Here is a 115343-nt window from a genome sequence, read left to right as displayed (position 1 = left end):
TCGAGACCGCGCTGAAGGGCGTGGCCGGCATCACCACGGTGCAGACCTCGATCGGATCGAGCGGATCGGCCGTGCGCGATGCGTTCCGCGGCGGCAGCACCGGCATCACCTACTCGGTGACCACCGACACGTCGGCCGATCAGGTGACCGTGCGCAATGACGTGGAGCAGGCGCTCGCCGACCTCACCGATGTCGGCACCGTCACCGTCTCGTCCGGCCAGGGCGGCTTCGGCTCCAGCAACGTGGAGGTCGACGTGACGGCGCCGTCGGCCGATGCGCTGCAGACCGCGACCGACGCGGTCGTCACCGGTCTGCAGGGCAAGAACGGCATCGGCCAGGTCACCTCGAACCTCTCGGCATCCCTCCCCTTCGTCGCCGTCACGGTCGACCGCGCCAAGGCCGCGCAGCTGGGGCTGTCGGAGGTCGCCGTCGGCGGACTCGTCTCGAACACGATGCAGCCGCGCCAGATCGGATCGGTCGAGATCGACGGCACGTCGCTCACCGTCTACCTGCAGTCGTCGTCGGTGCCGAAGACGATCGACGAGCTCAAGGGACTGCAGATCGCCTCGGTGAACGGGCTCGTCCGCCTCGATCAGGTCGCGACCGTCGAGCAGAGCGAGGGCCCGACCTCCATCACGACGCAGCGCGGTCAGCGCACCGCGACGGTGACGGTGACCCCGTCGACGGACGACCTGAACACCGCCTCCGCGAGCGTGCGCACGGCATTGGCCGGGCTCGAGCTGCCGACCGGCGCGGCCGCGAAGGTCGGCGGTGTGGTCACGCAGCAGTCCGATGCGTTCGGTCAGCTGGGCCTCGCGATGCTCGCCGCCATCCTCATCGTCTACATCGTGATGGTCGCAACGTTCAAGTCGCTGCGTCAGCCGCTCTTGCTGCTGGTGTCGGTGCCGTTCGCGGCGACCGGGGCGATCCTGTTGCAGATCGCGACCGGTGTGCCGCTCGGGGTCGCCTCACTGATCGGCGTGCTGATGCTGATCGGCATCGTCGTCACAAATGCGATCGTTCTCGTCGACCTCGTCAACCAGTACCGCGAGAAGGGGCTCAGCACCCATGACGCGACCGTCGCGGGCGGCTCGCGACGCCTTCGCCCGATCCTGATGACGGCGCTGGCGACGATCTTCGCCCTCACGCCGATGGCGCTCGGCATCACCGGCCACGGCGGTTTCATCTCGCAGCCCCTCGCGATTGTCGTGATCGGCGGACTGGTCTCCTCGACCGTGCTGACGCTGCTCGTGCTGCCGACGCTCTACAACCTCGTCGAGGGTGCACGCGAGCGTCGGGCTGCGCGGCGGGCGGGCGACGGCGGTGGCCGCAAGGCGGCTGCGGATGCCGATGCCGATGCAGGCCCCGTCGCCCCGGCATCCGGTGCCGCCGCGCTGCACCCGCGCCGCGACCTGCGTGGCAAGTAGTCAGCTGCGCGGATCGGGCTGATCGGCGACGACCATGAAGCGGATGAAGACGGCGAGCCAGCCGAAGATCAGCGCGAACACGATGATCTCGAAGGCCGTCAGCCCGAAGTAGCCCGTGGCGAACAGCGCGATCGAGATGACGAGTCCGGCGAGGAACGCCCACGACGCGAGGAAGTAGGCGCGCGGCATCCGCCGCACGATCCACGGGCCGCCGACGAGGAGCAGCAGGAACATCAGAGCCATCCCCGACGCCGACAGGTTGTGCAGCAGCATGTTGACGTTGACGGGGAAGATGCCGACGCAGGCCAGCATGACGCCCATGATCGCGAGCGCTGTGCCGACGACACGGATGCCGCGTGGCCCTTCGCCCAGCGCGGCGAGGTCGTGGGAGACGTAGAGCGTGAAGGTCGTCACGAGCAGGCCTCCGGCGATGAGCGTGCCGTTGAAGAGGAAGCTCGACATGTCGCCGAACGTGCCCAGCTGGCTGAAGTGGTACGTCCACCACATCGGGTCGGAGGTCGTGATCATGGCTGCCAGCGTCCCGATCCCGATGAAGGTGACGAGCAGCGTCGTGAGACGCTGCTCGTCACCCGCGAGGCGGAGAGGTAGCTCAGCCAGCCCGACAGCCCCGTCGCCGTCGCGGCCAGCACCGTCGTCCAGAACGCGGTGAGCTCGACGTTGATGAAGGCCCGCGAGAGCACCGCGAAGAGGGCGACCGTCCCGATCATGGCGAGGGCACCGTGCGCGATGACGACGGATGCCGTCGACACCACGTAGCGCCAGCTCGCGATCCTGCGCCGCCACTCCTGGCCGTCGGTCGTGCGGGCGCGCCAGTATCCGAGCGCGGAGCTGACGGCCGCCGCCAGGCCTGCCCCGGCGGCGGCCCAGCCGGCGATGCTCGCATCGCCCCAGAGGCGCACACCGACGCCGAGCAGCCCGATGATGAGCCCGACGACGCCGCCAAGAACGGCGGCGATTGCCGCGGCGAGGAGGGCCTCCGCCTCGACGCGCAACGACGGCGCCGGGGCGCGATCGGCCTCGGCGCCGGCCGGGAGTCGGGCGGGTTCGGCTGCGGTCATGGCGCCAGTGTAGGGGCCCGCCGACGGGGCGTCACCGGAGGCGACCGGCGCTCTTACAGGTGAGGCGAGTACAGTGGTGCGGTCGGCTCTGGACACCGCACTGTGGTGCGGGTGGGTTTGTGAGTCCAAGGGGCCGATGGTGAGCGTCGATCGACGCGCATGAACCATCACTGTTGAATGGCCCCCGGAGCACCGGGTTGCCCGCCGCCCCGATCCGTTCGACCTCCTGGTCGCCCCGGCTCTCGCTGCGCGGCGGCGCTGTTCTCGCGCGAGAAAACCCAGGAAGAACACCATGCCCAAGAGCAAGAAGCCGGCCGGCGGCCGCGCCCAGAACTTCGAGCCCCGCTACGGGTCGAAGACCAGCTACCAAGACGCCAAGCGCCGTCCCGGCCAGTCGTCCGCCGGTAAGCCCGGCAGCAAGAGCCCGAGTCACCGCGGCTACCGCGCTGCCGAGGCGACCGACGCGGCATCCGCCCCGAAGCAGCGCTGGAGCGCGCAGGAGCGCGCCGGTCGCGACGAGGCTCGCGGCATCCGCTCGCGCGCCAACGGCGAACGCCCGCGTCGCGACGACCGCGACGGCTTCCGGCCCGCGCGCGACGAGCGTCCCGCCCGCTCGTTCGATGACCGCCCGCGTCGCGATGACCGCCCGGCCCGTTCGTTCGACGGCCCGCGTCGTGATGACCGCCCGGCTCGTTCGTTCGACGACCGCGGCCGCAACTCCTCCGCGTCGGGCGCGGAGCGCCGCGAGCGGCCTGCTTTCGGCTCTCGGGACGCGGATCGGAGGAGTTACGACCGTCCGGCCCGTGATGACCGTCCGGCCCGTGACGACCGCCCGGCTCGTTCGTTCGACGACCGCCCGCGTCGCGATGACCGCGGTGGCTACGTTCGCAACTCCGGAGAATCGGCGCGCGGCGGTCGTGATGGCGCCCGTGTGCCCCGGGAAGGCCGCGATTTCCGGAGTACTGATCGTCCGGCTCGGTCGTTCGATGACCGCCCGCGTCGCGATGACCGTCCGGCTCGGTCGTTCGACGACCGCGGCCGCAACTCCTCCGCGTCGGGCGCGGAGCGCCGCGAGCGGCCTGCTTTCGGCTCTCGGGACGCGGATCGGAGGAGTTACGACCGTCCGGCTCGTGACGACCGTCCGCGTCGTGACGACCGTCCCGTCCGCACTGCCGGCGGCAACCGCTCCGACTGGAACTCCGACGCGAAGGATGCCGCGGCACGCAAAGCCTACGAGGAGCACGCCGACGTCGTGCACGAGAAGCTGCAGGCGCAGGCCGTGCAAGCCGAAGAGGTCGCGGACGTGAGCTTCTCGAGCCTCGGCCTCGGCGACAACATCGTGCGGACCCTCGCCGAGCTCGGTGCCGCGGCGCCGTTCCCGATCCAGGCCGCCACGATCGCGCCGATCCTCGCGGGCAAGGACGTGCTCGCCCGCGGCCGCACCGGCTCGGGCAAGACCATCGCTTTCGGCGCTCCGCTCGTCGAGGCGGTGCTGCGCGGCCAGGCCGGCAAGCGCCGTGCGTTCGGGCGCAGCCCGAAGGCGCTGATCCTCGCCCCGACCCGCGAGCTCGCGCTGCAGATCGACCGCACCATCCAGCCGATCGCCCGTAGCGTCGGCCTCTTCACGACGCAGATCTACGGCGGCGTGCCCGCAGGGCGCCAGGTCGGGGCCCTGAAGAAGGGCGTCGACATCATCATCGGCACTCCCGGACGTATCGAAGACCTGCAGAACCAGGGCAAGCTCGACCTCTCCGAGGTCGGAATCGTCGTGCTCGACGAAGCCGATCACATGAGCGAGCTGGGCTTCCTCGAGCCGATGCAGCGGATCCTCCGGCTCGTCGACCCCGACGCGCAGAAGCTCCTGTTCTCCGCAACACTCGACCGCGAGGTCGCGGCCCTCGTCGATGAGTTCCTCGTCGACCCGGCCGTCTACGAGGTGGCCGGCGAAGACCAGGACTCCGGCACGATCGACCACCGCGTGCTCGTGATCGATCACCGTGACAAGGCGGAGATCCTCACCTCGCTCGTCGACCGCGCCGGCAAGACCCTCGTGTTCGCCCGCACCCGTGCCTACGCCGAGATGCTCGCCGAGCAGTTCGACGACGCCGGCATCCACGCCGTCGCCCTCCACGGCGACCTGAACCAGGCCAAGCGCACGCGCAACCTCGAGCGCCTCACGTCCGGTCGGGTCAGCGTGCTCGTCGCCACGGATGTCGCCGCGCGCGGCATCCACGTCGACGACATCGACCTGGTCGTCCAGGCCGACGCCCCCGACGAGTACAAGACCTACCTGCACCGCTCCGGCCGCACCGGCCGCGCGGGCCGCGTCGGCACGGTCGTGACGCTCATCCCCCGCCAGCGCCGCCGTCGCATGACGGAGATGCTCGACCGCGCCGAGATCGACGCGCCGTTCGAGGACGCCCGCCCGGGCGACGACGTGCTCGAGGAGATCTCGGGCCGTCAGGCCGCGCACGTCGACCGCTGAGTCGCGCTTTCCGGAGGGGCCGTGGCGTTCGCGCCGCGGCCCCTCCGCCGTCCCGGCGGAGCAGAGCCGTCCGGTCAGAACAGCATCGCGGGGGCGGATGCCGCGGATGCCGATGATGCCGCCGCCCGGGCGGTCGTCCGTACCGGGCCCGGCCGTGCGGGCCGCGTCTCGACCTCGTCTTCGGGGCCACCGGTGAGCCGGTGCCGTCGCAGCAGCGGGCGCACGCGAGCCGCGAGCCACTTCCGGTACCCGGCGGGCGCGTAGACCGTGGCGCCGGGGTAGAGCCCGCGATACGCGGGCACGAGTCCCGGGTGCTCGCGCTCCAGCCACTGCCAGAACCACTCCCGGGCACCGGGGCGCAGGTGCAGTGCTCCGAAGACGACACGAACCGCTCCGGATGCCGCGATGCGCGCGAGCGCATCGTCGAGCACCGTCACGGAGTCGGTCAGGTGCGGCACGATCGGCATGAGGAACACGGTCACGGCGAACCCCGCCTCCCTCGCCGCCCGCACGGTGTCCAGCCGTGCCTGGAACGTCGGTGCTCCGGCTTCGAGGGTCTGCCGCAACTGCTCGTCGGGCATGGCGATCGACATCGCGAGGTGGACGGGCACCCGACGTCGCGCCTCCGCGAGCAGTGGAAGGTCGCGCCGCAGCAGCGTGCCCTTGGTGAGCACCGAGAACGGCGTGCCGCTGGCCGCGAGGGCGTCGATGACCTCGGGCATGAGCCGGTAGCGCCCCTCCGCGCGCTGATACGGGTCGGTGTTGGTGCCGAGCGCGACCGGCTCGTGCTGCCACGACGGTGCGGCCAGCTCGCGGCGCAGCACCTCGGCCACGTTGACCTTCACGACGATCTGCTCATCGAAATCGCGACCGGCGTCGAGGTCGAGGTAGGTGTGGGTGCCCCTCGCGAAGCAGTACGAGCAGGCGTGGCTGCACCCCCGGTAGGGGTTGACGGTCCAGTCGAACGGCATCGCGGATGCCGAGGGCACATGATTCAGCGCCGACTTCGCCGCCACCTCGTGGAAGGTCATGCCCGCGAACTCCGGAGTCGTGACGGTGCGCACCAGACCGTCGAGGCGCTCCATGCCGGGCAGGGCAGCGGCATCCGTCGCATCGATACTCTGTCCACGCCACCGCATGTCGTACATTCGAACATAGATACGACAAATGCGCAATGTGCAGGCGCCGCACGGGCTCGGCGGGCAGAATGGGCGGGTGCCGCACCCCGAGCAGCCGATCAGTCGCCGCGCCGCGCGCGCCGCCGTTGCGCCTCCGCGCGCCCGCGGAGCGTGGATGTCGAAAGTGCCGCTGCGGGTGCGGTGGACGGCATTCGCGATCGCCTTCTGGGCTGTGGCGGCGATCTTCGGCGTCTCGGCGTTCTCCCTCAGCGGCGCCCGCGGTCCGGTTAGCGGCGCGCCCGTGGCCACATCGAACGGGGCGGAGGCCGTGGTCGCGCTGCCCGGTGGAGCGGATGCGACGGCGGCACCCGCCACGGGGCTACCGGTTCCCGCTCAGACCGGCGCGGCGGCGCGGTGCGACGATCCCGCCGTGGCCGCCGCGCTCGCCGCCGGCAAGGACGAAGACGTCGTCACCGCCTTCGGTGGCGGCGCGGCCTTCCGCGGCGCTGTCGTCGACGGCGCCGCACCCTGCGTCGATCTCGGCGACCCGCACCGGCTCTGGATCGTCGTCGACAAGAAGCGTCCCCTCAACCCGCTGGATGTCGAGCCCACCGAGTTGGTCGCCCCCGCCGACATGCAGCGCACGGTCGACGGCCGGCTGCATCCGGCGGCCGCCGAGGCGCTGACGGCTCTCGTGGCCGCCGCCGCTCAGGAGGGTGTCGGTGCGATCGGTCTGAACAGTGCGTATCGCTCGTTCGCATCCCAGACGCGCACGTACAACGGTTACGTGAACTCGCTCGGCCGCGACGCGGCGGACCAGCAGAGCGCCCGCCCCGGTTTCAGTGAGCACCAGACGGGGTTGGCCACCGATGTCGCCGCCTGCGACAGCGGATGCGGCGCCATCGAATCGTTCGGCGGCACGCGTCAGGGCGCCTGGGTCGCCGCGAATGCGTGGCGGTTCGGCTACATCGTGCGCTACGAGAGCGGCTACACCGACATCACGGGCTACGAGGCCGAGCCCTGGCATCTGCGTTACATCGGCCCCGAGCTCGCCAAGGCGTACCACGACGGCGGGTTCCACACGCTCGAGGATTTCTTCGGTCTTCCCGCCGCGCCCGGCTACTGAATCCCGCTCGTCGCGCTTGCGATGAAACCCAGTACCATGGATGCTGAGATGCAATGCCACCGGCATCCGGGGTCCTTCCCGCGGCATCCGGCAGATTCGACACTCGAGGACGAGAGGACGGGCGCACCATGGAGCGCGAGATCTACGACGAGGACCACGAGGCGTTCCGCGACGTCGTGAAGGAGTTCCTCAAGCGCTTCGCCACCGAAGACAAGCGCAAGCAGTGGGAGGCGGACGGCGAGATCGACCGCGCCACCATGCTCGCCGCCGGCGAGGCCGGCATCATCGGCTTGAGCGTTCCCGAGGAGTTTGGTGGCGCCGGCATGCTGCAGGACTATCGTTTCCGTTCGATCGTGCTCGAGGAGACCATCGGCGCCGGGCAGGGGTCGCTGGCCGGTGCCTTCGGCATCCAGGACGACCTCGCCGTGCCGTACATCGTGCACATGGGGACGCAGGAGCAGAAGGAGAAGTGGCTGCCCGGCATGGCGACGGGCGAGATCCTCGGGGCGCTCGCGATGACGGAGCCGGGCGCGGGGAGCGACCTGCGCGGCATCAAGACGACGGCGAAGAAGGTCGAGGGCGGATACCTCGTCAACGGTGCGAAGACGTTCATCTCGTCGGGAAAGACCGCCGACATGGTCGTCACGTTCGTGAAGACCGGCGAGGGCAACCGCCCGGATGCCTTCAGCCTGCTGATCCTCGAGGACGGCATGGAGGGCTTCGACCACAGCAAGAAGCTCGAGAAGATGGGCTTCCACGGGTGGGACACCGCCGAGCTCAGCTTCACCGACGTGTTCGTCCCCGAGGCGAACCTCATCGGCGGCAAGGAGGGGATGGGCTTCATCCAGCTCATGATGAACCTGCCGCTCGAGCGTCTGTCGATCGGTGTCGCGGCCGCCGCGGCGGGCGAGGCCGCGTTCGCGTGGACGCGCGAATACGTGCTCAGCCGCGAGGCGTTCGGCGAGCGGATCGCCGACTTCCAGAACACGCGGTTCCTGCTCGCCGACATGGCCACGACGGTCGACGTCATGTGGACCTACAACGACCGCGCGATGATGCTCTACAAGGACAAGAAGCTCACCGCCGAAGAGGCCGCGAAGGTCAAGTTCTGGTCGACCGATCGCGAGGCGGAGCTGCTCGACATCGGCGTGCAGCTGCACGGCGGGTATGGCTACATCACCGAGTACCCCATCGCGCGCGCCTACCTCGACGCTCGCGTCCACCGCATCTACGGCGGCACGAACGAGATCATGCGCGACATCGTGTCGCGCCAGATCGTCGGCAAGCGCTGAGTCGACCCGCGCCTCGGCGCGGCGTCCGTCGGCGTCCGTCGGCATCCGTCGGCATCCGCGAGACACCAGCGCTGCACCGAGAAACGGGCCTACCACCGGTGTTTCGGTGCGCAGATGGTGTCTCGCGGGCCGCGGGCGCGGGGGCGGGGCGCGGGCGGCGCGGGTGTCGGCGGGGGGCGATAGCGTGCGGGGGTGTCGCGGCGGGAGGAGTGCGTGCTGTGCGGGCTCGCACGGCCAGAGGCGGATGCCGGCGGCATCCTGACCTGCCCGGTGTGCGGGTGGCGCCTCGGCGACAGCCCCGACCCCGACCTGCCGCGCCCGCGCGTCGACGTCGTCTACTACCTGCGGTGGGACGATCGCATCAAGATCGGCACCAGCCGCGAACCGCGTCAGCGCCTCGCCGCGATCTGGCATCACGAGCTGCTCGCGTTCGAGCCCGGCGATCGCGCGGTCGAGCACGCGCGCCACGTGCAGTTCGCGCACCTCCGCGAGGGCGGCGAGTGGTTCCGTGCCGCGCCGGAACTCCGCGCGCACGCGGCGGCGCTCGCCGACGGCATCCCGCCCTGGCATCGCTACGCGCGCTGGGTCGCCGATGCTCTCCGCGGCGCGGTCAGCTGACCGACGGCGGAGCCCAGGGGAAGAGGGCGACGAGGATGCCGGCGCTCACCAGCCAGAACGCGACGACGAACACGGTGTCGCGCGTCCGCCACGGCACCCCGTGGCGCTCGGTGCGGTCGGGGTGGGCGCCGAAGGCGCGGGCATCCATCGCCAGGGCGACGCGCTCGGCGTGGCGGATCGCGCCCGCGAGGAGCGGCACGAGGTAGCCCCACCAGCGGGCGATCGCGGCAAAAGGCCCCCGGCCGCCGTGTGATCCGCGCACCCGGTGAGCCTGGCGGATCACGTCGAGCTCGTGCCCGAACCGCGGCACGAAGCGGAACGCCGCCAGCGCCGTGTAACCGACCCGGTACGGCACGCGCAGCTGCTGCACGCTCGCCCGCACGAGGTCGGGTCCCGTGGTGGACAGTCCTGCGATCAGCGCGAGCGCCACGATCGCGGCGAGCCGCAGCCCCGTCGCGAACCCGACCGCCAGGGCTCCACTGGTCAAGGTCCACGAGCCGACGTGCGCGAGCACCGTGCCTCCGACGCGAGCGGGGTCGGTCCACAGGCTCATCGACGCTCCGATGACGACGGCCGCCGCGGGGAGCGCGACGAACAAGAGCAGCATGACCCGAGCGGTCAGTCGCGCACCGAGGAGCACGATGACGTACGCGATGACGATGAAAGCGAGCGGGGTGGCGAGATCGCGGGTGAACACCAGCAGCACCATCGCGGGCAGCGGCGCCGCAAGCTTCGCCAGGGGATTGATGCGCTCCAGCGCACGTGCGTTCTCGCGGTCGGCGGTCGCCCACGGATCGGTGATCGCCGCGCTCACGGTGCCGTCTCCGGAGCAGGCAGGTCGGCGAGGCGGGTGACACCCGCGAGAGCGGGATGCCGCGTCATCCCCGCGAACGCGCGTCGCAGCGGCGGCTGGCGCAGACCCGCCGCGCGCACCAGGGCGTCGTCCGCGAAGACCGCGGTGGTCGCGGCATCCGCGACCACACGGCCGTCGCCGACGATGATCGTGCGATGCGCATGCTCGGTGACCAGCTGCATGTCGTGGGTGACGACGAGGATGGTCGTGCCGTCGGCATTCAGGCCTTCGAGCAGGCCCATGAGCTCGTCCGCGCGGGCGCGGTCCTGCCCGAACGTGGGCTCGTCGAGGGCGAGCACGGGCGCGCCCGCGACCAGCGCGGTGCCCACCGACAGGCGCCGCTTCTGTCCCCCGGAGAGCAGAAACGGGTGCACGTCGGCCTTGTCGTCGAGATCGAACCGGCGGAGCACGTCGACCGTCCGCTCCCGCACCTCGTTCTCGGCGAGCCCCTGCCGCCGCAACCCGTGGGCCAGCTCGTCGAACACCGTATGCGCGATGAACTGGTGCTCCGGGTTCTGGAAGACGAAGCCGATCCTCCGGGACAGTTCGCGCGGGTCGCTGCGCGCGACATCGATCCCGTCCAGAAGAACCTGCCCTCGCGCCACCGGGACGACCCCGGCGATCGACTGCAGCAGCGTCGTCTTGCCGGCACCGTTGGCGCCGACGATCGCGACGAAATCGCCCGCCGCGACATCGAGATCGACGCCGTGCAGGATCTCGCGGCGGCCCCGGCGGGTGCGCAGTCCGCGGACGCGGATCAGCGGGGTTTCGGCGGTCGGCACCGCCGCCGACACCGCCGCCGCGGCCGAGGGGGGAACGGGCGATGAGGCAGGGGCGGATGCCGCGGCGGGGGCCGGGGCGGCGTCGAGGGCGCTACGCAGTTCGGTCGGGTCGAGCGGCAGCGGCTCGAGCGCCCAGCCCGCGGCGCGCAGCCGCATCGCGGCGAGGGTCGAGACGGGCAGCCAGACACCCATCTCGTGCAGCTCCGCGGCGCGGGAGCGCAGCACGTCGTCGACGGTTCCGTCGGCGACGGTGCGCCCGGCGCGATCGAGCACGACGACCCGGTCGACGATGCCGACCACGGCGTCGAGGTTGTGCTCGACCAGCACGATCGCCCGATCGCCGGCGGCGACCAGCTCGCCGAGTGTCGCGTAGGCCTCCTCGACGCCCTGCGGGTCGAGGTTCGCCGTCGGCTCGTCGAGCACCAGCAGGGGTGAGCCCATCGCGAGCGCGCAGGCGATCGCCAGGCGCTGGCGGCCACCGCCGCTCAGGCGGTCGGGGTTCTCGTGGCGCCGCTCCCAGAGCCCGACACGGCGCAGGGCTTCTTCGGCGCGCGCCAGCACCTCCGCGACGGGCAGCCGCAGGTTCTCGGGCCCGAAAGCCACCTCGTCGAGGAGCGTCCCGGTCACCAGCTGCGCATCGGGATCCTGGAACACCATGCCGACCCGCTCGCTCAGCACCGACACCGCCGTCGTCGCCGTATCGAGACCGTCCACTTCGACGAGGCCGCGCATGGTCGCCGGAACCGCGTGGGGGATCAGGCCGTTCAGGGCGAGCGCGAGCGTCGACTTCCCGGCCCCGCTCGGACCGAGCAGCAGCACGACCTCGCCGCGGTTCACGACGAACGAGGCGCCGGCGGGAGCCTCGGCATCCGCACCGTCGTGCCGGATGCCGAGATCGCGCACGCGCAGCAGCACGGCGGGCGTCCGGGCGTCGGGCGCCGCGGCGTCCGCTCCGAAGACGGCAGATGTCACGGGTCGTCCCAGCGGTCGGTCAGGGTTGTCCTCTCAGGTTAGCCGGGCCTAAGTTGCCGAGCCTCACGCGTGAGCAGAACCCGCTCAACGGCGGACGGTCTGCCGTGCGACTCCGGCTCGACGCAGCGACGCGCCGACGCTGAGTCCGATCGCCGTCCAGGCCACCGGTCCGCACACCGACAGGGCGAGATAGGCGACCTGGGCCCACAGGGGGTACGCGCTCAGGTGCGCCGCGAAGAAGACCGCGACGGCCACGAGCACACCGATCACGATCGCGGAGATGAAGAACCGCCACGCCCCCCAGGCGCGGTAGCGGGTGAGGGCGGCCACACCCTCCTGGATCGCGCCGAACAGCAGCGCCGTGCCGAGGAAACGCGTGGTCCAGACCGGCGCGAACGCGCTGGCGACGAGCGCGGCCAGGACGTGCGTGAGCACAGCAACCAGGGGCAGGCGCAGCACCTCCTGCGCGATGATGCCGGGGAGCACGTGCGCGCCGAGGACGAGGCCGTAGACGATGGCCAGACCGGGCACGGTGAGGACGATGGGCGTCACGAGTCCGGCGAAGCCGCCCAGGATGCCGGTGGCCACACCGATCGCCGCGCACACCAGCAGGACGCGCGTCGACAGGACGGTTTTTCGGGCCACGCCTCCAGCGTAGCCGCGCTGCCATCGGCCTCGGACCGGGAAAAAACCTCAGACGGTGCGGCGTCGAGGGGTCAGTCGCACTGCCGGCAGGGGCGGCGCCGGCACCCGTTCGCGGGCGTGCCCGATGACGTGCCCGAAGCGTGCGCCGGCCGTGCCGGTGTCGTCCGCTTCGCTCTCCCACGCCTCGCGCGCGGCGACGATCTCATCGTGTGAGCGGCCCACGAAGTTCCACCACATGACGATGTCCGACTCGAACGGCTCGCCGCCGATCAGGAACAGTGTCGTCTCGCGCTGCGCGCTGACCTCGACGCCGTCTCGATGGATGCCGAGGTACAGCAGTCCCTGGTCGGGGAGGGCGGTCGCGGCATCCGGCGCCGTGTGCACCTCGGGCACCCCGGCGACGCCGACGAGGGCGTACTCCCAGACCGGATCGAGCGGAAGGCGCACACGCGATCCCGCGGGCACGTGGATCTCGGCGCCGACGATCGGCGTGTGCATCGTCGCGGGCGAGCGTGCGCCGGCGAATGCTCCGACGACGACCGTCGCCGTGGCGCCGCCGGCGTCCGGCCCGCCGTCGAGGACGACGGTCGGGAGGTTCGCGTGGCGCTCGAACTCCGCCGCACCGTGCCGACGCGTCTCGGGGAGTGCCACCCACAGCTGCAGCGCGTCCAGCGGCACGGCCTCTTCGCCCAGGGAGTACTCGGAATGCGCGATCCCGGCGCCGCTGGTCATGAGGTTCAGCACGCCGCGGCTGACCACCACGTCGTTGCCGAGGGTGTCGCGGTGGCGCACCTCGCCCACGAGCGGCCAGGTCACCGTCTGCAGGCCGATGTGGGGGTGCGGTTCCACGCGCATGCGCGCCGTCTGCGGACCGAACCGATCGAGGAAGCACCAGGCGCCGACCATCGGCAGGGCGCGCTGGGGCAGACTGCGGTGCACCTCCATTGCACGCACGCCTCCGAGAGGGACCTCGCGGGCTTCGAGCAGCAGTGCGCGAGGGCCGTCGCATTCGGCAGGTCCGGCCAGGCCGGGGGCGGCGTCGTCGAGCCTGGTCATGCTCGGGACGACCCGACTCCTTCGTCGCCCGGGGTCGGCTCTGCCGTCGACGCGTGGGCCGCCGCCTCGACGTCACCCTCGCGCCACGCGACAGCGAGGCCGGGCACCTCGTTCTTCTGCAGGTATCGCACGACGAAGGGGCACACCGGCACCACGCTCATCCCGCGTGCGGCCTCACCCTCCATCGCCGCCGCGACGAGCTTCGTGCCGAGCCCGCGTCCGCCGTAGGCGGGGTCGATCTCCGTGTGCGGGAAGACGTGGCGGCCCTCGGCATCCTCCTCGTACTCGGTGAAACCGGCGACCCGGCCGTCGACGAGGATCTCGTAGCGGTCGGCGTCGTCGTTGCGGGAGATGCGGATGTCGTCGCTCATGACGTCCCTTTCATGCAGATGTCCTCCCACCGTAGGCCGGGTCTGGGCCGCGGCACCAGGCCTGTCGTTGCGAGGCGCGAACCGGGAAGATGGCGGGGTGACATCCCTCACCCGCCGCCGTTCGCGACCCCTTGCGCGCGCCCTGCGCGCTGCCGCGGCAGCCGCCGTCATCGCCGTCGCGCTGACCGGTTGCGGCGCCTACGGCCCGTCTCCGTCTCCGTCACCGTCGCCGTCTCCGTCGACGCCGAGCCCGTCCCCGACTCCCACTCCGACGCCCACCGCCGACCCGCTCGCCGGACTCGACCTGCGCCAGCGCGTCGGACAGCTCTTCATCGTCGGCACGCAGATCGACGCGGCGACGCCCGCGACGGTGTCGGCCGTGACCGACCGGCACGCGGGCGGCATCTTCCTGCACGGGCGCTCGCAGGCGGGATCGGCGGCGGTCGCGGCGCTCGTGGGCTCGTTCACGAGCGAGGATGCCGACGGCATCCCGCTCTGGGTCTCCACCGACCAGGAGGGCGGCGAGGTCCAGGTGCTCACCGGGCCGGGGTTCGACGACATCCCGTACGCGATCCGGCAGGCGGACCTGCCCGACGACCAGCTGCGCGCATCGGCTACGACGTGGGGACAGCAGCTCGCCGTCGCCGGCGTCACGCTGAACCTCGCGCCCGTCGTCGACATCGTCACGAGCGAGGCGACCCGCTTCGACAATCCGCCCATCGGGGCCCTCGGCCGTCAGTACGGGTACGACGAGGCGACCGTGGTCGCCAAGGCCGGGGCGTTCGCCGACGGGATGCGGGCCTCGGACGTCATGCCGGTGTTCAAGCACTTCCCGGGGCTCGGCCACGTCACCGCCAACACCGACACCACGGCGAACGTGGTCGACACGACCGTCACCGCGGACGGCCCCGACGTCGCGGTCTACCGCAGCCTCCTGGGAGGCGGCCCCGCCGCCGTGATGGTCTCGAGCGCGATCTACCAGAACATCGACCCATCGACCCCGGCGGTGTTCTCGCCGACGGTCGTGGGCCTTGCCCGGGCCCTCGTCGGCGCGGACGGGATGCTCGTCACCGACGACCTCTCCGCCGCCCAGGCGGTGCAGGCGTGGAGCCCGGCCGATCGCGCCGTGCTCGCGCTGAGCGCCGGGGTCGACGTCGTGCTGGCATCGACCGATCCGAGCGTGTTCGCGGAGATGTACGACGCGGTGCTCGCCAAAGCGCAGGCCGATCCCGCGTTCGCGCAGCGTGTCGACGACGCCGCGCGGCACGTACTCGCCGCCAAGGCCGCGCGCCCCTGACCGCACCGCCGCGGCGCCGGGCGACCGCGGGCGCCGCCGCGCCTGGCAGACTCGGGGAATGACCTCCCCCGCGGCACTGACCGACCTCGTGCCCGTCGGAGCGACGGCGGATGCCGCGTACGAGGGCTTCGTCGCCTGGGCCGCCGGCCGCGGGCTGGCACTGTACCCCGCGCAGGACGAGGCCGTCATCGAGCTGGTCTCGGGTGCCAACGTCATCCTGTCGACACCGACGGGCACCGGCAAGTCGCTCGTCGCGATCGCCGCTCACGCGGCCTGCCTCGCCGCGGGCGGCCGCTCGTACTACACCGCGCCGATCAAGGCGCTGGTCAGTGAGAAGTTCTTCGCGCTGGTCGAGGTGTTCGGCGCCGAGAACGTCGGCATGGTCACCGGCGACTCGTCGGTGAACCCGGATGCCGCGATCGTCTGCTGCACCGCGGAGATCCTCGCCAACATCGCCCTCCGTCACGGCGCGGATGCGCAGGTCGATCAGGTCGTCATGGACGAGTTCCACTACTACGGCGACCCCGACCGGGGATGGGCGTGGCAGGTGCCGCTCCTGCTGCTGCCGCAGGCGCAGTTCCTGCTGATGTCGGCCACCCTCGGTGACGTCACTCCGATCGCCGAAGACCTCGAGCGCCGCACGGGGCGCCCCGTGGCGCTCGTCACCGGCGTCGAGCGGCCGGTGCCGCTGCACTTCTCGTACGAGCGCCGGCCCGTGCACGAGGTGCTGACGATGCTCGTCGACGAGCGTGAGGTGCCGATCTACATCGTGCACTTCGCACAGGCGGCGGCCCTCGAGCGTGCGCAGGCCCTGGCATCCGTCACCCTCACCACACGCGCCCAGCGCGACGAGATCGCCGACGCCATCGGCGGATTCCGCTTCACGACGGGTTTCGGCAAGACACTGTCGCGGCTCGTTCGGGCCGGCATCGGCGTGCACCACGCGGGCATGCTGCCGCGCTATCGGCGACTCGTCGAGACTCTCGCCCAACGCGGGCTGCTGCGGGTGATCTGCGGCACCGACACGCTCGGGGTCGGCATCAACGTGCCCATCCGCACCGTCATGATCACGGCGCTGAGCAAGTACGACGGCACGAAGATGCGCCAGCTCAGCGCGCGCGAGTTCCACCAGGTCGCCGGCCGTGCCGGGCGCGCCGGCTACGACACCCACGGCAATGTCGTGGTCATGGCGCCCGAGTGGGAGATCGAGAACGCGGTCGCTCTCGCGAAGGCCGGCGACGACGCGGCCAAGCGCAAGAAGATCGTCCGCAAGAAGGCCCCCACCGGCGTCGTCAACTGGGGAGAGGGGTCGTACGAGCGGCTCATCTCCGCCGCTCCCGAGCCGCTCGTGCCGCAGCTGAAGCTCACCGCCGCGATGCTGATCAACGTCATCGGCCGCGGGGGAGACGTCTTCGGCCACGTGCGCGCCCTCGTGTTCGACAACCACGAGCCGGCCGCGCGTCGGTTCGCCCTCGCCCGACGCGCCATCGCGATCTTCCGCACGCTCGTGGATGCCGGGATCGTCGAGATCGACCGCTCCGCGCCATCGCGCCCTCGCATCGCGCTCACCGTCGACCTCCAGCCGAACTTCGCCCTCAACCAGCCGCTGTCGCCCTTCGCGCTCGCCGCCATCGAACTGCTCTCGCCGGACGACGACGTGGCGCCGGGCGCCGGGGCGCGTGTTCACAACTCCGGAGATCTCGCCGCCGAGGAGCCCACAGCGCCCGATTCCAACGAAAATGCGTCGTCCTTCCGGAGCTATGAACAGCCCGCCCCGGCGACCGCCGCGGCCGCGGCGGGCGGCATCGGCACCGGCCACTACGCCCTCGATGTCCTGAGCGTCATCGAGGCCACACTCGACGATCCGCGCGCCATCCTCGCACAGCAGGAGTACCGCGCCCGGGGCGAGGCGGTCGCCGCGATGAAACGCGACGGCATCGAGTACGACGAGCGCATGGCGCTGCTCGAGGAGATCAGCTACCCGAAGCCGCTCGCCGAGTTGCTCACCCAGTCGTTCGAGGTGTTCGCGTCCTCGCAGCCGTGGGTGCGCGATTTCGAGCTGAGTCCGAAGTCGGTGGTCCGCGACATGTTCGAGCGTGCCATGTCGTTCGCGGAATATGTCTCCTTCTACCAGCTCTCGCGCAGTGAAGGACTGGTGCTGCGCTACCTCTCCGACGCCGACCGGGCGATCCGCCAGACCGTTCCCGCCGATGCGCGCACCGACGAGCTGCGCGACATCATCGAGTGGCTCGGCGAGCTCGTGCGCCAGGTCGACTCGAGTCTCGTCGACGAGTGGTCGGCGCTCATCGACCCCACGGCGGTGCTGCCCGAGGACGGCGCTCCGGTCGTGCCGCCGGCGCCGCCCTCCATCCTCACGAACGAGCGCGCGTTCACGGTGCTCGTGCGAAACGAGCTTTTTCGGCGGGTGCAGCTCGCGGCTCTGCAGGACGACGACGCGCTGGTGGCCCTCGACCCCGAGGTCGGTTGGCCCGAAGCCCTCGACCGCTACTACGACGAGCACGACGAGATCCTCACCGGCGGCTCCGCGCGCTCGCCGCGGCTCTGCGTGATCGACACGGCGGATGCGGCGGCATCCGGCCTCTGGCGCGTCGAGCAGACGATCGACGATCCGGCCGGCGACCACGACTGGCGCATCCGGGCCGAGGTCGATCTCGCGGCATCCGTCGAGGAGGGCGCCGCCGTCGTCCACGTGACCGAACTCACGCGCCTGTAAGCCCCCCACCTCCACCCCTCGCGAGCCGCTATGTTCCGCGCGGGCCGCCATCATCTGTCGTGGCGGCTCGGTGCGATCGTGGCGGCTCGGCGGGGCGGGTGGGGAGGGCGGCGTCGCGTGTCGGATGCCGCGGCTAGCCTGGACGGGTGAGTGCAGCCACCGATCGGTACGACGACCCCTACGCGGACGTGCCGTGGGATGTGGATGAGCTCACTCCGCCCGACGAGTTCGACATGGCGCCCCCGCCGGAGTACGACGGGTATGCCGGTGCGCTCGCTCGGGCGACGCGCGACACGGCGCTGGCTGCCACGGCCCCGGCTGCGGCATCCGGCGACGCCCAGGCGCGCCGCGCCGCAGTGGTCGCCCGCCCGCCGCGCTCGTCCGATCCGAGGGCGGTGCTGAAGGAGGTCTTCGGCTACGACGAGTTCCGCGGCGATCAGGCCGACATCGTGGCGCACGTCGTCGCGGGCGGCGACGCCGTGGTGCTCATGCCCACCGGCGGCGGCAAGTCGATCACGTATCAGGTGCCCGCGCTCGTTCGTCCCGGCACGGGGCTCGTGATCAGTCCGCTCATCGCACTGATGCACGACCAGGTCGACGCCCTGCGGGCCAACGGTGTGCGGGCGGCGTACCTGAACTCCACCCAGAATCCGGCCGAACGTGCCGGCGTCGAGCAGGATTTCCTCGCCGGCGAGCTCGACTTGCTCTACGTCGCGCCCGAACGCCTCAGCGCTCCTGCGACGAGCGCCCTGCTTCAGCGGGGCACGCTGAGTGTGATCGCTATCGACGAGGCGCACTGCGTCAGCCAGTGGGGTCACGACTTCCGTCCCGACTACCTCGCCCTCGGCGACCTGACCGATCGGTTCCCCGGGGTGCCGCGCATGGCGCTCACCGCGACGGCCACCGACGCGACCCATCAGGAGATCACCGAGCGGCTGCGCCTGCCCGACGCGCGGCATTTCGTCGCGAGCTTCGACCGGCCCAACATCCAGTACCGCATCGAGCCGAAGGTCGATCCGCGCCGTCAGCTGCTGCAGTTCGTCCGCGCCCAGCCGGCCGGCTCTGCCGGGATCGTCTACGCCCTCAGCCGCAAGTCGGTGGAGCAGACGGCCGAGTATCTGCGCACGCAGGGCGTGGACGCTCTGCCGTATCACGCGGGGTTGGATGCCGCGGTGCGCGCCCACCACCAGCAGCGCTTCCTTCGCGAAGACGGCGTGGTGATGGTCGCCACGATCGCGTTCGGGATGGGCATCGACAAGCCGGACGTGCGCTTCGTCGCCCACATCGACCTGCCGAAGTCGGTCGAGGGCTACTACCAGGAGACGGGTCGCGCCGGCCGGGACGGCGACCCCGCCATCGCGTGGATGGCCTACGGGCTCGGCGACGTGGTGCAGCAGCGGCGTCTCATCGACCAATCGCCGGGGGAGCGGTCGTACAAGATGCGGCTCGGCCAGCACCTCGACGCGATGCTCGCGCTCTGCGAGACGGTGTCGTGCCGTCGGCAGAACCTCCTCGCCTACTTCGGGCAGAGCTCCGAGCCGTGCGGCAACTGCGACACCTGCCTCGATAGCCCCGACACCTGGGACGGGCTGGTTCCCGCGCAGAAGCTGCTGTCGACGATCGTGCGGCTGCAGCGCGAGCGCAACCAGGCGTTCGGCGCCGGGCACCTCGTCGACATCCTCCGCGGAGCATCGACCGAGCGCATCCGTCAGCAGGGCCACGACGCGCTCGCGACGTACGGATTGGGAGCGGACCTCAGCGACCAGGACTGGCGCAGCGTCATCCGACAGCTGCTCGCCCGTGGCGTCATCGTCGCCCGTGGCGAGTACGGCGTGCTCGCGGTCGGCGACGAGGGCGCGGCGGTGCTGCGCGGGGAGAGCCCGGTGCCGCTGCGCCGCGACGTCCTCGGACGCGGCGGGGGTGCCCCGCGCGTGCGCAAGGCGGCGGCCTCGGATGCTGTGGCCGACGGTGACCGCGACCTCTTCGAAGCTCTTCGCGCCTGGCGCGCCGGGGTGGCGAAGGAGCAGGGCGTGCCCGCGTACATCGTCTTCGGCGATGCGACGCTGCGGGCCCTGGCCGAGCAGCGCCCGGCATCCACCGCCGCGCTCGACGGCATCACCGGTATCGGTGCGAAAAAGCGCGAAGCGTACGGCGAGGGCGTGCTCGCGGTCATCGCCGCCCACTGACGACGGCGTCGGCGGCTGTCGGTCGCTGCCGGCGCGGCGTCGCCGGCGCGGCAGCCGCGCCACGCCAGCCGTGTCGCGCGGGCCAGCGTCGGCGCGACGACCGGATACGGAGATGGACAACGGATGCGGATGCCGCGGCATCCGCATCCGCATCTGTTGCGGGTCTCCGAATCCGGTGCGCGGGGGACCACCCGCGCCCCGCGCCCCTCGGTCAGCGTCGGGGGAGGACGTCGTCGAGGTGGGCGGCGAGCTCTGCGGCCACGTCCATGCTCTCGCGGTCGTACAGCCACTGGTACTGCAAGCCGTCCCAGAGCGCGACGAGGCGGATGGCCTCACGCGCGGGATCGCGGTGCGGCGGCAGGTCACCATCTCGCTGTGCCGCGCGGAGGAGGGCGGTGAAGTACTCGATCGTCATGGCGAAGCGCTGCGCGAAGTAGTCGTGGGCCGGATGATCCGGCGGCAGCGCCTCGCACGAGAGCACCGCGTAGACCTCGATGAGCCCGGGCGCGGAGGCCGCATTCGCCGCGGCGTTGCGGGGCAGATCCCGCAGCGCATCGGCGGCGCGCTCGACGTGGGCCGGCGGCGACACCGAGACGGCACGGTCGCGCTCGGCCAGGACGGCGCGCAGCAGAGCATCCTTCGACGGGTAGTGGTGCAGCAGGGCCGACTTGGACACCCCCACACGCTCGGCGATCTCTCGCAGGCTCGTATCGGCGTATCCATCCCGGGCGAACAGCGCCGTCGCATCACGGACGATCCGCGAGCGGCGCTCGCGTCCGACACGGTAGCCCTCGGTCGCCTCGGGCTCCTCGCCCACGAGGTCGAGCGCCGGCCAGGGTGCGGGAGAGGCGGATGCCGCGACGCCCTCGCCCGCATCGGGTCCTGCCGGACCCGCCGAGCCCGGTGCCACGACCAGCATCTGCTGCATCTCGGCGAGCAGCGCGACGAGACTCACGCGCCGGGGCAGGTAGAGCTGGAGCAGTTGCAGGCCGTCCCAGACGGCCGCGATGCGGATGGCCTCACCGTGAACGTCGCGGCGGGGATGCACGGCGCCGACGGTGCGGGCCTCGGACAGCTGCGCGACGAACACCTCGCGCAGCCGGCTGTAGCGCTCGCGCATGGCGGCGTGGGCGGGGTGTCCCCGGGTGGAGCCTTCGCCGACGAGCGCCGCATACAGGGCGAGATAGCCCTCGATCGTCTCGTTCCTCGCCGCGACGGACGAGAAGAGCAGGGCGCCGGCATCCCTCGCGGCATCGCGGTCGGCGAGGGCCGTCTCGGCCGACCGGTCGAAGCCGGCGATGACCGCGGTGAGCAGCATGTCCTTCGTCGCGAAGTGCTTGAGAAGGCCTGGATGGCTGATGTCCGCCGCTGCCGCGACATCGCGCAGCGACGCCGCGCGGTAGCCGCGCGAGATGAAGACCTCGCGTGCCGCCTCGACGATGCGTTCGCGCGTCGCCGCGACGTTGCGCGTCCGCGTCGGTGCCGTCGTCATCGTGCCTCCCCGCTCACCCTAACCCGGCCCTCGGGGCGCATCCGAGAGTAGTTACCAAGCGGTCGGGTTTCGTGTACCGTCGGCACAGAAACGCCTCGGCCTTGCGTGCCGCCGTGAAAGGACCCTTCCATGACAGAGCCGTCATCCGCCCCGGTCAGCTCCGAAGCCGACACCAAAGCCGAAGCCGAAGCCGACGCCGACGCCCGCCCCTGGCTCGACGCGACGCGTCCCGTCGACGAGCGGGTGGAGCTGCTGCTGGGCGAGATGACGGTCGAGGAGAAGACCGGGCTGTTCTTCCAGACGATGATCACGATCGGTCCCGACGGAGCACTCTCCGCGGGCGACCCCGCGTTCGGGCTCCCGTCCACCGATGAGTACGTGCGAGAGCGTCATATGACGCACTTCAACCTGCTCGGCGCCGCGCCCTCGGCTGGCGACATCGCGCGCTGGCACAACCGGCTGCAGGAGCTCGCGGCCTCCACGCGCCTCGGCATCCCGGTGTCGCTGTCCACCGACCCCCGCCATTCGTTCACCGACAATCCGGGGGCGGCGATGCACGCCGGTCCGTTCTCGCAGTGGCCCGATGCGCTGGGGCTCGCCGCGACCCGCGACGAGGATCTCGTGCGCCGCTTCGGCGACATCGCCCGGCAGGAGTACACCGCCGTCGGCATCCGTGTCGCCCTGCATCCGCAGGTCGACCTCGCGACCGAGCCCCGGTGGGCGCGCCAGCTGCAGACGTTCGGAGAGGATGCCGAGCTGTCGGCGCGCCTCGGCGCCGCCTACATCCGCGGGTTCCAGGGCGAGACGTTCGGGCCCGGCTCGGTGTCGACCATGGTGAAGCACTTCCCCGGGGGCGGGCCGCAGAAGGACGGCGAAGACCCCCACTTCGCCTACGGTCGCGAACAGATCTACCCGGGCGGCGCGTTCGAGCTGCACCTGACGCCGTTCGCCGCGGCCTTCGACGCCGGCGTGCGCCAGGTCATGCCCTACTACGGCATGCCGACCGGCACCGCCCACGAGGAGGTGGGCTTCGGCTTCAACAAGAGCGTGCTCACGGGGCTGCTGCGGGAGCGCTTCGGGTTCGACGGCGTCGTCTGCACCGACTGGGGTCTCATCACCGACAGCGACATCATGGGGACTCCGTTCCCGGCGCGTGCGTGGGGTGTGGAGCATCTCACGCCCGCCGAACGCATGGCCAAGATCCTGGATGCCGGTGCCGACCAGTTCGGCGGCGAGCGGTGCACCGAGATCCTGTTGCAGCTCGTGGCCGACGGCATCGTCTCGGAGGATCGGATCGACGTCTCCGCCCGGCGTCTGCTGCGCGAGAAGTTCGCCCTGGGACTCTTCGACGACCCGTTCGTGGATGCCGAGGCGGCGGACGCGATCGTCGGATCCGCCGCCTTCCGCGCCGCGGGCGAGGATGCGCAGCGCGCATCGATCGCCGTGCTGTCCGCGACGGCATCCGTGCCCTTCGCCGCCGGAGTCGCGCTGTACGTCGAGGGCGTGGACGAGAGCATCGCGGCCGCGTACGGCGAGCTGGTCGCGACGCCGGCGGAGGCGGACCTCGCGGTGCTGCGGCTGCAGGCGCCCTACGAACAGCGCGGATCGGCGTTCGAGAACTTCTTCCACGCCGGATCGCTCGACTTCCCGGCCGAGGTCGTCGCGCACGTCGCCGAGGTCGCGGCGGCGGTGCCGACCGTCGTCGACGTCTTGCTCGATCGTCCCGCGATCCTCACGCCCTTCGCCGCGCTCGGCGTCAGCCTCACCGCGAACTGGGGCGCCGGCACTGCCGCGCTGTTCGACGTGCTGTCGGGCCGGGCGCCGGCGCGCGGCAAGCTCCCGTTCGATCTGCCGCGGTCGATGGACGCGGTGAAGGCCTCGCGTCCCGACGTCCCGTTCGACACCGCCGACCCGCTCTTCCGCTTCGGTCACGGCCTCGAGCTCTGACACCGGATGCGGGGCTGAGCAACGGAAGCGGATGCCGGCGCGCGCGGCATCCGCTTCTGCGTGCGCGCTCCGCATCCGATGCGACGGTACCGGGCGCTCGTGCCCGTGCGGAGGCGCCGAGGCTTTCGCGGTGAGCCACGGTGGAACTCAGTCTCACAAAACGTGGGTGTGGGTCTCATACAGGGGAGGATGCCGCGGAGGCGCGCCGCTTTGTGGGCAGCGCGCAAGCGTTTTGCGAGCCGCCGTGCGCGCTCCTACCGTCGAGCATGAGTTTTCCTGTCCGCTGTCGAAAGGTACGCCGATGACCGACGCCGCCGTCCGTCCGAAGAAGCCCGCCACGAGCACGCGAACGCCCGCCGGCGGAGCCCCGACGGCTGCGCACACCGCCGCGGAGGCCCACGAGTCGCGCATCCACGTCGACACCGTCACGGATCTGCTGCTGGGCACCTGGGCGCAGACCCGGCGCGAAGCCCGCGAGATGATCAAGGATCCGGCGCTCTGGAAGATCGAAGGGCTGTCGGTCGCCGACCATCGCGAGCGCGTGTTCGGCCAGCTGCAGATCCTCGTCGACAACAACGGGTCGCGGCGCGCGTTCCCGAAGAAGTACGGCGGTCTGGAGGACAACGGAGCCAACCTCGCCGGCTTCATGGAGCTCGTGCTCGCCGACCCGTCGCTGCAGATCAAGTCCGGCGTGCAGTGGGGCCTGTTCGGCTCCGCGATCTACCAGCTCGGCACCGAGAAGCACCACGAGGCGTGGCTGCGCGACGTGATCGAGCTGACGCTGCCGGGGGCGTTCGCGATGACCGAGATCGGGCACGGCTCCGACGTCGCCGCGATCGGCACGACCGCCACTTACGACCCCGAGACCGAGGAGTTCGTCATCAACACGCCGTTCCGCGGCGCATGGAAGGACTACCTCGGCAACGCCGCCGTCCACGGCCGGGCGGCGACCGTGTTCGCTCAGCTGATCACCGGGGGCGTCAACTACGGCGTGCACTGCTTCTTCGTCCCCATCCGTGACGACGACGGCACCATGCTTCCCGGCGTGCAGAGTGAGGACGACGGGGTCAAGGGCGGGCTCAACGGCATCGACAACGGCCGGCTCGCGTTCGATCACGTGCGCGTTCCCCGCTTCAACCTTCTCAACCGCTACGGCGACGTCGCCGCCGACGGGACTTACAGCTCCGACATCCCCAGCCCCGGGCGCCGCTTCTTCACCATGCTCGGCGCGCTCGTGCAGGGTCGCGTCTCGCTCGACGGCGCGGCGACCACCGCGACCGCGCTCGCGCTGCACATCGCGATCACCTACGCCGGTCAGCGTCGCCAGTTCGACTCGGGCTCGGGCAGCGACGAGGTCGTGCTGCTCGACTACGGCAAGCATCAGCGGCGCCTGCTGCCGCGGCTGGCGCAGGTGTACGCGCAGTTCTTCGCGAACGACGAGCTGCTGCGCACCTTCGACGGCGTGTTCAGCGGCCGTACCGACACCCCCGACGAGCGCGAGAACCTGGAGACCCTCGCCGCGGCGCTGAAGCCGCTGTCCACCTGGAACGCGCTCGACACCATCCAGGAATGCCGCGAGGCGTGCGGCGGGTCGGGCTTCATGGCCGACAACCGTCTCGTCGGGTTGCACCACGACCTCGACGTCTACGCCACCTTCGAGGGAGACAACAACGTCCTGCTTCAGCTGGTCGGCAAGCGCCTGCTGAGCGACTTCGCCACGCAGTTCAAAGGCGCAGATGCCGCCAAGCTCGCCTCTTTCGCCGCCAAGCAGACCGCCGGCAAGGTCTTCCACGGTGCGGGGCTGCGTCAGCTCGGTCAGGCGGTGACCGACTTCGGTTCCACGGCCCGCTCGGTCGAGCTCGGACTGCGGGCCGAGCAGCAGCACGAGCTGCTGGCCGGTCGCGTGCGCCAGATGATCGAAGACATCGCGGGCCGGCTCCGCCCGGCATCCAAGGCCTCGCCCGCCGAGGCGGCGGCGATCTTCAACGCCAACCAGGCCGAGCTGATCGAGGCGGCGCGCGCCCACGGCGAGCTGCTGCAGTGGGAGGCGTTCAGCGACGGCATCGCCGGCATCGCGGATGCCGGCACGGCGCAGGTGCTGGGGTGGCTGCGTGACCTGTTTGGCCTGCACCTCATCGAGAAGCACCTCGCCTGGTACCTGATCAACGGTCGGCTGTCGGCGCAGCGCGCGGCATCCGTGTCGAAGTACATCGACCGGCTGCTGCTGCGGCTGCGCCCCCACGCCCAGGACCTCGTCGACGCGTTCGCGTTCGAGCCGGAGCACGTGCGCGCGCCCATCGCCTCCGGGGTCGAGCAGGAGCGCCAGCGCGAGGCGCGGGCGTACTACGCCGATCTCGCCGCCTCCGGCGAGGCCCCCGTCTCGGAGAAGTCGCTCAAGAAGAAGTAGCCGCGCGGCGGAGGCTGCCTGCCCCGCCGACTCCGCAGAATGTCACGAACTCCGCACGATTGCGCCCGCATCGTGCGGAGTTCGTGCATTTCTGCGGAGTTCGTAGGTGAAGCTGCCGCGGTAGCGGAACACCGTTCCGATCCCGCGCAGTCGTACGACGGCATCCACTCGCTGCCGGCCGTCGACGATGCGTTCGTCGACGACGACCCCGGCGAACGGTGGCAGGCGGATGCGCCGTCCGGCGAGGCGCCACGTGAGTCGATCCGAGCGCAGCCGCAGCCCGGCATCGATCACGGTGGCGGCGAGGCGCACCTCCAGCCCTCCGCGCCGCCCGAGACGGTCGACGATCGCCCCCTCGACCGCGTGCATGCGGTCGAGCATGACGCGCTCGCGACATCGGAACCGGAAGGTGCGAACGGCGCGGAGAGTGCCGTCGGGCTCGTCCTCGTTGCGCACCGTGAACGGCACGTCGCGCTCGTCCTCCGGAAACAGCACGCGTCGCCAGGCCAAGACGACGAAGGCGGGGCGCAGCAGCGCGAGCGTCGCCCCGGCGACCTAGAAGGTGCCCTCGCCGGTGCCGACCGTCCCCGCGGGGATCGGGCCGAAGTACGCGCGAAGCCGGGGGTCGAGCTCGGTGAAGCGCGCGCCGAGCACCGCCTGGTACACGGAGGGGCCACTGGACGAGCTCATGCCGCCGAGGGTATCCTTTTTTGAACACGTTCAGAAAGGGGATGCCGGTGCGCGAGCAGACACCGCGGCGCGTTGTCGTCGCCGGCGCGTCCGGGTTCATCGGGAGGGCTGTCGTCGCGTCATTGCGCGCTCGCGGTGACGACGTCACGATCGTCGGCCGCACCGCCGCGGTGACCTGGCGCGACGACGCCGCACTCGCGAAAGCCGTCGACGGGGCCGACGTCGTCGTGAACCTCGCGGGGAAGTCGGTGAACTGCCGCTACACCGACCGCAACCGCGACGAGATCCTGCGCTCCCGCGTCGAGACGACACGCGCGCTGCGCACGGCGATCGCGGCGGCATCCGTCGCGCCCGCCGTCTGGCTGAATGCCTCGACGGCGACGATCTATCGCCACCGCACCGACGCCCCGCACACCGAGGACGCCGGCGAGCTCGGCACAGGCTTCTCGGTGGATGTCGCGCGCGCGTGGGAGGAGGACTTCTTCGCGGGAGAGTTGCCGCACACGCGCCGGGTGGCGCTGCGGATGGCGATCGTGCTGGGCGACGGCCCCGCCACCCGGATGCTGGCGACGCTCGCCCGCCTCGGCCTCGGCGGATCGCAGCGCGACGGCCGGTGGCTGCAGCACCGCCGCTATCGCGGCATCGGGGCGCATCCGAGCGGCGACGGGCGCGCGCCCCACCATCGCACGCGCGGGCGCCAGCGTTTCAGCTGGGTGCACATCGACGACGTCGTCGCGGCGATGCACTTCCTCATCGCCCGCGACGACCTGGCCGGCATCGTCAACGTCGTCGCGCCGCAGGCCTCCGACAACCGCACCCTCATGCGCACCCTGCGGCGCATCGTCGGCGCGCCCTTCGGAATGCCCGCCTTCCGCTGGATGCTGGAGCCGGCGATGTGGGTGCTGCGTACCGAGCCGGAGCTGGTGCTGAAGAGCCGCTGGGTGGTCCCCGAACGATTGAGCGCGGCCGGGTTCGTCTTCGCGCACCGCGACCTGGAGGAGGCGCTGCGCGCGAGCCTCGCATCCGCTGCCGGTCGGGGCGCCCGCACCGGTGTCACCGACCGTGTCGGCGCCCACGGCTAGCCTGACCGGGTGGATGATCTGCGCGAGGGCCCGGATGGCGTGCTGCGGTGTGGCTGGGTGGGCGACGACGCGGAGTACCGGCGCTACCACGACGAAGAGTGGGGACGTCCCCTGCACGGCGACCGCGCCCTCTTCGAGAAGATGAGCCTCGAGGGCTTCCAGGCGGGGCTGTCGTGGATCACGATCCTGCGCAAGCGGCCCCGGTTCCGCGAGGTGTTCGCGAACTTCGAACCCGCGGTGGTCGCGGAGTTCGACGAGGACGACGTCGAACGGCTGATGGCGGATGCCGGGATCATCCGCAACCGCGCGAAGATCCTCGCGACCATCGGCAACGCGCGCCTGGTTCGTCAGATGGAGCCGGGCGCGCTCGACGAGCTCATGTGGTCTTTCGCGCCGCCTGCGCGGGCGGCGGACGAGCGGCCGGTCGCCTTCGCCGGGGTGCCGGCCGTGACCGCGGCATCCGATGCGCTCTCCACGGCGCTGCGCAGCGCGGGCTTCCGCTTCGTGGGATCGACGACCATGTACGCACTCATGCAGTCTGTCGGCATGGTGGACGATCACCTCGCGGGGTGTCATCGCGCCGCGTGAGCGCGCGCCCGGATGCTCGCGGGAACACGGCCCCATCCGACGACCTACGTCGGAGCATGACGATCCAATAGTGGGTAGTTCTCCCCATGCGCAAGGCCACGCAGCCGTTGATTTCGTGACGTAGGCTATCCGGGTCTGCACGACGTGTGCGCCTGCTTCAGCAACAGGTCCCGACGCCACGCAAATGAATACGAGCCCGGAGGGGAGCCGAGCCCACAATGAAGTCCTTTGCGTGGCTTCGCGCGCGCCCGCGCACGCTGATTTCCACCGCCGCGGTCACCGCGGCCGCTCTCGTGGTCGGCTTCTTCGCGGTGTCGTACGAGGGTAAGCCGACGACCGAGGTCGACCTGAACGACGGCGGCGTGTGGGTCACGAAGCAGTCGAGCCTGTTGATCGGCCACTTCAACCACTCCTCGCGCGTGCTCGACGGGGGCCTGCGCGCCGGCACGTCCGACTACGACATCCTGCAGAGCGGCACCCGTGTGCTCGTCGTCGACTCGACCGCATCGTCGATCGCGGCCGTCGATCCCGCTCGCGTGATCATGTCCGACTCGGCCGAACTCAAGCCCGGGTCCGCCGTCGCGATGGGTGCCGACACCGTCGCGGTCATCGAGCCCACCGGTTCACTCTGGACGAGCCCGTTCACGGCGATCAGCGGCATCGGGGCCCAGGGCGCCGAGCCCGTCGCCGACGAGGGCAAGAACGCGAAGATCGCCGTCGGCGTCGATGGCACGGTCTACGCCGCCTCCGCGTCGGAGGCCACCGTCCGTTCGTACGGCCAGGGCGACGACGGCACCACCGTGCAGAAGTCGTCGCGCGATCTTCCCGGAGTGACGGCCGACCACACCCTGTCGATCACCGTCGTCGGCACCACGCCGTACGTGCTCGACCACGACACCAACACGCTCTACGGCGGCGACGGGCTGCGCGTACAGGTGCCGGGCGACGCCGTGCTGCAGCAGCCCTCCGGCACGGCCGATGCCGTGACCCTCGCGACGCCGACGTCGCTGGTGCGCGTCCCCGCGGGTGGCGGCGATCCCCAGACGATCGAGGCCGGCGGCTCGAAAGGCACCCCCGCCGAGCCGGTGTACGTCGCCGGCTGCGCCTACGGCGCCTGGTCGGGCAGCGGTCGTTTCGTGCGCGACTGCCCCGGCGACGCCGACGACGCCGCGCGGGACGTTCCCGGCGTCGAGTCGACGAGCGTGCTGCACTTTCGGGTCAACCGCGACGTCGTGGTGCTCAACGACGTCTTCGGCGGTGCCGCGTGGATGGCCTCGGACTCGATGCAGCGCGTCGACAACTGGCAGGACATCACGCCGCCCGAGGGCGACGGCGACGACGAGGAGAAGACGACCGAGGAGACGGTGCAGACCACGCTCCCCGAGCGCACCGACCAGAACACGCCACCGATCGCGCAGGACGACCAGTACGGCGTGCGACCCGGCCGCACGACGGTGCTGCCGGTGCTCGACAACGACACGGATGCCGACGGCGACGTGCTCGTCGCCGCACCCGCCTCGACGCCCGCGTTCGGCAGCGTCGAGCCGATCAACAACGGGGCGGCTCTGCAGTTCACCGCCCCCGAGGGGGCGACCGGCTCGACGAGCTTCCGCTACACCGTGGAAGACGGCCGTGGCGGCGAAGCCACCGCGACCGTCACGGTGACGGTGCACCCGTTCGATGTGAATGCGGCTCCCGTCCAGAAGCGCACCACGCCCATCACCGTGGAGTCCGGCGGCACGGCCTCGTACAACGTGCTGTCGGACTGGATCGACCCCGACGGCGATGACATCTTCCTCAAGGATGTCGCCGCGGACGGGGGCGACGAGGCGGACTTCACGCCCGATGGGCAGATCACGTACCGGGCGATCGGCGGCGTCCAGGGCCGCAAGGACGTACCGATCGTCGTGTCGGACGGCACCGCCGACGGGCCCGGCATCGCGCGCTACGACATCCGTCCCCTCGGCACGACGGTTCCGGTCACCAACTCCGACCACGTCGTCACGCAGGTCGGGCGCACCGTGACGGTCTCCCCGCTCACGAACGACACGAGTTCGGGCAGCGAACCGCTGCGACTGACCCGCGTCGACGATGTTCCGGGCGCGACGATCGTTCCGGACTTCGCGAACAAGACCTTCACGTTCACGGCGTTGAGCCCCGGAACGTACTACCCGCAGTATCTCGTGTCGGCCGGACCGAACTCGGTTCCGGGTCTCGTCCGCATCGATGTGCTCCCGGCATCCAACGAGGACCTGCCGCCCGTCGCGGTGCGCGATGTCGCTCTGCTGCCCGTCGGCGGCGACGTGCTCGTCAACGTGCTCTCCAACGACACCGATCCCGCCGGCGGCATTCTCGTGGTGCAGTCGGTCAGCTCCGTCCCGGGCTCCGGTGTCGCAGCCGCGGTGCTGGGCCACGAGACCGTGCGCATCAGCGACGTCGGGTCGCTGAGCACGCAGGTGCGCGTCGGCTACACGATCTCCAACGGTGCGCGCACGGCCGAAGGCGAGATCGTCGTCATCCCGGTGCCGCCGCCCGCGAAGCTGCGTCCGCCGGTCGCCAACGACGACCAGGCCGTCGTGCGCGTCGGTGACACGGTCACCATTCCGGTGCTCGCGAACGACTACCACCCCAACGGCGACACGATGCACGTCGCCCCCGATCTCGTGCCGCCGCTGGTCGACCCCGCCGACGGCGAGGCGTTCGTCTCCGAGGACAAGGTCCGCTTCCGCGCCGGCAGCACGCCAAAGACCGTCTACGTGACGTACGAGGCCGTCGACTCGACCGGTCAGCGCGACGCAGGGTACGTCACCATCCAGATCCTGCCGCGCAACGATGAGGCCAACTCCGCGCCGAAGCCGCGCGACCTCACCGCGCGGACGCTCAGCGGTTCGACTGTCACGATCCCCGTGCCCCTGGACGGCATCGACCAGGACGGCGACTCGGTCGAACTGGTCGGCATCGCCGACGCGCCCAAGAAGGGCCGCATCGTCGAGACCGGGGCGAACTCGTTCACCTATGAGGCTTTCGGCGACTCCACCGGCGTCGACCGCTTCTCCTACCGCGTGCGCGACAGCCTCGGCAAGGACGCCACGGCCACCGTGCAGGTCGGTATCGCGCCGGCGGCATCCGTCAACCAGGCGCCCTACGCGGTGCGCGACACCGTGACGATCCGTCCGGGACGCGAGGTCGCCGTGCCGGTGCTCGCCAACGACTCCGACCCCGACGGTGACGAGTTCGGCTTCGCCGAGGACGACCCGATCACGATTCCCGACAACGTGCCCGGTCTGAAGGCGCGCATCAGCGGGAAGTACCTGCTGATCACCGCTCCGAACGAGCAGATGAATACGTCGCTCCAGTACGCCATCACCGATTCGCGGGGTGCGCGCGCCTCGACGAGCGTGCAGATCACGGTCGATCCGAACGTGCCGCTGGAGCGTCCCATCGCCCGCGATGACCGTGTGCGCGCCGAGGACGTCAAGGACGGCACCACGGCAGATGTGGCCGTGCTCGAGAACGACGACGATCCCGACGGCACGAAGAGCGACCTCACGGTGACCCTCGGCGCGGGCGGCGAGAATGCCCGCGTGGGCGCGGACGGCACGGTGCGTGTGCAGGTCACCGACCAGCGCCAGCTCATCACGTACACGGTCACCGACCCCGATGGCCTCACCGACTCGGCGTTCATCCGGGTGCCGGCCCTGTCGGAGCTGCCGCCGAGCCTCATCTCGACCAAGCCGGTCGAGGTCAAAAGCGGCGAGACGATCACCCTTCCGCTCTCGCAGTACGTGCGCACGGCCGGAGGCAAGTCCGTCGTGATCACCGAGGCCGCCAAGGTGTCGGCGATTCACGCCAACGGCGCGAGCCTCATCAAGGACCAGCAGACGCTCGTCTACACGTCGGCCGACCGCTACTTCGGCTCCGACGCCCTGACCTTCGAGGTCACCGACGGCGACGGGCCCGACGATCCGACCGGTCGGAAGGCCACGCTCACGATCCCGATCACGGTCCTGCCGCCCGACAACCAGCCGCCCACCATGCTCGGCGCGTCGATGAACGTCGCTCCCGGTGAGGATGCGACCGTTCTCGACCTCGCGGCGCTGGCGACCGATCCCGATCCCGGCGATCAGGGCAAGCTCACCTTCCGCATCAAGGGCTCGACCCCCGATGGTCTCACCGCCTCGGTCGACGGCACCCAGCTGAAGGTGTCGGCCGCGGCATCCGCGAAGAAGGGCACGCGCGCCGACCTCACGGTCACCGCCGATGACGGCACAACGACGCCCGCCGAGGCGACGATCTCGATCACCGTCACCGCGTCGACGCGGCCGCTGGCCAGCGCCAACGACGACGTCATCGCCGAGTCGAGCCAGGGCTCGACCGAGTCGGTGCCCGTGCTCGCCAACGACGTCAACCCGTTCCCCGACACCCCGCTCAAGATCGAGAACGCGGTGCTGGAGACCGGGCAGGCCCAGGTGGCCGTCAAGGGCGACCGGGTGGAGGTCACGAGCGACAAGTCGTTCGTCGGCACCGTCATCGCGCGCTACCGCGTGATGGACGCCACCGGAGACCCCGACCGCGCGGTCGAGGGACGCATCCGCATCACGGTGCAGGGAAAGCCGGATGCCCCGGGTCGCCCCGTCGTCTCGAGCATCCAGAGCCGCACGGTCGTGCTGTCGTGGACCCCGCCCACCGACAACGGGTCACCGATCACCGGGTACACCGTCACGTCGACGGCGAACAACTACATGAAGCAGTGTGCGTCGACCACGTGCACCCTGGACGGGCTCACCAACAACGTCGAGTACAACTTCGTGGTCACGGCCAGCAACAAGGTCGGCACGTCCGACCCGTCGCTGCCGTCGGAGACCGCACGCCCCGACGTGCGCCCCGACACCCCGGCGCCGCCGACACTCGTCTTCGGCGACCGCAGCCTCACCGTGTCGTGGGTGCCGCCGCGCTCGGAGGGCTCGCCGGTCACGTCGTACACGCTGGAGATCTCGCCGGCACCGCCGTCGGGCATCGTGCAGAAGACGGGTGTCACCGGAACGTCGATCGTCTGGGACGGCCTCGAGAACGGGGCGTCGTACCAGGTGCGCGTGCGCGCCCACAACAAGGCGCCGGATCCGAGCGAGTTCAGCCCCTGGTCGGCATCGATGGTCCCGGCAGGAAAGCCCGACGCTCCCGCGGCGCCGACGACCACGCTCCTGTCGCCGGTGGGCTCGCAGGCTCAGATCCAGGTCGACTGGAAGGCGCCCGCCAACAACGGCGACGCGATCTCCGGCTACGAGCTGCGCGTCCTGCGCGGCGGCTCCGTGGTGAACACCATCCCGGTCTCGGGCAGCCAGACGAGCCAGGCCGTCAAGGTCGACACGTCGACGACGGACTACACGTTCGACGTCCGCGCCCAGAACAAGGCCGGCTGGGGTGAGCGCAGTGCGCAGTCCGCACCGCGTCGCGGCGTCACCGCTCCGGCCGCCCCGACCGGCGTCGCCGCCACCGAGGGCAACAACACGGTCGGCGTGACGTGGCAGGCGGGGTCCGGCAACGGCGCGAGCGCGAACGAGATCCAGTACCAGTACTCCGTGAACGGCGGCGGCTGGCGCGGCGACTGGATCGGCGGTGGTACCAACGGCGCCGGCACGATCGGCAACGGCCAGGTCAACAACAACGGCACCTACACGATCCGCGTGCGCGCGGTGTCGACCGTCGACGGCAGCACGTACGCCAGCGACGCGTCGAACGACTCGAACGCGGTGTCGCCCTACGGGCCGATCGGCAACCCGTCGGCGAAGGCCGCGGCATCCGGGACGAACATCACCTACACCTGGTCGTCCCCGAACCGCAACGGTCGGGACATCTCGACCGAGGTCCTCATCGACGGCAGCCTCGTCAGTCGCGATGCGAACGGCTCGCTCACCCGCGGTTACGGCTACAGCGAGACGCACAGCATCGAGGTGCGCACGAGCGCGGCGGGTCAGACCACCACGGCGTCCGACTCTGCGCGCACCGTCGATGCGCCGCCGCCCCCGCAGCCGCGGGTGTGGGTCACCCGCGGCAACTTCGAAGCCGCCGGCTGTGTCAACGGCTGCTACCACTTCGTCGTCAACACGCGGAACTTCGATGCCGGCAACTACCGCGTCGAGTGCTGGAACGACTCCGGCGGCGCGCACAAGTTCGGCACCACCTACGCGTTCGACCTTCCCCGCGACGGTGCGGTCGAGCTCTACTGCTACAGCGGCGCCGACGGCTACAACGTGTGGGTCGACATCCTCGGCTGGGGAGGCTCCGTCGATACGGAGAAGCAGTGGTGGCCCCGAAATTGACCTCGACAACGACAGTCCGACAGCAAGGAACGAACGAATGAGCATGACCCCCGAACAGGCGGCGTGGTTCCGCGACACCTTCACGCGTCTCGTCGACAACGTCGATCAGGCGCTGCTGGGAAAGCGCGAGGTGGTGGGTCTCGTGCTCTCCGCGATGCTCGCCGAGGGACACGTGCTTCTCGAGGACGCCCCGGGCACCGGCAAGACGAGCCTCGCGAAGGCCATCGCCGCCTCCGTCCAGGGCACGAGCACCCGCATCCAGTTCACGCCCGACCTGCTGCCCTCCGACGTCACGGGTGTCACGATCTACGACCAGCAGAACCACCGGTTCGAGTTCCACCGGGGACCGGTGTTCTCCTCGATCGTGCTCGCCGACGAGATCAACCGCGCCTCGCCGAAGACGCAGTCGGCGCTGCTGGAGGTCATGGAGGAGTCGCGCGTCACCGTGGACGGCGTGGCCCATGAGGTGGGCCGTCCGTTCCTCGTGATCGCGACGCAGAACCCCATCGAGCAATCGGGCACGTACAAGCTGCCCGAGGCGCAGCTCGACCGCTTCATGCTGAAGACATCGATCGGCTACCCCACTCTCGCCGTCACCGAGCGGATCCTCGCGGGTGTGGTCGACCGCAACCCCTCGGCATCCCTCAGCGCCATCATCACCACGAGCGCGGTCGCCGACATGGCCGATCTTGCCGCCACCGTGCACGTCGACCCCATAGTCGCGCGGTACGCAGCGCAGCTCGTCGAGCACACCCGCGCGTCCGACGCGACCCGACTGGGTGTATCGGTGCGCGGAGCGATCTCGATGATGCGCGTCGCCAAGGTCTACGCGGCCTCGCAGGGTCGCCACTTCGTGGTGCCCGACGACGTGAAGACCCTCGCCGTGCCGGTATGGGCGCACCGCCTCGTGCTCGACCCCGAGGCGGAGTTCTCGGGCACGACCGCCGAGAGCATCGTCCAGCGGGCGGTCTCGGCCGTGGAGGCACCCCTCGCGCGGGCCGCCGGCTGATGTCGCCGGCACCGGACACTCTCACCCCGTCGCGCCGCGCGCGTCGACGGGGCGACGTCTCCGGCGCGCCCGCGGATGCCACCGCGCCCGCCTCCCAGACGCCGCCGACGCCGGATGCCGGGGGTGACCCTGACGGCGGCGACGCGCCTCTCGTCGCCCCGCGTGAGGCGACCGCGGCCGAGCGCCGCCGGGAGCGCATCGAGGCGGTGCGCCGCCGCGTCGTTCGCGTGCTGCGGGCGATCGGCGACGTCGTGCAGCCGCTCGGGTGGGTGCTGATCGCGACCGCCCTGCTCGTGTGGTGGCTGGCCTTCGCCTACGGCTGGCGCGAGTTCCTCGTCATCGCCGCCGTGATCACGGTGACGCTGATCATCAGCCTCGGCTTCCTCTTCGGCCGCACGACGTACGAGATCGGGCTCGACCTCACGCGCACCCGCGTCGTCGTGGGCGAGCGCGCCGTCGGCGGGCTGATGCTCGCCAACCGCACGCCGCGGACGCTCCTTCCCTCCGAGGTCATCCTTCCCGTCGGCGCCGGCCGCGGGGTCTTCCAGGTGCCGCGCCTCGCGCCCGACGAGGAGCACGAAGAGGTCTTCGCGATTCCGACGACGACACGCGGCGTGCTCTCGGTGGGACCCGTCAGCGTCCGTCGCGGCGACCCGCTGGGCCTGTTCGAGCGCGCGCACGACCGTCGTCAGGCCGTCGACCTGTACGTCCATCCGCAGACCACGGCGCTGGACGGCCTGTCGCTCGGGCACCTCCGCGACCTCGAAGGTCTGCCGGTGCAGCACCTCGCGCGCGACGACGTGTCCTTCCACGCGCTGCGGGAGTACCAGCCCGGCGACGACCTGCGCCACGTGCACTGGAAGTCGACGGCCCGGGTCGGCGAGGTGATGGTGCGCCAGTACGAGGAGACGCGCCGCTCGCACTTCGTGGTGGGCCTGTCCACGCTTCCCGACGAGTATCGCGAGGCGGCGGAGTTCGAGCTCGCCATCTCGGTCGCCGGCTCCATCGGCCTGCGCGCGCTGCGGGACTCGCGCATTCTCGACGCCCGCACCCAGCAGGGGCCGCTGCGCTCGCTCAGCTCCCGTCGCTTCCTCGACGAGCTCTCGATGCTCGGGCACTCGCGCGCCCGGCTCGGCGGCATCGTCGCGCTCGCCGGCGGCATCGCCGCCCACGCACCGGATGCCGCGGTCGTCGTGCTCGTCACCGGATCGCGCACCGACGCGGCCGAGCTCCGCCTCGCGTGCTCGCGATTGCCGCTCGGCGTGCGCGCGCTCGCGGTCGTCGCCGACACCCGGGTGGATGCGCCGGCGCTTCAGCGCATCGGCGAGGCCGATGTCGTCACCGTCGGCGCGCTCGACCAGCTGCCCCGCGCCGTGCGGAAGGTGCTCTCGTGAGCGCGCGTCTGCGGCTGCCGCGTCGGCTCCCGCGCCCCGCCGCGCGTGCGGAGACGACGCGCGAGCCGCGCGTTCTCGTTCTCGATCTGACCGCCGCCGCGCTGCTGCTCGCCGTGTCGATCATCGGGTTCGCCCCCACCTTCGACTCGCCGCAGTACCTCGTCGCCGCCATCGGCGGTCTCGCTCTCGGGCTGGCGCTCGCGTGGGCCGGGGCGCGGTGGCGCCTCGGCGTGCTGAGCCTGGCGGGCGCGACGATCGGCGCCTACGTCGTGTTCGGCGGTGCGCTCGCGCTGCCGCACACGACGCTGCTCGGCGTCATCCCGACGCTCGAGACCTTGCAGCAGCTCGCCCTCGGAACGATCACGTCGTGGAAGCAGCTGCTGACCACGGTGCCGCCGGTCGCGGCATCCGATGGTCATCTCGTGGTCCCTTTCATCCTCACCCTCGTCGGCGGAGTCCTCACCGGGTCGCTCGCGCTCCGGGCGCGCCACGGCGCCTGGGCTCTGCTGCCCGCGCTCGCGGTGCTGATCGCGACGATCCTGCTGGGTGTCGCGCAGCCCGCGGCCCCGCTCGTCCAGGGCATCGTCTTCGCCGTCGCCGGCACCGTCTGGCTCGCGCTGCGCCGCGCGTGGGACCACGACCGTGCCGCCGTGCGCATCGAGTCGGCAGGAGTCTCGGATGCCGCGGCCGTGCACAGTTCGCGCACGCGCCGACTCGTCGCGGGGGGTATCGTGCTGGCGGTCGCCTCGGCGGCGGGAATCGCCACCGCCGCGGTCGCCACGCCGCCGCGGTACATCCTTCGCGACTTCATCGTTCCGCCGTTCGACATCACCGACTACCCGAGCCCGCTGCAGTCGTTCCGCGGTTATGTGCGCGACGACGCCGACAAGACCCTGTTCACCGTGACGGGACTGCCCAAGGACGGCCGCGTGCGTCTGGCGACGATGGACACCTACGACGGCATCGTCTACAACGTGTCCGACGACGGAGCGGGCTCTTCCAGCGCGTTCACGCCGATCCGCTCGAACATGTCTCCCGGTGCGACCGGCACGGCGGCGACGCTGCGCATCGAGATCGGCGACCTGAGTGGAGTGTGGGTTCCCGACGTGGGCGCCGTCCGCGACTTCACGTTCGACGGCGCGCGGGCACGCGAGCTCGCCCGCACGACGCACTTCAACGACGCCACCGGCACGGCGGTCGCTCCCGCGGGACTCGCGGCGGGCGACGCCTACACGATCGACACCGTCATCCCCGATCTGCCGAGCGACACGGCGCTGGCCGACGTGCCGTTCGCGGCGCTGAAGATGCCGAAGCAGACGGGTATTCCGGAGAAGATCGCCGACATCGCCTCCAAGGCGACGGCCAGCGCCGACACCCCGATCGAGCGGGCGCGAGCCCTGGAGAGCTACCTGCACACGCAGGGCTTCTTCAGCCATGGTCTGGGCGACGGCGTCGTCTCGCTGTCGGGTCACGGCGCCAACCGCATCACGTCGCTCTTCGGCGGTGACCAGATGGTCGGCGACGACGAGCAGTACGCCGTCGCGATGGCCCTCATGGCGACGCAGCTGGGCATGCCGGCGCGCGTCGTGATGGGGTGGCACGCCGACGAGAAGCACCCGCAGGACGGGCCGACGCTCACCGCCACCGGCGGCAACCTGCACGCGTGGGTGGAGATCGCCTTCCAGGGCCATGGCTGGGTTCCGTTCGATCCCACCCCCGACGAGGACAACAAGCCCAACGACCAGTCGACCAAGCCGAAGGCCAACCCGAAGCCGCAGGTACTCCAGCCGCCGCCGCCCGCCCAGCAGCCCGCCGACCTGCCGCCGGCCATCGCGGAGAACCGCGACCAGGACGACGAGCAGGCCGCAGACCTCAGCTGGCTCGGACCGGTGCTCCTGTACGGCGGCCTCACGCTCGGCATCCTCCTGCTGCTGGCGGCGCCGTTCATCGTGATGGGCGTGATCAAGGGTGTGCGACGTGCACGCCGGCGCAACGCGGAGCGCACCGCCGACCGTATCTCGGGCGGCTGGGACGAACTGGTCGATTCGGCCGTCGATCTGCGGGCCCCCGTGGCGATCGGGGCGACCCGCGTCGAGAGCGCCCTCGTCGTCGGCTCGACCTTCGACGAGCCGCGGGTCACACAGCTCGCGACGCGCGCCGATGTGGATGTCTTCGGTCCGGGCGACCCCGCACCCGAGGATGTCGACGCGTTCTGGCGCGAGGTCGATGACATCGTCGGCCAGATGCGCGGATCGACGACCGTCTGGCAGCGGCTGCGCGCGCGGCTGAGTGTGCGGTCACTGCGCCGCAGCGGTTGGTCGTGGCAAGCCGTCGGCCACGCGGTCGCGGGCACCGGCCGCGCCGTCGTCGCTCGTGTGCGCCGCGGCATCCGCCCTCGTGGAACGGAGTCCTCCGATGACTGATCTGGATCTCGTGCGGCGCCCGGCGCAGCTGGGCCGACGAGTCGGTGCCTATCTGATCGATGCGGCGATCGGGATGGTCGTCCTGCTGATCGCCGTGGGCGTGTTCGCCGGCATCTCCTTCGGCACCGGAGGGGCGCTGCCCCTGCCGCTGGCCGTGGGCCTGGCGTACCTGATCGGTCTCGGCTGGTTCGTCGTCTACACGCTGATGCAGGCAGGCGCGGGCTCGCTCGGCATGCGCGCGCTCGGGCTGCGACTCGTGCGGGAGGGTGGGGCGGTCGATGCGTCGGCCCCGGCATCGCGCCTCGGCTTCGGCCGCGCGCTCGGCCGCAACCTCGTCTGGGCGTTGGGCGGCGCGATCGTCGTCGGGTACTTCTCCCCGCTCTTCGACTCGTCGCCGTGGCACCGGGGATGGCACGACCGCGCCGTGAGGGCCGTCATGACCGATGTCGCCGGCCGCTCGCCCGTGCCGTCGCCCGCAGCCGACTCCGGAGCGGATGCCGCGCCCGCCTCGCCCGCGTCGGCTCTGGCGCCGACTGTGCTGCCGGCGGCCCCGATCCTGCCGGTGGGGCAGGCGCCCGAGATCGGCGGCTGGTCGCCGCCCGCGCCCGCGCCCGCCCGGACCACTCCGCTGGCCAGTGGCGTGATCTCCTTCGTTCCCGGAGTGAGCGACGCTGAGCGACTGGATGAGCCCGCCCCCGCTCCCGCTCCGGGCGTGCCGACCGTGGAGGTGTCCGACGCGCCGCCGCCGGCATCCTTCGCACCGCACGCGGCCGCGGAGCCCGTCCCGGGTAGCGGGGTGATCGAGAGCGTCGATGAGACACGGATCTCCACCGGCGAACGTCCCTTCGCGCGCCTCGTGTGGGACGACGGAACGCGGCAGGCGCTCTACGGGCGCACGCTGTTCGGCCGCAATCCCGCCCCCGAGACGGGGGCGATGATCTCGCCCGTCCGCGACGAAACCCTGTCGCTGTCGAAGACGCATTTCGAACTGATCCCCGACGATGATCGCGCCGTGTGGGTGGTCGACCGGCACTCCACCAACGGTGTCGCGGTGCGCCGCGGCGACGACCTGCTCCCGCTGGAGCCGGGGGAGCGCACCCGGGTCCGGGCGGGTGACGTGCTCGTGTTCGGCGACCGGCAGGTCAGCGTCGAGGTGACCTCGTGATCGACGCCACGCCGGCTGAGCCCCCGATCGTCGTCCGCGTCGGCGCGGCGTCGCACACGGGGCTTCGCCGCCGCGTCAACGAAGACGCGTACCTCGCTCAGGCGCCCCTCTTCCTCGTCGCCGACGGGATGGGCGGGCACGACGCGGGAGACCGCGCCAGCGCTGCCGTCGTGGCCGAGTTCGCCCACCTGGTCGGTGGTCCGAGCCTCGCCATCGACCAGATGCGCGCGGCGCTTCGTCGTGCGCGCTCGCGCGTCGAGGCGATCGCCAGCGATGGACGTGCGGCGGGCACGACACTGGCAGGCGTCGTCGTCGCCGACGTCGGCGGGGTCGGATACTGGCTGACCGTCAACGTCGGCGATTCCCGCACGTACCGCTTCGCGCAGGGCGTGCTCGAGCAGATCAGCGTCGACCACTCGGTCGTGCAGGAGCTCCTCGACGCCGGCGTGCTGTCGGGGGCCGATGCCGCCACCGACAGTCGCCGCAACGAGATCACGCGGGCGATCGGGGCGGGAAGCGAAGGCCAGGCCGACTACTGGATGGTGCCGGCCGAGCCGGGCGATCGCATCCTGGTCTGCTCCGACGGGCTGTCCGGCGAGGTGCCGGCCGATCGGCTGCGCGACATCCTCGCCGAGGAGAGCGATCCCGACGCGGCGGCGACGCGACTGATCCATGAGGCGCTGCTGCACGGCGGACGCGACAACGTCACCGCGGTGGTCGTGGATGCCGTCCACGTCGCCGGCTACGACGACGTGTACGACACGGCCCCCGCGGGGGCGCGCCAGGCGGAGGCGGACGGCGATACCCGACCGCGCGCGGGCACGAGAGGTGATGTGTGATGACGGATGCGATGACGAAGACGCGGATCGACTACCGGCCGGCGGCGACGGACGACGCGTGGTGGCTCGCGGTCGACGGTGATGCCCTCGTGTTGCTGTCTCCGGCGGTGTCGGCGGCCACGGCCACCGGCGTGTGGCGCGGGCTGGGCACGGGAGGCATCGGCGCCGTGCTCGAGGCGCTCACGAGCGCGTTCGGCACGTCGCTCACAGCGATCCCGCCGTTCGCCCTCGCGATCGCCGAGGCCGGCGGCGTGCGCGTGGCCGTGCGCGGTGACGTCGAGGTCGTCGTCGAGGGCGAGCACCCCGAGGCGGTGTCGGGCGCGGGCGTGGCGACGTGGACCGAGCGTTTCGTGCCGGGGGCCGTGCGCGTGAGCGTCGCCCCTCACGCGGGCTCGCCGGCGCCGGCCGCGGACCTGCCGCTGCGGTCCGGAGTGGTGCGCACCGATCTCGTCGAGATCGACCTCGCCGTCGTGTCCGCGGCGTCCGCTTCTCCTGTTCCTCCTGCAGCTTCCGCTCCGGCCGTGGCCGTCGCCGTGGCCCCGGCCACCGGGCCGTCGGTTACCGAGGATGCGTCGGATGCCGAGGAGCAACCGGGCATCGCGACCTCCTCGGCATCCGCCATCTCCTCGGCATCCGCCATCTCCTCGGCATCCGTCATAGATTCGGTGCCGCCGGGGTTGCTCGGCGGCGCCCCCGAACCGGAGCCCGTGCGGGAAGCCGAACCGGAGCCCGAGCCGGAAGGAGAACCGCAGCCCGCGCCGGCGGCGCCGGCTGCCGACACCTCGGCCGACACGCTGATCCCCGAGGCGACCGCCGCCGAGGAGGTCGCCGCCCCCGTCGACGAGTACGACCTGCTCTGGGGCGAGACCGTGGCCCGTCCGGTGTCCGCCGCTGCGATCGCCGCCGTCGACCCCGAGGCGGAGTCAGCGGCCGAAGCGTCCCCCACGGCGCCCGCCGCGAGCAACGCGACCTCCGCCGGCGACGGCGATGATCTCGGCGACCACGACGGGGCGACGATCGCCGTCGCCGAGATGCGGGCCCTTCGTGCCGAGCGACCCGCGTTCGATTCGACCGACAACGTGCCGGCGCGTCGGCCGGCTCGCGGACGCATCCGGCTGTCGACCGGACGTGTCGTCGAGCTCGAGCGTCCGGTGATCATCGGTCGTCGCCCGAAATCGACGCGCACCACCGGAGCCGACCTGCCGACCCTGGTCGCGGTGGACAGCCCCGATCAGGACATCTCCCGCAGCCACGTCGAGATCCGCGCCGAGGGCGAGCACGTGCTCGTCACCGACCTCGACACGACCAACGGCACCGTGCTGCTGCGCGGCGGCAGCGAACCGGTGCGGTTGCACCCGAACGAGCCGACGATGGTCGTCACGGGTGACGTCCTCGACCTCGGCGACGAGGTCACCGTGACCTTCGAGGACCTCCCGTGAGCGCCGCCAAGCGTCCGCCGGCCCCGCCGCCCGCCCTGCCCGGATTCACCTACGTCGACGTCCTCGGCTCGGGCGGGTTCGCCGACGTCTATCTGTATGAGCAGCAGCTTCCCCGCCGCCGCGTCGCGGTGAAGGTCATGCTGCCCGACCGCTTGGCGTCGGGGTCGGCCGAGCAGTTCACGGCCGAGGCGAACGTCATGGCGCTGCTGTCGACGCACCCGGCGATCGTGACGATCTATCAGGCCGGCGTCTCGGACGACGGCCGGCCCTACCTGGTCATGGAGTACTGCTCGCGGCCCAACCTGCAGGTGCGTTCCCGCACGGCGGCGTTCTCCGTCGCGGAGGCGCTGCGGGTGGGCGTGCAGGTCGCCGCCGCCGTGGAGACCGCGCATCGCGCCGGCATCCTGCATCGCGACATCAAACCGGCCAACATCCTCGTCACCGAGTACAACCGTCCCGCGCTCACCGACTTCGGCATCGCGACGACGGCGGAGTCGGAGGAGTCGTCGGGAGGCATGTCGATTCCGTGGTCACCGCCGGAGGCGTTCAGTGATGCCCCGGCATCCGGCGTCGCCACCGACGTCTACGCGCTCGGAGCGACGGTCTATACGCTGCTCGCGGGGCGATCACCGTTCGAGCAGCCCGGCGGCCGTAACGGCGGCGCGGATCTGATCCAGCGCATCGAGTCGCAGCCGGTGCCGCCGCTCACGCGTGCCGATGCGCCGACCTCGCTGCAACTGGTGCTCGAGCGCGCGATGGCCAAGCGTCCGGGCGACCGGTACGAATCCGCTCTCGCGTTCGCCCGTGCCCTGCAGCGCGTGCAGATCGAGCTCGCCCACTCGGTGACGCCGATCGACATCCTCGACGATGCCCCGCACGAGGATGCCGAGGACGACGCCGACGGCGAGCTCACCCGGGTCCGCGGCATCGTGAGCATCGAGCCGAACACGAACCCGGCCGCCGGCCCCACGCGCCGCCGTGACAGGGACAACCCGTGGGCGCCCGAGACGATGGGCACGCTGCCGGCGGCATCCACCGTCGCGGCGGCCTCGGCCGACACCGCCGAGCCGACGCTGCTGCGCGGACCCGTCTCGATCGCCCCGCAGGCCGACATCGACACCTCGTCGACCATCCGCCGCCCTGCCAAGGGTGCACCGCTGCCCGCGCACACGCTCGATCCCACGGACGCACGCACGGCGACCGTCCCGGAGACCGCTGCCGGTGCGGACGAGACGGCGACCCCCCGGTCCCGCCGCGGGCTGTGGATCGGTCTGGGCATCGCCGCGGCCGTCGTCGTCGTGGGAGCCGTCGCCGTCGGCGCGAGCCTGTTGACGCCCGCGGTCGAGCCGCAGGCGTCTCCGACGCCGTCGACGACCGCGGTCGCGCAGGATCCGTTCGAGGGGGTCGTCCCGCCCGTGACGGCGCTGGCCGGCCGGATCGAGGGCGGAGGCGCCGTCTTCACCTGGACGAACCCCGACCCGAAGGACGGCGACGCCTACCTCTGGTATCCGTACACGCTCTCCGGCAACGGCGACGTCCGCAAGGTGACCGAGACCACGGTGTCCCTCCCCGCGGATGCCGGTGGCACCACGTGCGTCGCGGTCACCCTCGTCCGCAAGGGCGGCTCGGCGAGCACCGAGACCCGGAAGTGCACCCCATGACCGATATCCACGACACGGTTCCGCCCCTCGACGATCCCGCGGCGGACGCGGCGAGCAGCGACATCACGGTGGAGTTCGCGGGCGAGTACATCACGGTGCCGTCGGGCACGCGGTTCACGATCGGCCGCGAGGGCGACCTCGCAATCGACGACAACCGGTTCCTGCACCGCCATTTCCTCTCGATCGAGCAGTCGGCGGGGCTGTGGTGGCTCGTCAACATCGGCTCGCGCCTGGCGGCCACCGTCACCGACACGGAGGGGCGGGTGCAGGCCCAACTGGCCCCGGGCGCCCGCCTGCCGATCGTGTTCGGGGTGACCACGGTCGTCTTCAGTGCCGGCCCCACCACCTACGAGCTCTCCGTGCACACCGCGCAACCCGCCTTCCGCGAGACGGCGCCCGAGAGCGTCCTCGAGGGCGAGTCGACGATCGGCGCCGTTCCCCTGACGCCGAGCCAGAAGCTGTTGATCCTCGCTCTGGCCGAGCCGGTGCTGCGTCGCGAGGGCACCGGGATGAGCGAGCTGCCCAGCTCCGCCGCTGCCGCGCAACGTCTGGGCTGGAGCATCACGCGCTTCAACCGCAAGCTCGACAACGTCTGCGACAAGCTCGACCGCCAGGGCGTGCCTGGCCTGCGCGGCGGCGTGACCAGTTCGGCCACGAACCGTCGCGTGCGCCTCGTCGAGCACGCCGTCGCCTCGCGGCTGGTGGTGCGCGACGATCTCGCCATGCTCGACGACCCGGCCGCGTACGATCGCGACGCCGCCGATGATGCACCGCGCCGGAAGGAACTGGGATGAAGCTGCGCACCACGCTGGTCCGGCCCGGAGGCGAGCCCGAGGACCTCGTCATCAACGCCGACGCCGATGCGACCGTCGGCGACCTCGCCCGCACCATCGCCGACCTCGATCCGCGCGGCGGGGCGGCCGGCGACGAGGTGACGCTCGAGGCGTTCGGCACGATCGCTCCCGGCCCGGGCGAGGTGCTGGATGCCGCGGCATCCGTCTCGCACGTCCAGCTCGGTGCGGGCTCGGCCGTGCGCATCGTGCCGACCGGCTACCAGCCGCCGCAGAAGCTCGGCGAGGTCGAGATCGTGTCGGGTGCCGGCGCCGGCACGACGATCCCGTTGGAGCGGGGCGTCGTCATCATCGGCCGCGACGCGCAGTGCGACATCGTGCTGGATGACCCGCTCGTCTCCAAGCGGCACGCGCGCCTGGAGGTCGGGCAGGGCCGGGCGGAGCTCGTCGACCTGAACTCCGCCAACGGCATCCTCGTCGACGGGGCGCCGGTCACGTACCTGACGGCGGCCGACGGCGAGATCGACGCCGTCCTGGGCGACACGCGCCTGCGCATCACGGCGGCTCCCGCCGACACCACGGCGGCGCCCTCGACCTGGCGGCAGGCGCCGTTCGTGCGCTCGCCGCGCGTGGAGGCGCGCTACCTCGGGGAGGAGCTGCCCGGCACCGACCTGCCGGCGCCACCGGCGCCGCAGATGTTCCCGTGGCTGGCGATGATCGCCCCGGTGATCATGGGCCTCGTGCTGTTCTTCGTCATGAAGCAGCCCTACGCGCTCGTGTTCGTCGCGGCATCCCCGCTTCTCATGCTCGGCACCTGGCTGACGACGCGGCTGCAGGGGCGCGCGCAACTCCAGCGCGACAAAGACCGCTTCGAGCAGCAGCTCACCCGGCTGTCCACCCGGCTCGAGCAGGAGCGCGAGACCGAGCGCCGCGTCCGCCGCGGCGAGGTGCCCGAACTCGATCCCATCTGCGCCGACGCGCTCTCCGCGGGGCCTCTGGTCTGGACGCGCCGCCCCGAGCACTGGTCGTTCCTGCACGTGCGTCTCGGCGACGGCACCGCCCCGAGTCGCAACTCCGTCGCGGAGTCGACCAAGCGCGACGCGGCGATCCCGTCGTACGTCGACCGCCTCGACGAGGTCGTGGATGCCTTCCGTGAGGTCGACGACGTGCCGATCCTTGAATCGCTCGCCGAGGCCGGCGCCATCGGCATCGCCGGCTCGACGGCGCGCGTCGGCGACACGGCGCGAGCGCTGCTGGCCCAGACGGCGGGGCTGCACGCGCCCTCCGACGTCCACATCGTCGCCTTCGTCGGTCCCGCCACCCGTGCGGCGCTCGCCGACCTCAAGTGGCTGCCGCACACGTGGGCCGCCGAGGACGCGCTCGGCACCGCCCCCATCGCCGACAACGCGGCGACCGCGTCGCGACTGCTGGCCGAGCTCGAAGAGCTCGTCGACACCCGCACGAAGCAGCTGCGGCGCCTGCGGGCGCTCAAGGCGACGGATGCCGCGACCGCCGCCGGCGCCGAGGTCGGCGAGTCCCGGGGTCGCGACGAAGAGATGCCGCTTCCGGCATACGTCGTGATCATCACCCCGGACGCCCCCGTCGACCGGGGGCGGCTCATCCAGCTGAGCGAGCGTGCCGCCGGCAGCGGCGTGGTGCCCGTCTGGGCGACCTCTCGCGTGTCCGACCTGCCCGCCGCGTGCCGCACGTGGGTCGAGCTCCCCGCCGACGGCGAGGCGAGCGCCAACTTCGTGCGCCTCGGCACCGTCATCTCCCCGCTGCGCGTCGAAGCGCTGGATGCCGCGCGCTTCGGCGTCGTGGCGCGGGCGCTGGCCCGCATCACCGACATCGGCGACGTCGCGGAAGACGCCGGCGACGTGCCCCGCACCATCCCGCTGCTGCAGCTGCTGGGATCGGACATGGCCACCAGCGCCGACGCCGTCATCGACCGGTGGACGCAGAACGCGTCGATCCGGGCCACGCGCTCGGGCGCCGGCTACCAGCCCAAGCTGCGCGCCCTCGTCGGTCAGGGGGCCCAGGGCGCTCTGCACCTCGACCTGCGCCAGCAGGGCCCGCACGCCCTCGTCGGCGGCACGACAGGCTCGGGCAAGAGCGAGTTCCTGCAGGCGTGGGTGCTCGGCATGGCCGCCGAGTACAGCCCCGAGCGTGTCACGTTCCTGTTCGTCGACTACAAGGGCGGCTCGGCCTTCGCCGACTGCGTCAGCCTCCCGCACTGCGTGGGCCTCGTGACCGACCTCAGCCCGCATCTCGTCCGTCGGGCGCTGACCAGCCTGCGCGCCGAGCTGCACCACCGCGAGCACCTCTTCAACCGCAAGAAGGCCAAGGACCTCCTCGAGCTGGAGAAGGCCGCCGATCCCGACGCCCCGCCCGCACTCGTGCTCGTCATCGACGAGTTCGCCGCCCTCGCCAAGGAGGTGCCCGAGTTCGTCGACGGTGTCGTCGACATCGCCCAGCGCGGGCGCTCGCTCGGCATCCACCTCATCATGGCGACGCAGCGCCCCGCCGGTGTGATCAAGGACAACCTGCGCGCCAATACCAACCTCCGCGTCGCACTGCGGATGGCCGACGAGACCGACTCGGACGATGTCATCGGGTCGAAGGAGGCCGCCCTGTTCGATCCCGGCATCCCCGGTCGCGGCATCGCCAAGACCGGTCCCGGCCGCATGAACCTCTTCCAGTCGGCCTACTCGGGTGGCTGGAGCCTCCGGGCCGAAGCCGAGCCCGCCGTCGAGGTGCGCCCGTTCCTGCTCGGCGACGCGCCGGCGTGGGAGAAGCCCGCCGTCGAGGCGCCCGCCGAGACCGAAGACCTCGGCCCCAACGATCAGCAGCTGCTCGTGGCGCGTTTCGGCGACGCCGCGCAGCTGGCCCGCATCGCCCCGCCCCGCCGGCCGTGGCTCGACGAGCTGGCCGCCACGTTCGACCAGACCAAGCTGCACCAGCGCACCGACGCGCGGCTGGTGCTCGGCGTCGTGGACGTGCCCGAGCGCCAGGACCAGGTGCCGTTCTTCTTCGAACCCGACACCGAGGGCCATCTCGCGATCTTCGGCACCGGCGGCTCCGGAAAGTCCGTGACCCTGCGCACGCTCGCCGTGTCGGCCGGGATCACCCCGCGCGGCGGTCCCGTCCACGTCTACGGGTTGGATGCCGCGACCGGGGGCCTGCGCATGCTCGAGTCGTTGCCGCACGTGGGCGCCGTCATCTCCGGCGACGACACGGAGCGCATCGATCGCCTCTTCGCGATGCTCCGCAGCGAGCTCGACCGTCGCGGCGACGCGTACGCGGCGGCGGGCGCATCCACGCTCACCGAGTACCGCGCTCTCGCCGGACGCGCCGACGAGCCGCGCATCCTGCTGCTCGTCGACGGCTTCCCTGCCTTCCGCACGGCGTTCGAAGGCGTGCCCGGGCGCGCCGAGGCCTACCGCGCGTTCCAGCAGGTGCTCACCGACGGTCGCGGACTCGGCATCCACGTGGCCCTCACCGCCGACCGGGGCCAGAGCGTGCCCACCTCTTTGCAGGCGATGATCCAGCGCCGGATCGTGCTGCGGATGGCCGACGAAGACGGCTATGCCCTGCTCGGGATGCCGCGTGACATCCTCGGCGCGGATGCGGCACCCGGTCGGGCCATCGTCGACGACCACGAGGCGCAGATCGCCGTGATCGGCGGCACGTCGAGCACGAAGGACCAGTCGCTCGCGATCGATCGGATGGCCGAGGTGATGATTCGGCGCGGCACCGTCGCCGCTCCCGGCATCCGGGCGTTGCCCACCGAGTACGGGGTCGACACGCTGCCGCCCACGACACCGACCGGGGTGGCCATCGGCCTGTCCGACCTCGACCTCGGTCCGTTCGGGATCGAGCCGCGCGGCACGTTCATCGTCGCCGGCTCGCCCGGAGCGGGGCGTTCGACCGCCGCCGCCGCCATCGCCCGTCAGACGCTGCGTGCGCGACCGGACACCCCCGCGTTCTACATCGGCGACCGGCGATCGCCCGTGCAGGATGCCGTGGCGTGGACGGCCACGGCCGAGGCGCCGTCGGCGGCCATGGCGGTGCTCGGCGCCGTCGACGAGGCCGCCGACCGCGCCGCCGCGGGCGGACCGGTGCCGCTCGTCGTGCTCGAGGGCGTCGGTGAGTTCGCCACCTCGATCATCGAGATGAACCTCTCGACGCTCGTCAAGCGGGCCGGTCGCGGCGAGGTGTTCTTCGTGGTTGTCGGCGAGATGAGCGAGTGGACGACGAACTTCGGTCTGCTCGGTGAGATCAAAGCCGCGCGACGCGGCGTCGTGCTGCAGCCGGAGACGATCGACGGCGAGGTCGTCCTCAAGACGCCGTTCCCGCGCCTGGTTCGCGGCGAGCTGCCGGTGGGGCGCGGAATCCTGGCTCACCGCGGCAAGACCGTGCGCATCCAGTTCCCGCTGCTGTCGGTGCACGACGGGCCCGCCACCGACGCCGGCGCACTGGCCGCGACGGGGGTGCAGGCATGAGTGCGGCGGCGCCGGCGGGGCCGCCGTCATGGGGAGTTCTCCCCATGGTCACCGGCCGCGACGCCGCCTATCTTCGAAACAACAAGACCTCCCGGCACACCGGCCGGGCCAGATGAAAGGGGCCCTCATGGCCAATCTGAATGTCACCTACGACCAGATGAACTCGGCCGCCTCGCGCCTGCGTGACGGACAGAACGAGCTCGAGGCGAACCTGCAGCGCCTGCGCCAGCTCGTCGCTCAGCTCGTCCAGGACGGCTTCACCACGAGCCGCGCCTCGGGCGCTTTCGACGCCTCCTACACCGAGTTCACCACCGGTGCGACCAAGACGGTCCAGGGCATCGAGGGCATGGCCTCCTTCCTCGAGAAGGCCGCCCAGGCCCTGCAGTCCACGGACGAGCAGCTCGCCAGCCAGCTCGGTCAGTGATGTCGACCTGCGGGGCGCTCGCGCGCCCCGCAGGTTCACGAGGCCTTCCACCTCGCGCCGCTGCGCCGAGCGTGCAGGTGGAGGGCCTCGCGAACCTGGGGAGCTGACGGAGGGCAGATGTCCAGCTCGACCCCGACGCCCTGCGCACCGCGCGACGGTCTCGGGGTTGCTCTGGAAGTCTCGATCAGTTCGGTCCCGCGTGTGCGAGCTCGACGGCCAGCCCTCCCCATCCACGTGTGCTCTGGCGCTGACCGGGCACGATGGGGTGCGCACGCTATCTGCAAGACAGGCCCGGCGCTTCAGACGTCCGCCGCGGGTCCCGGCCGATTCCGTAGGACGCGCGCGCCGTGACCGCCATGTGACGTTGATGGGGTGTGCGGGGGTGTCCCCGTACGACTCGTCTGTGCCGATCGCCCGATCTCCGCGAGTTGGAGTGAGACACAGACTCCACTCGGCGGTGCATCCACGAGATGGCTTTTGAGAGGCTCCGCCGAGAACGGATCGCCGATGAACCACCGTTCGTTGAGCTTTTACGTCCGGCGGCTATCCTCCCTGATGATGAACCCACCCGCTGTGATCCGTCAGCGGAGACAATCTCCGAGTTATGTTTCCGCGCGGCGGGGGAAGCCGGGCCCCTCGCCGCGCGGCTGAGCCGGCTCTACGCCGGCGACATCTGGAACCAGCCGCCGTCCGTGAGGTGGTTCAGGCCCGAGACGAAGGATGCCTCTTCGGAGAGGAGCCACGCGATCGTGGCCGCGATCTCTTCGGGTTCACCCAGGCGTCCGCCGGGCTGCCCCGCGGCATACATGGCGCGGACGTCGTCGGGCAGTGCCTTCACGGCGGGGGTGTCGATGAGGCCGGGGGCGACGGAGTTCACGCGGATGCCGTCCTTGGCGTACTCGAGCGCACCCTGGCGTGTCATCTGGATCACGCCCGCCTTCGCGATGCCGTAGGCAGGTTGCCCGACGGTCGCGCGCATCCCCGCACCGGACGCGACGTTCACGATCGCCCCGCCGCCGGTGGTGAGGAACTGCTCGATCTCGGCCGCCATGCAGCGCCACATGCCCTTGAGGTCGATGTTCATGATGAGATCCCACGTGCCCTCCTCCATGTCGTGGAGGCGGGAGGGCACCTGACCGATGCCGGCGACGTTGGCGGCGTAGTGCAGTCCGCCCCACGTGGCGACCGCGTCGGCGACCATCTCGTGGGCATCGCCCGGTCGCGACACATCGACGTGTCGGAAGCGCGCGGACCCGCCCGCCGCCTCGATCTCCCCGACCACCCGCGCTCCCGCGGCATCAGTCACATCCGCGATGAGGACGTGCGCCCCCTTCGCGGCCAGCAGCTTCGCCGTCGCTTCACCGATCCCCGAGGCCCCACCCGTGACGATCGCGACTTTGCCATCGAATGACATGGAATTCCCTTTCCTTTGGAAACTATCTGCAGGACACAGTACGCCCGGTAGCGTGATCCCGTGAGCGCGAATATCGAGGATGCCGGTGACCTGGGCTACCGCAATCCGATCGCGCTCCCGCTGGCGACGCTGGTCGAGCTCTGGAGCGCCGCGGAGTTCCGATCCCGTCTCAGCAACGACGCGCTGGAGGGTCTGGGCGGGACGGACGGTCGCGTGCTGTGGGAGCTCGGATTCCGCGGCCGGGTCCGACCGGGAGTCCTCGCACGGGCGATGGGCATCGGCGCGCCGAGCATCAGCAAGGCGATCGCGCGCCTGACGGACCGCGGCTTCATCGAGGTGGTGCCCGACCCGGCCGACGCGCGGGCGAGCCTCGTGGCATTGACGGGGGAGGGGCGTGTCGTCGCGCGCGAGCTGTACCGCGTCGGTGACGACCTGATCGCGCGCCTCACCTCGGACTGGTCGGATGCCGACGCGCGCCGCGCCGCGCATCTGCTCACGCGTCTCGCGGCCTCCGCCCGCGCAATGGTGGAGTGCGAGGCGGAGTGATCGCTCCGCATCGCTGCGGTTCCTCGTGAGGAGACACTGTCACCGCGAGCGCCTCGATTGACCTGAATCAGATACGGTAATACTCTCAGTATGCCGGTCGGCGGTGACGCCGACGTCGAGGAGAGGACTTCACGTGCACATCGTCGTGCTGATCAAAGAGGTGCCGGACACCTACGGCGACCGCCGCATCTCCCTGGAGACGGGACTCGTCGACCGCGAAGGCAGCGAGCGCGTCGCCGACGAGATCGGAGAACGGGCCGTTGAGGTGGGACTCACCCTTCAGGCGGCGAACGAGGGATCGACCGTGACGGTGATCTGCATGGGCCCGGCGAGCGCCGAGACGGCGGTGCGGAAGGCCCTCGCGATGGGCGCCGACAGTGCCGTGCTCATCAGCGACGATGGCCTGGTCGGCGCAGATCTGACCCTGACCGCGGAAGTCCTCGCGGCTGCCCTCCTGCGCGAGAGCCCCGACCTCGTCCTCACCGGAAACGTCTCGACCGACGGCGGCGGCGGCGTTCTTGGGGCGATGCTCGCCGAGCACCTGGAGCTGCCGCACCTGACGAACCTCTCGGCGATCGAGATCGCCGGTGACGTCGTGAGCGGTACGCGGATGACGGAGAACGGCACTGTCCGGCTCGCGGCGGAGCTTCCCGCCGTCGCGAGCATCACGGATGCTCTGCCGGATCCCCGCTTTCCCGCCTTCAAGGGCATCATGGCGGCGAAGAAGAAGCCGCTCACCCGTCTGGACGCGGAGGAACTCGGCGCCGACACCGACGGCGCGCGCGCGCCGCGGGCCATCGTGATCTCCGCTGCGGCGCGTCCCCCGCGGGCGGCAGGGATCACGATCACCGACGACGGCGAGGGCGGACGTCGCCTCGCCGAATACCTGATCGCCGAGAAGCTCGTCTGAGGAGTGCGCCGATGAATGCCGAACCGATCCTCGCCCTTCTCGACGTGACTCCCGCCGGCGTGCTCGCCCCGAGCGCCGCCGAAGTCCTGGGCGCGGCTGCCACGATCGGCGAGCCCGTCGCCGTCGTTCCCGTGCCTCCGGGGGCGGATACGGATGCGCTGACCGCGGCCGCGGCGGCCGCGGGTGCCGCGCAGGTGATCCGCGTGTCGATCCCCGAGGGGAGCGTCGTCACCCCCCTGGTGGACGCCCTCACCGCCGCCGAGGAGATCGTCGTCCCCGCGGCCATTGTCGTCGCGCATTCCCTCGACGGGCGTGAGGCCGCCGCGCGGTTCGCCGTGCGAACTCACCGGGCCCTGCTCATCGACACCGTGGGGGTCGGCGTGGACGAAGAAGGCATCATCGCGCACCACTCCGTCTTCGGGAGCAACTACCTGGTGGATGCCGCAGCCACCGCCGGCGCTCCCGTCATCACGCTCCGCCAGGGCGCGGCGGACGAGCGTGCCGTCGCGGTGGACTCACCCACCGTGCACACGCTGTCGGTCGAGCCGTCGGCGCGTCGGTCGGCACGGGCGGACGCCTTCGTCCCCGCCGAGATCAGCAGTTCCCGCCCCGATCTCCGTCGAGCGAAGAAGGTCGTTTCCGGCGGCCGAGGGCTCGCATCGAAGGAGAAGTTCGCCCTCGTAGAAGAGTTGGCCGACGCCCTGGGCGCGGCGGTCGGCGCCTCCCGCGCCGCCGTCGATTCGGGATACATCCCGTACGCCCACCAGGTCGGCCAGACCGGCGTGACGGTGACCCCGGAGCTCTACGTCGCGGTCGGCATCTCCGGAGCGATTCAGCACCGCGCCGGGATGCAGGCATCCAAGCGGATCGTCGCGATCAACAAGGACGCGGATGCCCCCATCTTCGCGATCGCCGACTTCGGTGTCGTCGGCGACCTGTTCACCATCGTCCCGCAGGCGATCGAGACCCTGAAGCAGCGGTGATGATGGCGCATTCGGTTCCCGTTCGACGGGGCCTTCCGCGGACGCCGGGCGGCGAGCCCTGGCCGGCGGGCGGTCTCGAAGTCGCCGTCCTCCTCCCCGGCGGGAGCGATGCCTCCGCGTCGGCGGCCGCGGCCGCTCTGGCAATCGGCTCCGGGCGGGCGGTCGCGGACGCCCCCCGGGTGCGCCGAGGTCTGCCCCGGACGTCCGGAGGTGCGCCGTGGCCCGCGGCGGACGTCCGACCTCGGGTGGTGTCGGCGCGGGCCGCGTCGCCGGAGACGTCCTCGAGCCCGCCCCGCAGGGATGCCGACGCGGCAGTCGCCCGCACCCTTCGCCGTTCCTCCGCTCGTCGCGGTCTTCCGCGGCAGGTCGGTGCGGGGGGGTGGCCGCCGGCCGAGACTCTCCTCGAAGTCGCTCTGCCGGGGTGGATCGACGGGTCGGCCGGTGCTCTCCCGGAGCCGCCCACGGTCGATCACACGGCTCCATCGCCGAGCGTCCCCGCCCCACGCGAGGATAGCCGCACGCCCCTAACCGTGCCCGCCGCCGCCGAACGAGAGGTCCGCTCGGCTCGGCGGCGGATCTTCGGGGTGGATGCCGTGACCGCGTTCATCGTCGGCGGCACTCTCTCCGTCGTCCTGGTGGCCAGCGTCGTCCTCATCGTCCGGGTGCTGCTCTGGGGCACGCCCGCGGGTCGGGAGTTCGTCGCGCGATACCCCGGCGAGATCCCTCTCCCGACGTGGGCTCCCGAGGGCTTCCCCGCCTGGGTGATGTGGCAGCACTGGCTCAACGCCTTCTTCATGGTCCTCGTCATCAAGACGGGCTGGACCATTCGCCGGACGTCTCGCCCGATGGCATCCTGGCAGTCGCGTCACGGCGGACGGAAGATCCCCATCGAGCAGTTCATCCACGTTTTTCTCGACATGTTCTGGCTCGCCAACGGCATCGTGTTCGTTGTCCTGTTGTTCAGCACGGGGCAGTGGATCCGGGTCGTTCCGTTCTCGTGGGAGTTCATTCCCAACGCGGTGTCCTCGGCGCTGCAGTACGTGTCCTTGTCGTGGCCGACCGAGGACGGCTGGGTCAACTACAACGCGCTCCAGGTGCTGGCCTACTTCACGACGATCTTCCTCGCTGCCCCGCTCGCGGCGATCACGGGTCTGCGGATGTCGGCCCTGTGGCCGGCTCGCGCCGAGCGTGTCGGCCGGGTCTTTCCCGTCGAGATGGCGCGAAAGGTCCACTTCCCCGTGATGATCTACTTCGTCCTCTTCGTCCTCGTCCACGTCTTCCTCGTGTTCGCCACCGGTGCGCTGCGCAACCTGAATCACATGTACTGGGGCACGCAGGACGACGGCAGCTGGGCCGGGTTCACGGTGTTCACAGTAGGAATGGTCGCCATCGTCGGCGCCGCTGTGGCGTTGCGTCCGATCGTCACCACGCAGGTGGCAGCTCTATTCGGTCGCGTCGGACGCTGACCCCGGCGGATCGCCGGGGCGGACGCTCGCACGCGCGTCGTTCTCGGGTGCCCGCGGAGGCACCCCGCCGCTCCGCCCCGCCGGATGGTGAGGACGAGGCGCAGGGCCGACGCGGGCGTCAGCCGATCCGCATCGCGGCGCGGCCTGCGGCATCCGCCCGCACCACGCGCCGACCGGCGTTCTCGAGCCGGAGCGCGTCGACGATGGCGCCCCGCGCGGCATCCACGTCGTTCGGGACGATCGCATCGGCGAAGCCCGTCGCCACCACGTCCTCCGCGCACAGGCGGAAGGCGGTCGCCAATTCCGGTGCACGCGCCGCGTCCCGGTAGAGCACGGCTGCGCCGGGTTCGGGGGCGATGACCGAGAAGACCGACCCCTCGCTCAACAGCAGGGTGTCGGTCCAGGCGAGCCCCATCGCCCCGCCGCTCCCGCCCTCGCCCACGCACAGTCCGACGCTGGGGGTCGACAGGTCGCTCAGGGCCACGAGGGTGCGGGAGATCTCGCGCGCGAGCCCCTCCGTCTCCGAGGCGGGGGAGGGGTCAGCGCCGGGAGTGTCGATCACGGTCAGCACCGGGAGTCCGATGCGATCGGCCAGCCGGATGGTTCTCTGCGCGAGCCGGAAGTCAGCGGGCACCGGGCCGGCGTTACGTCGTCCGGTCTTGTCGCGCTGCATCGCGACCACGGCCGTCTCGATGCCGCCGATGCGCGCGATCCCCGCGCGGAAGCATCGGCCCGCTCCGCGCAGCTCCATCCATTCGTCCGCAAGCCAGCTCACCCAATCCATGCCGCTGGGGTGCTCCGGCGTGCGGACCGCCAGGAGTGCCTCCCAGGGCGTGGCGGACGGGCGCGGCGCGGCCGGGCGGGCCAGCCGCATCGGTTCGGGTGCGTGACGGACGCCGATCGCGCACTCGAGCCAGTCCTGCTGCTGCTCCTCCGGAACGAGGGCGTCCACGTTGCCGTCGCGGTAGGCGGCCTCGGCGTTGTGCGACGTGGCATCCGGACGCTCTCCCGTGACGACCTCCACGACGCGCGGCCCGCCGAAGCCGATCACGGCCCCCGGCGCTACGGCGCGCATGTCCACGGCGTTCCCCCACGAGGCGAAGACGCCGCCCGTGCTCGGGCTTCGGAAGGCGGCGGCGGAGCGGAGACCGGCCCGTCGATGCACCGCCACCGCTTCGGTGGTCCGTCCCATCTGCATCAGCGCCAGGACGCCCTCCTGCAGACGTGCGCCGCCGGAGCTGATGATGGCCGCGACCGGGAGGCGGAGCTCCGCCGCGCGCAGGAATGCCGCTGCGGTGGATTCGCCCGCGACCACGCCCATGGTTCCGCCCATTCGATGGAAGTCGCACTCGATGAGGACGTAGTCGCTCAGCGGACCGTGGACGATTCCGGCGCGGATGGACTCATCGGAGGTGGCCGGTGGGAGGTAGCCGGGGAAGCCGAGAGGATCGGTCGATCGCCAGGCGCCGTCGAACGGGAGGTCGACCCGCGGCTCCGCGATTCTGATGGTCTGATCGGTCATCGTTCGGTTCCTCCGTCGCTCATTTCAGCGTCTCGACAAAACTTTCCAGCTGCCGCACTGTGCGGCATTCCACCGCGGCGGTGACGAGCGGTGCGTACTCCGACATCGCGGAATCCCCGTCGCTCCACAGCTCCCGTCGCTCGGGATTGAGCCAGTAGACGCGGGAGGCGACGCGGCAGATCTCCTCGACCGCGTCCAGCCTCGGGTCGCGGTAGTTGGTTCGTGCGTCCCCCAGGATGAGGACGGTTGTCCGGAAGTCGATGGCATCCAGATGGCGTCCCGAGAAGGTGGCGAGGGCGTTGCCGTAGTCGGAGTGCCCGTCCCCCCAGACGCCCAGGCCGCGGGTGTTGATCACCCGCGTCGTCTCTGTGATGGAGCCAGCGCGTCCGATGAGCGAGGTCACCTCGTCCACGCCATCGACGAAGACGAAGGAGCGCACGGAGGAGAACCGGCTCTTGAGGGCGAAGGCCAATTGCAGGGCGAAACCCGCGAACGCCGCGACCGAGCCGGACACGTCCGCCAGAACCACCAGGCGCGGCCGCAGGGGGTCGGGAGGGAGGTGACGCAACGTCACCGGAGATCCGCCCGTCGACATCGACGCGCGGATGGTGGCTCGCACGTCGAGACGAGACCGCGCCGATGCGGGTGACTGTTCGGCCAGCACCCGCGAGAGTCGACGCGCGAGAGGCTCCACGACGTCGTTCATTCTCGCGATCGTCGCCGTCGATGCGGTGAGGAAGTCGGCGTCCGTCGGGAGCGGCGCGCGGAGGACGGCGGCGACGGCGTCCGCTCCACGATCGGCCACCAGGCGACGTCGCACCTCGCTCTCCACCGTGCGTTCGAACTCCGCGACCGCACGGTCCGCGCGGGCATCGCGCAACCGATCCGCGGCGCCCGCAATGCCGTCGTGCAGGACCACGTCGCGCGCAGCAGCGAGGGTGGAGCGGATCTCCTCGACGTGTAGTTCGCGCAGCGTCCGGAAGATGTAATACGTACCGGCCACCGCGCGACCGGGCTCCATCCTCGCGAACCGCCGCACCGCCTCGGCGGCGATCTCGCGGAGGAAGCTCCGATTGCCACGACGCAGGGCGGTCGCCGTCGCCGTGCGGAGCGCGTCGTCGCTCAGACCGCTCAGGCCCGCTCCGTCGACGGGCGTCCCGGTGAAGTACAGATCGAAGAGAGCGTCGAAAGTGTCCCGGTACTCCGCTCCCTTGGCCAGGCAGGAGGCGAGGGCGCTGCGGACGGTCTCGCGCCGTGTCAGATCGATCGCGTCGAGCGCCTCGGCGGCCAGGATGAGGTCGCTGGTGACGATGGGGACGTTGACGCGACGGAGTTCGGCGGCGAGCGCCCGCACCGAATCGATCATGTCCGCACGCCGAGGGTCTCTCGCGCCAGATCGATGTCGGACGCGTACTTGAGCAGGACGTTCGCGTGCGCGATGAGCAGGTCCTCATCGATGTCCGTGGCCCCGAGGAGGAGGAGTGTGCGAGCCCAGTCGATGCTCTCCGAGATGCTCGGTCGCTTCTTGAGGTCGAGTCCGCGCAGCATCGCCACCGTCTCGGCGATCTTCATCGACAGGCGCTCGTCGACCCCGGGCACCCTCGAGCGGATGATCTCGCTCTCGCGCTCGGCATCCGGGTACGAGATGTGCAGATAGAGGCAGCGGCGCTTGAGGGCGTCGGACAGGCGTCGGTTGTCGTTGGATGTGAGGAAGACGAGCGGGGCCCGCGCCGCGCGCATTGTGCCGAGTTCGGGGATCGTGACCTGGAAGTCGGCGAGGAACTCCAACAGCAGCGCTTCCGTCTCCATGTCGAGTTGGTCGACCTCGTCGATGAGGAGAACGACGCGGTCCTCGGCTCTGACCGCTTCCAGCAGTGGGCGGGAGAGGAGGAAGTCCTCCGAGAAGACACCGTCGAGGCTCGCGTCGGGTCCTGTCCCCGCGGCCTGGAGCGCGAGGAGCTGCTTGCGGTAGTCCCATTCGTACAGCGCCCGAGCCTCGTCGATCCCGTGATAGCACTGCAGGCGGATCAGGCGTGCGCCTGTCGTTCGTGCGATGGATGCCGCGAGGTCGGTCTTCCCGGTCCCGGCCGGCCCCTCCAGGAGGAGGGGCTTCTCCAGCGCGGAGGCGAGGAACACCGTCGTCGAGATGTCGGCGTCGGGGAGGTACCCGGTGGCGCGCAGCCCGGTCGCTACGTCGTCCGGGGACGTGAATCCGTGGGGGAGATCTGCGTCGATCATCACTGCTCCATCGCTCGGCCGCGTTCACGCGATAATACTTACCGTAAGGCATACCATAAATGCCTGCCGGCGGGCGCACTCACGACAGGAATTCCAGCGCGGCACGCATGGCCGCCGGGCTCGAGGGTGTGCGCCAGTGGTCGACGTCCGGGAGGAGCTGCAGCTGTGTGTTCGTCATCGACGTGGCGGCCATGGTCGCCGGCCCCAGGTCGTCCTTTTCGCCCAGGACGATGAGGACGTCGGCCGTGATCGCGCGCAGTCGACTTGGGGGTGGAGGTCCGGGGAAGTGTCGCAGGAACGCCTCAATGCGCGAGAGGTCGTTGCCCGAGGTCTGCGCCGCCCGGCGCAATTGCGCGATGTTCGCGTCGTCGCGGGAGGGGTCGGCGATGCGATCGGCCAATCGAACGTTCTCTCCCGGCCGTGGCCACGCGCGGTCGCCGAAGCCCAGGAGCACGATCTTCTCGAACCGGTCGGGCTCCTGCGCGGCGAGGTGGAGAGTGAGCGCCGCGCCCAGCGAGAACCCGATCGCCGTGTCGGCTCCGGCCGCCGCATCCAGTGCGGTGGATTGCACGAACTCGATGTCGGCGGTGGGGGGAAGCGGTGAATCGACGTGGCCGGGCAGGCCGAAGGGGACGGGCAGGAGGTCGATATCGGCGAGGAGGTCGGGCCATCCGTGCTGGACCCAGCCGTGGTCCCACGAGGATGCGAAGCCGTGCGTCATGAGGGCGCGGCGCGGCGAGGGCATGACGCGCCTCACACCTCTTCGGCGAACTCGAGGGACGGGGCCTCGCCCGGCTCGAACGACATGGCGGGACTCTGGGTGAGTCCCGGTGCGAGGGCCGCCATGCGTTCGATCAACTCCGCACCGGAGAGGCTCGGGCAGCGTCCGATCGACACCAGCTGGATGCGACCGTCGGGGTCCTGGCGCCGGAACGTGCGGTATTCCATCAGTTCCGGCAGGCCGGCGCGCAGCTCGTCGGTGTGGGTGGTGTTCAGGAAGCGGATGAGATCCGCCTCGTCATCGGGGGTCCGAGGGTGAGTACGAGCGACCCAGATTGCAGACATGGCATCCTCCTCAGGATTGGAAACAGTGTTACTGTATCGCTTACCGGAACGCGATACAGCGACGTGCGCACACTTGGGAGAACTGCCATGGGAATTGAAGCATCGACCATTCTGATCGACGGGGTCTGGCGGCCCTCGCGGTCCGGAGCGACGTTTCCGGTGACCGACCCCGCTTCGGCGGAGGTCCTCGGTCACGCGTCGGATGGCGACGCCCAGGACGTGCAGGATGCCATCGTCTCGGCATCCACCGCCTTCGAGACGTGGTCGCGGACGACCGCCTATGAGCGTGCGGCCGTCCTCACGCGGGCCCATCGGCTCCTGCTGGAACGGCACGAGGAACTGGCCCGTCTGCTCACGCGCGAGCAGGGCAAGCCCCTGCGCGCGGCGCGCACCGAGGTCACCTATGCGGGGGACTTTCTCGCCTGGTTCGCCGAGGAGGCAAAGCGCATCAGCGGCGTGACCATTCCCTCGGCGCGCGCGGATCAGCGCTTCCTCACGATGCGCCAGCCGGTCGGGGTCGTCGCCGCCATCACCCCGTGGAACTACCCGATCTCGATGATCACGCGCAAGCTCGCCCCGGCCGTCGCGGCAGGCTGCACGGCCATCCTCAAGCCGGCGGCGCAGACGCCGCTGCTCGCCGTGGAGACGCTGAAGCTCTTCCTCGACGCCGGTCTGCCCGCGGGAGTCATCAACATGGTCACCAGCCGCCGGGCCGCAGAAGTCGGCGATGCGCTGCTGGAGTCGCCCGAGGTGCGCAAGCTCACCTTCACCGGCTCGACCGCGATCGGCAAGATGCTCGTGCAGAAGGCCGCGCCGACTCTCAAAAGGGTGTCCGTGGAACTGGGCGGGCACGCGCCGTTCATCGTCTTCCCGGATGCCGATCCCGAACACGCCGCGAAGGGGGCGGCACTAGTCAAGTTCCTCAACACGGGGCAGGCGTGCATCAGCCCCAACCGCATCTACGTCCACCGCTCCCTCTATGACGCCTTCCTCGAAACCCTGGAGAAGCGCGTCCGCGCACTGAAGGTGGGACAGGGCGAGCAGGAGGGCGTCTCGATCGGACCGCTCATCGACGACCGCGCGGTCGCGAAGATGGAGGAGCAGGTGAGCGACGCGCGGGACAAGGGTGCGCGCGTCCTGGTCGGCGGCGATCGCGTCGCGGTCGACGGCCTGGCCGGCACGACGTTCTACGCCCCCACCGTCCTGGCCGACGTCACCCCCGAGATGCTCATCTCGGTCGAGGAGACGTTCGGTCCCATCGCGGCGGTCACGCCGTTCGATGACGAGGACGAGGTCATCCGGCGGGCGAACGACACGGAGTACGGCCTCGCGGCTTACGTGTACACACGGGATCTGTCGACCGCGATCCGCGTCACCGAGCGCCTCAAGTTCGGGATGGTGGGCGTCAACGACATCAACCCGACATCGGCCGCGGCGCCGTTCGGCGGCGTCAAGTCCAGCGGACTCGGCCGCGAAGGCGGCTACGAGGGCATCGACGAGTACCTCGACACCAAGCTCGTCGGCATCGCCATCTGACACCCCGAGGACGAAGCGGAGGACTCCATGAACCCTTACGAACACCGTCGTCGGAACGTGTCCCTCGACGAGGACGACCAGAGGATCGCGGAGGCGTTCGCCGACTTCTTCGGTTCCGTCGTGTCGCCGGACTCCGTCCGGCAGGCGGAGGCCGAGGGAATCGACCGCGAACTCTGGCAGCGGGCGGTCGAGATGGGCGTGACGTCCATGGCGCTGCCGGAAGACCTCGGTGGCGACGACGCCGGCGTCTTCGCGCTCGCCCTCGTCGCCGGTGAGGCAGGGCGCGTGCTCGCTCCTATCCCGTTCATCGACCACGTCGTCGCGACCCGGCTCCTCGTCGCCACCGGCGACCCCGCCGCGGTGCCGCTCATCGCGGCCGCGGCCACCGGGGAGACCATCCTCGCCTTCGCCGCGCAGCCTCTCGACGCTCGTCGTCTCGTCTCCAGCGCCGCGATCGCCACGCACACGGTCGGATTCGACGGTGCGGACATCGTGGTCGTCTCCGCGGACGAGCCCCGTGCACGCGTCCGCAACCGCGCGCACCTCCCGTCGGCATGGGTAGATCCGGCGGCGGAGCGGAACCTGCGTCTGGCGTCCCCGGATGCGCCGACGGCCTACCGTCGGGCGCGCGACGAGTGGAACGTGCTGACGGCGGCCGCGCTCGCCGGCCTCACGGCGGGGAGCCTCGCGCTGGGGGCCGAGTCGACGAAGACTCGCGAGACTATGGGAGTGCCCCTCGGAATGCTCCAGGGTGTCGCGTTCCCGCTCGTCGATGCCCACATCGGCGCCGTCAGCGCGCGCAGCCTCGCGCTGCGGGCCGCATGGTTCCTCGACCACGAGCCCGACGCCGAGAGCCACCTTCCGGCCGCCGCGGTCGTGTACGCGCATGACGTCGCGGTCCGCGGCACCAACGTCTCCGCGCACGTGCAGGGAGGACTCGGCTTCACGAACGAGGCGCCCACCACGCCTTACTTCCTCCGTGCGCACGGGTGGGCACTGGCCGGCGGAGATCTGCGCGCCGAACGACGCCACATCGTCGAGAGCGAACTCGCGGCACGGCGGGCCGCGCGCGCCCTCGAGCCCCACTCGGCGGTTCTCGCGCACTGACGCGCGGCTCCGCACGATCCGTTCCCACCGCACAGCACCCAGGAGACCCCCCATGGACTTCAGTTCCCTCGACCCGGACGGTCGGCATCGGGCTTTCGTCGACGACGTGCGAGTGTTCCTCGCCGAACACGTCACCGAGGAGGTGCGCGAGACCGAACGTCGCACGGGCGACGGATACAACCGCGAGTTCTACCGTGCCTTGGGTTCACGCGGCTGGATCCGCCCCGAGCTTCCCCGCGAGCGGGGTGGTGCCGGTCTCGACCGGATCCAGGTGGCGATCCTGCGGGCGGAGTTGGAGCGGGCGAAGGCTCCGACCCGCCAGCTGAGCACGATCCGCCTCGTGAGCCCGGCGATCGAGCAGTACGGGCGGAGTCCCCTGCGGGAGCAGGTTCTGGACGGCATCGCGCGGGGCGAGGTGTGCCTCTCGCTCGGCTTCACCGAGCCCCAGGGCGGGTCGGACGTCGCGAGCGCCCGACTGCGCGCCACGCGGGATGGCGACGAGTGGACGATCTCGGGTTCCAAGATGTTCACGACGAACGGTCACCAGGCGGACTACTGCTTCCTGCTGACCCGCACCGACCCCACCGTCGGCAAGCACAAGGGTCTGACGATGTTCCTCATGCCCCTGAAGATTCCGGGCGTGGAGGCGCAGGGGATCTTCACCTTCAGTGGTGAGCGCACGAACATGATGTTCTACGACGACGCGCGCATCTCTGATCTTCACCGTCTCGGGGAGGTCAACGGCGGCTGGTCGGTGCTGCGCGGCCCCCTCGACGCCGAGCACGGCCTGGGTGGGATGGTCAACGACGGGCTCGACGCACTGCCGATGGGGCCGGCCTTCCTCTACGAGGCGCGGGACGCACTGGATGCCGCGCTCGACTGGGCCGAGACGACGGGATCGATCGGCGACGGCGCCGTGGTGGATCGCCTGGCAGATGCCATCGCTCTGTCGGAAGCGGCTTACGCGACCGACGGAGCCAGCGGGCGCGTGCTCGGTGCCGAGGCCCTCGACCGCATCGGTGCCGAGCTCATCTCGCTGATCGGGCCTGAGGCGCTTCTCGAGGACGAGGCCGCTGACGGGGGCATGGCGGACTTCGCCTACCGCTACGCGCAGGGCACGAAGACCTACGGCGGTGCCATCGGGGTGTTCCGCACGGTGATCGCCCAGCACGAGCTGGGTCTGCCCCGCATGGAGCTGCCGGGGAGTCGCGCGTTCCTCACGAAGTGACGCATGCGAATGTGAAGCGCCCGGGGCATCGGCCCCGGGCGCTTCACGGTCGGCGTCAGGCCGCTTCGAAGTTCAGCACGGTCCAGTCGCCGAGTTCGTCGTACCGCACCCGGACGGGCATGTCGATGCGGACGTCCTCGGGGGCGACCCCGTGCAGACGGCCGATCATGCGGAAGCCCTCGGACATTGTGACGTGCACGATCGTGTAGGGCGCGTCCGGCTGGTACGCCGGGGTGGGGGCCCGCCGGATGGTGGTGTGAGTGTAGACGGTACCGGTGCCCTCGATGGGTTCCCAGGTCCACCCTCCCGAGAAGCAGCGATTGCAGATCTCCTTCGGGATGTAGCGGAACGCGCCGCACTGCGCGCACTTCTGCACCTTCACGGCGTGCTCGCGCAGCGAGTCCCAGTAGGGCATGTGCCAGCTGGGGATGCCGGTGGGCAGCAGCTTGTCTGTCGTTGCGTCGGTCATGAGATCACGCCCTTCCCAGGATCGCGGAGTAGTTGTTCTGCATGGCGCCGCCAACGCCGTTCACGTAGCCGAGTTCGGCACCGGCGACCTGACGGTCGCCCGCCTCGCCGCGCAGCTGCTCGACGACTTCGATGAGGGTGAAGAGGCCCGCCATCCCGGCGTGGCTGAACGACAGGAATCCGCCCGCCGTGTTGGTGGGCAGGGCACCGTCGAGGCGCAGGGCGCCGGTCTCGACGAAGGGACCGGACTCGCCCACGCCGCAGAAGCCCGCCGCCTCGAGTCCGAACAGCACGTTGATCGTGAAGTGGTCGCCGATGCCGGCGACGTCGATGTCGTCGCGACCGACGCCGGCGAGATCGAACGCCGTGTCCGCCGCGACCTGGGCGGCCGGGAACACCGCCAGCGACGGCGCGGCGTTGGGGTCGATGTGGCTGTGCCCCTCGCCGTATCCCAGGAGCTCGATCGGAACGTGCCGCCCGTCGCGTGCACGCTCGAGCGTCGTGACGACGTACGCGCCCGCCCCCTGGTTGATCGCGCAGCAGTCGAGCATGTGCAGCGGATCGGCGATCAGTCGGGAGTTGACCACGTCGTCGACGGTGATCTCGCCGCGGTGGCCGTGGAACGACAGCGGGTGGCGCACGGCGCCCTGGCGTTGCGCGACCGCCACTTCCGCGAGTTGGGCGGAGGTGGTGCCGAACTCGTGCATGTGACGCGTCGCGAGCTGGGCGTAGTCCGACACCCGCGTGGTCCCGTAGATGAACTCGTAGGTCCCGCTGAGCATCGCCATCATCTTGATGGCCTCGTCGCGATTCGCGCTGGCGTACCCCTCGGCTTGGCCGGCGGCGGCCGTGACGACGAGAACCGCGTCCGCGAGCCCTGCCGACACCGCGTAGGCGGCGAGATTGATCGCGCCGCCCGCGGCGGCGGCTCCGATGCTGTTGCGGGCGTGGAAGCGCAGCGGCTTCCCGAGCAGGTCGTACCCGAACGCCGCTCCGGGCAGCTGCTCGCGGATGCCGACGCCCTCCGGGCCGTCGCCGATCAGGCCGTCGATATCGGCGAGTGTGAGGCCGGCGTCGGCGCACGCGGCTTTGGCCGCGTCCATCCAGGCGATCGGCTGGATCTGATCGGACAGATCCCCCTGCTTCGACTGATAGACGCCGGCGACCGCGGCTCTGCGGTTCTGGAATGGCATTTTCTCTCCTTCTTCTCGTGATCGTGCGGTGATGGATGCGACCGAGCCGGCGTCTCAGAACCCGGGGACCTTCGGCCACCCGTCCGAGAACGACGCCTCTCGTTTCTCGGCGAAAGCCCGTGGCCCCTCCAGCACGTCGCCCGACAGCAGCACGCGGTGGACCACCGCCTCGTAATAGGCCTGCTGCTCCGCCTGCTGCAGGTTGCGCCAGTACTTCAGGACCTGCTTGCTTCCCCAGACAGCGGCCGGCGAACTCTCCGCGATCGCCCGCGCTTTGACGAGGGCCGCGTCGAGCAGCTCCTCGCGCGGCACGATCTGTTGCACCAGCCCCAGCGCGTAGGCGCGCTCGGCGGGCAGGCGTTCCGCGGCCAGGAGCAGGTCGGCAGCGACGCCGTAGGGGAGCACGCGGGGGAGCACGTTGACGGCGATTCCCGCCAGGATGCCGCGTTTGACCTCGAAGACACCGAACCAGGCTTCCGGGGTGGCGATGCGGATGTCGCAGCAGAGCGAGAGCTCCATGCCGCCGGCGACCGCCAGGCCGTTGACGGCGGCGATGACCGGCTTCTCCGTCGCGGCGATGCCCGCGATGTCGGGTCCGGGTGAGACGGGCAGCCCGCCGCCGGAGGCGGCGCTGGAGGCCATCTCCTTCAGGTCTGCGCCCGCGCAGAAGGCGCGATCTCCCGCACCCGTGATGATCGCGACCCGCTGGGCGCCATCCTCTCGGAACTCCGTCATCGCGGCCGTGAGTTCGCTGATCAGACCGCTGCTCATGGAGTTCATCGCTTCGGGGCGGTTGAGCGTGATGATGGTCGTGCTCTCCTGCTTATCCACGACTATTTCGGACATCTGCTGTTCTCCCTGTGTCGTCGGTGACGTCGGCGTGTGCGCCGCAGGTGGAACCCTGCGTCGGCTCATAGTAGTCTTATCGTAATGCTTACGGGATATGATTAAATAGCATGACCTCGAAGCAGGCGTCAGAGAAGACGCCGACGACTGGAGAAGACGATGAAGTTGATTCCCGATGCGGACTTCGCGCGCTTCCGTGAGGAGGCGCGCACCTGGTTGGAGGAGAACGTCCCTCGCGAGCCGCGCCCTTCGGGGGGCGAGGCGCTCAAGGAGTTCGACCAGGAGTGGCAGCGACGACAGTTCGCCGGAGGGTGGGCGGGCATCGACTGGGACGTCGAGTACGGCGGTCGTGGCCTCTCGCTCCTGGAGCAGGTCGTCTGGTACGAAGAGCTCGTGCGGGCCGGTGCACCCCGCGAGTCGGTCTTCGCGGTCGCCTTCGGGCACGCCGGGCCGACGCTGATCATGCGGGGCAGCGAGCAGCAGAAGGAGTTCTACCTTCCGCAGATCCTCCGTGGCGAGACGCCGTGGAGCCAGGGCTTCTCGGAGCCGGGTTCCGGCTCCGATCTGGCCTCGCTCTCCACGCGGGCCGTCGTCGACGGCGACGAACTCGTGGTCACCGGGTCCAAGATCTGGACGAGTTACGGCGAATACGGCGACTATGGCGAGGTGCTGGTGCGCACCAATCCGGAGGCGCAGAAGCACAAGGGCATCACGTGGCTGATCATGCCGATGCACCTGCCGGGGATCGACATCCGGCCGATCCGGTCGATCGACGGCTTCCCGCACAACTGCGAGGTGTTCTACGACGAGGTGCGTGTTCCCCTCGCCAACGTGGTGGATCGGGTGGACAACGGCTGGTCCGTTGCGATGTCCACTCTGTCCGCCGAGCGGGGGCCGGGATTCCTCGATCACCGTCTCTCCTACATCCGCGCCGTCGATGATCTCATCGAGCTGGCGCGCGACAACGGGCGGCTCCGAGACCCCGCCATCGCCGATCGGCTCGCGCAAGCGCGTGCCGCGACCGCCGCGCTGCGGTCGATGGCCTACTACCAGGTGACATCGACCACGAAGGGAGCGCAGCCGGGGCCGGAGACGACCGCCATCCGCACCTTCTTCGTGCAGGTGCAGCAGGAGGTCGCCCGCCTGGCGCTCGACATCGTCGACACCGCCGTCCTGGAATGGTCGCACACCACCCGCGAGTGGCTCGCGGACTTCAGTGCGACGATCGCCGGCGGCACGATCGACATCCAACGAAACGTCATCGGCGAACGAGTGATGGGACTGCCGCGATGATCACCCTGGTACCTGACGAAGAACAGCGCGAGATCGCGAAGTCCGTCTCCGACTTCCTGGAGAAGTCGGTGACGATCGCGACGGTGCGTGAGCAATCGCTGACGCCCGACGGCGTGAGCGAGGACTTGTGGGCGAGCTATGCCGACCTCGGCTGGCTGGCCCTCGGTGTGCCGGAGGAGGTGGGAGGGGTCGGACTCGGTGTCGCCGAGGAGATGCTCCTGTTCGTCGAACTCGGCCGTCGCCTGGCGCCGGGGCCGCTGCGCACGACCATCATGGCCGCGCGCATCGCCGCCGCGGCCGGGCGGGAGGACCTCGTCGCGGAGCTCGTGTCGGGGGAGCGCCGCGCCGGTATCGCCGTGGGTGACCTCGTCGTCGACGCTCGGCCCGGAGATCTCCTGGTCGTCCTGACCGAGACGACCGGCTCCCTCGTCGAGGTGGCCGCGACCGAACCGGTCGACGGCGTCGACCCGACCACGCGCGTCGCGCGTGCGACGCGAGGCGCGACCGCCGTAGACGTGGACGGGCCGTTCCTGACCGTCGCCCGCATCCACGCGGCCGCCGAGTTGCTCGGCGTCATCGAGGCGGTGCGCGACATGTCCGCGTTCTATGCGCAGACTCGGCAGCAGTTCGGTGTGCCCATCGGGACGTTCCAGGCTGTGAAGCACCGCTGCGCCGACATGGCGGTCGCCGCCTACGCCGTGCGCTCGCAGGTCGCGTTCGCCGCCGTGAAGTTCGACGCCGGTGAGCCGGACGCGTCGTTCCAGGCCGCGTCCGCCTACGCGCTCGCCGCTCGCCACGCACAGAAGTCCACCGCCGACAACATCCAGAATCACGGCGGCATCGGGTTCACCTGGGAGCAGGACAGCCACCTGTTCCTCAAGCGTGCCCACCTCCTCAGCCGGCTGCTCGGCGTTCTCCGCGACACCTACGAGGTGGTCCTGGAGCCCCCGCGCAACGACTTCATCTGACTCCCCGCTTTCGACGAAAGGGACAGCGTTGTCCGACGGAAACATCTCCGAACAGCCGCGCACCGGCTATCTCGACCTGAACCGGATCGCGCATCCGCGGACGGTCGCGGTGGTCGGTGTGAGCGATACGTCCGCCTACGCGGCGGGCGTTCGAGCCACCCTGGCCGAGTCCTCGGCAGAACTCTTCTTCGTGCACCCCAAGGTTGACCAGGCGTTCGGCCGGCCGGTGTACCGCAGTCTGCGGGAGATCGATGCGCCCATCGATGTCGTTTTCAGCGCGACGTCCGCGAAGCCGTTGGTGCAGACGGCGATCGAGGGCGCCGAGCTGGGCATCGGCGGCATCGCGACGCTCGCCGCCGGATTCGCCGAGATCGGCGGAGAGGGGATCGAGCTCAGCCGGCAGCTGGTGGACGCCGCTCGCGCGGGAGGCTTCCCGATCGTCGGTCCGAACGGCGTCGGCATGATCAACGTCAACGAAGGCAACTGGCTGACGATGCTGCCCCGATGGCCCGCACGCGCCGGGGGGATCTCGGCGGTCACGCACAGCGGCGGCACCATCGAGGCTCTCGGCGGAGCGGCCGCACGCCCCGGCGGGCCGGGGTTCAACCTCATGTTCTCGGCCGGGAACGAGCCGGTCACCGACATGGCGGACTACACACGGTTCCTCGCGGAGGATCCGCTCACGAGGGTCATCGTGCTGGTCGTGGAGAAGATCCGCCGGCCCGAGGAGTTCTTCGGCGCCGCAGCGCTCGCGCGGGAGAATGGGAAGGCGATCATCGCCGTCAAGCTCGGACGCAGTGCCCGCGCCCAGCGCCTGGCCGCCTCCCACACGGGGGCGATCGTGGGCGACACGTGGACGTACGACGTCGCCTTCCGTCAGGCCGGCATCCAGCTGGCCGGTGACATCGACGAGGCGATCGATCGGGCGCAGCTGCTGGAGCGCGTTCCCCCGCAGAGGTGGATTCCGGTCAAGGGGGTCACCGTGCTGACTGCGACGGGCGGGTTCGCCCAGATGGCGGCCGACCTCGCCGAAGTCGAGCATGTCGACATGCCGGAGCTCACGCAGCTCGAGCCCTTCGTGAAGGAGAACATCCCCGGGGGTGACGCGGCGAATCCGCTGGACACGACCGTCTTCGGGCTCATGCAACCGGGCCTGTGGGAGGCGATCCTGCGCACCTACTCCGCAGAGGATGACGTAGACGCGCTCGTCTATCCCAGCCAGTTCGCGGACTGGGACGAGTACGCCGGGCCCCCGTCCGTGCGCGTCCTCGCGGATGTCGCCGCCACCTCGGACAAATTGTTCGTCGTCGCTCCCGTCGCCGGACGTCCGGGTGCGTGGCTCGAGGCCTTCGAGAGCGACAACCTCGTGGTCACGAACGGGCCGCGCGGATTCATGCGAGGGCTCCACACCATGGGCGCGGTCGCGCGAACCCGCCGTGACGCTCGTGTCGCTGCCGCATCCGCGGTCGCGCCGAGTGCTGCGCCGGCGGGCACCCGGCTGTCCGTCGTCGAGGGGACCATGCTGGGGTTCGACGCGACGATGCGGATGCTGACGCAGGCGGGAATCGCGGTCGCGCCGTACCTGGTCGTGGAGAGCGCGGCCGAGGCCGATCCGTCGTTCGACGGTCCGTATGTGGTCAAGCTCGCGGACGTGGCGCACCGGACGGAGCACGATGCGGTGCGGGTGCGAGTGCCCCGCGAGGGGATCGGCGACGCCATCGCGGATCTGCAGCGGATCGCCGCCGCGGACGGTCTCCCGCCGACGATAGCCATCCAGGCGATGGTGGACGGGCACGGCGAGGCGTTCATCGGCATCACCGGCCGTTCCGAGCTGGGCCCCGTCGTCGTCTTCGGGCTGGGCGGCGTCTTCGTCGAGGTATTCAAACGGGTGGGCGGACGCATGGCACCGTTCACCGAGCAGGACGCGCGGGAGTTGCTCGCCGAGTTCGATGATCTCGGGGTGTTGGACGGTCATCGGGGCAAAGCGGCCTGGGATCAGGATGCCATCGTCGCGACGCTGATGTCCGCGAGCGCTCTGGCGGCCTCGGGCCGTGAGTGGATCGATTCGATCGACATCAACCCGCTCATCATCACGCCGGATGGCCCGGTGGCCGTCGACGGCCTGGCCCTGCTGCACGAGGAGGAATGACCCGAGAGAAGGGGTGGGTGGCCGCGAGCGTGCGGCCACCCACCCCTTCTCGTGCGTTCACCTCATGGTCCACCGGGGCGCGCGCTTCTCGGCGAAGGCCCGCGGACCCTCGCGCATGTCGTCCGTCTGGGCGATCGCGCGGGTGTACATGTCGGAGAGTTGCCACTGCGCGTCCACGGGGAGGTCGCGTCCACCGCGAACGATGCGCTTGATGAACTGCACCGCCAGAGGCGCGCACGCGAGGATCTCCTCCGCGATCGCCGTCGCACGGTCGAACAATGCCTCACGATCGGGCAGCAGCTCCTGCACCAGGCCGATCTGGTGCGCTCGCTCGGCCGTGATCGGGGTGCCGGTGAGTTGCATCCGGAGTGCCTCGCCGAGCGGGATCATGCGCGACAGGTTGATCAACCCCGGTCCGGCGAGCAGGCTCCGGCGCGGCTCGGGCAGGCCGAAACTGGAAGACGTCGTGGCGAGGCGGATGTCGCTGTACAACGCGAGTTCGAACCCGCCCGCCAGACAGTAGCCGTCGATCGCGGCGATCACGGGCTTGGGCGTGCGGTCGATGCCGATGAAGCCCGGGATGTCCCGCCGCACGGCCGTCTCCGGGTCGGGTGTCCACGGGCTCGTGGTCGTGTCCGCCGTTGCCGCGGTCTGCGACATCTCCTTCAGGTCCGCCCCCGCCGAGAAGGCGCGCCCTCCTGCGCCGGTCAGGATGGCGACCAGAGCGTCGTCGTCCCGGGTGAACTCGCCCATCGCCTCGTCGAGTTCGTGCCGCAGGCGCACACTCAGCGCGTTCATGGCCTCCGGTCGGTCGAGGGTGATCGTGACGACGCGCCTCGATTTCTCGTAGCGGAGTATGTCGGAACCGGGCATGGGAGCCTCCTATATCGTCGTTGATACCGAAAGCATAACCATATCGATCTACGCCGGTTCGCGCCTACGCATGAGGCCCTCCTGAACACTCGACGCTACGAGCGTGCCGTCGAGCGTGTAGAAGTGCCCGTACGCGAGGCCACGACTGCCCGAGGTGCGCGGGCTCTCGTGGATGTACAGCAGCCAGTCGTCTACGCGGGCGGGGACGTGCCACCATAGCGCGTGGTCCAGGCTCGTGGCCATGACGCCGTCGCCGAGGAGGCCGTGCCGCAGGAGCGCGGGGAGGAAGAGCTCGAAGTCGCTCAGATAGGCGAGAGCGGCGGCGTGGAAGAGCGGATCGTCCGAGGTCGGAGAAGTGGCGCGCAGCCAGACGCCGCGGCGCGCCGTGTCCGGATCGGAGAGCAGGTCGGCAGGGATGCGTCGGATGTCGAACGAGGACTCCAGCCCGGATCGATACGTGCTCCCGTGCGCGGGATCCAGGCTCTCGGGCGCCGGGACTCGCGGGGGAGCGTCACGCTGATGCGAGGCGCCGGTCTCGGGGGCGTGGAACGAGACGCTCGCGTGCAGAATCGGGTCGTCCGTGCTCTGGAATGCCTCGACCCGCCTGTTCGCGAAGGAGCGGCCGTCCCGCACGTCCTCGACGACGTAGTCCACGGAGCGATCGAAGCGTCCCGGTGTCAGGAAGTAGGCGTGCATCGAGTGCGGCTGCTTGTTCGACACCGTTCGTCCGGCGGCCGCGACGGCCTGCCCGAGGAGCTGGCCGCCGTACAGCCACCCGGCGTCGCGCCCCTGGGAAACGCCCGAGGTGCGGAACGGATCCGCCGAGGGCGAGAGCGCGAGCAACGTCTCGATATCGACATCGTTACCGTTCATATTTCCGTATGTTAGCAGGGGCCTCCTTAGAGCACCGGATGCCCCGGGTGGCGAGGAGGCGACGTGGACGTTCTCAGTGCGCAGGAGTATTCGGCCTACCGAGCCGGAGTCGTGCCGCAGTCGGAGGAATTCGCGGCGGGGTTGTGGTCCGTCCCGGTGCCCATGCCGTACGGATCCCTGCGGTATTCGCTCAGCGTCGTGCATCTGGGGGGACGAGGTGCCGTCACGATCGTCGACCCCGGGTGGGCGAGCGAAGGGGCGCTGGAACGGTGGGATGCGTTCCTGCGTGGTCGGGGGCTCTCTCTTTCGGATGTTCGATCGGTCGTGGTGACGCACGGCCACCCCGACCACGCCGGTCTTGCGGTCGATCTGCGGGATGCGGTGGGCGCGCAGCTGGCGTGGAGCCGGCGCGAGCAGGAGTCGATGGTCGCGCCGCAGCGCGGTGTCGCCGAGCGTGCGCGCGGTTGGGGGCTTCCGCCCGCCGAACTGAACGCCGTGCTCTCGTCCATGTCCCGGGCGCCCGAACCGGGCGTTCCGGCGCGGGCGGACCGCGTGCTCAAGGACGGCGATCTCGTCGCCATCGGCCCGTACGAGTTCCGTGCGCTGGCGACGCCCGGGCACACGCCGGGCCATCTGTGCTTCGTGGAGTCGACTCATCGACTGCTGCTCTCGGGGGATCACATTCTCCCCACGGTGTTCCCGGGCATCGGGCTCGCTCCCGATCCCGGAGAGGACCCCGTGCAGGACTTCCTCGTCTCGCTGAATGCCATGAGCGAGTACGACACGTTCGACGTCGTCCCCGGTCACGGCTACCGATTCCGCGGATTGCGCGAGCGCCGGCTGCAGACCGACCGTCATGTTCGTCGCAGGGCGAGAGAGGTCGCGGACGTGTTGCGGCGCGAGGGTGCCCTCACTGCGTGGGAGCTGGCGCCGCGACTCACCTGGTCGGCGGGGTGGGAGAACCTCCGCGTGAGTGTGAACCTTCCGTCCGCCCTGATGCAGGTCGAGTTGTTCGTCCGACACGCCGCCCGAACTCGCCCCGGAGCGGGGGAGTAGTCCGAAGAATCAAAGTCGGGATTGCATACCGAATTAAGTACGGTAAAGTGAACCATCGTCTCACCCGACGCCGCTCCAGACCCGGTCAGCCCAAGCGGCTGAGCGACAACCTCGTTCCTTGGTCCCGCACATCGACGTGCGAAATAGAAGGTGGAAGATGGCAACGACGCCTCCGCTCGAAACCGACCTCGTATCCCGGCGAACTGCGACGCGCATCGCATTCGCGGGCTTCTTCGGCACGGTCATCGAGTATTTCGAGTTCCTCTCCTACGGCTATCTGGCCGTAATCATCGCGCCCCTGTTCTTCCCCGCGGAGAACAAGTCGCTCAGCATCCTGTCCGCATTCCTGGTCTTCGCCACGGGCTATTTCGTCCGACCGCTCGGCGGCCTCTTCTTCGGACGTCTCGGCGATAAGCGCGGTCGCCGGACCGCGCTGATGGTGACCGTCCTCGTGATGGGTCTGTCCTCCGTCGCGCTCGGTCTTCTTCCGACCTACGCGGCGGTGGGCGTCCTCGCGCCGATCCTGCTCATCGTGGTGCGCCTCGTGCAGGGCTTCTCGGCCGGCGGCGAGATCATCGGGTCGGTCACGTACCTGGCCGAGGCGGCCCCGAAGAAGTACTCGGGTCTCTTCAGCGCCATCACGCCCGCCGGTTCCACCGTCGGGGTGGGGCTCGCGGCGCTCACCGCGGCGATCGTCACCAGCACGACGAGTCCGCAACAGATGACCGAGTGGGGATGGCGCATTCCGTTCCTGCTCTGCCTACCCCTCATGGTCGTGACGATCCTCATCCGTCTCAAGCTCGAGGACTCGCCCGAGTTCAAACTTCTCGTGGAGAATTCCGCGATCGAGAAGACCCCGATCCGCACGGTCCTGCGCTCCTACAAGAAGCAGGTGCTTCAGGTGCTCGCAGTGGCGATGGTGATCAACATCGTCGGCGGTGTCGGCTCCACCTACATCACGACGGCGCTGATCGCGAACGCGGGATTCCCCGCCGGACAGGTGTACTTCGTGACGGCGGGCGCAGCGATCGTTTCCTTCGCCGCGATGATCGGCTCGGGGGTACTGAGTCAGCGCATCGGTCGACGGCGAACGCTTCTCGCATCCCTGATCCTTCTGGGGATCTACGCGGTTCCCGCCTTCATCATCCTGCGGGACACCAAGAGCATCCTGGTCGTGCTCATCGCGCTGGCGATCTGGAACCTCTTCGCCAACGCACAGAGCCCGCCGTCCTTCGGCACCTTCGCCGCCATCTTCCCACCGGCCATCCGCTACACCGGTGCCGCCCTGGGCTTCAACATCGGCGTGGTGCTCGGTGGCGGTCTGTCACCCTACTTCTCGCAGCTGATGCTGACGACGACTGGCGATCAGGCATCACCGGCATACCTCGTCGCGGCAGCGTGCGTCGTCGGTGTCGTCGTGGTACTGACGCTGCCGAAGGGGACGAAGGCGGAGGACGAAGCCGCCACCGTGGCGCTCCTGCAGGAGACTGCTGCCTCTCCCGCGAACAACGAGGCGATGAGAAGGCAACTCGACACCCCGTGAGCGAGGTCGCCGACCGGACTCGGGGTGCCGTTCCTTCGGGGCGGCGCCCCGAGCCGTATCAGGCCGACGTTGCGAGTCGGTGCAGAAGGGCTTCCGCACCGTCTCCCAGCATGGCCATGCCGGCACTGAGCGACTCTTCGCCCGACATGTCGAGGAGGATGTCGTCCTCGGTGATGAGCTCGCTCATGAGCGGCATGCCCTCGGGAGCGAGCAGGCTCAACTGCGCGGGGCCTTCGGGTGGGGTCTTGTTCACATCGCGGTGGTACTCGGTGAGGATGAACCCGCGGATGTACAGGGAGTAGGACGATATGACCTGCCATGCGGCGGCGCGAGTGAACCCGGCCTCTACGAGGAACCCGAGGATGGATTCGATGCGCTCGAAGGCGGCGATCGTCGCGCGGCGGCCGTAGGTGTTCAGCCGGATGATGAGCAGCTCGGTGAGCAGGTTGTGGTCGCGATGGAGTTCCCGCTGGGCGAGGGTGTATTCCTCCATGAACTGACGCCACATCTGCGGGTCGCGTCCGTCGGGCCGCGGCAACTCCTGCTGCATCTGGCTCATCGCCCGGGCGCTCATCTGTCGCAACAGTTCGTCCTTGCTACGGAAGTACCAGTAGATGCTCGTCACTCCGACGTCGAGCTGCGCGGCCAGGTCCGGCATCGACAACCCGTCGAGACCCTTTTCGGCGGCGATCTCGAAGGCCCCGTCGAGGATCTTCTCGGGCTCGACGGAGCCTCGCGCGCGTCGCTTTCTCGGTGCGGTTGCAGCCATGCGGGACCTTTCGCTCGAATTCCCTTCCAACAGTAGGGGTAACGGTAGCCTCAGGCTGCAACGCAGCCGGTCGCGTCCTGATACATGGTGTATCGCTGATTGTGGGTTCCGTGATGTTCGGGGTTGGGCAGTGACGGCTCGGAGGTCGGGTTGGATCGCCCCTCGGCGGCGGGTTCGCTGACGCGTCGTGCGGCGCGGGGCGCCGAGACCGAGGTGGCGGTGCTGCTCGGCAAGGACGCCGCGGACGAGGCGGATGATGCTGTCGCAATTGGCGAAGATCCCAGCCACGTCGGTGCGGCGGTGGCGCGTGATGTCCCTTTGGCGGTGTTCGTCCGCGTCACTCCGGAGTGGTTGGGCGTCACCAGCGGGACGGCGCGTGAGTCCGGACGCGGCCTGACGCTCAGCTGCGGGAGTGGCCCAGCACCTTCACGATGATGCCGCGGCGGCGCAGCTCGGCGATGGCGTGCGTCTCTTCGTCGACCGTGCGCCCCAGTGCATGCTTGTCGGCCACGACCACGACGTCGCCCGACACCAGCCGGCCGAACAGGCGGGTCAGTCGCTCCGACCAGCTCTCGCCCGTCTCGGGGGCGGGGTGGCGGAAGCCTTCGATCGGCACCCCGAAGTCGGCCAGCGCATCGCGCTGTGCGATCACCGACGGCAGATCGTCGCGCGCGACGACGAGTCCCACGAGGCGTGAGCCGGCGGGACGGGCCGCCCACCAGTCCGTGCCGGACACCACGACCGGCACGGCCGACGTCACGGCGGGCAGGGCGACCGACTCGGCGTAGTCGGCGGGGGCGCGCTGGTCGTTCGGCTGATCGGTGCTCACGGCATCCATTGTGTCCTACCGCGCCGACACGCGAGCCGATCCGCGACGCGATCCGGTTCAGTCGTCGGGGTCGCGTCGCAGCTGGATGCTGAGCTGGTCGGCGTCCAGCTGCGCGAGAGCGTGTCGGAGCGTCGCCGAGGAGTACGACCCCTCGCTGGATACGTCGACGAGACGCTCGCGCATGGCCTCGATCAGAGAGATCCGCAGGTCGATGACACTCGCGGTGCTGATCTCGGGTGCCTCGATCGGCGGGCTGCTCATACGCTCGGCGAGCTTGGAGAGCACCTCGGGCGGAAACGGCTGGCCCGAGGAACCGGCGAGCCCGGGTGTGCGCAGGTGGGCCAGCGCGGCCTCGCGCAGTTCGTCGGCGAGGCGGTCGGCCTCTTCGCTGCTGCTGCCGTCGCCGGTGGCCGACGGAATACGCAGCATGCGGATCACCCACGGCAGGCTCAGCCCCTGCACCATCAGACTCACCAGCGCGACGACGAACGCGATGAGGATCAGCAGCTCGCGGGCGGGTGTCGTCTCCGGATCGAGCGTCTGCGCGGCGGCGAGGGTGACGACGCCCCGCATCCCGGCCCAGACGATGACGACGCCCTCCTTCCAGCCGAGCGGGGATGCCTGGTAGTAGTCCATGTCGTTCAGGACGCGTCCCACGCGGGCGCGCACACCCTCGACCCGGCGCTGGGCGGACGCGGCATCCGGCGTGCGTTGCGCCCATCGCCGCGCGACGCGTCGCGCTGCACGACCGGTCGTGCGCCGGACGAGTCCGCTGCGGCGCGGCGCGGCGTTCGGATTCTCGCCGGGTTGCGGGCGCAGGTCGCGCAGGTTGCCCGTCTCGACGTCGAAGGCGCCCAATCGATCGCTGAACGCTTGCAGTCTGTCGCGCTGCATCCGGCGGGCGCGACGACCGATCAGCGTCACCAGGCCCGACACATACAGCGCCCGCACCGCGAGCACGATCGCCAGGGCGGCGAGGGCGAGGCCGATCCCCACGCCCACACCGCTGTGCTTCTGGACGTTGGCGCTGACGATGTCGCGCAACTCCAACCCCATGATGAGAAAGACCGCGCCCTCCAGCAGCAGCTCGAGCGTGTGCCAGTTCAGCTCGTCCGACACGCGCTGCTCGGGCGTCGACCATCGGGCGGCGCCCTGGCCGGCGGTGATGCCGGCGGCGACCGCTGCGACCAGTCCCGACCCGCCGAGGTGCTCCGTCGGCAGGTAGGCGACGAACGGGACGATGAAGCCGACGGCGGTGTTCGCCACCGGCTCGCCGATCCACCGCCGCACCCGCAGGGTCAGCAGGCCCACTCCGACGCCGATCACGACGGCGACGAGCACGCCCCAGGCGAAGGCGCCGATCGTGCTGCCCAGCGAGAATCCCGCTGCGGATGCCGCGACGGCGCTGCGCAGCAGCACGAGCGCCGTCGCATCGTTGAGCAGGCTCTCACCCTCGAGCATCGTGATGACGCGCGGGGAGATGCCCAGCTTCTTCGCGATGGAGGTGGCCACGGCATCCGTGGGGCTGATGATCGCCCCGAGCGCGACGGCCAGGGCGAAGTTCAGTCCCGGGATCGCGAAGAAGAACAGCGTTCCCAGCGCGAGGGCGCTGATGACGACCAGGATGACGGCGAGCCCGGCGATCGGCAGGGCGTCGCGGCGGAACTCGATCGCCGGCAGGCGCACGGCCGACGCGTACAGCAGCGGGGGCAGGATGCCGACGAGGATCAGCTCCGGGGGCACCGAGAACTCGGGCAGCAGGAGTGAGGCGACGAGCCCGATCGCGACGAGGATGAGCGGGCCGGCGACACCCAGTCGTCGGGCGAGCACCGTCGAGACGCCGATGACCGCGATGCCGGCGATCAGCCACGTGAGGTCGGTCACGGTCGGCTCAGATCACGCCGAGGGCCCGCACCGCGTCGCGCTCGGCGACGAGCTCGGCGACGGAGGCATCCAGGCGTGCGCGGCCGCGGGCGTCGAGGTCGAGCCCCTCGACGACGCGGAAAGCCGTGCCATCGCTCGTGACGGGTGCCGAGGAGTACAGCCCCGCCGGCACGCCGTACTCGCCGTGCGACAGCACCGCCGCCGAGGTCCACCCGTTCGCCGTGCCGTGGACGAGATCGCGGACGTGGGAGATCGCGGCGTTGGCCGCGGAGGCCGCCGAGGACGAGCCGCGCACCGAGATGATCTCCGCCCCGCGCTTGGCGACGCGGGGCACGAAGACGTCGTCGAGCCAGGATGCCGCGGCATCCGCCCCGCCGAGCTTCTCCGCCAGCGCGTCGAGCACCGGACGACCCTCCACGCTCGCGTGGGCGACGTCCGGGAACTGCGTCGCGGAATGGTTGCCCCAGATCGCCACGTCCCGCAGCGAGGCCACCGGTGCCTCCAGCGCCGCGGCGAGCTGGGCGAGGGCGCGATCGTGATCCAGCCGGGTCAGCGCCGCGAAGCGCTCGCCGGGGATGTCGGGGGCGGCCGCCGCGGCGATCAGCGCATTCGTGTTGGCCGGGTTTCCCACCACGACGACGCGGATGTCGGCGGCGGCGACCTCGTTGAGAGCCGCGCCCTGCGGTCCGAAGATGCCCGCATTGGCCGCGAGGAGGTCGGCACGCTCCATGCCGGCGCCGCGGGGCCGCGCACCGACCAGCATCGCGATGTTCGCACCGTCGAAGGCGACGCGCGGGTCGTCGGTGATCTCGACATCGCTGAGCAGCGGCAACGCGCAGTCCTGCAGCTCGAGCGCCGCGCCCTCCGCGCTCTTCAGGCCCTGGGCGATCTCCAGCAGGCGCAGCCGCACCGGGCGGTCGGGCCCCAGCATGTCTCCGGCGGCGATGCGGAACAGCAGCGCGTAGCCGATCTGTCCGCCGGCTCCGGTCACCGTGACGGTCGTGGCATCCATGCCTTGAGCCTACGGCGACGCGTCACGGGACGGTACGGTGAGGCATGACCTTCAACAGCAATGCAGAGCTGGGAGGCACGACCGCACGGCGACGAGGCCGCGGGGGAGGCACCGCAGCCGTCGCCGGCGGCGGTCTCGCCGGGCTCGGCGGCATCGCCGTGCTGCTGCTCATCCTCTTCACCGGCGGCGACGTCACGAGCCTGCTCGGCGGCGCCGGCGGCACCGCGCAGGACTCGGCGATCCAGGGTTGCGACACCGGCGCGGACGCCAACGCGAAGGACGACTGCCGCCTCGTCTTCGGGCAGAAGGCGCTCGACGTGTACTGGTCCACACACGTGCAGGGCTACCGTGCGCCGCAGCTGATCATCGTCGACGGTGCGGCCTCGACCCGCTGCGGCACCGCCTCGAACGCGACGGGTCCGTTCTACTGCCCGCCCGAGGAGACCATCTACGTCGACCCGACGTTCTTCGGCGTGCTGCGCAGCCAGTTCGGCGCGCAGGCCGGCAGCCTCGCCCAGCTGTACGTCCTCGCCCACGAGTACGGTCACCACATCCAGCAGCTGACCGGCATCATGGACCGCTACCCGAACGACGGGACCGGCCCGGCCAGCAACGGGGTGCGCACCGAACTGCAGGCCGACTGCTACGCCGGCGCGTGGATCGCCGACGCGACGGAGGCGAAGGCCGCCAACGGTGTCGCCTACCTCCAGCGGCCCACCGATGCGGAACTTCGCGATGCGCTGGATGCCGCGGCCACCGTCGGCGACGACAACATCCAGGCCCAGTCGGGACGCGTCAACCCCGAGACCTGGACCCACGGCTCGAGCGCCCAGCGGCAGCGCTGGTTCACGGCGGGGTATCAGAACGGGCTCGGAGCCTGTGACACCTTCTCGGTGTCGGGAGGAGAACTGTGAACGGCCCCGCCCACCTGGACGACATCCTCTACCCCGACATCGAGCCGTACGAGAGTGGATACCTGCTGGCCGGCGACGGGCAGCGCGTCTACTGGGAGCAGTCCGGCAACCCCCACGGCAAGCCGGTCGTGTTCCTGCACGGGGGTCCCGGTTCGGGCACCTCCCCGTGGCACCGGCGGTTCTTCGACCCGGAGAAGTACCGGATCGTGCTGTTCGACCAGCGCGGCTGCGGAAAGTCCACGCCCCACATGAGCGCGCCCGACGCCGACCCGCGCTTCAACACCACCTGGCACCTGGTCGCCGACATCGAGCTGCTGCGACGCAACCTCGGCATCGAGACGTGGCAGGTCTTCGGCGGCTCGTGGGGCTCGGCGCTCGCGCTGGCCTACGCCCAATGCCACCCGGAAGCCGTGAGCGAGATCGTCCTGCGCGGCGTCTTCACCCTGCGGCGCCACGAGCTGGAATGGTTCTACGAGGGAGGCGCCGCGGCGATCTTCCCCGACCGGTGGGAGAGCTATCTGGCACCGATCCCCGTCCTGGAGCGCTCGCGACTGATCGAGGCGTACCATCGCCGGCTCACCGACCCGGATCCCGCCGTCCACGAGCCGGCCGCGATCGCGTGGACCACGTGGGAGATGTCGACGCTGACGCTGCATCCCGACCCGGACCTCGTCTCCTCGATGACCGATGCGGCCACCGCGGTCGCGTTCGCGCGCATCGAGAACCACTACTTCATGCACGGCGGGTGGCTGCGCGAAGGACAGCTCATCGACGACGTCGGCGCGATCCGCGGCATCCCGGCGGTCATCGTGCAGGGTCGGTACGACATCTGCACGCCGATCATGACGGCGTGGGACCTGCACCGGGCCTGGCCGGAAGCCGAGTTCGTCGTCGTCGACGACGCGGGACACGCGGCATCCGAGCCCGGCATCGCCCGAGCCCTCCGCGCCGCGACCGACCGCTTCGCGGGCTGAACGCTCCGCGAGTCGACCGCTCCGGGGGAGCGTCGGGGCGCGGACTGATAGGCTGAGGGTACTTGCTGCGCCGAACTGGCGCGCTCGCGTCGTAGAACGCTTCCCTCGCCGCCCGGCTCTGACCGGATGATCGGCTGACATTCTTCGTACGGCGACCCTGTGCGCATCCGCGCAGAGGCCACCGATCCGGGCCCCCGAGCCCAGAAACACCACTATGTCTGACATCACTTTCGGCGCGCTCGGCGTGCCCGCCCCCCTGACCGACGTCCTCGCGAAGGAGGGCAAGACCACCGCCTTCCCCATCCAGGTCGACACCCTGCCCGACACGCTCGCCGGTCGCGACGTGCTCGGCCGCGGAAAGACCGGCTCGGGCAAGACCCTGGCCTTCTCCATCCCGCTGGCCGCCCGCCTCGGCGGCCCGCTCGCCGGCGGCACCCGCCGCTCCGGCCGTGTTCTCGGGCTCGTGCTGGCGCCGACCCGAGAGCTCGCGACGCAGATCAACGCGACCCTCGAGCCCCTGGCGGCCGCGTACGGCATGACGACCACGACGATCTTCGGCGGCGTCAACCAGAACCGCCAGGTCGCCGCGCTCAAGGCCGGCGTCGACATCATCGTCGCGTGCCCCGGCCGTCTCGAAGACCTCATCTCGCAGGGCTTCGTCAAGCTGGATGCCGTGGAGATCACCGTCATCGACGAGGCCGACCACATGGCCGACCTCGGCTTCCTGCCGTCGGTCACGCGCATTCTCGACAAGACCCCGCGCGACGGCCAGCGTCTGCTGTTCAGCGCGACGCTGGACAACGGCGTCGACAAGCTCGTGAAGCGCTTCCTGCAGAACGAGGTTCTCCACTCGGTCGACGAGGCGAACTCGCCCGTCGCCGCGATGACCCACCACGTGTTCCACGTCGGTGGCGTCGAGGAGAAGAAGGAGCTCGTGCGTACGCTCGCCTCGGGTACCGGCCGCCGCATCCTCTTCATGCGCACCAAGCACCACGCCAAGAAGCTCGCGCAGCAGCTGACGTCGCAGGGCATCCCCTCGGTCGACCTGCACGGCAACCTGTCGCAGCCCGCGCGCGACCGCAACCTCGCCGCCTTCAGCTCCGGCGCCGCCAAGGTGCTCGTCGCGACCGACGTCGCGGCGCGCGGTGTGCACGTCGACGACGTCGAACTCGTCATCCACGTCGACCCGCCCATGGAGCACAAGGCGTACCTGCACCGCTCGGGCCGCACCGCCCGCGCCGGCGCCGAGGGCTCGGTCGTCACGCTCGTGCTTCCCGGTCAGGAGAAGGACGTCAAGGACCTCCTTCGCAAGGCGGCGATCACCGCGACCCCCGTGCCCGTGACGCCGACCTCCCCGCAGGTCACCGCGCTCGTCGGCGAGGTCGCCCCCTATGTCGCGCCCGCGCCGACGTCCGAGCAGCCCGGCCGTGGCCAGGGCGGCGGCGGCCGCAGCCAGGGCGCCAACGCGCAGCGTAAGCGCGCCGTGCGCGAGGGCGCCCAGAACGGTCAGGGCGCAAGCCGCGGCGGTCGTGGCGGGCGCGGCGCCGGCCAGGGCGGCCAGGCGGGTCAGGGCGGTCAGGGTCAGCCCCGCGGCGAGCGCGCCGCGCGTGCCACCGCGGAGCGCGCAGCCGCGGGACGCGAGCAGCGTCCCGCCACCCGTGACCACCGCGCGGCCGCGCAGCCCGCGGCATCCGGCAACGCCCGCACCGCCGGGCGTCGCGCCTCGCACGCCGGGGGCACCGGCGCCACCGGCGGCAAGCTCATGGTCGGCTCGGTCGTCCGTGCCAACGGCGGTCAGCGCCGCTCCGGTCGCTGATCACCCGACCGGCCACCGATCCGCTCCGCGGGGGACGGGACGCGCGTCGTCTCAGACCCCGCGGATGAGGTCCGCAGCGCGCTCGCCGATGATGATGGCGGGCGCGTTCGTGTGCCCGCGGATGACCGTCGGCATGATCGACGCGTCCGCGACCCGCAGGCCGTCGACGCCCCGCACCCGCAGCTCGGGGTCGACGACGGATGCCGCGTCGAGCCCCATCCGCGCCGTCCCGACCGGATGGTAGAGCGTGTGGGAGTAGCGCCGCAGTGACAGCTCGATCCGCTCCGCCGCGCTCATGCGCTCGCCACCGACCGGCTGCACCCAGCCGCCCGTCGTCACGGCGCGCAGTGCCGGGGCCTCGATGAGGCGCTCGCACTCCGCGAGGCCGGCGCGCAGGGTCTCGGCGTCGATGCCTGCGGGGTCGGTCAGATACGCGGGATCGATGATCGCGGCATCCGTCGGGTCGCTGGAGGCGAGGCGGATGGTGCCGCGACTGCGCGGCTGCAGCAGGATCGCACCCACCGTGATGCCCTCCGCGGGCGGCGGCACCAAGCCTTCGCCGACGTACGGCGCCGTCGCGAAGATGATCTCGATGTCGGGCAGGTCGGCGGGGGCGTCGGTGCGATCGGCCACGGCCGTGCGCACGAAGCCGTACGCTTCGGCGACGTTGGAGCTCAGCATGCCGCGCCGCGCGCTCAGGTAGCGGGCGAGCTGGGCGGGCCTGCGCGCTCCGTAGAGCGTTCCCCCGCGCGCCGCGGGCGCGAGACCGGCGACCAGATGGTCCTGCAGATTCTCGCCCACCTGCGGCGCGTCGACGCGAACGCGGATGCCGTGGGAGGCGAGGTGGTCGGCGGGCCCGATGCCGCTCAGCATCAGAAGCTGCGGGGTGTTGATCGCGCCGCCGCAGAGGATGACTTCGCGACGGGCACGCGCGTGCCGGGTGATGCCGCCGAGGTCGACGTAGACGCCCGTCGCCCGCGGAGCCGCATCCGTGTCGTCGTCGGCGAAGGTGACCCGCCGCACCAGCGCATCGGTGAGCACACGCAGGTTCGGGCGCCTGCGCGCCGGGCGCAGGTAGGCGTCGGCGGTCGAAGCCCGGGCGCCGCGATGCTGCGTGACCATCGTCTGCGAGAAGCCCTGCCGTGTCGGGAGGTTCGCCGGAGTGACCGGATGCCGCAGCTCGCGCGCCGCCTGGAGGAACGCGGCCGTGTGCGGGCGGGGGTCGCGCTGGTGCTCGACGGGCTGCGCCCCCAGGGTGCCCTGGGTGGCATCGGCGGCGTCCTGGGTGGCCTCCGCCCGCACGAAGTACGGCGCGAGGGCGTCCCACGACCACGTGTCGCCGGCGCCCTCCGCCCACGCGTCGTAGTCGGCCGCGAACCCGCGGATCCACATCATGGCGTTCAGCGATGACGATCCGCCCAGGGTCTTGCCGCGCGGCCAGTAGATCGTGCGCCCCTCGAGCTCCCGCTGGGGGACCGTGTCGTAGTTCCAGTCGTAGCGACCGCGGAACAGCGTCGAGAATGCCGCCGGCACGTGCAGCTCGAGGGCGGCATCGGTGGGGCCGGCTTCGAGCAGCAGCACGCTGACGGCGGGGTCTTCCGTGAGTCGGGCCGCGAGCGCGGCGCCCGCCGAACCCGCTCCGACGATCACATAGTCGGCGTCGAGGGCGCCGCCCGTCGCCGCCCGTCGCGGGCTCATGCGCCGAAGGCCTTGACGAGGGTGAGCGCCATCTTGGCCGGATTGCCGTCGATGCGGAAGCGGGTGAAGCCCTCGCAGACGGCAGCGCCCGTGCGCGACGTGACGAACCACGGCGGCTTCGGCAGCACCGACAGCCCGTAGCCCCGCATCGCCGAAGACGCCGAGCGGGGGAACGGTCGGAAGGGTCCCCGCACGACCGTGCGTTCGACGTGGTCGAGCAGCAGGGCGTTGTGCACGACGCCCATGCCGCTGGGCGCGTCCTCGAGGGTGCCGCCGGGGAAGGCGCCCCAGGTGGCGGTCGGTGTGAGAAAGCCGAAGGCCGTCCACGCGTTGACCGCGACCGTGCCGTAGCGGAGGTCGGCGAGCGCCCTCTCGAACCCGTCGCCCAGAGCCTTCTGCGTCTCGGGATCGATCAGCACGTTGGCGCCGAGGGTTCCCACGAGGCGCTCGTTGGCATGCGCCACGGCGTTGTCGAGGAACTCCTGGCCCGTGCCGCGCAGGGCGACCACCCCGAGAACCGGCGAGAAGTACTCCGTCGTCTCGAGGGCCCCGGCGTCGGCCGGGCTCGTTTCGACGAGGGCGCGCGTGCCGCCGCCGCACCACGCGGCATCCGGGTAGGAGGTGCGGGCCGCGTCGAGCTTTGCCTGACTCTGCGGATACCAGACCGGACGGGACGGCGCCCTGTCGTACGCGGCGCGCAGCTCATCGAGGAACGCGTCGCGCTGCTCCCAATCGTCCGAGAGCAGCACGACCTGCCCGGCGATGCAGTTGTGACCGCTGTTGTGCAGACGCATGGTGACGACGTGCTCGGCCTGGAAGCGCAGGTCGGCGTTCGACCACCTCCCCGGCACGATGATGATCGGCGAGACACCGCCCAGTTCGGCCGTGATCGGCTTCTTCAGCAGCGGTCTGCCGTCGCGGCGGCGACGTGTGGCGGCACCGGCGGCGGCCGGGGTGTGCGACGGGCCCCAGACGATGGAGCGGAACGTCGCTTCCGACCCGGTGATGTGGACGTGGTCGATCTCCGGATGCTGAGTGAGGTAGGCGCCCACATCGCCCCCACCGCGGACGATCCGCAGGATTCCGGGCTCGATGAGCGGTGCCAGGGCACGCTCGAAGACGGACACGAGCGCGTCCTGCGTCGGATTGACCTTCAGCAGCGTGACGCGGTTGGAGGCCAGCAGCTCGTACAGCACGTCGAGGTAGGGGATGGAAGTGATGTTGCCGGCGCCCAGCACGAGCCCGACGCCGCCCGCGCTCACCGGATCGAGCTGGCCGAGCCCCGCCTCCCGGCGGGCCGTCGCGGCATCCACCCCCGGCTGCAGCCAGACCTCGGTGGCGTAGCCCGACAGCAGCAGGGCGTCGGTCGCCGACAGCGGCGAGGTGTGCACGACCGTGCGGTCTCCGGGAGCCGCGCCGATGCGGACGCCGTCCAGCGGCGATCGCCCGACGGCGAGAGCCCGGAGCGTGTCGGCGTAGGCGTCGAGTGCGACGATGGCCGCGTACGGGCCCGACAGCCACTCCTCGCCGCGGAGCGGGTGTCCGGGGGCGAGGCCCTTCGACACGGATGCCGTATCCGCCCATTCCGCCGCGACCGCGGACGTCGCGACGCGCACGCGCTGCAGCAGCGTGCGCCGCTGGGCGAGAGTGAGTGCGCGCCACGTGCGCTGTCCTGTGCGCAGAGCCGTGATCGCGGCATCCAGATCGGCGCGCACGTCATCTGCGAGGGTGGGCGCGGCTGTGGACCGTTTCGGTGCGCTCGGAGCGTTTGCGGTCACGGCGTTCTCCTTCGAAGCGGTGGTCGCGCTCGCGCGCGGGCCTCCAGCTTACGACCGGATGAGACGCGGTTCCCGAAAAGGTGCGACGCGATGTCGCGTCGTCTCGCCGACGCCCCTCAGATGAGGGAGAGCTCGCGCAGCTTCGCCTCGACGTCGGCGTTGGTCGGCTCGACGTGGTGGGAGGCGTCGGGGTAGACGACGACGGGGATGTTCGTGCGACCGGAGATCTCGCGGGCGACGTCCGCCGCGGCGGGGTCGGCCACCAGGTCGACGTAGGTGTACTCCACACCCAGCTCGTCGAGCTGCTTCTTGGTGCGGACGCAGTCGCGGCACCAATCGGCGCCGAACATCGTGATCGGGGTGTTCTCGGAGGTCATGATTCCAGCGTACGCTCGGCCGCGCGGGTGACGCCCCGGGTCGCCACCCGGGAGGTGGACTTGTTCTTCGGGGCGTAGACCCAGAGCGCGTGGTAGACGAAGCGCACCACGAACGCCGCGGCGAGTGTGATCGCTGCCGCCAGGACACTCGGGATGTGCGCGCCCTGCACGAGCAGCGGGATGATCGGGATGCGGACGACGGCTTCGACGTTGTTGAACGCGAACGACTTGAGGAAACGCACCCACATCTGGCCGGACTCGGAGCGCATGTCGGCGAAGACGAGATACTCGAGCAGCAGGAAGTTGCCGATGATCGTCACTTCGCTCGCGATGATCGCGGCCGTGAGGTAGTTCATGCCGAGGTGGATCAGGCCCCACATGATCACCAGGTTCGCGATCGCCCCGACACCGCCGACGAGGGCGAACGCCGACATGCGGCCGAAGCGCAGCATCGCCAGCTGCGTCAGGAAGCGCATGCCCTGGCTGAAGGTGGCCTTGGACTCGCCGGCGAAGCGGGTCGCGAACGCGAACGGGATCTCGCCGATGCGCATCTGACGGCGCGCGAGGATCTCGAGCAGGATCTTGAAGCCGCGCGGGCGGAGGTCGTCGAGATCGACGGTGTCGCGGTCGACGAGGAAGAAGCCGGTCATCGGGTCGGTGCAGCCGTGGAGCTTCCGCGGGAACATCGCCTTCGTCAGCAGCGTCGAGGTCCGCGAGACCGCGGTGCGCGTGGCGCCGGCGAGGCCGCCGGCCGTCCCGCCCGCGACGTAGCGCGAGGCGACGACGATGTCGACGTCGCCGAGGGCGGCGCGGTCGAGCATGCGCGGGATGTCCTCGGGCGGATGCTGCAGGTCGCCGTCCATGACCAGGCACCAGCGGGCCTGAGCGTTGCGGAAGCCCTCGAGCACGGCACCGCTGAGTCCCCCTTCGGGCTCATCGCGATGGATGAGGCGCACCGGGAAGTCCGTGGACGCGGCGACCGCCTGGATGGTCGCGGGCGTGTCGTCGGTGGAGTCGTCGACGAAGACGACCTCGAAATCGACGTCGTCGAGGGCCGCACCGATGCGGCGGACCAGCTCGGCGACGTTCCCGCCTTCGTTGAAGGTGGGAACGATGACGGAAAGATCCATGGGGATGCGCTCGCGATCGGTCAGGGACAGAACCGTTTCAGCCTACCGAGGCGGAGTTGGGCAACTCCTGTGCGTGCTCTGTCAGTTCTTTCTGGCTCCCGAGCATCTTCTGGCTCCCGCTCACCGACGGTCCTCAGCCGCAGAAGAGAGTGATTCACCCGTCACGGGTTGAGGCGTATGACGGCGAAAGCGTGGCCGGGGATCAGGTACCGTGCACCGTCGAGGACGAACGTTCTCGGCTCGGTCCGCGCGGCCTCGAACGGGCGCCCGGATGCCGCTGGCGCGCTGAGCTCGGTGATCTCCATCTGCCGCACCGTCTCACCGGATGCCAGACGGAGGTCGGTGTCGACGGTGCTCTCGGTGGCATTCACGATCTTGATCCAGCGGTGGCCGTTGTCGTCATCCACCGTGGAGGTGGCGCTGAAGCGCACTTCGGGGGCGTCCGTGGCGGCGAGGTCATGGACGAGGAGCCCGTCGAGGAGCGCGCTCACCCGGCGTCCGCCGTTGCGCACACGGATCTCGACGTCGTAGGAGCGTGCAGGTGTGAAGGGGAAGGGGAGGGGGTCGCTCCATTCGTCGGAGATGCCGTCGGTGACCTCGCACAGCACGAGGAAGCGGTTCTCCCACGTTCCGAAACGCCACTCGAAGTGGTCGGGTCCGTCGACGTCGCCGAACGCGATGAGGAACCCGTCGCGTCCGTCAGCCTCGAGGCGCACCCTCGCGCGGATCGTGTAGTCGGACGCCCGCGTGTCCAGGGGTGGCCGCACCGCACCTTCACCGCGCTGCGGCTCCGACCTCCGTTGGGTGCCGTCGGCTTCGATGATGCAGGATTCCACGCTGATGGTGCCGGTCTGGGCGCGCACTTCCATCGCGACCGCGTCGGACCGTCGGCGCGCCCACGACGGGGCATCGCTCACCCGCGTCGGCAGCGCGCGGGATGCCGGTGCGGCCGCATGCATGCGCTGCACGTGATAGTTGAGGCTTCGCAGTACCCGCTCGTTGTCGAAATAGATGAGGTCGGGCGTCCACTGCGTCTCGCCGATCTTCGCGAGGAGCGGAGCGTAGGAGGCCAGTCTCACGATGTCGCCGTTGCGCTCCATGCCCATCATGTAGGCGGCTTCGGACAGTGCGCACAGCATGGTGTTTCCTCGCGAGCCGTACTCGCCCACGTATACGCGCGGCCCGCCGCGGTCGTAGGTATCGAAGCGATCGAGGTTCTGGAAGTACCACTTCGGGGCCTTGTATGAATGCTCATCGACGATGTCCACGCCCACCCGCCGGGCGAGCTCCCAGCCGCGCTCGTAGTCGACACCCGTCGGGAACGGCCCCGCCGTGCCGACGATGATGATGGAGGGGTCTGCGTGTCGGACGGCCCGCAGCAGCTGCGCGAACCGCTCCGCGAAGGCGTCAGTGATCTCGTCCTCGTTGCCGATGCCGAGATAGCGCAGTCCGAACGGCTGCGGATGTCCCGCGGCCGAGCGGACGGCGCCCCACGGCGACGACTCCGGTCCGTTCGCGAACTCGATCAGATCGAGCACGTCGCGGATGTACGCGGACATCTGCTCGTCGGTGAAGGCCGCCTGGCCGCCGGGCGAGTTCTGACAGCACACGCCGGCGGCGACGACCGGCAGGGGTGCGGCTCCGAGCTGCTCGCAGAAGCGAAAGTACTCGAAGAAGCCAAGACCCATCGATTGGTGGTAGCCCCAGATGTTGCGGTCCCCGACGCGCTCGGTGACCCTACCGACGGTGTTCTTCCATCGATACACGTTCTCCAGGCCGAAGCCGTGCGCGACGCACCCGCCCGGGAAGCGGACGAATCGGGGCCGGAGCTCCGCGATCGCCTGCGCGAGGTCGGGGCGCAGGCCGTTCTCGTCGCCGCGGTAGGTGTCGCGAGGGAAGAGCGAGACCCAGGTGAACTCCGCGTCGCCGTCCGCCACCGTCAGCCGGAGACGTCCCTGCGGGCAGGTGGAGTCGGGGCGCAGGTCGATCTCCGCCGCCGTCGAAGAACTCAGGTCGACGGGGGCGCTGGCCAGTGTGGTGCCGTCGGCGGCGATCAGGGCGCAGGTGATCGACGCGGTCGCCGACGCACGCCCGCGAACAGTGAGACGGTAGGCCGCGCCGCGGGCGAGGGGGATGCCCCCGAAGCCCTCGTTCTCGAGGGCCGCGGCGACGCCGGCGCCGCGGAGGCGCACGGCACGGCGACCGCCCGACGGGTCGATCTCGACGTGTCCCATCGGGCGCCACCCGGTCAGAGGGCCCCAGGACTCGTGGTCGCGGTCCGAGAAGCAGAAATCCCGGTTGCGGATGAGTTCTGCGTAAAGGCCGCCATCCGCCGCGGAGTTGATGTCTTCGAAGAAGACGCCCCACATGCCAGGGTTGATCGGCGTGCCTGGCGCCTCATCGTCGACGGTGATGCGAGTGCGCGTCATGCGGCACCGTCCGCGTCGAGAAGCCGGTGAGCCTCGGCATCCGAGATCGGAAGAAGCGAGCCATGGCGGGCGCCGGCGGGCAGGGCCGCCTCCGGCACGTGTCGCCACACGTCCCGCGCAGGGTCGGTGCAGTGGAAGAGCTGGCATCCGCGCTGCTCGAACTCGTCCAGCAGAAGGAAAGCCCCGGAGCCGTCGACAGCGACGACGGGCGCCGGACCCTCCGCGCGGGACAGCGTCGGTCGCCCCAGCTCCCGGCTGACGAGGGTGAAGTCGGGGTCGAAGATGCCGTTGCCGCGCTCCTGCGAGACATAGCACGACGCGACGCCGTCGTCGTCGAGCCAGGAGTCGGCCGAGAAGCGGTGTGTGATGCCGTTCATCTCCAGCAATGCGACGTCGATCACGTCGTGGCCGCGGTCGAGATACAGCCGCGCGGGGGAGAAGGCCTCGAAGTCGACCGTGTCGGTCACGAACAAGCGTTGGTGTGTCGCGATCTCTCTGTCGTCGCCCTCGTCGTAGACGCTCGATGCGAACACGACGTGCCAGAGCTGCGCGCTCGCGTCCCAGTAGGCCTTCGGAGCCCAGGCGTTCCCCGCGCCGGCGACGGCCACCGGGGCGAGCCACGGTGCGGACCACGTGACGAGATCGTCGCTGGACCACACGACGATGGACCTGCTGCCGTGCCGCACGGCACGCGCCCAGTCGTCGTCGATCGCCGCGTGCAGGTCGGTCGCGACGAGGAAGAACCGCCCCCCACGGGGGTCACGAATCAGGTATGGGTCACGGACTCCCCCCTCACCGACGCTCGAACGCAGGAACGGTTGCCCCGCCCGAAGGACAGTCCAGCGCCGCGCCGTCGCGTCGTCGCTGATGGCGAAGCGGATCTGTTCCGCATCCACATCCGTGCCGTTGCGGAAGTAGGCGAACAGGTAACGGTCGAACGTCATCGTGAATCCTCCGGAAGTACTGTATCGTTACATATCGACGCCCACAACCTCCGTCATCCGCGTGCCTTCCGCCCTCGCAGTGGGGAATGTATCGTTATAGAGAAGAAACGCAAGATGCAGGAGAAGGCGGCCAGAGTGGTAACGATCCGAGACATCGCCCAGGCTGCGGGGGTGTCGCCGATGACCGTTTCGAACGTGCTCAACAAGCGCCCCCACGTCGCTGCCGCCACGCGCGAGAAGGTCCTCGAAGCCATCGACCGCCTCGACTACCGGGTCAATGTCGCCGCGCGAAATCTGCGTCGCGGACGCACCCACACCATCGGGCTCGCCGTCCCCGAGATCGACCGGCCGTACTACGGGCAGCTCGCTGCGGCCGTCATCGACGAAGGCGCCCGGCACGACCTCAACGTGGTCATCGAGCAGACCGGACGCGAACGGGAGAGCGAGCTGAACGCGCTCGCGTTGTCTCGCGTGCGCATGTACGACGGCCTCATCCTGAGCGCCGTCGGGCTCGGCGCCGACGACCGCGACCTCCTCCGGGTCGACTACCCCGTGGTCATCCTCGGAGAGCGCATCTTCCAAGGCCCCGTCGATCACGTCGCGATGTCGAACGTCGACGGCGCGGCCGCTGCGGTGGCACATATCATCGCCGCGGGCTCGCGTCGGGTCGCCGTCCTCCTCGGCGCCCTCGACCACAACCAAGTGGATGTGTCGACGTTGCGTCATGAGGGGTACCGGCGCGCCCTCGAGGATGCCGGCATCGATTACGACCCCCGCCTCGTGATCGAGATGAACGAGCTGACCCCGCAGCGCGGAGCCGAAGCGATAGCAAGCGTGCGTGCTCGCGGCGTGCCGTTCGATGGTGTCTTCTGCGTGACGGACTACGTCGCCCTCGGCGCCCTGCGCGCACTGGCCGACGCGGGGTTGCGCGTTCCGGCGGACGTTCGGGTCATCGGGTTCGACGACGTCGAGTTCGCTCAGCACCTGGTGCCGTCCCTGTCGACCGTGAACCCCGATCATCAGCTCATGGCCCGCACCGCCGTCGAACTGCTGGTCGCAAGGATCGCGGACGACCACCACGAGGCGGTGGAGTTCGTGAGTCCGTTCCGCGTCGTTGCGCGCGAGTCGACCGCGATGATCGCCTCCCCGTGAGGATCAGCCCTTCACACCGCCGTTGACGAGCCCGCTGACGATCTGACGCTGTGCGAACAGGAAGAACACGACCATCGGGATCAGCACGATCACGGTCAGCGTCATGAAGACCGGCCAGTTGGTCGTGAACTGACCGACCGCCGTGTAGACCTGCAGCACGAGGGTCTGCTTCTCGGGGGAGTTGATGAACACGTTCGGCGTGATGAAGTCGTTCCACACCCACATCGTCTGGAACACGCCGACGGTCACGAGGATCGGTCTGATCAGCGGGAGCGCGATCGACCAGTAGATGCGGAACGATCCCGCGCCGTCGATCCGGGCGGCTTCGAACAGTTCTGTCGGCAGCGAGCGCATGTAGCCGATGATCAGGAAGTAGCAGAAGATCGATCCGCAGGCGTACATGATGACGAGACCGTTGAGCGTGTCGACGAGTTCGAGCCCTGCCAGCATCCGATAGAGCGGGATCAACGTCGCTTGACCCGGCACCACGAACGCGATCACGAGCACCACCCCGACGATCGTCGCCAGGCGGCCTTTGCCCAGCAGGACTCCGTAGGCGGCCATCGATCCGACCAGAAGCATGACGGCGATCGACAGCACGGTGACATACAGCGTGTTCGCGAAGCTCTGGAGCACGGGGATCCTCTGGAACACATCGATGTAGTTGTCGAGGTACAGCGACGACGGCAGTGCGAGCGGCGACGATGCCGTCTCCGCCTGTGTCTTCAGCGTGTTGACCAGGATGTAGTAGAACGGCAGGGCGACCAGGCATCCGAGAGGAACCAGAAGGATGCTGAGCAGAACACCACGTGACGACTTCATGAGTACCGAGCCTCCAGGCGACGAGACAGAACCAGCTGCAGCGCGATGACGGCGCCGACCGCGAGGAGGAACAGAACGCTCAGGGCGGAGGCCTTGCCGATGTCCGACTGCGCGATGCCGTTCTCGATGATGGACTGTGTGAGCGTGCGGGTGGCGAAGCCCGGCCCGCCGTGAGTCAGCGTGAAAGGAAGGTCGTAGACCTTGAGGCCGCCGGTGAGTAGGAGCAGCTGGCTCACGGTGATCGCCGGCGTCAGCAGGGGCAGCGTGAGGCTCCGGAACTCCTGCCACGCGCCCGCGCCATCCAGTTTCGAGGCCTCGAAGATGTCGGCGGGGATGCTCTGCAGGTAGGCGAGGTAGATCATCGCGTGCCAGCCGGTCTGCGCCCAGACGGCGACCAGGATCACGCTGAGCTGCGCCAGTGTCTCGTCGGCCAACCAGGGGACGGGCGCGATACCGACCCATCCGAGCACGGAGTTGATCACGCCGGAGCCGAGGGGACTGAGGATGAAGGTCCAGACCAAGCCCAGGACCGCAACGCTCGGGACCGCCGGGAAGAAGAAGACCGATCGCACGAACCCGCGTCCGACGAATCGCCTGTTCAGTGCGAGCGCGAGCGGAATCGCGAGGGCGGTGACCAGAACCGTGGTCACGATGGCGTAGAACAAGGTGAAGCCGAGCGCGGACAGCATCGACGAGTCGCGGAAGATGCGCACGTAGTTGTCGATGCCCACCCACCGCACGTCCGGGCTGTACCCGTTGTAGTCGGTGAAGCTGTAGAAGACGGACTGCCCGAGGGGAATCAGGTACAGCACGACGAAGACGAGGAGGATCGGCAGGACGAACCATGTCGAGGTGAACGAGTCGCGCCTCCAGCGCGGCCGTCGAGGAGGCGTCACCTCCTGCGCGGATGCGGGGAGCTTCGCGGGGGATGCGCCCGCGATCAGGACCTGGGCCACGACGCCCTCCTTGTCATTCGGGTGCGGGGAGGGGGCGCAGGTGCCCCCTCCCCGCGGGAGCTCACTTGGTCGACGCGAGCTTGTCGTCCATGCCCTTGGCGAACTGCGCCGGGGTGATCTTGCCGGAGATCGTCTGCTGCAGCAGCGCCACCGACTCGCTCGTCATGACGTCGGCGTGGCTCGGCCAGTTCACGGCCGGCAGGTAGATCTTGCCGTCGCGCACAGCCGGCGCCATTTCGGACAACGACGCGTCGAGCGGGGGCGTGAAGTCCTTCGTCGTGGTGATCGACTGAGTCTCCTTCTGGTAGAGCTCGACGCCTTCCTTGCTCTGCAGGAACTCGACGAACTTCTCCGCGCCGGACGGGTTCTTCGCCTTGGCGTTGATCGCGTAGCCCGGTGAGACGGCGCCGCACCAGTAGAGCTCTCCCTGGGGGTTGGGCACCGCAAGGTACTCGAGGTCGAGGCTCGGCGCGGCCTTCTTGATGCCGCCGAGTGCCCACGAGCCGGTTCCGATCATGGCGACTTGCCCCTGCTCGAAGGCCTGCAGCACCTGGTCGCCCGTGAGCCCGGCCGCGGAGCGCGGTTCGATGCCCTTCTCGAAGAGCTCGTTCCAGGTGGTGAGGGGCGTGGTCCACGTGTCGGCGAAGGACGTCTTGCCGTCCCAGATCTGCTGGTCCATCGTCGCGTCCATCGACGCGTTCTCGACGCCCAGCAGCGCGGAGAGGGTGACGGGGATGCCGTCGGACGCCTCATAGAACGCGGTCACACCGGAGTCCTTCAGCTTGGTGCCGAGGTCGATGAACTCCGACCAGGTCTTCGGCGCGGACGTGTAGCCGACCTTCGCGAGCATGTCCTTGTTGATCAGGATGCCACCGCCCCAGGAGGCGATCGCCGCGCCATAGACCTTGCCGTCCGTGCTGTAGGTCTGCTTGGCGGCATCCGAGATGTTTGAGATCCACGGCTCGCCGCTGAGATCTTTCGCGAAGCCGCCGTCCATGAGCTGGTGCTTGTTCTCGGCGGTGATGATGAACACGTCGGGGCCGGTGTTCGACCCGAGCTGCGTCTGCAGCTTTTGCACGTAATCGGTCACAGGCGGCGCGTACGACGCGTTGACCGTGAGGCTGGGGTTCTCCTTCTCGAACTGGTCGATGAGGGGCTGCATGGTCTCCTGCGTGTCCCAGGAGAGGAACGACACGGTGCCGGAGGATGCGCCGGCATCCGTTCCGCCAGCGCACGCGGTCAGGGCGGTGGCGGTGAGGCTCAGGATGCCGAGCGCGATCACCGTGCTGCGCGCGCGCCGGCGGTACGGGTGTGAGGTGTTCAGCGACATTGCTTTCTCTTTCTTTCAGGTGTCGAGTGTGATCGGCAGGGAAGGGGCGGTCAAGCGGATGGAGGCGATTCGCGGAGCCACCGGCTCGAGGTCGCCGTCGGAGCTGTAGTGCAGCGGCTCGATGGCGATCTCGCGGCGGTAGCCATCTCCGTCGGGGATGGCGAAGCGGTGATAGGCGATCACCCAGTCGTCGCTGTCGGGCAGGCGAAGAATCGAGTGATGGCCTGTGGCGAAGATCCCTCGTGCGGGGGACTGCTCCAGCAGCACGCCGCGGTCGTTCCAGGGACCGGTGGGCGAGGGGCCGTCAGCCCAGCGGACGCGGTACTCGGCATCTCTGGTGTCGTTCTCCGACCAGGTCAGGTAATACCGGGTGCCGCGGCGATGCAGGTGCGCCGCCTCTCGGAAGGTGGGGTGCTCCCAGGATGTGACCGTGGTCGGGTCGATGGAGAGCATGTCGGGGTTCAGGCGCGCGACATGGGCGACCCCGTTGCCCCACAGCAGATACGCCGTGCCGTCGTCGTCGGTGAAGACGGACGGGTCGATGGCGCGACCCGCGTGGGCGCCGCGCTCGACGATCGGGAGGCCTGAGTCGATGAACGGGCCGCGCGGCGAGGTGGATACTGCCGCACCGATGTTGTCGTCGGCGCTGAAGTAGAAGTAGTAGTTGCCGTTTCGCGCCGTGGCGGCGGGGGCCCAGGCGAATCGGTCGGCCCAGGCGACGTCAGTGTCGAGGTTGAGGATCTCGCCCTCATCGACCCAGTTCATCAGATCGTCGGACACGAGGACACGGAACGAGGTGGAACTCCAGTCCGCCAGACCATCGGTCGTCGGGTACAGGTAGAACCGTCCGTCGAAGCACGTCAATGCAGGGTCTGCAAAGTATCGGGGGTGGCGCTGCTCTGCGCTCATTGTGACTCCTCGGCCAAACCCTGTATCGATAAAACAAGGACGGCATGTATCGTTACACACATTCCTCCCGTTCGCAATGCGGAGATTGACGGCGAGTGCTCCCCGGTTCCGACGCCGGCGTCCGCGCATGAGCCGAACCTGAGGGTCGGGTGGGTCGGGTGGGTCGGCTCGTGGGGATTCGCTCCCCGCGGTGCGTTCTCATCTCTGAGAACGCGTCGACGCTCGATCTCTATCGCCGGCCGTCGCCGAGGGTCAACAGCACGTGTCGCGCCGCAACGATCTCGCGCCGGTGTCAGCCGATCTGCTTCTTGAGAGCGGCGACGCCCATGCCGTAGTTGATGCGGACGCACGGGAGAGTGAGCTTGTCGCTGCCCACCGACACGTAGCCCTGCTCGATCGTGCGGGCCATCTCGAAGCCCGCCTGGCGCAGGCCCTCGTGCGAGGTCTCGTTGTTGTGCCCGTACGGGTACGCCATCACTTCCTTGACTCCGCCGAGCGCGGCCGCCGAGGCGGTCATGTCCGCGGCGATCTCAGGAGCGGTCAGGTTCACCATCTGGCCCTTGCCGTTGGCTCCCGCGTGATGCATGTCGTGCGTGTGGGATCGCTGCAGGATGAACCGGTTCTGTGCCGGCACCCCCGAGCCCGTGATCACGAAGGAGGTCGCCATAAGCTGGAGCTGCTCGTTGATCGGCGAGGCCATCGTGAGCCAGCTCGGATCGGCGTCGTCATCGGTGATGATCACCGCATGGTCGGGCAGGTAGAGCGCACCGTCGATGAACGCGCTGAGCTCGTCCCAGGTCGGCAGATAGAAGGACTGGTCCTTGATGTACTGCATCTGGGCGCGGTAGTCCTCGATGTAGGAGTAGTTGCCGCGGAGCCACCCCTGCTCACCCTCGGGCTTGGCCGTGAACTGGTGGTACATGAGGATGGGCACGCGCGCCTTGGCGGCGGCCACGGCATCCGACGTCGTCCAGGCGCCGTAGAGCTTCTGCTGGTGGGCGGTGCAGGCCACCGGTCGTGATCCGTTGACGCGCGTCGCGGGGCTGCCGGCATGTCCGGCCGGGTCGGCGGATGCCGCGGCCGCCGTCGCCGCGTCGGCATACCAGCCCGCGAAGACGCGGCCGGCCATCCGCGGGATCGGCAGGTGGTCGTACAGGCGGTCCTGCACCTGCAGCTGCGGGTCGAGCGCCACGCCCTCGATGTCGAAGCTGACCGCGCACGCTCCCGGAACATCGGCATGCGCCGCCAGGAGTGCTTCGGATGGGGTGAGCGGAGTCGGGGTCGGTGTGGGTGAGGGCGTGCGCGTGGCCGGCGGCGGCGAGGTCGCGGCATCCGTGTTCTCCGTGGCGCAGCCGGCGACGACGACTGTCGCGGTCAGCACCAATCCGATGGCGAATGCGCGAACGAGGCCGCGGTGGCGATGCACGAAACCCATGAAAACAACCCCCAAGGTGGACGGCGCGCCCCCGCGCCGCGCTCATCCTAGGGGGACAGGGTGTCACGCAGCAGAAATGACCGGGTGGGCGGGGGTTTTCTTCGACTTTCGTCGCAGACTCCCGCCGCTCGGGGGGTGCTCACCCGACGTCTGAGCGGATGCCGCGGCGTTCGTCCTTCGCGATGACGGCGGCATCCAGCGCGCGCCGCAGCTGCGAGCTCGACGTATGCGCGGTGTAGGGAAAGTAGACGACCTGCACGCCGACGGCAGCGAACTCACGCTCCAAGCGCAGGCCTTTCTCGGTGCCGCGCCAGTCGTCACCTTTGAAGAAATGAGTGAAGCCGACCTCGCGCCACACCTCGAGCTTGTCCGGCACCGTCTCGATGTGGACATGGTCGACGTAGCGGATGTCGCGCACGATCTGCGCGCGCTCCACCGTCGGAACGAACGGTTCCACGCCCTTGACCTCACGCAGCATCTCATCACTGACCACACCCGCGATCAGGAGGTCACATTGCTCCTTCGCATGGCGAAGGATGTTCAAGTGCCCGATGTGAAACAGATCGAACGCACCTGCGGCATAGCCGATCGACACAGCCATAGCGAGCTCCCCCAGCTCTCGACATGATCCGAGCCCGACGACGAGCGCCGGTCCGGTTCGAGCCCCCCGGCTCGATGCAGGCCCCCCGGCCCACGTCTGCACATTACCGCAGATGCGCACGAGGCGACAGTGGCGCGCACCGCGACGGCAGCGCCAACCGCGAGAAGGCTGCCGCCCCAGCGCACCGTCGGGCAAGATGGGGCCGGGGGAAGGGGCGCGCGTGAAGCGGAAGGCGTTGGGGGCGATCGCCGCGCAAGCGGCTCAGGCGGCGGTGAGCTTGGCGCTGCAGATCCTCGTCGCACGCCTGCTCGGCATCGCCGACTACGGACGCTTCGCGATCCTCTACGGCGTGATCGTGTTGGCGTCCGGCGTCGTCACGGGGCTCGTCGGAGACGCGCTCATCGTGCTGGATCGCGCGGACCGACGGATCCGCGCCGGACTCGAGGTCTGGCTCGCGATCGCGGCGGCGACCAGTGCGGCGCTCGCCGCCGCCGTGGCCGCAGCCAGCGGCTTCGCCAGCCCTGCCGAAGCGGGACTGTTCGCGCTCGCGATGATCGCCTTCGTGGTCGAGGAGATCGTCCGCCGCCTCCTCATGGCGGGCTACGCTTTCCCGCGAGTGATCGCCGCCGATCTGACCGGCTTCGTCGTCAGCCTCGCGGTGCTCGCCGGGGCGGCGGCCGTGCAGGCACTCTCGCTCGGTGCCTTCCTCGGTGCCATCGCCGCCGGGCAGACCATCGGCGCGATCGTCGGGTGGCGTCTGGTTCCCCGATCGGAACGCGTCCTGGTCGGCTGGCGGGGTGCAAACCTGCGCACCGTCTGGGGCTACGGGGCCTGGCGAGGACTGCAGCAGACCTTGCGGCCGGCGATGCTGACTGGCGTGCGTGTGGTCGTGCTGGCGGCCACCGGCGCGGCCGCCGTCGGCATGCTCGAGGCGGCGCGCACCTACACCTCCCCTCTCCTCCTGGTCGTCGGCGGCCTGTCGTCGTTCCTCTTCGTCCGCTTCGCCGACCACCGGCGCGAGGGCCGGTTCGGCTCGCTGCGAGAGGCGGACCGCGTCGTGGTCGTGCTCGTCGGCGCGACCGTTCTGATGAGCGCGGTGGCGCTCGGACTCGGACCGTGGCTGGGTCCGCTGGCGTTCGGTGTCGCGTTCGATCCGACGATGCTCGTGGCGTGGCTCGTGTTCGGGCTTTCGGTCGCGGTGGTCACGCCCTACGGCGCGCTCAGCGCCGTCGCCGGACGTCAGCGGGTGGTCTTTATGGTTCGCCTCAGCGACACTCTTCTCGGTCTGGTGCTGACGGTCGTGATCGTCCTCGTCGGCGGCAGTCCGGCGCTCATTCCGTTCGCCCTCGCCGCGGCATCCGCGCTCGGCGGAGCCGCCCTGCGCTGGATCGCCGCGAACACGCCGTCGGCACCGTGATCCTCTCAACCGGCTGAGAAGGCTCGGCAGGCAGCGCCGACTGGTGGTAGGTTCGGCGCAGCACGAAGGCGTCGGACGGGGGAACAGGGGTACGTCCGGCGCTCGGGCTCATCTTGGGGGGTGGGGAGCATGGAGGACGTCCCGTACGCGCGGATACTCCGCGAAGGTTGGTTGCTGGTCCTGATCGTCGCGCTGCTGGGCGCGGGTGGCGCCTACGGCATCGCGAAGCTGTTGCCGGAGACGTACGCATCGACATCGACGTTGATGCTGCAGGTGGACTCGAAGGAAGCGTCGCTGTTCGAGCGCAACCAGTTCAGCCTCGCGCGGATCCGTTCGTATCCGGAGCTCGTCGACAGTCCGGAGGTCATCGCCGGCATCCGCAGCGATCTGCACCTCTCCGCCGACGAATACAGCGATCGCGATCTGCGAAAGATGGTGTCGGCGGACAACACGACCGACACGGTGCTGCTCGTCGTCCGCGCCGAGGCGCCGACCGCGCAGCTCAGCGCCGCGATCGCGAATGCGGCCGCAGCGCACCTGTCGAAGCTGATCCAGTCGACCGAGAACTCGGACGCCGATGAGCGGTACCGGGTGAACCTCACCGTTGTCCTGCCAGCGGTCGAACCGCTCGCGCCGGTGTCTCCGCAGACGCTCGCGATCGTCGGGCTCGGACTGATCGTGGGTCTGGCCGTCGGAGGGATCATCGCCGTGTATCGCACGGTGACCAACCGCAACGTCATCACCATCTCCGACGTGCGGCGGCTCGTCGGCACTCGCGTCGTCGGGCGCATCCCCCGCCGCCGCCGATGGGGGCGCTCGAGCGACGAGGACGAGTCCGCCTTCGATGAGACGGTCGCCAATCTCGGCGTGCTGGGCGGCGCCGACCTCTCGTCCGTGCTCGTGTTGACCGCTTCCGACGACGCCTTCGGGGAAGCGGAGAGGAATGGTCTGGCGGCTGCCTTCGCTTCCGCGGGTCGCACCGTCACGATTCTGGACACGCGCGCCACATCCGACGCCGCGGCCGAGATGCGCTCGCTGGCCGAGATGCTCGCGGCGGAGGACACCGACGCCGCGGCTCGGGACGCCGCGGGCCGACAGTACGCCGACCCTCTCCCGGTCGCGACGGCGGTCCTGGAAGCGGGACTCCCCTCCCTCCGCTCGACGCTGCGCGCGCATGTCGACGTCGTCGTGGTGGTGGTGGATGCCGCATCCGTCGCCGTCGTGCGGGAGCTCGCCGACGATGCCACGGGAGTCGTCGTCGCGGTGCGGAGCGGATCGACGGCGGCATCCGCGCTGTCGGCTCTGATCACCAAGCTCTCCTTCGTGGACGTCCATCCGCTGGGGGTCGTGCTGACCGGGGCCACCCGACGTGCGTCGGGTGTCGTGACCGAGACGTGGCGCGATGCGGGCCCCGTCGGAGCGGATGCCGGGACTGTCGCGGCCGCACGGCCATGACTTTCGCGGGGCTCGCGACGCGCGGGCAGGGGGTGTCCGGGGGCGTCCACACGGACGCCTCGCGGCCGACGCGTCGGCGGTTCGCGGCGCTCGTCGCGCTGTTCCTGCTGGTGATCGTCAGCGTCATCCCGTGGCGTCCGCAGTCGTTCTACACGGGCGGGCTCGATCCGGTGGTCGTCGCGAAGGCCGCGATCGCCGTGGTCGCACTGGGCGGGGCCGTCGGCTTGACCCTCTTCACGCGCCGACGGATGCCGGTGGGTCTCGGACCCGCGGCGGTGATCGCCGTCACCCTCATGATCAGTCTCCTCGGCGGTGTCGTCGCCGGCAACGGCTCCGCAACGGCCGTGCTGGTCGTGCGGGTGTTCATCGTCATGGCCACCCTGCTGCTTCTGCTGACGAACGCGCCGTGGGATCGGGCCGTCGCCGCGTTGCTGACAGCGATGGGGATTCTCGCCGTGGTCGCCGCCGCGACGGGCGCGCGGACGCTCGTCAAGGGTCGTCTGGGTGGCGGCATCCCCGAGATCCATCCGAACGAGCTCGCCGGCCTCGCCGCCCTTCCGCTCATCGCCCTCGTCGTTCTCATCCTGCGCCGCGGCGTGCGGGTGTCGCCGGTGATCGCGAGCGTCGTGCTCTTCGGCATCGTCGTGGCAACCGGGTCGCGCATCGCCCTCGTCGGGATCCTCGTCGGGGCGATCGTGGCGCTGGTCACGAATGGTGTGCGACGGCGCGGCGTCCTCTACACGCTTCTCGTCTTCGTTCCTCTCATCTACGGTGTCATCGTCTTCACGGGCGTCGTGGATGGCCTCGCCAGCCGCGGGGGCACGTCGGCGGAGAGCACGGCGTTGGACTCCCGTCTCACGGGCTGGCAGGTGGTTCTCGGCTGGGATTGGGCGTCGTGGCAGCGATGGCTCGGTGTGGGTCTGTCGGTGAAGGAGGTCGCGGTCCAGGAGAAGTGGCGCTCGTCCCAGGTGCTCGACAGCAGCTGGGTGTCGCTGCTGGCGCAGGCAGGTCTGCTCGGAGTGCTGCTCATCGGTCTGCTGGTGGCATGGTGCGTGGTCACCGCTGTCACGGCCGCCTCGCGGCGCGGACTTCTGCTGCCGCTGCTCGCGATGTTCGTCATCCGCACATTCACGGAGAGCGGCATGGTCGACAGCGCGATGCCGTTCGTCCTGTTCGTCACGCTTTCGGCGCTGCTGACCAGAAGGTCGCGTCACGTGGCCGGGCCGCCCGGGCTGGGAAACCAAACTCGTGCTCGCCCTGTGACGGTGCCCGGCGTACGCTGAGGGAGCGCACGCGGGGGGAACTGGGGCCTGTCGCGGCGCGTGGGCACATTGGGGAGGTGCTTTTCGCATGGCACAGGACATGTCGACAGCCGGGCGCGGACGCGGTCCGTGGGTGATCTTCGCGGTCGTGGCGGCGCTGCTGGTCGCCGGCGTCGTCTGGGCGGTGGTCGGTCAGGGCCGGCCGGGAGCATCCGTCGCGGCGTCGCCGAGTCCGTCGTGGGCGACCCCGACTCCGCAGCCGACGGCGTTCGCGACGCCTCCCGCGGGTTCGACGGTCGACGTCATCAAGCCTCCGACGGATGCCGAGGTGCCTCTCGATCAGCCCGCGCCGCCGGTCGACGGCGCGACGGTGCAGGTCGTCGCGGTGACCGCGGGCACGTTCGCCGGCCAGGTGCCCGGTGAGCCCAGTGGGGATGCGATCACCGTGTCGGTGCGCGTCGTCAACAACGGCGCGACCCCCATCGATACCGGTGCGGCGGGCGTCAACATCACCTACGGGGGTGACGACCGGACACCGGGCATCGCCGTCACCGACAAGACCGCGCGCGTGTTCCCGGCATCCGTCGCTCCGGGCGCCGAGGCGATCGCCGATTTCACCTTCGTCGCACCCCTTGCGGCGGAGGGGGATGTCCGTGTTACCGTCGACCTGCTGGCGTCTGAGCCAGACATCGTCTTCGTCGGCCCGCGGCCGTAGAAGACCTGGGGGATTATCGCCTTCGCGGCGCCAACGGATGGGGATCCGGCCGCGAAGGATGACTGGGGGAGTCATGGTGCGTATCCGTACCGGCGTCAGCGGACAGCAGACGCGGATCATTGCGACGGTGTTCGCGGCTGCTGCCGCCGTCCTCGTCAGCAGTCTCGTCGTCGTCGCGCCCGCCCGTGCCGATGTCAGTCCGCCCGACGGCACGCCGTCGACGGTCACGGCCGATGCGCTGCCGACCGTTCAGATCAACGGCATCGTCTGGGACCAGGCCGTCGTCGGCAACGTGGTCTACGCGGCGGGCAAGTTCACCTCGGCCCGCCCGGCGGGCGCAGCGCCAGGAACGAACGAGACGCCGCGCAGCAACCTCCTCGCCTACGACATCACCACGGGCAATCTCATCACGTCGTTCGCGCCGTCGATCAACGCACAGGTGCGCCAGGTCGAGGCGTCGCCAGACGGCACCCGCCTGTACATCGTCGGCGACTTCACCACCGTCAACGGTCAGACACGCAACCGCGTCGCCGCCTTCGACCTGCCCAGCGGAACCCTTTCGACGTTCAACCCGAACTCCAATGGAGTCACCTCCGGCGTTGCGGCGACGAACGACACGGTGTACCTCACCGGCACCTTCGGCCGCATGTCGGGGAACGACCGCGCCGGTGCGGCCGCCGTCACGCGCGCCGGAGCGCTCCTGCCGTGGGCGCCCGTGCTCGAGGGGCGGCAGGGCCGCGTCGTCCTCGTTTCGCCGGACGGCACCAAAGTCGTCCTGGGCGGCAACTTCCAGACCCTCAACGGAAGCAGCAACCCCGGATACGGTCTCGCGATGGTGAGCGCAGCGGACGCCTCGTTGATGCCGTTTCAGACCAACAACGTGATCCGCAACGCCGGGCTCGATGCATCGATCATGTCGCTGAAGTCCGACGGCACCGGATCCTTCTACGGCACCGGCTACGTGTTCGGGGACGGCGGCAACCTGGAGGGCAGCTTCCGCTCCTCCTGGGCGAGCGGCGACCTCCTCTGGGTCAACGACTGCCACGGCGACGAGTACGACGTACAGCCCATGGGCGACGTCGTGTACGCCGCGGGTCACTCGCACTACTGCGGCAGCCTGGAAGACGGTTTCCCCCAGAGCGACCCGTGGACCTTCTACCGCGGAATCGCGGTGACGAACGAGCCTGCCCGCATCACACCCTTCGGGCTCAACAACGGCTACTACGACTTCGGCGGCAACCCGGCCCCTCGTCTGCTGCACTGGTTCCCCAGCTTCAACACGGGCACAGTCAGCGGCGCCTCGCAGGGGCCGTGGACGGTCAACGGCAACTCCCAGTACCTCGTCTACGGCGGCGAGTTCACCCGCGTCAACAACACGGGGCAGCAGGGCTTGGTGCGCTTCGCCGTGTCGGCGAAGTCGACCAACGCGCAGGGACCCCTCCTGTGGAACACGGCCTGGCCCGCCACCGCCATCGCGCTGTCCGGGGGATCGGTCCGCGTCAGTTGGCCGCTCAACTACGACCGCGACAGCGAGTTCCTGACCTATGAGGTGCTGCGCAACAACGTTGTCGTGAAGACCTTCGAGAACGTGCGGTCGAAGTCTGCCGACTGGGGCCTGCCGGCAATGGCCTTCATCGACAACTCCGTGTCCGACGGCTCCACTTACACCTACCGCGTGCGGGCGACGGATGCCCAGGGCCACGCGATTCTGGGCGCAACGGCCACCGTGACCGCCACGGGGACCTCGACAGCGAGTGCATACCGCGACACCGTGCTGGCCGACACGCCTCTCGACTACTGGCCTCTCGACGACGATGCCCCCACTCTGTCCTACGACTGGGCAGGCGCTGCAGATCTCACGGTCAACAGCGGCGTCACCAGAGGGACCGCCGGTGCGATGCTCAACGATGCGCGCCCGTCGTCCACCTTCGACGGCTCCAGTTCGGGATTCGCGTCCACGACCCAGCAGATCGCGGGCCCCGACACCTTCGGCATCGAGGCGTGGATCAAGACGACCACGACGGCGGGTGGCAAGATCGTCGGATTCGGCAACAGCTCGACGGGAACGTCGGGGAGCTACGACCGGCATGTCTACATGGAGCCGGACGGCCGCATCACCTTCGGCGTCTACCCGGGTTCGGTGCAGACGATCACGTCGTCGGCGTCGTACAACGACGGTGAGTGGCATCAGATCTCGGCCGGCCTGAGCGCAAGCGGCATGGTCCTCTACGTGGACGGCGTGCGCGTCGCGATGCGCACCGATGTCAGCTCCGCTCAGCCCTACAGCGGCTACTGGCGGGTCGGCGGAGACAGCCCGTGGTCCGGTGCCGCGTTCTTCGCCGGGGCCATCGACGACGTCGCGATCTACGGCGCGCCGCTGACCCGCCAGCAGGTGGCCGCCCACTATGTGGCCTCCGGGCGTACGCTCGCCGCCGCGACGGCGCCCGGGGATGCCTACGGGGCCGCCGTCTACGCGCTCGAGCCGTCGCTGTACTGGAGGCTCGGAGAGACGTCCGGAGATGTCGCCGCTGACGCGTCCGGCTTCGGCCAGCCCGGTACCTACGTCGGCGCGGTTGCACAAGGAGCCGCGGGCGCACTGGAGAACGTGGCCGACACGGCGGCCACGTTCTCCGGGGGGCAGGTGATCAGCAAAAGCACCTTCTCGAATCCTCGTTCGTACTCGCTCGAGGCGTGGTTCAAGACCTCCACGACGACCGGCGGCAAGATCATCGGGTTCGGCAACAGCCCCGACGGAAACTCGAACAACTACGATCGGCACGTCTACATGACGCCGGACGGCAGTCTGATCTACGGGGTCTGGGTCGGCTTCAGTGAGACGCTCCAGACAGCACCGGGGTACAACGACGGTGCGTGGCACCACGTCGTCGCCACGCAGGGGCCCGAGGGCATGCGACTCTATGTCGACGGTGTGCTGAAGGGGTCGAACGGTCAGGCCAACGCGCAGGACTACACCGGCTACTGGCATGTCGGCGGCGATGTCACGTGGGGTCCCGGGGACTGGGAGTTCGACGGACAGATCGACGAGGTCGCGGTGTATCCGATGCCGCTCGCGGCGAGCGATGTCGTGCAGCACTACACGCTCGGTGCGACGGGAACACCGGCGAACGTTCCGCCGACCTCATCGTTCACATCAGCGGTCACCAAGCTCGCCGTGGCGGTCGACGGTACGGCCTCGAGCGACAGCGACGGAGCGGTCGCCGGTTACAGCTGGTCCTGGGGCGACGGTTCGCCGGACGGCGCCGGTGCAACGGCGACGCACACCTACGCGGCGGCCGGCACGTACACCGTGACGCTCACGGTGACCGACGACAAGGGGGCCACCGGCGTGTCGTCGGCACCCGTCACCGCCGTCGCCAACCAGGCGCCCGCCGCCTCGTTCACCTCGACGGCGACGGACCTGACCGTAGCCGTGGACGGCGGCGGATCAACCGACGGTGACGGGCAGATCACCTCCTACGCCTGGAACTGGGGCGACGGTACGTCCGCGGGCTCCGGGGCGACGGCATCCCACGCGTACGCGGCCGCCGGCTCGTACACGGTCACGCTCACCGTGACCGACAACGATGGTGCGACGGCGACTCAGGCGATCCCCGTGACGGTGACGGCACCTGTCGTGGGAGCGACGTATGCCAACGACTCGTTCAACCGCATGGTGGCATCCGGCCTCGGCGCCGCCGACAACGGCGGCGCATGGACACTGTCCAACACGGCATCCAACTACCGGGTCGATGGGACGAAGGCCGTCTTCGTTCAACCGTCCGCCACGGCGCAGCGCTACGCATACCTCACGGGGGTGTCCTCGACCGACACCGCGGTAGACGTCGACATCAGCTTCGCTCAAAGGCCTGTGGCCGCCAACGCGTATGCGACGGTGCACGCACGCCGCGTCGGCGCCGTCGACTACCGCGCGCGCGTCATCGTCGCACCTTCGGGTGGGGTGACCGTGCAGCTCTTGCAGACGACGACCACGCTCGCCAATGCGGGCACGACGCTGAACCTCGCCGCAGGCGATGCGTTGCACGTGCGGGTCGAGGCTGTGGGTACGGCACCGACGGCACTGCGCGTCAAGGTCTGGAAGGTCGGCACTGCCGAACCCACGGCGTGGACCGCGACGGCGAGCGACGCCACCGCCGCACTGCAGGCGGCCGGCTCAGTCGGATTGGGCGTGTATCTCGGCGGGGGAGCGACGAACGTGCCCTTCGAGACGGGGTTCGACAACTTCTGGGCGGGATCGTCCGCGGGCACCGCCCCCGCGAACCAGTCGCCCGTCGCCGCGGTGACGGCGACCCCCTCGGGGCTGTCGGTCGCCGTCGACGGGTCCGCATCGTCCGATCCGGACGGGACCGTCTCGGCGTACGCCTGGGACTTCGGCGACGGAGGATCCGGCACGGGAGCGACCGCCTCGCACACCTATGCCGCCGCGGGCACGTACACGGTGAAGCTCACCGTGACCGACGACAAGGGTGCGACGGGAAGCGCGTCGACATCGGTGACGGTCACCGCGCCGGCCGGGCCGCCCAATCAGGCGCCGACCGCGGCCTTCACGGCGACGCCTTCGGGACTGTCGATCGCTGTGGACGGGTCCGCGTCGACGGATGCCGACGGCACTGTATCCGCCTACGCGTGGGACTTCGGGGACGGCACGAGCGGCACGGGGGCCACGGCCACACACGCCTACGCGGCAGCCGGCACCTACACCGTGAAGCTCACGGTCACCGATGACAAGGGGGCGACGGGCACCACGACGAGCGCCGTCACCGCCACCGCGCCTGCGGCCGCGCCGTTCGCGGCCGACGACTTCGGGCGAGCCTCCGGCGCCGTGCTCGGCACCGCGGTCACCGGCGGCACGTGGACCCAGACCTCTGGCGCGGCGAACGTCGCGATCGACGCGGGGAAGGCGAAGCTCACCTCTCAGTCGGCGGGGCAGACCCGCTCGGCGACGTTGAACGCTGCGACCTCGACGAGCACCGACCTCACGTTCGGGTTCGCGCTGCCGACGCTGCCGACGGGGGCGCGGATGTACGTCTCGGCTCTCGGCCGCGTCGTGGGATCGGACGACTACCGCGCGCGGTGGGTCATCGCGCCGGGCGGCGGTGTGCAGGCGCAGCTCGCGCGCGGGGGGACGGTGCTGGCATCGCTCGATCTTCCCGGGTTCACCCTCGCTGCCAACACCGTGTACACCGTGCGCGTACAGGTGGACGGTACGGGGACGACGGCACTGCGCAGCAAGATCTGGCCGGCGGGCACCGCGGAGCCCTCGGCATGGCAGGTGAGTACCACCGACACCACTGCGGCACTGCAGTCGGCGGGCTTCACCGGCTTCACCACCTACGCGGGCACGGGCTTCACGGGCCTGCCGTTCGCCGTCCTCGTGGACGACTTCCAGGCGAAGGCCGTCGTGCCGTGACCGTCGCAGCGGCCTACGCGCAGCTCGGCGCGGCACAGAAGGGACGGGGACGCGGTGCTCCGGCGTATTCGCTCTACGTCAACCGTCCCGTCGGCCGGGTCATCGCGGCAGGCGCGTATGCGCTCGGACTGACACCCAATCAGGTGACCGCCGTCAGCGCAGGGCTGACCTTCACCGGGATCATCCTTCTCGCGACCGTACCTGCGTCGTTCCTCCTCGGCATCGTCGTCTGGCTCCTGCTTGCCGCCGGCTATGCCTGGGACAGTGCCGACGGACAGGTCGCCCGGCTGCGCGGCGGAGGGTCTCTGGCCGGTGAGTGGCTCGATCACGTGGTCGATGCGGCCAAGCTGGTCAGCCTGCACGTGGCGGTCGCTATCGGAGCGTTTCGCTTCTTCGGTGTGCCGGTGACGTGGACCCTCGTGCCGCTGGGCTTCGCGATCGTGGCGACGGTCGCCTTCTTCGGCATGATCTTGAACGATCTGCTGCGCGCACGCACCGGCGTGGCCCAGGCGGCCGAAGCGGGGGGATCCTCGCCGCTGCGATCGATCCTCGGGCTTCCCGTCGACTACGGGGTCTGGTGTCTTTCATTCGTGTTGTGGGGAGCGCCGCCGGTGTTCGTCTGGTTCTACTCCCTGCTGGCGCTGGCTGCTCTCCTGCATCTCGCAGCGGCCCTTCCGGTGTGGTTCCGCCGCATGAAGCAGCTCGGATGAGGTCGCGGCGCGGGGCCGTGAGAAGAGTCTCATAGTCGGCAAGGGTGATCTCGGGGCTTGCTAGGCTCGGGACACCCCGCGTGCGATCGTTGCCGCGTGGTGGACTCTTGGGGAGAAAGAGATTCCTCATGCGTCCCACGGCGTCCGCCGTCATCCTCGTCAGTGCGCTCCTCGTCGGCGGCGCTCCGAGCGCCGCCCTCGCCGTCGAGCGTGACACCGTCTCCACGCCGACGGTCGTGGCCGGCGCGGCACCCACCGTCGTCTTCGCGGATGACATGCAGCGCACCGTGACGACAGGGCTCGGTGGCGCGTCGGGCGCGGCCACGTACCGCATGTCCGACCCGCGCGCCTTCTCTGTGTCCGGCGGAGTGGCGCGAGCGCTCATGCGCGTGCCTGGAACGTCGGTGGCGGCATCACCATCAGGGCTTACAGCGGTGGATACGACGCAATCGGTCGCGTTCACGGTGCCGAGCCTTCCGTCGTTCGGGCGCGGCGTGTACCTGAACCTGCAGGCGCGCAAGACCTCATCCGGCTTCTACCACGTGCAGGTGGTCGTCGATCCGAAGGGCGCCGCGGTGCTCGAGGCGCTCCGAGTCACCGGATCGCGCCAAGTGGTGCTGGCCCGCACCACGCTGCCGACCCGGGTTCGCGCGAACACCCCCATCGTCCTCCAGCTGAGTGTGAGGGGGACCACCTCGGTGGCCGTGGACGCCGTCGCGACCGTCGGTGGTGTCTCCACCCGGCTCGCCGCCACGGATGCGAGCTCGGCACGTCTCGTCGTCGCCGGCGCCGTCAGCGTGGGCGGCTACCTTTCGAGCAGCTCTTCCGCTCAGGACTTCGTCTTCGACGACTACCGTGTCGCCGTTGCGCCGGCCGCGGCCGGATCCACCGGCAACACCCCGCACCCTCCGCCTTCGCAGGCTCCGACGCCCCGACCGTCCCCAACCCCGACGTCGTCCCCGACGCCCTCTTCGGCTCCTTCTCCGTCCGTGCCCTCCGATCCGTCGTCGAGCTCCACACCCCCGTGGGATGAGTCCGGTACGCGCCGTCAACACGGTGCGGCGTCGCCGGGCGCATCGACCGCGCCGATTCCGGTCGGCGCGGTCATGGTCGACGGCTCAGCACGCGCCGGTGGCACCGGATCTGCCTCCGCGCCGTTCTCCACCATCCAGGGTGCCGTCGACAGCGCCACGACCGGTGCCGTCATCGTCGTGCGGGGCGGCAGCTACAACGAGAACGTCACCGTTCCCGCCGGTAAGCGCCTGACGATCCAGTCCGCCCCGGGTGCCGAGGTATGGCTCGACGGTGCCCGTTCCGTCGCCGGCTGGCGCAGCGCCGGAACGGCGTGGTTCGTCGACGGCTGGACGGCGGAGTTCGATTCCAGCCCTACGTTCACCCGCGGTGCTCCCGACGGCACGACCAGCGGATGGCAGTGGATCAACCCGGGGCACCCGATGGCCGCCCATCCCGACCAACTCTGGATCGACGGCACCGCGCTCGCGCAGGTTGGCAGTCGCGATCAGGTGCACCCCGGAACCTTCTTCGTGGATGCCGCCGCCGATCGCCTGTACATCGGGTCCTCGCCGGACGGCCACCAGGTGCGCTCGTCATCGGTGACCAAGGCACTCTCGATCCGAGGCGCCGGCACGGTCGTTCGTGGCATCGGCATCCGCGGATATGCGACATCGGTCTGGATGATGGGTACCGTGACGATCGAGGCGCCGGACGTCACCCTTGAGGGGGTCACCGTCGTCGACAATGCGACGACGGGGGTGTTCGTCGGGGCCGCGCGCACGACCCTGCGCGCCGTGACGGTCGCGCGCAACGGTCTCCTGGGCGTCGGGGCACACCTCGCGGACGATCTGCGGCTCGAGAACGTACTGGCCGTCGAGAACAACGCGGAGCACTTCAACCAGGCTCCGGTGTCGGGCGGTGTGAAGATCGCGAAGTCGCGTGGCGTCCGTATCGTCGATTCCGCGTTCGTCCGCAACGACGGGTCGGGGATCTGGACGGACCAGTCCGTCTTCGATCTGACGGTCGCCGGCAGCGACCTGGTCGGCAACCTCGGCCATGGCGCATTCATCGAGCTCACGCAGAAGGTCGACATCGTCGATGATCTCATCATCGGAAACGGCGGCAATGCCCTGAAGATCAACAACACCGGCGACGTGCAGATCTGGAACAACACGATCGTCGGGGGAAACCGGACGATCAATATCGTCCAAGACTCTCGCAGCCAGGCGGATGCGTCCGTCCCCGGCCACGATCCGCGGCGCCCGTTCCCCGACCCCGACATGCCGTGGACGATCCGTGACATCTCCCTCGGCAACAACGTCGTGGGAGGCAGCAGCGGCGCGTGCACGCTGTGCGTCGAGGACTACTCGCATCGGTTCGCGGCGAGCGAGTTGAACATCCGGTCGGACGGCAACATCTTCCAGCGCACGGGAGCGTTGCAGCCTGCGTGGCTCGTCGTCTGGTCCCGGGGCGCCGCGAACATGAACCCTTTCGTCTTCACGACCCTCGAGGAGTATCGGACGACTACGGGTCAGGACGTCCACTCGATCTCCATCGAGGGCCGCCCGGTGACGACCGTCACGGGTTCCCTCCTCGGCGACGTGCCGCGCGTCGGTGTCGCACAACCCCGCCCTCCGCGCGCAGCGGCGTGGTGGACGGGAGCCGCGGACGGGGTCGGGGCGCGGATGCCGTGATCGGCGGCGACCGACCCCGTCCGGACTACTTCGCGGGGCCTGCCCAGAAGCCGTCGTAGGAGTACTGCACGGGAACGGCGGTGGCGCTGGCGGACAGGTAGCTGTTGATGCCGACGACGCCGGGCACCTGGAGGGCCGGGGTGGCGTCGGAGGATGTCAGGGTCCACGATGCGGGCTCCACCGTGGCGGTCCGCCACACCTTGGCCTTCAGACTCGTCGCGTTGGCACCGCTCACCTGGAATCGGATGCTGAGCGCATCGCCGGCGGTCACCGTCGTGTTCGGGATCGTGAGACTCGTCAGCACGGTTTCGGTGCCCGCCACGGTGCGGGTGAGCCACACGGCCACGGCTCCCGTCGAGGCGACACGCACCTTCGCCCGATAGTCGTTCGCGGCATCGACCTGTCGACCGATCGCGGAGAAGTAGTATCCGCCGCCGGTCGACGGCTGGCTGAACGTCACCGTGAACCGCTCCTCGGCATCGGTCGAGGCGGTCGCGGCGGGCAACGACGCCGTGTAGGAGTTGCCCGCCGACAGCGTGACCTTCCCTGTTCCGCCGGAGACGGAGAACTTCCCGACCGCGGTTGCTGTATTCGGTGCGATCGCCCAGGCTCCGCCCACATCGGAGGTGCCCCACCCGCTGGCGACGGTGCGCTCGAAGTCGTCGCGCGCCCACACCCGCGGGGCCGTGACGGTCACCGGGGCGGTCTGTGCGGATGTCGCGCCGTGATCGTCGGACACGGTCAGCGTGATCGTGTAGGTTCCGGCCGCCGCGTAGTCATGCACGACGGCTGCGCCGGACGCGCTCGTCCCATCTCCGAAGTCCCAGGTATAGGAGGCGATGCTGCCGTCCGGGTCTGTCGAGCCGGTGGCATCGACGGCAACACGAAGGTCGGTCACCCCGGTGACGAATGCGGCCACCGGTGGCTGATCGGCCACCACCGTGATCGCGTGAGCCGTGCTCGCGGTGGCGCCCTTGTCGTCCGTTGTCACCAGCGACACGGTGTACGTGCCGGCCGATGTGTAGACGTGCGAGGCCGCCGCTCCTGTACCCGTGGATCCGTCTCCGAAGTCCCACGCGAACGAAGCGATGGTGCCGTCCGGGTCAGTGGAGGCGGTGGCGTCGAAGCTCACGGAGAGGAAGTCCTTCGTCTCCGTGAAGGCCGCCGCCGGCGGTTGGTTCGGAACCGCGCTCGCCGTCACCACGCGCGTCACCGTGCCGGTCATCCCGTCGTTGTCGGTCACCGTGAGCCGCACCGTGTAATCGCCCGGGGCGGCGTAGGTGTGCGCCGCGCTCGCGCCGGAAGCGGAGGTTCCGTCGCCGAAATCCCACGCATAGGCGGCGATGGATCCGTCGCTGTCACGCGATGCGCTGCCGTCCACGCTGAGAGCGAGATGGTCGACGGTGGGGGAGAAGGCCGCGGTGGGCGCCTGGTTGGGCGCGACGGTCACGGTCTTCGACAGCGCGCTGGTCAGCAGCGTGGCGTCCGTGGCGGTGAGCGTGATCGTGTACGTGCCGGCGGCGGCATAGGTGTGTGTCGCCGCCGGTCCGGACGCGCTCGTGCCGTCGCCGAAGTTCCAGGCGTAGGTGGCGAGGTTGCCGTCGGCATCCGTCGTCGCGGATCCGTCCACGGTCGTTGTGAGATACGTCGAGGCGACGGTGAACGAGGGCACGGGCGCGCGCTCGCTCGGCACGCGGCCCGCCGCAGCGAAGTGCGCACGAACCCGCGCCTCGCTGAGGACGCTCGGGTACACGGCGACCTCGTCGAGGGTGCCGGCGATGTAGTTGCTCGACGTGTTGCCCCAGGTCTTGTCGCCGCCGATCCGCCAGAAGCCACGATAGGCCTGGGCGGTGGTCACCGGAGAGCTTGCCACGAGCTGCGTGTCGATCCACAGCTTCATCCCGTCGGCTCCCTGTGAAGCGACGACGTGGTGCCACTGGCCATCGTTGTAGGCGTTCGTGCTCGTGATGGTGTTCTGCGTGCCGTTGTACGTGCCGAAGTTCACGCGCCCGTTGCTCTGCATCACGACGTGCCTGTCGTAGCTGCTGCTCATCCCGGAGGACGTGTTGCCGAACCCGATGAGTTTGCCGCCCTTCGTGCTCGTCGTCTTGACCCACAACTCCGCCGTGAACGTCTGCGGCGCATCCCATGCTTCCTGGGCGATGCCGACGGCATTGGTCCCGTTGAACGTCGTCGCATTGCTGCCGGGAGTGATCCCACCGACGGCGCGCGTGACGGTGCCGGACAGTGCACCCGTGGGACCGCCACCAGCGGCATCGGTGAGCGCGGTGCCGCCGCTCTCGTCGAGGCGCCAGAACAGGTCGGGGCGGTCAGTCGACACCGTTGTCCCGTAGGCATCCGAGCCGGGGGTGCCCCAGCCGCCCGTGCGGCCGCTGGC

At 70.2% G+C, this 115343-nt stretch carries 85 protein-coding genes (2 of these 85 running past the window's edge); 46 read left to right on the top strand and 39 right to left on the bottom strand.

Translation table 11 applies throughout. The features are described 5' to 3' along the window. Positions 1–1427, top strand: the end of a protein-coding gene (locus DEU37_RS07065) for an efflux RND transporter permease subunit (RefSeq protein WP_121189883.1). It extends 1780 nt beyond the left edge of the window; the window shows 1427 of its 3207 coding nt (coding positions 1781–3207); its start codon lies beyond the left edge, outside the window; the stop codon is at positions 1425–1427. Here DEU37_RS07065 and DEU37_RS15060 read toward each other — a convergent pair whose 3' ends face one another. Both DEU37_RS15060 and DEU37_RS15055 read right to left on the bottom strand, forming a co-directional pair. After that, a complete protein-coding gene (locus DEU37_RS15060; protein ID WP_259457181.1) occupies positions 1428–1955 on the bottom strand; it encodes a DUF998 domain-containing protein in 528 nt (175 codons plus the stop codon). It lies immediately after the preceding gene. After that, positions 1952–2506: a hypothetical protein gene (locus tag DEU37_RS15055; RefSeq protein ID WP_259457180.1), complete on the bottom strand. Its 555-nt coding sequence runs from the start codon at positions 2504–2506 to the stop codon at positions 1952–1954. The genes DEU37_RS15060 and DEU37_RS15055 overlap by 4 nt, the downstream gene beginning before the upstream one ends. Before the next feature lie 292 nt (positions 2507–2798). Here DEU37_RS15055 and DEU37_RS07055 point away from each other — a divergent pair, with 292 nt between their 5' ends. After that, entirely contained in the window at positions 2799–4991 is a 2193-nt protein-coding gene (locus DEU37_RS07055) for a DEAD/DEAH box helicase (protein WP_121189882.1), read from the top strand. Between the two features lie 74 nt (positions 4992–5065). On the opposite strand, the gene DEU37_RS07050 is transcribed toward DEU37_RS07055, so the two are convergent. Then, positions 5066–6130, bottom strand: a complete 1065-nt coding sequence (locus DEU37_RS07050; protein WP_183043615.1) for an Rv2578c family radical SAM protein — start codon at positions 6128–6130, stop codon at positions 5066–5068. Positions 6131–6158: 28 nt separating this feature from the next. Here DEU37_RS07050 and DEU37_RS07045 point away from each other — a divergent pair, with 28 nt between their 5' ends. From DEU37_RS07045 to DEU37_RS07035, 3 genes are all read left to right on the top strand, one after another. Further along, the gene (locus DEU37_RS07045; protein WP_121189880.1) at positions 6159–7235 is read left to right on the top strand and encodes a M15 family metallopeptidase; all 1077 of its coding nucleotides are present in this window, start codon (positions 6159–6161) and stop codon (positions 7233–7235) included. Positions 7236–7363: 128 nt separating this feature from the next. Then, positions 7364–8527 (top strand): acyl-CoA dehydrogenase family protein, encoded by a 1164-nt coding sequence (locus DEU37_RS07040; RefSeq protein WP_121189879.1) that lies wholly within the window; start codon positions 7364–7366, stop codon positions 8525–8527. 192 nt (positions 8528–8719) lie between these two features. Next, the gene (locus DEU37_RS07035) at positions 8720–9145 is read left to right on the top strand and encodes a GIY-YIG nuclease family protein (RefSeq protein ID WP_121189878.1); all 426 of its coding nucleotides are present in this window, start codon (positions 8720–8722) and stop codon (positions 9143–9145) included. On the opposite strand, the gene DEU37_RS07030 is transcribed toward DEU37_RS07035, so the two are convergent. From DEU37_RS07030 to DEU37_RS07010, 5 genes are all read right to left on the bottom strand, one after another. Further along, the gene (locus tag DEU37_RS07030; RefSeq protein ID WP_121189877.1) at positions 9138–9959 is read right to left on the bottom strand and encodes an energy-coupling factor transporter transmembrane protein EcfT; all 822 of its coding nucleotides are present in this window, start codon (positions 9957–9959) and stop codon (positions 9138–9140) included. The two genes, DEU37_RS07035 and DEU37_RS07030, sit on opposite strands and share 8 nt — an antisense overlap. Next, positions 9956–11752, bottom strand: a complete 1797-nt coding sequence (locus tag DEU37_RS07025) for an ABC transporter ATP-binding protein (protein WP_121189876.1) — start codon at positions 11750–11752, stop codon at positions 9956–9958. The genes DEU37_RS07030 and DEU37_RS07025 overlap by 4 nt, the downstream gene beginning before the upstream one ends. Positions 11753–11836: 84 nt before the next feature. Beyond that, positions 11837–12397: an ECF transporter S component gene (locus DEU37_RS07020; RefSeq protein ID WP_121189875.1), complete on the bottom strand. Its 561-nt coding sequence runs from the start codon at positions 12395–12397 to the stop codon at positions 11837–11839. Positions 12398–12445: 48 nt separating this feature from the next. After that, on the bottom strand, positions 12446–13453 hold the full coding sequence (locus DEU37_RS07015) for a pirin family protein (RefSeq protein WP_121189874.1): 1008 nt from the start codon (positions 13451–13453) through the stop codon (positions 12446–12448). Further along, positions 13450–13824 carry a GNAT family N-acetyltransferase gene (locus DEU37_RS07010; protein WP_121189873.1) on the bottom strand — a complete coding sequence of 125 codons (375 nt, stop codon included), beginning with the start codon at positions 13822–13824 and terminating at the stop codon, positions 13450–13452. The genes DEU37_RS07015 and DEU37_RS07010 overlap by 4 nt, the downstream gene beginning before the upstream one ends. Before the next feature lie 97 nt (positions 13825–13921). Between DEU37_RS07010 and DEU37_RS07005 the strand changes: the two genes are divergently transcribed. The 3 genes from DEU37_RS07005 (at position 13922) to recQ (ending at position 20041) form a co-directional block, all read left to right on the top strand. Beyond that, on the top strand, positions 13922–15121 hold the full coding sequence (locus DEU37_RS07005; protein WP_183043614.1) for a glycoside hydrolase family 3 N-terminal domain-containing protein: 1200 nt from the start codon (positions 13922–13924) through the stop codon (positions 15119–15121). A gap of 58 nt (positions 15122–15179) precedes the next feature. Beyond that, complete coding sequence (locus DEU37_RS07000; RefSeq protein ID WP_121189872.1) at positions 15180–17855, top strand: RNA helicase; 2676 nt, start codon at positions 15180–15182, stop codon at positions 17853–17855. A 146-nt stretch (positions 17856–18001) separates the two neighbouring features. Beyond that, the gene (gene recQ, locus DEU37_RS06995) at positions 18002–20041 is read left to right on the top strand and encodes a DNA helicase RecQ (RefSeq protein WP_121189871.1); all 2040 of its coding nucleotides are present in this window, start codon (positions 18002–18004) and stop codon (positions 20039–20041) included. Between the two features lie 211 nt (positions 20042–20252). Here the strand turns inward: recQ and DEU37_RS06990 are convergent, their stop codons facing one another. Further along, positions 20253–21533 carry a TetR/AcrR family transcriptional regulator gene (locus DEU37_RS06990; RefSeq protein WP_121189870.1) on the bottom strand — a complete coding sequence of 427 codons (1281 nt, stop codon included), beginning with the start codon at positions 21531–21533 and terminating at the stop codon, positions 20253–20255. 129 nt (positions 21534–21662) lie between these two features. Here DEU37_RS06990 and DEU37_RS06985 point away from each other — a divergent pair, with 129 nt between their 5' ends. Together DEU37_RS06985 and DEU37_RS06980 are read left to right on the top strand one after the other, a co-directional pair. After that, positions 21663–23480 carry a glycoside hydrolase family 3 N-terminal domain-containing protein gene (locus tag DEU37_RS06985; protein WP_121189869.1) on the top strand — a complete coding sequence of 606 codons (1818 nt, stop codon included), beginning with the start codon at positions 21663–21665 and terminating at the stop codon, positions 23478–23480. Positions 23481–23781: 301 nt separating this feature from the next. Beyond that, on the top strand, positions 23782–25887 hold the full coding sequence (locus tag DEU37_RS06980; protein WP_121189868.1) for an acyl-CoA dehydrogenase: 2106 nt from the start codon (positions 23782–23784) through the stop codon (positions 25885–25887). Between the two features lie 42 nt (positions 25888–25929). On the opposite strand, the gene DEU37_RS06975 is transcribed toward DEU37_RS06980, so the two are convergent. Then, positions 25930–26418 (bottom strand): DUF4166 domain-containing protein, encoded by a 489-nt coding sequence (locus tag DEU37_RS06975; RefSeq protein ID WP_259457203.1) that lies wholly within the window; start codon positions 26416–26418, stop codon positions 25930–25932. A 24-nt stretch (positions 26419–26442) separates the two neighbouring features. Then, positions 26443–26577, bottom strand: coding sequence for a hypothetical protein (locus tag DEU37_RS15050; protein ID WP_259457179.1), 135 nt, complete (start codon positions 26575–26577; stop codon positions 26443–26445). Between the two features lie 41 nt (positions 26578–26618). Here DEU37_RS15050 and DEU37_RS06970 point away from each other — a divergent pair, with 41 nt between their 5' ends. From DEU37_RS06970 to DEU37_RS06910, 13 genes are all read left to right on the top strand, one after another. Beyond that, positions 26619–27659 (top strand): epimerase, encoded by a 1041-nt coding sequence (locus DEU37_RS06970; protein ID WP_121189866.1) that lies wholly within the window; start codon positions 26619–26621, stop codon positions 27657–27659. Between the two features lie 9 nt (positions 27660–27668). Further along, positions 27669–28247 carry a DNA-3-methyladenine glycosylase I gene (locus DEU37_RS06965; RefSeq protein WP_121189865.1) on the top strand — a complete coding sequence of 193 codons (579 nt, stop codon included), beginning with the start codon at positions 27669–27671 and terminating at the stop codon, positions 28245–28247. 218 nt (positions 28248–28465) lie between these two features. After that, the gene (locus tag DEU37_RS06960) at positions 28466–34567 is read left to right on the top strand and encodes an Ig-like domain-containing protein (protein WP_121189864.1); all 6102 of its coding nucleotides are present in this window, start codon (positions 28466–28468) and stop codon (positions 34565–34567) included. A gap of 37 nt (positions 34568–34604) precedes the next feature. Further along, entirely contained in the window at positions 34605–35576 is a 972-nt protein-coding gene (locus DEU37_RS06955) for a MoxR family ATPase (RefSeq protein ID WP_121189863.1), read from the top strand. Next, a complete protein-coding gene (locus DEU37_RS06950) occupies positions 35576–36970 on the top strand; it encodes a DUF58 domain-containing protein (protein WP_121189862.1) in 1395 nt (464 codons plus the stop codon). Before DEU37_RS06955 ends, DEU37_RS06950 begins: the two co-directional genes overlap by 1 nt. Beyond that, on the top strand, positions 36967–39393 hold the full coding sequence (locus DEU37_RS06945; RefSeq protein WP_121189861.1) for a transglutaminase domain-containing protein: 2427 nt from the start codon (positions 36967–36969) through the stop codon (positions 39391–39393). Before DEU37_RS06950 ends, DEU37_RS06945 begins: the two co-directional genes overlap by 4 nt. After that, positions 39386–40558 (top strand): RDD family protein, encoded by a 1173-nt coding sequence (locus DEU37_RS06940; protein WP_121189860.1) that lies wholly within the window; start codon positions 39386–39388, stop codon positions 40556–40558. The genes DEU37_RS06945 and DEU37_RS06940 overlap by 8 nt, the downstream gene beginning before the upstream one ends. Next, positions 40555–41397 (top strand): PP2C family serine/threonine-protein phosphatase, encoded by an 843-nt coding sequence (locus DEU37_RS06935; RefSeq protein ID WP_121189859.1) that lies wholly within the window; start codon positions 40555–40557, stop codon positions 41395–41397. The genes DEU37_RS06940 and DEU37_RS06935 overlap by 4 nt, the downstream gene beginning before the upstream one ends. Then, positions 41397–42836 (top strand): FHA domain-containing protein, encoded by a 1440-nt coding sequence (locus DEU37_RS06930; RefSeq protein ID WP_121189858.1) that lies wholly within the window; start codon positions 41397–41399, stop codon positions 42834–42836. The genes DEU37_RS06935 and DEU37_RS06930 overlap by 1 nt, the downstream gene beginning before the upstream one ends. Further along, positions 42833–44497, top strand: a complete 1665-nt coding sequence (locus DEU37_RS06925; RefSeq protein WP_121189857.1) for a serine/threonine-protein kinase — start codon at positions 42833–42835, stop codon at positions 44495–44497. Before DEU37_RS06930 ends, DEU37_RS06925 begins: the two co-directional genes overlap by 4 nt. Then, complete coding sequence (locus tag DEU37_RS06920) at positions 44494–45291, top strand: hypothetical protein (RefSeq protein ID WP_121189856.1); 798 nt, start codon at positions 44494–44496, stop codon at positions 45289–45291. The genes DEU37_RS06925 and DEU37_RS06920 overlap by 4 nt, the downstream gene beginning before the upstream one ends. Continuing rightward, positions 45288–49790, top strand: coding sequence for an FtsK/SpoIIIE domain-containing protein (locus tag DEU37_RS06915; RefSeq protein WP_121189855.1), 4503 nt, complete (start codon positions 45288–45290; stop codon positions 49788–49790). The genes DEU37_RS06920 and DEU37_RS06915 overlap by 4 nt, the downstream gene beginning before the upstream one ends. Positions 49791–49917: 127 nt before the next feature. Next, the gene (locus DEU37_RS06910; protein WP_005054492.1) at positions 49918–50214 is read left to right on the top strand and encodes a WXG100 family type VII secretion target; all 297 of its coding nucleotides are present in this window, start codon (positions 49918–49920) and stop codon (positions 50212–50214) included. Between the two features lie 658 nt (positions 50215–50872). Here DEU37_RS06910 and DEU37_RS06905 read toward each other — a convergent pair. Further along, a complete protein-coding gene (locus DEU37_RS06905) occupies positions 50873–51628 on the bottom strand; it encodes an SDR family NAD(P)-dependent oxidoreductase (protein WP_121189854.1) in 756 nt (251 codons plus the stop codon). 60 nt (positions 51629–51688) lie between these two features. On the opposite strand from DEU37_RS06905, the gene DEU37_RS06900 reads away from it, so the two are divergent. The 4 genes from DEU37_RS06900 (at position 51689) to DEU37_RS15045 (ending at position 55533) form a co-directional block, all read left to right on the top strand. Continuing rightward, positions 51689–52174, top strand: a complete 486-nt coding sequence (locus DEU37_RS06900) for a MarR family winged helix-turn-helix transcriptional regulator (RefSeq protein ID WP_121189853.1) — start codon at positions 51689–51691, stop codon at positions 52172–52174. Between the two features lie 133 nt (positions 52175–52307). After that, positions 52308–53084 carry an electron transfer flavoprotein subunit beta/FixA family protein gene (locus DEU37_RS06895; protein WP_121189852.1) on the top strand — a complete coding sequence of 259 codons (777 nt, stop codon included), beginning with the start codon at positions 52308–52310 and terminating at the stop codon, positions 53082–53084. An 11-nt stretch (positions 53085–53095) separates the two neighbouring features. Continuing rightward, positions 53096–54067 carry an electron transfer flavoprotein subunit alpha/FixB family protein gene (locus DEU37_RS06890; RefSeq protein WP_121189851.1) on the top strand — a complete coding sequence of 324 codons (972 nt, stop codon included), beginning with the start codon at positions 53096–53098 and terminating at the stop codon, positions 54065–54067. Positions 54068–54660: 593 nt separating this feature from the next. After that, positions 54661–55533: a cytochrome b/b6 domain-containing protein gene (locus tag DEU37_RS15045; protein WP_259457177.1), complete on the top strand. Its 873-nt coding sequence runs from the start codon at positions 54661–54663 to the stop codon at positions 55531–55533. A 118-nt stretch (positions 55534–55651) separates the two neighbouring features. Here the strand turns inward: DEU37_RS15045 and DEU37_RS06880 are convergent, their stop codons facing one another. From DEU37_RS06880 to DEU37_RS06860, 5 genes are all read right to left on the bottom strand, one after another. After that, entirely contained in the window at positions 55652–57055 is a 1404-nt protein-coding gene (locus tag DEU37_RS06880) for a carboxyl transferase domain-containing protein (protein ID WP_121189849.1), read from the bottom strand. A gap of 19 nt (positions 57056–57074) precedes the next feature. Beyond that, positions 57075–58421, bottom strand: coding sequence for a VWA domain-containing protein (locus DEU37_RS06875; RefSeq protein WP_121189848.1), 1347 nt, complete (start codon positions 58419–58421; stop codon positions 57075–57077). Then, positions 58418–59293 carry a MoxR family ATPase gene (locus tag DEU37_RS06870; protein ID WP_121189847.1) on the bottom strand — a complete coding sequence of 292 codons (876 nt, stop codon included), beginning with the start codon at positions 59291–59293 and terminating at the stop codon, positions 58418–58420. The genes DEU37_RS06875 and DEU37_RS06870 overlap by 4 nt, the downstream gene beginning before the upstream one ends. Positions 59294–59372: 79 nt before the next feature. Then, positions 59373–60038, bottom strand: coding sequence for an alpha/beta fold hydrolase (locus tag DEU37_RS06865; RefSeq protein WP_121189846.1), 666 nt, complete (start codon positions 60036–60038; stop codon positions 59373–59375). 8 nt (positions 60039–60046) lie between these two features. Continuing rightward, on the bottom strand, positions 60047–60358 hold the full coding sequence (locus tag DEU37_RS06860; protein ID WP_121189845.1) for a hypothetical protein: 312 nt from the start codon (positions 60356–60358) through the stop codon (positions 60047–60049). An 87-nt stretch (positions 60359–60445) separates the two neighbouring features. Between DEU37_RS06860 and DEU37_RS06855 the strand changes: the two genes are divergently transcribed. The 3 genes from DEU37_RS06855 to DEU37_RS06845 are packed head-to-tail and all read left to right on the top strand — an operon-like array spanning position 60446 to position 64229. Next, positions 60446–61894, top strand: coding sequence for an NAD-dependent succinate-semialdehyde dehydrogenase (locus DEU37_RS06855; protein WP_121189844.1), 1449 nt, complete (start codon positions 60446–60448; stop codon positions 61892–61894). Positions 61895–61921: 27 nt separating this feature from the next. Further along, positions 61922–63001, top strand: coding sequence for an acyl-CoA dehydrogenase family protein (locus DEU37_RS06850; RefSeq protein WP_121189843.1), 1080 nt, complete (start codon positions 61922–61924; stop codon positions 62999–63001). Positions 63002–63053: 52 nt separating this feature from the next. Further along, on the top strand, positions 63054–64229 hold the full coding sequence (locus DEU37_RS06845) for an acyl-CoA dehydrogenase family protein (protein WP_121189842.1): 1176 nt from the start codon (positions 63054–63056) through the stop codon (positions 64227–64229). A 55-nt stretch (positions 64230–64284) separates the two neighbouring features. Here the strand turns inward: DEU37_RS06845 and DEU37_RS06840 are convergent, their stop codons facing one another. Genes DEU37_RS06840 through DEU37_RS06830 form a run of 3 tightly spaced genes read right to left on the bottom strand, consistent with a single transcriptional unit; the run spans position 64285 to position 66736 of the window. Next, positions 64285–64698 (bottom strand): Zn-ribbon domain-containing OB-fold protein, encoded by a 414-nt coding sequence (locus DEU37_RS06840; protein ID WP_121189841.1) that lies wholly within the window; start codon positions 64696–64698, stop codon positions 64285–64287. Between the two features lie 4 nt (positions 64699–64702). Further along, positions 64703–65890 (bottom strand): thiolase C-terminal domain-containing protein, encoded by a 1188-nt coding sequence (locus tag DEU37_RS06835; RefSeq protein ID WP_121189840.1) that lies wholly within the window; start codon positions 65888–65890, stop codon positions 64703–64705. A 54-nt stretch (positions 65891–65944) separates the two neighbouring features. Next, positions 65945–66736: an enoyl-CoA hydratase/isomerase family protein gene (locus DEU37_RS06830; RefSeq protein ID WP_183043612.1), complete on the bottom strand. Its 792-nt coding sequence runs from the start codon at positions 66734–66736 to the stop codon at positions 65945–65947. Positions 66737–66895: 159 nt separating this feature from the next. Between DEU37_RS06830 and DEU37_RS06825 the strand changes: the two genes are divergently transcribed. The 3 genes from DEU37_RS06825 to DEU37_RS06815 are packed head-to-tail and all read left to right on the top strand — an operon-like array spanning position 66896 to position 71146. Further along, entirely contained in the window at positions 66896–68029 is a 1134-nt protein-coding gene (locus DEU37_RS06825; RefSeq protein WP_121189838.1) for an acyl-CoA dehydrogenase family protein, read from the top strand. Beyond that, positions 68026–68997, top strand: coding sequence for an acyl-CoA dehydrogenase family protein (locus DEU37_RS06820; RefSeq protein WP_183043611.1), 972 nt, complete (start codon positions 68026–68028; stop codon positions 68995–68997). Before DEU37_RS06825 ends, DEU37_RS06820 begins: the two co-directional genes overlap by 4 nt. A 28-nt stretch (positions 68998–69025) precedes the next feature. Continuing rightward, a complete protein-coding gene (locus tag DEU37_RS06815; protein ID WP_183043610.1) occupies positions 69026–71146 on the top strand; it encodes an acetate--CoA ligase family protein in 2121 nt (706 codons plus the stop codon). A gap of 57 nt (positions 71147–71203) precedes the next feature. On the opposite strand, the gene DEU37_RS06810 is transcribed toward DEU37_RS06815, so the two are convergent. Both DEU37_RS06810 and DEU37_RS06805 read right to left on the bottom strand, forming a co-directional pair. Then, positions 71204–72019, bottom strand: coding sequence for an enoyl-CoA hydratase/isomerase family protein (locus DEU37_RS06810; RefSeq protein WP_121189835.1), 816 nt, complete (start codon positions 72017–72019; stop codon positions 71204–71206). A 48-nt stretch (positions 72020–72067) separates the two neighbouring features. Continuing rightward, positions 72068–72892 (bottom strand): acyl-CoA thioesterase II, encoded by an 825-nt coding sequence (locus DEU37_RS06805; RefSeq protein ID WP_183043609.1) that lies wholly within the window; start codon positions 72890–72892, stop codon positions 72068–72070. A gap of 63 nt (positions 72893–72955) precedes the next feature. On the opposite strand from DEU37_RS06805, the gene DEU37_RS06800 reads away from it, so the two are divergent. Both DEU37_RS06800 and DEU37_RS06795 read left to right on the top strand, forming a co-directional pair. After that, entirely contained in the window at positions 72956–73948 is a 993-nt protein-coding gene (locus DEU37_RS06800) for an MBL fold metallo-hydrolase (protein ID WP_121189834.1), read from the top strand. A gap of 157 nt (positions 73949–74105) precedes the next feature. Beyond that, the gene (locus DEU37_RS06795) at positions 74106–75491 is read left to right on the top strand and encodes an MFS transporter (protein ID WP_121189833.1); all 1386 of its coding nucleotides are present in this window, start codon (positions 74106–74108) and stop codon (positions 75489–75491) included. A 58-nt stretch (positions 75492–75549) separates the two neighbouring features. On the opposite strand, the gene DEU37_RS06790 is transcribed toward DEU37_RS06795, so the two are convergent. From DEU37_RS06790 to DEU37_RS06775, 4 genes are all read right to left on the bottom strand, one after another. After that, positions 75550–76260, bottom strand: a complete 711-nt coding sequence (locus DEU37_RS06790; RefSeq protein WP_121189832.1) for a TetR/AcrR family transcriptional regulator — start codon at positions 76258–76260, stop codon at positions 75550–75552. A gap of 400 nt (positions 76261–76660) precedes the next feature. After that, positions 76661–77098 carry a dehydrogenase gene (locus DEU37_RS06785; RefSeq protein WP_121189831.1) on the bottom strand — a complete coding sequence of 146 codons (438 nt, stop codon included), beginning with the start codon at positions 77096–77098 and terminating at the stop codon, positions 76661–76663. A 48-nt stretch (positions 77099–77146) separates the two neighbouring features. Continuing rightward, positions 77147–78973 (bottom strand): sodium:proton antiporter, encoded by a 1827-nt coding sequence (locus DEU37_RS06780; RefSeq protein ID WP_121189830.1) that lies wholly within the window; start codon positions 78971–78973, stop codon positions 77147–77149. Between the two features lie 7 nt (positions 78974–78980). Then, the gene (locus tag DEU37_RS06775) at positions 78981–79985 is read right to left on the bottom strand and encodes a malate dehydrogenase (RefSeq protein WP_121189829.1); all 1005 of its coding nucleotides are present in this window, start codon (positions 79983–79985) and stop codon (positions 78981–78983) included. A 44-nt stretch (positions 79986–80029) separates the two neighbouring features. Between DEU37_RS06775 and DEU37_RS06770 the strand changes: the two genes are divergently transcribed. The 3 genes from DEU37_RS06770 to DEU37_RS06760 all read left to right on the top strand — a co-directional run bounded on the left by DEU37_RS06770 (position 80030) and on the right by DEU37_RS06760 (position 83689). Then, positions 80030–80899, top strand: coding sequence for a neutral zinc metallopeptidase (locus DEU37_RS06770; RefSeq protein ID WP_121189828.1), 870 nt, complete (start codon positions 80030–80032; stop codon positions 80897–80899). Further along, positions 80896–81873, top strand: coding sequence for a prolyl aminopeptidase (pip, locus tag DEU37_RS06765; protein WP_121189827.1), 978 nt, complete (start codon positions 80896–80898; stop codon positions 81871–81873). The genes DEU37_RS06770 and pip overlap by 4 nt, the downstream gene beginning before the upstream one ends. Positions 81874–82087: 214 nt before the next feature. Further along, positions 82088–83689 carry a DEAD/DEAH box helicase gene (locus tag DEU37_RS06760; RefSeq protein ID WP_121189826.1) on the top strand — a complete coding sequence of 534 codons (1602 nt, stop codon included), beginning with the start codon at positions 82088–82090 and terminating at the stop codon, positions 83687–83689. A gap of 51 nt (positions 83690–83740) precedes the next feature. Here DEU37_RS06760 and DEU37_RS06755 read toward each other — a convergent pair whose 3' ends face one another. The 6 genes from DEU37_RS06755 to DEU37_RS14825 form a co-directional block, all read right to left on the bottom strand. Continuing rightward, entirely contained in the window at positions 83741–85387 is a 1647-nt protein-coding gene (locus DEU37_RS06755) for a GMC family oxidoreductase (protein WP_121189825.1), read from the bottom strand. Further along, on the bottom strand, positions 85384–87165 hold the full coding sequence (locus tag DEU37_RS06750; protein WP_121189824.1) for an aldehyde dehydrogenase family protein: 1782 nt from the start codon (positions 87163–87165) through the stop codon (positions 85384–85386). Before DEU37_RS06750 ends, DEU37_RS06755 begins: the two co-directional genes overlap by 4 nt. A gap of 116 nt (positions 87166–87281) precedes the next feature. Continuing rightward, positions 87282–87542, bottom strand: coding sequence for a glutaredoxin family protein (locus DEU37_RS06745; protein WP_121189823.1), 261 nt, complete (start codon positions 87540–87542; stop codon positions 87282–87284). Next, positions 87539–88672, bottom strand: coding sequence for a glycosyltransferase family 2 protein (locus DEU37_RS06740; RefSeq protein WP_005054519.1), 1134 nt, complete (start codon positions 88670–88672; stop codon positions 87539–87541). The genes DEU37_RS06745 and DEU37_RS06740 overlap by 4 nt, the downstream gene beginning before the upstream one ends. Positions 88673–88833: 161 nt before the next feature. Further along, on the bottom strand, positions 88834–91101 hold the full coding sequence (locus tag DEU37_RS06735) for an alpha-L-arabinofuranosidase C-terminal domain-containing protein (RefSeq protein ID WP_183043608.1): 2268 nt from the start codon (positions 91099–91101) through the stop codon (positions 88834–88836). After that, a complete protein-coding gene (locus tag DEU37_RS14825) occupies positions 91098–92045 on the bottom strand; it encodes a glycoside hydrolase family 43 protein (protein ID WP_183043607.1) in 948 nt (315 codons plus the stop codon). The genes DEU37_RS06735 and DEU37_RS14825 overlap by 4 nt, the downstream gene beginning before the upstream one ends. Before the next feature lie 114 nt (positions 92046–92159). Here DEU37_RS14825 and DEU37_RS06730 point away from each other — a divergent pair, with 114 nt between their 5' ends. Then, complete coding sequence (locus tag DEU37_RS06730; protein WP_121189821.1) at positions 92160–93197, top strand: LacI family DNA-binding transcriptional regulator; 1038 nt, start codon at positions 92160–92162, stop codon at positions 93195–93197. Between the two features lie 3 nt (positions 93198–93200). Here the strand turns inward: DEU37_RS06730 and DEU37_RS06725 are convergent, their stop codons facing one another. From DEU37_RS06725 to DEU37_RS06700, 6 genes are all read right to left on the bottom strand, one after another. Next, the gene (locus tag DEU37_RS06725; RefSeq protein ID WP_121189820.1) at positions 93201–94019 is read right to left on the bottom strand and encodes a carbohydrate ABC transporter permease; all 819 of its coding nucleotides are present in this window, start codon (positions 94017–94019) and stop codon (positions 93201–93203) included. After that, positions 94016–94975 (bottom strand): carbohydrate ABC transporter permease, encoded by a 960-nt coding sequence (locus tag DEU37_RS06720; RefSeq protein ID WP_220699827.1) that lies wholly within the window; start codon positions 94973–94975, stop codon positions 94016–94018. The genes DEU37_RS06725 and DEU37_RS06720 overlap by 4 nt, the downstream gene beginning before the upstream one ends. Positions 94976–95036: 61 nt before the next feature. Further along, complete coding sequence (locus DEU37_RS06715) at positions 95037–96305, bottom strand: ABC transporter substrate-binding protein (protein ID WP_121189819.1); 1269 nt, start codon at positions 96303–96305, stop codon at positions 95037–95039. A gap of 15 nt (positions 96306–96320) precedes the next feature. Beyond that, positions 96321–97214, bottom strand: coding sequence for a family 43 glycosylhydrolase (locus DEU37_RS06710; RefSeq protein ID WP_183043606.1), 894 nt, complete (start codon positions 97212–97214; stop codon positions 96321–96323). Positions 97215–97506: 292 nt separating this feature from the next. After that, positions 97507–98649 carry a polysaccharide deacetylase family protein gene (locus DEU37_RS06705; protein WP_121189817.1) on the bottom strand — a complete coding sequence of 381 codons (1143 nt, stop codon included), beginning with the start codon at positions 98647–98649 and terminating at the stop codon, positions 97507–97509. A 139-nt stretch (positions 98650–98788) separates the two neighbouring features. After that, positions 98789–99250 carry an adenylyltransferase/cytidyltransferase family protein gene (locus DEU37_RS06700; protein ID WP_121189816.1) on the bottom strand — a complete coding sequence of 154 codons (462 nt, stop codon included), beginning with the start codon at positions 99248–99250 and terminating at the stop codon, positions 98789–98791. 220 nt (positions 99251–99470) lie between these two features. Here DEU37_RS06700 and DEU37_RS06695 point away from each other — a divergent pair, with 220 nt between their 5' ends. From DEU37_RS06695 to DEU37_RS06670, 7 genes are all read left to right on the top strand, one after another. Continuing rightward, the gene (locus tag DEU37_RS06695; RefSeq protein ID WP_121189815.1) at positions 99471–100667 is read left to right on the top strand and encodes a hypothetical protein; all 1197 of its coding nucleotides are present in this window, start codon (positions 99471–99473) and stop codon (positions 100665–100667) included. A 129-nt stretch (positions 100668–100796) separates the two neighbouring features. Continuing rightward, complete coding sequence (locus DEU37_RS06690; RefSeq protein WP_121189814.1) at positions 100797–102122, top strand: YveK family protein; 1326 nt, start codon at positions 100797–100799, stop codon at positions 102120–102122. Further along, positions 102119–103405 carry an O-antigen ligase family protein gene (locus DEU37_RS06685; RefSeq protein WP_121189813.1) on the top strand — a complete coding sequence of 429 codons (1287 nt, stop codon included), beginning with the start codon at positions 102119–102121 and terminating at the stop codon, positions 103403–103405. Before DEU37_RS06690 ends, DEU37_RS06685 begins: the two co-directional genes overlap by 4 nt. 67 nt (positions 103406–103472) lie before the next feature. Further along, complete coding sequence (locus DEU37_RS14820; protein ID WP_183043605.1) at positions 103473–104099, top strand: hypothetical protein; 627 nt, start codon at positions 103473–103475, stop codon at positions 104097–104099. 73 nt (positions 104100–104172) lie between these two features. Continuing rightward, positions 104173–109527, top strand: a complete 5355-nt coding sequence (locus DEU37_RS06680; RefSeq protein ID WP_183043604.1) for a PKD domain-containing protein — start codon at positions 104173–104175, stop codon at positions 109525–109527. Beyond that, complete coding sequence (locus tag DEU37_RS06675; protein ID WP_183043628.1) at positions 109524–110237, top strand: CDP-alcohol phosphatidyltransferase family protein; 714 nt, start codon at positions 109524–109526, stop codon at positions 110235–110237. Before DEU37_RS06680 ends, DEU37_RS06675 begins: the two co-directional genes overlap by 4 nt. A gap of 128 nt (positions 110238–110365) precedes the next feature. Continuing rightward, positions 110366–112945, top strand: a complete 2580-nt coding sequence (locus DEU37_RS06670) for a right-handed parallel beta-helix repeat-containing protein (protein ID WP_121189810.1) — start codon at positions 110366–110368, stop codon at positions 112943–112945. 25 nt (positions 112946–112970) lie between these two features. On the opposite strand, the gene DEU37_RS06665 is transcribed toward DEU37_RS06670, so the two are convergent. Then, positions 112971–115343, bottom strand: partial view of a LamG domain-containing protein gene (locus DEU37_RS06665; protein WP_121189809.1) — the 3' portion only. 2337 nt of this gene lie beyond the right edge of the window; only the last 2373 of its 4710 coding nucleotides appear in the window; the start codon falls outside the window, past its right edge; its stop codon occupies positions 112971–112973.

This window comes from Microbacterium sp. AG790 (genome assembly GCF_003634765.1).
Lineage (GTDB): Bacteria > Actinomycetota > Actinomycetes > Actinomycetales > Microbacteriaceae > Microbacterium.
The sequence above is the reverse complement of the archived record's forward strand: the minus strand, read 5'-3'. Positions and strand labels throughout refer to the sequence as shown.

Excerpts from the sequence above, each read along its gene's own strand:
- DEU37_RS06775 (WP_121189829.1), bottom strand. The coding sequence starts at position 79,985 with ATGGATGCCACGACCGTCACGGTGACCGGAGCCGGCGGACAGATCGGC.
- DEU37_RS06855 (WP_121189844.1), top strand. The coding sequence starts at position 60,446 with ATGGGAATTGAAGCATCGACCATTCTGATCGACGGGGTCTGGCGGCCC.
- DEU37_RS06730 (WP_121189821.1), top strand. The coding sequence starts at position 92,160 with ATGCAGGAGAAGGCGGCCAGAGTGGTAACGATCCGAGACATCGCCCAG.
- DEU37_RS07010 (WP_121189873.1), bottom strand. The coding sequence starts at position 13,824 with ATGAGCGACGACATCCGCATCTCCCGCAACGACGACGCCGACCGCTAC.
- DEU37_RS06860 (WP_121189845.1), bottom strand. The coding sequence starts at position 60,358 with ATGTCTGCAATCTGGGTCGCTCGTACTCACCCTCGGACCCCCGATGAC.
- DEU37_RS06770 (WP_121189828.1), top strand. The coding sequence starts at position 80,030 with ATGACCTTCAACAGCAATGCAGAGCTGGGAGGCACGACCGCACGGCGA.
- DEU37_RS06670 (WP_121189810.1), top strand. The coding sequence starts at position 110,366 with ATGCGTCCCACGGCGTCCGCCGTCATCCTCGTCAGTGCGCTCCTCGTC.
- DEU37_RS07050 (WP_183043615.1), bottom strand. The coding sequence starts at position 6,130 with ATGCGGTGGCGTGGACAGAGTATCGATGCGACGGATGCCGCTGCCCTG.
- DEU37_RS06690 (WP_121189814.1), top strand. The coding sequence starts at position 100,797 with ATGGAGGACGTCCCGTACGCGCGGATACTCCGCGAAGGTTGGTTGCTG.
- DEU37_RS06980 (WP_121189868.1), top strand. The coding sequence starts at position 23,782 with ATGACCGACGCCGCCGTCCGTCCGAAGAAGCCCGCCACGAGCACGCGA.
- DEU37_RS06820 (WP_183043611.1), top strand. The coding sequence starts at position 68,026 with ATGATCACCCTGGTACCTGACGAAGAACAGCGCGAGATCGCGAAGTCC.
- DEU37_RS06865 (WP_121189846.1), bottom strand. The coding sequence starts at position 60,038 with ATGCCCTCGCCGCGCCGCGCCCTCATGACGCACGGCTTCGCATCCTCG.
- DEU37_RS06680 (WP_183043604.1), top strand. The coding sequence starts at position 104,173 with ATGGTGCGTATCCGTACCGGCGTCAGCGGACAGCAGACGCGGATCATT.
- DEU37_RS06700 (WP_121189816.1), bottom strand. The coding sequence starts at position 99,250 with ATGGCTGTGTCGATCGGCTATGCCGCAGGTGCGTTCGATCTGTTTCAC.
- DEU37_RS06740 (WP_005054519.1), bottom strand. The coding sequence starts at position 88,672 with ATGGATCTTTCCGTCATCGTTCCCACCTTCAACGAAGGCGGGAACGTC.
- DEU37_RS06870 (WP_121189847.1), bottom strand. The coding sequence starts at position 59,293 with ATGATCGACGCAGATCTCCCCCACGGATTCACGTCCCCGGACGACGTA.
- DEU37_RS06705 (WP_121189817.1), bottom strand. The coding sequence starts at position 98,649 with ATGGGTTTCGTGCATCGCCACCGCGGCCTCGTTCGCGCATTCGCCATC.
- DEU37_RS06940 (WP_121189860.1), top strand. The coding sequence starts at position 39,386 with ATGACTGATCTGGATCTCGTGCGGCGCCCGGCGCAGCTGGGCCGACGA.
- DEU37_RS06955 (WP_121189863.1), top strand. The coding sequence starts at position 34,605 with ATGAGCATGACCCCCGAACAGGCGGCGTGGTTCCGCGACACCTTCACG.
- DEU37_RS06835 (WP_121189840.1), bottom strand. The coding sequence starts at position 65,890 with ATGCCATTCCAGAACCGCAGAGCCGCGGTCGCCGGCGTCTATCAGTCG.
- DEU37_RS07055 (WP_121189882.1), top strand. The coding sequence starts at position 2,799 with ATGCCCAAGAGCAAGAAGCCGGCCGGCGGCCGCGCCCAGAACTTCGAG.
- DEU37_RS06970 (WP_121189866.1), top strand. The coding sequence starts at position 26,619 with ATGCCGGTGCGCGAGCAGACACCGCGGCGCGTTGTCGTCGCCGGCGCG.
- DEU37_RS15060 (WP_259457181.1), bottom strand. The coding sequence starts at position 1,955 with ATGATCACGACCTCCGACCCGATGTGGTGGACGTACCACTTCAGCCAG.
- DEU37_RS06845 (WP_121189842.1), top strand. The coding sequence starts at position 63,054 with ATGGACTTCAGTTCCCTCGACCCGGACGGTCGGCATCGGGCTTTCGTC.
- DEU37_RS06685 (WP_121189813.1), top strand. The coding sequence starts at position 102,119 with ATGACTTTCGCGGGGCTCGCGACGCGCGGGCAGGGGGTGTCCGGGGGC.
- DEU37_RS06990 (WP_121189870.1), bottom strand. The coding sequence starts at position 21,533 with ATGACGACGGCACCGACGCGGACGCGCAACGTCGCGGCGACGCGCGAA.
- DEU37_RS07045 (WP_121189880.1), top strand. The coding sequence starts at position 6,159 with ATGCGCAATGTGCAGGCGCCGCACGGGCTCGGCGGGCAGAATGGGCGG.
- DEU37_RS06760 (WP_121189826.1), top strand. The coding sequence starts at position 82,088 with ATGTCTGACATCACTTTCGGCGCGCTCGGCGTGCCCGCCCCCCTGACC.
- DEU37_RS06850 (WP_121189843.1), top strand. The coding sequence starts at position 61,922 with ATGAACCCTTACGAACACCGTCGTCGGAACGTGTCCCTCGACGAGGAC.
- DEU37_RS06790 (WP_121189832.1), bottom strand. The coding sequence starts at position 76,260 with ATGGCTGCAACCGCACCGAGAAAGCGACGCGCGCGAGGCTCCGTCGAG.
- DEU37_RS06840 (WP_121189841.1), bottom strand. The coding sequence starts at position 64,698 with ATGACCGACGCAACGACAGACAAGCTGCTGCCCACCGGCATCCCCAGC.
- DEU37_RS06715 (WP_121189819.1), bottom strand. The coding sequence starts at position 96,305 with ATGTCGCTGAACACCTCACACCCGTACCGCCGGCGCGCGCGCAGCACG.
- DEU37_RS06890 (WP_121189851.1), top strand. The coding sequence starts at position 53,096 with ATGAATGCCGAACCGATCCTCGCCCTTCTCGACGTGACTCCCGCCGGC.
- DEU37_RS06915 (WP_121189855.1), top strand. The coding sequence starts at position 45,288 with ATGAAGCTGCGCACCACGCTGGTCCGGCCCGGAGGCGAGCCCGAGGAC.
- DEU37_RS06755 (WP_121189825.1), bottom strand. The coding sequence starts at position 85,387 with ATGAGCCCGCGACGGGCGGCGACGGGCGGCGCCCTCGACGCCGACTAT.
- DEU37_RS06875 (WP_121189848.1), bottom strand. The coding sequence starts at position 58,421 with ATGATCGATTCGGTGCGGGCGCTCGCCGCCGAACTCCGTCGCGTCAAC.
- DEU37_RS06805 (WP_183043609.1), bottom strand. The coding sequence starts at position 72,892 with ATGAACGGTAACGATGTCGATATCGAGACGTTGCTCGCGCTCTCGCCC.
- DEU37_RS06880 (WP_121189849.1), bottom strand. The coding sequence starts at position 57,055 with ATGACCGATCAGACCATCAGAATCGCGGAGCCGCGGGTCGACCTCCCG.
- DEU37_RS06905 (WP_121189854.1), bottom strand. The coding sequence starts at position 51,628 with ATGTCATTCGATGGCAAAGTCGCGATCGTCACGGGTGGGGCCTCGGGG.
- DEU37_RS07015 (WP_121189874.1), bottom strand. The coding sequence starts at position 13,453 with ATGACCAGGCTCGACGACGCCGCCCCCGGCCTGGCCGGACCTGCCGAA.
- DEU37_RS06725 (WP_121189820.1), bottom strand. The coding sequence starts at position 94,019 with ATGAAGTCGTCACGTGGTGTTCTGCTCAGCATCCTTCTGGTTCCTCTC.
- DEU37_RS15055 (WP_259457180.1), bottom strand. The coding sequence starts at position 2,506 with ATGACCGCAGCCGAACCCGCCCGACTCCCGGCCGGCGCCGAGGCCGAT.
- DEU37_RS06735 (WP_183043608.1), bottom strand. The coding sequence starts at position 91,101 with ATGACGCGCACTCGCATCACCGTCGACGATGAGGCGCCAGGCACGCCG.
- DEU37_RS06910 (WP_005054492.1), top strand. The coding sequence starts at position 49,918 with ATGGCCAATCTGAATGTCACCTACGACCAGATGAACTCGGCCGCCTCG.
- DEU37_RS06985 (WP_121189869.1), top strand. The coding sequence starts at position 21,663 with ATGACAGAGCCGTCATCCGCCCCGGTCAGCTCCGAAGCCGACACCAAA.
- DEU37_RS06810 (WP_121189835.1), bottom strand. The coding sequence starts at position 72,019 with ATGCCCGGTTCCGACATACTCCGCTACGAGAAATCGAGGCGCGTCGTC.
- DEU37_RS06950 (WP_121189862.1), top strand. The coding sequence starts at position 35,576 with ATGTCGCCGGCACCGGACACTCTCACCCCGTCGCGCCGCGCGCGTCGA.
- DEU37_RS07000 (WP_121189872.1), top strand. The coding sequence starts at position 15,180 with ATGACCTCCCCCGCGGCACTGACCGACCTCGTGCCCGTCGGAGCGACG.
- DEU37_RS06745 (WP_121189823.1), bottom strand. The coding sequence starts at position 87,542 with ATGACCTCCGAGAACACCCCGATCACGATGTTCGGCGCCGATTGGTGC.
- DEU37_RS07040 (WP_121189879.1), top strand. The coding sequence starts at position 7,364 with ATGGAGCGCGAGATCTACGACGAGGACCACGAGGCGTTCCGCGACGTC.
- DEU37_RS14825 (WP_183043607.1), bottom strand. The coding sequence starts at position 92,045 with ATGACGTTCGACCGTTACCTGTTCGCCTACTTCCGCAACGGCACGGAT.
- DEU37_RS06825 (WP_121189838.1), top strand. The coding sequence starts at position 66,896 with ATGAAGTTGATTCCCGATGCGGACTTCGCGCGCTTCCGTGAGGAGGCG.
- DEU37_RS06920 (WP_121189856.1), top strand. The coding sequence starts at position 44,494 with ATGACCGATATCCACGACACGGTTCCGCCCCTCGACGATCCCGCGGCG.
- DEU37_RS06830 (WP_183043612.1), bottom strand. The coding sequence starts at position 66,736 with ATGTCCGAAATAGTCGTGGATAAGCAGGAGAGCACGACCATCATCACG.
- DEU37_RS06710 (WP_183043606.1), bottom strand. The coding sequence starts at position 97,214 with ATGAGCGCAGAGCAGCGCCACCCCCGATACTTTGCAGACCCTGCATTG.
- DEU37_RS06960 (WP_121189864.1), top strand. The coding sequence starts at position 28,466 with ATGAAGTCCTTTGCGTGGCTTCGCGCGCGCCCGCGCACGCTGATTTCC.
- DEU37_RS06795 (WP_121189833.1), top strand. The coding sequence starts at position 74,106 with ATGGCAACGACGCCTCCGCTCGAAACCGACCTCGTATCCCGGCGAACT.
- DEU37_RS06930 (WP_121189858.1), top strand. The coding sequence starts at position 41,397 with ATGACGGATGCGATGACGAAGACGCGGATCGACTACCGGCCGGCGGCG.
- DEU37_RS14820 (WP_183043605.1), top strand. The coding sequence starts at position 103,473 with ATGGCACAGGACATGTCGACAGCCGGGCGCGGACGCGGTCCGTGGGTG.
- DEU37_RS06785 (WP_121189831.1), bottom strand. The coding sequence starts at position 77,098 with ATGGATGCCGTGAGCACCGATCAGCCGAACGACCAGCGCGCCCCCGCC.
- DEU37_RS15050 (WP_259457179.1), bottom strand. The coding sequence starts at position 26,577 with ATGAGCTCGTCCAGTGGCCCCTCCGTGTACCAGGCGGTGCTCGGCGCG.